The organism is Mucilaginibacter straminoryzae, from assembly GCF_022953055.1.
Lineage (GTDB): Bacteria > Bacteroidota > Bacteroidia > Sphingobacteriales > Sphingobacteriaceae > Mucilaginibacter > Mucilaginibacter straminoryzae.
Genome location: NZ_JALJEJ010000010.1, coordinates 57672 through 152610, shown reverse-complemented (window position 1 = coordinate 152610; position 94939 = coordinate 57672). Strand labels below are relative to the sequence as shown.

Annotated in this window: 85 protein-coding genes and 1 tRNA gene (1 of these 86 running past the window's edge); 53 read left to right on the top strand and 33 right to left on the bottom strand. The window is 44.2% G+C overall.

Features of this window, described 5'->3' with window-relative positions:
- Positions 1–423: 423 nt before the first annotated feature.
- A tRNA-Pro gene (locus tag MUY27_RS17845) sits at positions 424–497 on the top strand.
- 121 nt (positions 498–618) lie between these two features.
- On the opposite strand, the gene MUY27_RS17840 is transcribed toward MUY27_RS17845, so the two are convergent.
- Positions 619–942: a nuclear transport factor 2 family protein gene (locus MUY27_RS17840; RefSeq protein ID WP_245132327.1), complete on the bottom strand. Its 324-nt coding sequence runs from the start codon at positions 940–942 to the stop codon at positions 619–621.
- A gap of 32 nt (positions 943–974) precedes the next feature.
- Complete coding sequence (locus MUY27_RS17835; RefSeq protein WP_245132325.1) at positions 975–1757, bottom strand: SDR family oxidoreductase; 783 nt, start codon at positions 1755–1757, stop codon at positions 975–977.
- 134 nt (positions 1758–1891) lie between these two features.
- On the opposite strand from MUY27_RS17835, the gene MUY27_RS17830 reads away from it, so the two are divergent.
- From MUY27_RS17830 to MUY27_RS17820, 3 genes are all read left to right on the top strand, one after another.
- Positions 1892–2275: a winged helix-turn-helix transcriptional regulator gene (locus MUY27_RS17830; protein WP_245132324.1), complete on the top strand. Its 384-nt coding sequence runs from the start codon at positions 1892–1894 to the stop codon at positions 2273–2275.
- Positions 2276–2451: 176 nt separating this feature from the next.
- A complete protein-coding gene (locus MUY27_RS17825; protein ID WP_245132322.1) occupies positions 2452–2736 on the top strand; it encodes a hypothetical protein in 285 nt (94 codons plus the stop codon).
- A gap of 110 nt (positions 2737–2846) precedes the next feature.
- The gene (locus MUY27_RS17820; protein WP_245132319.1) at positions 2847–3071 is read left to right on the top strand and encodes a VF530 family protein; all 225 of its coding nucleotides are present in this window, start codon (positions 2847–2849) and stop codon (positions 3069–3071) included.
- A 46-nt stretch (positions 3072–3117) separates the two neighbouring features.
- Here the strand turns inward: MUY27_RS17820 and MUY27_RS17815 are convergent, their stop codons facing one another.
- From MUY27_RS17815 to MUY27_RS17800, 4 genes are all read right to left on the bottom strand, one after another.
- Complete coding sequence (locus MUY27_RS17815; protein WP_245132317.1) at positions 3118–4413, bottom strand: DEAD/DEAH box helicase; 1296 nt, start codon at positions 4411–4413, stop codon at positions 3118–3120.
- A 174-nt stretch (positions 4414–4587) separates the two neighbouring features.
- Positions 4588–6000 carry an SDR family oxidoreductase gene (locus tag MUY27_RS17810; protein WP_245132314.1) on the bottom strand — a complete coding sequence of 471 codons (1413 nt, stop codon included), beginning with the start codon at positions 5998–6000 and terminating at the stop codon, positions 4588–4590.
- Between the two features lie 64 nt (positions 6001–6064).
- A complete protein-coding gene (locus tag MUY27_RS17805) occupies positions 6065–6634 on the bottom strand; it encodes a DUF1543 domain-containing protein (protein WP_245132313.1) in 570 nt (189 codons plus the stop codon).
- Between the two features lie 6 nt (positions 6635–6640).
- Complete coding sequence (locus MUY27_RS17800; RefSeq protein ID WP_245132310.1) at positions 6641–8356, bottom strand: FAD/NAD(P)-binding protein; 1716 nt, start codon at positions 8354–8356, stop codon at positions 6641–6643.
- A 284-nt stretch (positions 8357–8640) separates the two neighbouring features.
- On the opposite strand from MUY27_RS17800, the gene MUY27_RS17795 reads away from it, so the two are divergent.
- From MUY27_RS17795 to MUY27_RS17785, 4 genes are all read left to right on the top strand, one after another.
- Complete coding sequence (locus tag MUY27_RS17795; RefSeq protein ID WP_245132307.1) at positions 8641–8835, top strand: cold-shock protein; 195 nt, start codon at positions 8641–8643, stop codon at positions 8833–8835.
- 358 nt (positions 8836–9193) lie between these two features.
- Positions 9194–9322, top strand: coding sequence for a hypothetical protein (locus MUY27_RS20595; protein WP_262918352.1), 129 nt, complete (start codon positions 9194–9196; stop codon positions 9320–9322).
- Between the two features lies 1 nt (position 9323).
- Positions 9324–9641: a hypothetical protein gene (locus MUY27_RS17790; RefSeq protein ID WP_245132305.1), complete on the top strand. Its 318-nt coding sequence runs from the start codon at positions 9324–9326 to the stop codon at positions 9639–9641.
- 36 nt (positions 9642–9677) lie between these two features.
- Entirely contained in the window at positions 9678–10694 is a 1017-nt protein-coding gene (locus MUY27_RS17785; protein ID WP_245132303.1) for a fatty acid desaturase, read from the top strand.
- An 8-nt stretch (positions 10695–10702) separates the two neighbouring features.
- Here MUY27_RS17785 and MUY27_RS17780 read toward each other — a convergent pair whose 3' ends face one another.
- From MUY27_RS17780 to MUY27_RS17770, 3 genes are all read right to left on the bottom strand, one after another.
- Entirely contained in the window at positions 10703–10930 is a 228-nt protein-coding gene (locus tag MUY27_RS17780) for a hypothetical protein (RefSeq protein ID WP_245132300.1), read from the bottom strand.
- A 72-nt stretch (positions 10931–11002) separates the two neighbouring features.
- A complete protein-coding gene (locus MUY27_RS17775; protein WP_245132298.1) occupies positions 11003–11380 on the bottom strand; it encodes a single-stranded DNA-binding protein in 378 nt (125 codons plus the stop codon).
- 10 nt (positions 11381–11390) lie between these two features.
- Positions 11391–11648, bottom strand: coding sequence for a hypothetical protein (locus MUY27_RS17770; protein ID WP_245132296.1), 258 nt, complete (start codon positions 11646–11648; stop codon positions 11391–11393).
- 518 nt (positions 11649–12166) lie between these two features.
- On the opposite strand from MUY27_RS17770, the gene MUY27_RS17765 reads away from it, so the two are divergent.
- The gene (locus MUY27_RS17765; protein ID WP_245132295.1) at positions 12167–12571 is read left to right on the top strand and encodes an SPW repeat domain-containing protein; all 405 of its coding nucleotides are present in this window, start codon (positions 12167–12169) and stop codon (positions 12569–12571) included.
- A gap of 128 nt (positions 12572–12699) precedes the next feature.
- On the opposite strand, the gene MUY27_RS17760 is transcribed toward MUY27_RS17765, so the two are convergent.
- Positions 12700–13542, bottom strand: a complete 843-nt coding sequence (locus tag MUY27_RS17760; protein WP_245132293.1) for an MBL fold metallo-hydrolase — start codon at positions 13540–13542, stop codon at positions 12700–12702.
- A 434-nt stretch (positions 13543–13976) separates the two neighbouring features.
- Here MUY27_RS17760 and MUY27_RS17755 point away from each other — a divergent pair, with 434 nt between their 5' ends.
- From MUY27_RS17755 to MUY27_RS17730, 6 genes are all read left to right on the top strand, one after another.
- Positions 13977–14651: a GNAT family N-acetyltransferase gene (locus tag MUY27_RS17755; protein ID WP_245132290.1), complete on the top strand. Its 675-nt coding sequence runs from the start codon at positions 13977–13979 to the stop codon at positions 14649–14651.
- A 19-nt stretch (positions 14652–14670) separates the two neighbouring features.
- A complete protein-coding gene (gene argG / locus MUY27_RS17750) occupies positions 14671–15885 on the top strand; it encodes an argininosuccinate synthase (RefSeq protein WP_245132289.1) in 1215 nt (404 codons plus the stop codon).
- Between the two features lie 86 nt (positions 15886–15971).
- Positions 15972–16994 (top strand): N-acetyl-gamma-glutamyl-phosphate reductase, encoded by a 1023-nt coding sequence (gene argC, locus MUY27_RS17745; RefSeq protein ID WP_245132332.1) that lies wholly within the window; start codon positions 15972–15974, stop codon positions 16992–16994.
- Positions 16995–17117: 123 nt separating this feature from the next.
- Positions 17118–18242, top strand: a complete 1125-nt coding sequence (locus MUY27_RS17740) for an aspartate aminotransferase family protein (RefSeq protein WP_245132288.1) — start codon at positions 17118–17120, stop codon at positions 18240–18242.
- Positions 18243–18295: 53 nt separating this feature from the next.
- Complete coding sequence (locus tag MUY27_RS17735) at positions 18296–19243, top strand: Rossmann-fold NAD(P)-binding domain-containing protein (protein WP_245132286.1); 948 nt, start codon at positions 18296–18298, stop codon at positions 19241–19243.
- Positions 19243–19851: an FMN-binding negative transcriptional regulator gene (locus tag MUY27_RS17730; protein WP_245132283.1), complete on the top strand. Its 609-nt coding sequence runs from the start codon at positions 19243–19245 to the stop codon at positions 19849–19851. Before MUY27_RS17735 ends, MUY27_RS17730 begins: the two co-directional genes overlap by 1 nt.
- Before the next feature lie 44 nt (positions 19852–19895).
- Here the strand turns inward: MUY27_RS17730 and MUY27_RS17725 are convergent, their stop codons facing one another.
- The 3 genes from MUY27_RS17725 to MUY27_RS17715 form a co-directional block, all read right to left on the bottom strand.
- Entirely contained in the window at positions 19896–20135 is a 240-nt protein-coding gene (locus MUY27_RS17725) for a hypothetical protein (protein WP_245132281.1), read from the bottom strand.
- Positions 20136–20234: 99 nt separating this feature from the next.
- On the bottom strand, positions 20235–21485 hold the full coding sequence (locus MUY27_RS17720; RefSeq protein WP_245132279.1) for a cation:proton antiporter: 1251 nt from the start codon (positions 21483–21485) through the stop codon (positions 20235–20237).
- Positions 21486–21571: 86 nt separating this feature from the next.
- Positions 21572–22876, bottom strand: coding sequence for an NAD(P)/FAD-dependent oxidoreductase (locus MUY27_RS17715; protein ID WP_245132278.1), 1305 nt, complete (start codon positions 22874–22876; stop codon positions 21572–21574).
- Positions 22877–23036: 160 nt separating this feature from the next.
- On the opposite strand from MUY27_RS17715, the gene MUY27_RS17710 reads away from it, so the two are divergent.
- From MUY27_RS17710 to MUY27_RS17690, 5 genes are all read left to right on the top strand, one after another.
- Entirely contained in the window at positions 23037–23969 is a 933-nt protein-coding gene (locus MUY27_RS17710; protein ID WP_245132276.1) for an alpha/beta fold hydrolase, read from the top strand.
- Positions 23970–23972: 3 nt separating this feature from the next.
- Positions 23973–24782, top strand: a complete 810-nt coding sequence (gene argB, locus MUY27_RS17705; protein WP_245132274.1) for an acetylglutamate kinase — start codon at positions 23973–23975, stop codon at positions 24780–24782.
- Between the two features lie 3 nt (positions 24783–24785).
- Positions 24786–25598, top strand: a complete 813-nt coding sequence (proC, locus tag MUY27_RS17700; protein WP_245132272.1) for a pyrroline-5-carboxylate reductase — start codon at positions 24786–24788, stop codon at positions 25596–25598.
- Positions 25599–25740: 142 nt separating this feature from the next.
- Positions 25741–27117, top strand: coding sequence for an aspartate kinase (locus MUY27_RS17695; RefSeq protein WP_245132271.1), 1377 nt, complete (start codon positions 25741–25743; stop codon positions 27115–27117).
- A gap of 184 nt (positions 27118–27301) precedes the next feature.
- Entirely contained in the window at positions 27302–30136 is a 2835-nt protein-coding gene (locus MUY27_RS17690) for a S9 family peptidase (RefSeq protein ID WP_245132268.1), read from the top strand.
- Positions 30137–30242: 106 nt separating this feature from the next.
- Here the strand turns inward: MUY27_RS17690 and gpmA are convergent, their stop codons facing one another.
- On the bottom strand, positions 30243–30932 hold the full coding sequence (gpmA, locus tag MUY27_RS17685; RefSeq protein WP_245132266.1) for a 2,3-diphosphoglycerate-dependent phosphoglycerate mutase: 690 nt from the start codon (positions 30930–30932) through the stop codon (positions 30243–30245).
- Between the two features lie 104 nt (positions 30933–31036).
- Between gpmA and MUY27_RS17680 the strand changes: the two genes are divergently transcribed.
- Entirely contained in the window at positions 31037–31630 is a 594-nt protein-coding gene (locus tag MUY27_RS17680) for an acetate uptake transporter (protein WP_245132264.1), read from the top strand.
- A gap of 24 nt (positions 31631–31654) precedes the next feature.
- A complete protein-coding gene (locus MUY27_RS17675) occupies positions 31655–32035 on the top strand; it encodes an SRPBCC domain-containing protein (protein WP_245132263.1) in 381 nt (126 codons plus the stop codon).
- A 59-nt stretch (positions 32036–32094) separates the two neighbouring features.
- Here MUY27_RS17675 and MUY27_RS17670 read toward each other — a convergent pair whose 3' ends face one another.
- From MUY27_RS17670 to MUY27_RS17655, 4 genes are all read right to left on the bottom strand, one after another.
- Entirely contained in the window at positions 32095–33459 is a 1365-nt protein-coding gene (locus MUY27_RS17670; protein ID WP_245132261.1) for an OmpA family protein, read from the bottom strand.
- A 274-nt stretch (positions 33460–33733) separates the two neighbouring features.
- Complete coding sequence (locus tag MUY27_RS17665) at positions 33734–34915, bottom strand: trans-sulfuration enzyme family protein (protein WP_245132259.1); 1182 nt, start codon at positions 34913–34915, stop codon at positions 33734–33736.
- An 18-nt stretch (positions 34916–34933) separates the two neighbouring features.
- Complete coding sequence (locus tag MUY27_RS17660) at positions 34934–35359, bottom strand: OsmC family protein (RefSeq protein WP_245132257.1); 426 nt, start codon at positions 35357–35359, stop codon at positions 34934–34936.
- A 169-nt stretch (positions 35360–35528) separates the two neighbouring features.
- The gene (locus MUY27_RS17655; RefSeq protein ID WP_245132255.1) at positions 35529–35960 is read right to left on the bottom strand and encodes a DUF3052 domain-containing protein; all 432 of its coding nucleotides are present in this window, start codon (positions 35958–35960) and stop codon (positions 35529–35531) included.
- An 84-nt stretch (positions 35961–36044) separates the two neighbouring features.
- Between MUY27_RS17655 and MUY27_RS17650 the strand changes: the two genes are divergently transcribed.
- The 7 genes from MUY27_RS17650 to MUY27_RS17620 all read left to right on the top strand — a co-directional run bounded on the left by MUY27_RS17650 (position 36045) and on the right by MUY27_RS17620 (position 47658).
- The gene (locus MUY27_RS17650; protein ID WP_245132254.1) at positions 36045–37283 is read left to right on the top strand and encodes a nucleoside recognition domain-containing protein; all 1239 of its coding nucleotides are present in this window, start codon (positions 36045–36047) and stop codon (positions 37281–37283) included.
- Positions 37284–37294: 11 nt separating this feature from the next.
- The gene (locus MUY27_RS17645) at positions 37295–39346 is read left to right on the top strand and encodes a S9 family peptidase (RefSeq protein WP_245132253.1); all 2052 of its coding nucleotides are present in this window, start codon (positions 37295–37297) and stop codon (positions 39344–39346) included.
- Between the two features lie 235 nt (positions 39347–39581).
- Entirely contained in the window at positions 39582–44288 is a 4707-nt protein-coding gene (locus MUY27_RS17640) for a PKD domain-containing protein (RefSeq protein ID WP_245132252.1), read from the top strand.
- 10 nt (positions 44289–44298) lie between these two features.
- Positions 44299–45321 (top strand): PorP/SprF family type IX secretion system membrane protein, encoded by a 1023-nt coding sequence (locus MUY27_RS17635; RefSeq protein ID WP_245132251.1) that lies wholly within the window; start codon positions 44299–44301, stop codon positions 45319–45321.
- A 52-nt stretch (positions 45322–45373) separates the two neighbouring features.
- The gene (locus MUY27_RS17630; RefSeq protein WP_245132250.1) at positions 45374–45784 is read left to right on the top strand and encodes a hypothetical protein; all 411 of its coding nucleotides are present in this window, start codon (positions 45374–45376) and stop codon (positions 45782–45784) included.
- A 10-nt stretch (positions 45785–45794) separates the two neighbouring features.
- Entirely contained in the window at positions 45795–46202 is a 408-nt protein-coding gene (locus MUY27_RS17625) for an OsmC family protein (RefSeq protein WP_245132248.1), read from the top strand.
- Positions 46203–46521: 319 nt separating this feature from the next.
- On the top strand, positions 46522–47658 hold the full coding sequence (locus MUY27_RS17620; protein WP_245132246.1) for a mechanosensitive ion channel family protein: 1137 nt from the start codon (positions 46522–46524) through the stop codon (positions 47656–47658).
- Here MUY27_RS17620 and MUY27_RS17615 read toward each other — a convergent pair.
- Positions 47648–48133, bottom strand: coding sequence for a DUF4126 family protein (locus MUY27_RS17615; RefSeq protein ID WP_245132245.1), 486 nt, complete (start codon positions 48131–48133; stop codon positions 47648–47650). The genes MUY27_RS17620 and MUY27_RS17615 overlap by 11 nt on opposite strands.
- 94 nt (positions 48134–48227) lie before the next feature.
- On the opposite strand from MUY27_RS17615, the gene MUY27_RS17610 reads away from it, so the two are divergent.
- Positions 48228–48791, top strand: a complete 564-nt coding sequence (locus tag MUY27_RS17610) for a DUF1440 domain-containing protein (protein ID WP_245132243.1) — start codon at positions 48228–48230, stop codon at positions 48789–48791.
- A gap of 33 nt (positions 48792–48824) precedes the next feature.
- Here MUY27_RS17610 and MUY27_RS17605 read toward each other — a convergent pair whose 3' ends face one another.
- Genes MUY27_RS17605 through MUY27_RS17590 form a run of 4 tightly spaced genes read right to left on the bottom strand, consistent with a single transcriptional unit; the run spans position 48825 to position 55374 of the window.
- Complete coding sequence (locus MUY27_RS17605; RefSeq protein ID WP_245132241.1) at positions 48825–52220, bottom strand: efflux RND transporter permease subunit; 3396 nt, start codon at positions 52218–52220, stop codon at positions 48825–48827.
- A gap of 25 nt (positions 52221–52245) precedes the next feature.
- On the bottom strand, positions 52246–53346 hold the full coding sequence (locus MUY27_RS17600) for an efflux RND transporter periplasmic adaptor subunit (protein ID WP_245132239.1): 1101 nt from the start codon (positions 53344–53346) through the stop codon (positions 52246–52248).
- A gap of 37 nt (positions 53347–53383) precedes the next feature.
- Positions 53384–54733 (bottom strand): TolC family protein, encoded by a 1350-nt coding sequence (locus MUY27_RS17595; protein ID WP_245132237.1) that lies wholly within the window; start codon positions 54731–54733, stop codon positions 53384–53386.
- A gap of 23 nt (positions 54734–54756) precedes the next feature.
- The gene (locus tag MUY27_RS17590; protein WP_245132235.1) at positions 54757–55374 is read right to left on the bottom strand and encodes a TetR/AcrR family transcriptional regulator; all 618 of its coding nucleotides are present in this window, start codon (positions 55372–55374) and stop codon (positions 54757–54759) included.
- A gap of 105 nt (positions 55375–55479) precedes the next feature.
- Between MUY27_RS17590 and purB the strand changes: the two genes are divergently transcribed.
- Positions 55480–56823 carry an adenylosuccinate lyase gene (purB, locus tag MUY27_RS17585; RefSeq protein WP_245132234.1) on the top strand — a complete coding sequence of 448 codons (1344 nt, stop codon included), beginning with the start codon at positions 55480–55482 and terminating at the stop codon, positions 56821–56823.
- A 119-nt stretch (positions 56824–56942) separates the two neighbouring features.
- Positions 56943–57491 carry a NifU family protein gene (locus tag MUY27_RS17580; protein WP_245132233.1) on the top strand — a complete coding sequence of 183 codons (549 nt, stop codon included), beginning with the start codon at positions 56943–56945 and terminating at the stop codon, positions 57489–57491.
- Between the two features lie 75 nt (positions 57492–57566).
- On the opposite strand, the gene MUY27_RS17575 is transcribed toward MUY27_RS17580, so the two are convergent.
- Positions 57567–58844 carry a M16 family metallopeptidase gene (locus MUY27_RS17575; RefSeq protein ID WP_245132232.1) on the bottom strand — a complete coding sequence of 426 codons (1278 nt, stop codon included), beginning with the start codon at positions 58842–58844 and terminating at the stop codon, positions 57567–57569.
- A complete protein-coding gene (locus MUY27_RS17570; RefSeq protein WP_245132231.1) occupies positions 58844–60112 on the bottom strand; it encodes a M16 family metallopeptidase in 1269 nt (422 codons plus the stop codon). The genes MUY27_RS17575 and MUY27_RS17570 overlap by 1 nt, the downstream gene beginning before the upstream one ends.
- A 155-nt stretch (positions 60113–60267) precedes the next feature.
- Here MUY27_RS17570 and MUY27_RS17565 point away from each other — a divergent pair, with 155 nt between their 5' ends.
- Positions 60268–60834: a hypothetical protein gene (locus tag MUY27_RS17565; protein WP_245132230.1), complete on the top strand. Its 567-nt coding sequence runs from the start codon at positions 60268–60270 to the stop codon at positions 60832–60834.
- Positions 60835–60845: 11 nt separating this feature from the next.
- Here the strand turns inward: MUY27_RS17565 and MUY27_RS17560 are convergent, their stop codons facing one another.
- The gene (locus tag MUY27_RS17560; RefSeq protein ID WP_245132229.1) at positions 60846–61196 is read right to left on the bottom strand and encodes a phosphoribosylpyrophosphate synthetase; all 351 of its coding nucleotides are present in this window, start codon (positions 61194–61196) and stop codon (positions 60846–60848) included.
- Positions 61197–61892: 696 nt separating this feature from the next.
- Here MUY27_RS17560 and mnmA point away from each other — a divergent pair.
- The 3 genes from mnmA to MUY27_RS17545 all read left to right on the top strand — a co-directional run bounded on the left by mnmA (position 61893) and on the right by MUY27_RS17545 (position 65865).
- On the top strand, positions 61893–62981 hold the full coding sequence (mnmA, locus tag MUY27_RS17555) for a tRNA 2-thiouridine(34) synthase MnmA (RefSeq protein ID WP_245132227.1): 1089 nt from the start codon (positions 61893–61895) through the stop codon (positions 62979–62981).
- A gap of 119 nt (positions 62982–63100) precedes the next feature.
- Positions 63101–65425 (top strand): type I DNA topoisomerase, encoded by a 2325-nt coding sequence (gene topA, locus MUY27_RS17550; protein WP_245132226.1) that lies wholly within the window; start codon positions 63101–63103, stop codon positions 65423–65425.
- A gap of 35 nt (positions 65426–65460) precedes the next feature.
- Complete coding sequence (locus MUY27_RS17545; protein WP_245132224.1) at positions 65461–65865, top strand: hypothetical protein; 405 nt, start codon at positions 65461–65463, stop codon at positions 65863–65865.
- Between the two features lie 273 nt (positions 65866–66138).
- Here the strand turns inward: MUY27_RS17545 and MUY27_RS17540 are convergent, their stop codons facing one another.
- Positions 66139–66864: a glycosyltransferase family 2 protein gene (locus tag MUY27_RS17540; RefSeq protein ID WP_245132221.1), complete on the bottom strand. Its 726-nt coding sequence runs from the start codon at positions 66862–66864 to the stop codon at positions 66139–66141.
- Positions 66865–67009: 145 nt separating this feature from the next.
- Between MUY27_RS17540 and MUY27_RS17535 the strand changes: the two genes are divergently transcribed.
- The 4 genes from MUY27_RS17535 to MUY27_RS17520 all read left to right on the top strand — a co-directional run bounded on the left by MUY27_RS17535 (position 67010) and on the right by MUY27_RS17520 (position 73806).
- Positions 67010–67714 carry a 3'-5' exonuclease gene (locus MUY27_RS17535; RefSeq protein WP_245132219.1) on the top strand — a complete coding sequence of 235 codons (705 nt, stop codon included), beginning with the start codon at positions 67010–67012 and terminating at the stop codon, positions 67712–67714.
- 120 nt (positions 67715–67834) lie between these two features.
- Positions 67835–69973, top strand: a complete 2139-nt coding sequence (gene rnr, locus MUY27_RS17530) for a ribonuclease R (protein WP_245132217.1) — start codon at positions 67835–67837, stop codon at positions 69971–69973.
- Positions 69974–69988: 15 nt separating this feature from the next.
- Entirely contained in the window at positions 69989–70963 is a 975-nt protein-coding gene (locus MUY27_RS17525) for a polyprenyl synthetase family protein (RefSeq protein ID WP_245132215.1), read from the top strand.
- A 137-nt stretch (positions 70964–71100) separates the two neighbouring features.
- On the top strand, positions 71101–73806 hold the full coding sequence (locus MUY27_RS17520) for a TonB-dependent receptor (RefSeq protein ID WP_245132213.1): 2706 nt from the start codon (positions 71101–71103) through the stop codon (positions 73804–73806).
- A gap of 89 nt (positions 73807–73895) precedes the next feature.
- On the opposite strand, the gene MUY27_RS17515 is transcribed toward MUY27_RS17520, so the two are convergent.
- From MUY27_RS17515 to MUY27_RS17500, 4 genes are all read right to left on the bottom strand, one after another.
- On the bottom strand, positions 73896–74444 hold the full coding sequence (locus tag MUY27_RS17515; RefSeq protein ID WP_245132211.1) for a hypothetical protein: 549 nt from the start codon (positions 74442–74444) through the stop codon (positions 73896–73898).
- Between the two features lie 313 nt (positions 74445–74757).
- The gene (locus MUY27_RS17510) at positions 74758–77979 is read right to left on the bottom strand and encodes an efflux RND transporter permease subunit (RefSeq protein WP_245132208.1); all 3222 of its coding nucleotides are present in this window, start codon (positions 77977–77979) and stop codon (positions 74758–74760) included.
- Between the two features lie 17 nt (positions 77980–77996).
- Complete coding sequence (locus MUY27_RS17505) at positions 77997–79160, bottom strand: efflux RND transporter periplasmic adaptor subunit (RefSeq protein WP_245132206.1); 1164 nt, start codon at positions 79158–79160, stop codon at positions 77997–77999.
- Between the two features lie 9 nt (positions 79161–79169).
- Positions 79170–80615: a TolC family protein gene (locus tag MUY27_RS17500; RefSeq protein WP_245132204.1), complete on the bottom strand. Its 1446-nt coding sequence runs from the start codon at positions 80613–80615 to the stop codon at positions 79170–79172.
- 306 nt (positions 80616–80921) lie between these two features.
- Between MUY27_RS17500 and spt the strand changes: the two genes are divergently transcribed.
- The 12 genes from spt to MUY27_RS17440 all read left to right on the top strand — a co-directional run bounded on the left by spt (position 80922) and on the right by MUY27_RS17440 (position 93338).
- Positions 80922–82127 carry a serine palmitoyltransferase gene (gene spt, locus MUY27_RS17495; RefSeq protein ID WP_245132203.1) on the top strand — a complete coding sequence of 402 codons (1206 nt, stop codon included), beginning with the start codon at positions 80922–80924 and terminating at the stop codon, positions 82125–82127.
- A 70-nt stretch (positions 82128–82197) separates the two neighbouring features.
- The gene (locus MUY27_RS17490) at positions 82198–83316 is read left to right on the top strand and encodes a hypothetical protein (RefSeq protein ID WP_245132201.1); all 1119 of its coding nucleotides are present in this window, start codon (positions 82198–82200) and stop codon (positions 83314–83316) included.
- Positions 83313–84290: an NAD-dependent epimerase/dehydratase family protein gene (locus MUY27_RS17485; RefSeq protein WP_245132199.1), complete on the top strand. Its 978-nt coding sequence runs from the start codon at positions 83313–83315 to the stop codon at positions 84288–84290. Before MUY27_RS17490 ends, MUY27_RS17485 begins: the two co-directional genes overlap by 4 nt.
- Before the next feature lie 32 nt (positions 84291–84322).
- Positions 84323–85645 carry an inositol-3-phosphate synthase gene (locus tag MUY27_RS17480; protein ID WP_245132197.1) on the top strand — a complete coding sequence of 441 codons (1323 nt, stop codon included), beginning with the start codon at positions 84323–84325 and terminating at the stop codon, positions 85643–85645.
- Positions 85645–86100, top strand: coding sequence for a phosphatidylglycerophosphatase A family protein (locus MUY27_RS17475; RefSeq protein WP_245132196.1), 456 nt, complete (start codon positions 85645–85647; stop codon positions 86098–86100). Before MUY27_RS17480 ends, MUY27_RS17475 begins: the two co-directional genes overlap by 1 nt.
- A gap of 215 nt (positions 86101–86315) precedes the next feature.
- Positions 86316–88868: a DUF5686 and carboxypeptidase-like regulatory domain-containing protein gene (locus MUY27_RS17470; RefSeq protein ID WP_245132194.1), complete on the top strand. Its 2553-nt coding sequence runs from the start codon at positions 86316–86318 to the stop codon at positions 88866–88868.
- 21 nt (positions 88869–88889) lie between these two features.
- Positions 88890–89612, top strand: coding sequence for a CDP-alcohol phosphatidyltransferase family protein (locus tag MUY27_RS17465; protein ID WP_245132192.1), 723 nt, complete (start codon positions 88890–88892; stop codon positions 89610–89612).
- Positions 89613–89614: 2 nt separating this feature from the next.
- The gene (locus MUY27_RS17460) at positions 89615–90208 is read left to right on the top strand and encodes a DUF4833 domain-containing protein (protein WP_245132190.1); all 594 of its coding nucleotides are present in this window, start codon (positions 89615–89617) and stop codon (positions 90206–90208) included.
- A gap of 5 nt (positions 90209–90213) precedes the next feature.
- On the top strand, positions 90214–90837 hold the full coding sequence (locus tag MUY27_RS17455; protein ID WP_245132187.1) for a sterol desaturase family protein: 624 nt from the start codon (positions 90214–90216) through the stop codon (positions 90835–90837).
- A gap of 7 nt (positions 90838–90844) precedes the next feature.
- Positions 90845–91792, top strand: coding sequence for a phosphatase PAP2 family protein (locus tag MUY27_RS17450; protein ID WP_245132186.1), 948 nt, complete (start codon positions 90845–90847; stop codon positions 91790–91792).
- 129 nt (positions 91793–91921) lie between these two features.
- Entirely contained in the window at positions 91922–92644 is a 723-nt protein-coding gene (locus MUY27_RS17445) for a hypothetical protein (RefSeq protein WP_245132184.1), read from the top strand.
- 115 nt (positions 92645–92759) lie between these two features.
- Positions 92760–93338: a CAP domain-containing protein gene (locus MUY27_RS17440; RefSeq protein ID WP_245132182.1), complete on the top strand. Its 579-nt coding sequence runs from the start codon at positions 92760–92762 to the stop codon at positions 93336–93338.
- On the opposite strand, the gene MUY27_RS17435 is transcribed toward MUY27_RS17440, so the two are convergent.
- Together MUY27_RS17435 and MUY27_RS17430 are read right to left on the bottom strand one after the other, a co-directional pair.
- Positions 93335–93796 (bottom strand): DinB family protein, encoded by a 462-nt coding sequence (locus tag MUY27_RS17435; protein WP_245132179.1) that lies wholly within the window; start codon positions 93794–93796, stop codon positions 93335–93337. The two genes, MUY27_RS17440 and MUY27_RS17435, sit on opposite strands and share 4 nt — an antisense overlap.
- 8 nt (positions 93797–93804) lie before the next feature.
- Positions 93805–94182: a DUF5655 domain-containing protein gene (locus tag MUY27_RS17430; protein ID WP_245132177.1), complete on the bottom strand. Its 378-nt coding sequence runs from the start codon at positions 94180–94182 to the stop codon at positions 93805–93807.
- A gap of 241 nt (positions 94183–94423) precedes the next feature.
- Between MUY27_RS17430 and MUY27_RS17425 the strand changes: the two genes are divergently transcribed.
- Positions 94424–94939 carry the 5' portion of a Crp/Fnr family transcriptional regulator gene (locus tag MUY27_RS17425; RefSeq protein ID WP_245132175.1) on the top strand. The gene runs 45 nt beyond the window's last position, so only the first 516 of its 561 coding nucleotides appear in the window; it begins with the start codon at positions 94424–94426; the stop codon falls past the right edge of the window.

Below are 94939 nucleotides of genomic sequence, written 5' to 3'. Positions count from 1 at the left end.
CCGCCTTTATACTTCCGGTTGATCGGCTTGACATCCACTTCATCAACCACCTGCTTCACGATACGTACCGGGTGACCTTCCGGTACCAACTCCTCCAGTTTATAAGGTAAAAACGTTAACTGGTCAGGGTCATATTCCTTAAAGACTACTTTGCCTCCCATGTCTTTAAGTTACTAAAAATATATCCCTTAAACAACAAGAGACTGCCCTTTTGAGACAGCCTCTTCGTTTAATGGCTACTGAACATGATTAGCCGTAGTCCTAGCCTATGCCTTTAACACAATCCATGTCGGCACAAAAAAAATTCTGGTAAATAAGAATTTGATTATGAATATGTTAAACCTAAATAAACTTTAACACTACATTTTTTTGAAAAAAAACTTTGCAGAAGCCATTTATAGATGTACTTTTGCACCACGCAAACGGGATGTAGCGTAGCCCGGTATCGCGCCACATTTGGGATGTGGAGGCCGCAGGTTCGAATCCTGCCATCCCGACAACAAGCGATACCAAACGTAAAAACCTCTGAACCGAAAGTTCAGAGGTTTTTTTATGAACAACCTGCTCAATTCCCGCCAAGTTATATCAGCTCAAGCAGAACTTTGTCTATACCCAGCATTATCCGGTTACTTTCAAAGAATCAATATAATTATCTTTGAATACTAAATGAAATTGCAGAACTACAGGGCTTCCTGTAAAGTTCCCGGATACTTCTGCTATCAATATTCCTTTCGATGCGGATTCTTCATATTTTAGTGGTTTCATCAAACTTTTGTACTTTTTGTTGGCATCTTCAATCCATTGGTAAATTTCTTCCTTTCCATTATGAGTCTTGCCTTCGTCGTGAACTATAGCCGTATCTGTGAAACACTCTGCATAGGTCTTGCTGTCGTAATTGTTTTGCGCGTTGACTAATTGGGTAACTACTGTTGGTAAATTCATGGTATTTGCTATTTAGATATAATTTTATGCTATTAAATTGTTGGTATGGTTCCTCCGTCTATGACGAAATTTGTTCCCGTTAAGTAATTGGCTCTTGGTGAAACCAGAAAGCCAACCAATTCGGCTACTTCTTCCGGTTCGGCAGGCCTACCGTAAGGTATACCACCCAATGCATCCATAACACCTTGCTGCGCTTCTTCTATCGTGCTATTTGCATTCCTTGCAATCTCACCCAACCACGATAGAGACGCTGTTGTATTTATCCACCCTGGCGAAACAGTTAATACCCGGACTCCTTTTGGTGTCACTTCATTTGACAAACTTTTGCTGTAATTGATTAATCCCGCTTTTGAAGCTGCATAAGGCAAGGTAGAATCGTATAGCGGCAATTTGCCCTGGATGGAAGCGATGTGAATGATAACTCCACTTTTTCGGTCAATCATTTGTGGTAAAAATCCCCGGTCAAGCCTGACAGGAGCAAGCAAATTAGCTTGAAGCGTTGATAACCAATCATCATCACTCAATGCTGAAAAACCACCGGCGGGTGTCGACGAAGCGCCAAGATTGTTAACCAGGATATCCAGCCTGCCATAGGTTGACAGCACTTCGCTGATTACCTTTTGCGCATCTTCTGCCTTGCTTAAATCGGAAGCGATAAAATGCAGGCTGCTATTTTCTTTTTCAGGAGTATTTCTTGCCGTTATAATTACAGTGGCACCAGCTTGCAACAGCCTTTCCGCAATAGCCTTACCGGCCCCTTTTGTACCTCCTGTTACCAGCGCAATTTTGCCTGATAGCTCATTTTGATAATCCATTCTAGCTTGTATTTAAAATTCTTTGTACAAATCTCTGAAGTACCTTAGCTCATCACAAGTACGGGGTTATGATTCAGATAGGGATAAATTTCTCCCCTATTGCATGGGTTGGGCTATAGGTTTAACTTTACGGTATGTACGAGAGGAAACTGATACCGAACCTTAAATGCGGCCTTGATCTGGTTGGTGAAGTACTATATGGCAAATGGAAGATACGTATGCTATGGTTCATTCACGAAGGCAACTTAAGGCCCAGTGAACTGCAACGTAAGATCCCGGACGCTACCAGACGAGTGCTGAATGTACAGTTGAAAGAGCTTGAAGATCATGAGTTAGTGACTAGAATAATCTACCCTGTAATGCCTCCAAAAGTAGAATATCGTCTTACTGACTTTGGCAAGACACTTATTCCGTTGATTTCTGCGATTGGCTTATGGGGTGACGAGCATCAGGAGCGACTGCGTAAGGTTATTATGAAACAATACGCACCATCACCAATTGATCCGGAAAACGTTTAGCTAATCAGACAGATTACCTTGCTATTATCCTGCTTAAGGTCTAACTATCTAATACAATTACCAGATCGCGCAATCTTTACAAAAAATCTCCGCTGCTTACAATACCTCACCGAGTCCAAGCGTTACAACTAAGAGAAGTAAATTTCAACAATAACTTTGTACGAGGAGAATTGCCAATGAACCCGCTACATTTTTCACAATTTGCAGAACTTAGCCAGACAGTTGGGCACCTGATCAAAAACCACTTAATTGTTGTCGGCACGGTAAGTACTGTAGCTAATCAAATTATTGTTTCTATTTCAAAATTCGATGTCGAGCACCGTTTGGGCTCATTACTTCAGCAGATTTACCTAACGGTTGATAAAGAGGTACCGGTACGCAAGCATGATCTATCGTTGATCATTCGTGATGAGGAAGGAGTGTATGAGAACACCTTTAAGATCTGGAAATCTGTTCCGTAGAACCATTTCTTAAACGCCTGGTTCTTTCTTTCCGAACCGCACGCGTTTTCTTAGTGGACCTTCGGCTAAAAGCATGAAAACGCCTGCGCAGAATTATATTACTTTTACGCATGACGCAACAGCAAGCCAATAACCCGCTTCATGGTAAAACTTTAGAAGCCATACTAAATGAACTGGTGGCTTATTATGGCTGGCCGGAACTGGGGACTCGCATTCGAATCAACTGTTTTAATGATAACCCGAGCATTAAATCCAGCCTGAAGTTTCTTCGTAAAACAGAATGGGCAAGAAAAAAGGTGGAAGACCTTTATATCTCTACCTCTTTTGTCAAATAAAATAAGAGGCTCCGCGTAGGCATATATCCCTAACCAACCATTGGTCTTAGTGCTTTTTCTTATTATTCATCTTGGCTTTTACACCGGCCCTGTAATTATAGGTTTTGGCATTGCTGGCTTTCTTTTCATGGAATGCTGCTCCGGGAGCATCAGCGTTAGTTTTCGCAGGCTTCTTAGGAGCAACGTCAGCAGAAGTGCGCTCTTTTTCAATGATCAAATCTTCAGGCAACTCTCCAGGTGGAATTTTCCTTCCTGTAGCCTGTTCAATTTTTTTAACTGCGGTTAATTCCAGATCTGTTGCGAAGGTAATCGCCATGGTTTCATTTTCAACACCTTCAGCATTAGTAATCATCCGATTGATGTAGGTTTCTTTCTCCACCGGTAATTCGAAATGGATCAGGAATGGGATGTCATCCAGATCTAATTGCTGTTGCCCCTCGTTAACAACAATCAGTACCCGGGTAGCTGAACTTTTAAATTCACCCATCGACGTAAACCCGTCCATATCAAAAAACCACGGATTTAGTATGGCCACGGTACTTTTACGGTCATGCAAGCTTTTGTAAAGTTTCTCGGCAGTCGGGCGGGTATTCACAAATAGCACTACCCTGGTAAACATTTCATCATCCTGCATAAACAAGTTCAGGAGGTTTACCTTAGTACCAAAGTTGGGCAGCAGATATAAGATCTGCGAATGCATTTCAAACTGGGGCTCCCCTATTTCTTCAACCTCGATGATAGCAGGCTGTTTCATAAAAGGAGCTATCATCTTGTTCAATCGCTCGTGCATAACTTCGGTAAAGACCAGGTGTTGGCACCGTGGGATGCTGTCCGCCAGTTCGGCAACGGGCAGTTGCAAACCTTGCTTAACAATCAGTTCGGCATCATCAATCACCAGCAACTCTATTTTATTTACATCCAGGCCAAGTTTCAGGTAAATGGCACGCGCCCGGTCTGGTGTGGCAACCACAATATCGGCGCCATCGGCCATGGCATCCATCTGGGCCTCTATACCCGGCGTAGCAAATAACGGGACAATCGATAGCGTTTTATTCTTATTCAGCTCGCCAATTTTAGCAATTACCTCTTCTACCCTTTCTTTATCAGGCATCAGTATTAAAACTTTGGGCACACCATCTGGCGTATAATTAAACTTATTGAGCGCGGCTAATATATAGGTAGTGGTTTTACCGCAGCCCTCGGGGCCAATGGCTATTACATCCTGACCGCCGTTAATGCGCGCTAACGTTTTTTGCTGAATTTCTTTAGGAGCAACGAAACCTGCTTCATTTAAAGATTGAATTAAGCCTTTTTTCAGCTTTAATTTTTCTAACCACGCCATATCTGATATTTAAAATCCCCGGAGGGCAACAAAGTTATTCTTTTTAAGGCGTATTACGGATGGGGATCTGAATGAAAAACAAGTGCTTCACTTAAAATATAATACAGAAACGTAACCGACGGATGTGCAGTTATCATATAAACGCTGGAAGATTAATCCATCCGTCGCCCGGGCTTACTTCACAATCTCGCTTAACATACCTCTGAAGATAAAATGGTGAAAAGGCAGCATGGCATACCAGTATAACCTGCCCGCTAACCCGTGCGGCCTGAAGGTAGCAGTTTGATGTACCTTATTCTCCTCGTCGATGCAAAACTCCAGCCACGCTTCTCCCGGCAATTTCATTTCTGCATAAAGCAATAATCTTTTTGTTTCCTTGTCGGCCAAAATCACCCGCCAAAAATCCAAGGCATCACCCGGACTTACCTCACTCGCATTTTTACGGCCGCGACGCAAGCCAACGCCGCCAAACAAACGATCGAGCCATCCCCTGAATGCCCAAAGCCAGTTTGCGTAATACCAACCCGAGCGGCCGCCGATGGCAAATATCTTTTCTTCGGAACGGGCAGCATCCTTCGCCTCCTCCACTTTTTTGTCCTGGAAAACGCCAAACTCTGGCACCTCAATATGGGCCGCTAAGCCCTGTTCAAAGACAGCGCTTCCCGCATCGTTCCATGACGACAAAACCATATTTTGCTCTATTTTATCGAAGGCCATCCTGATGGATTCCTTATACGGGATCAACTCGATATTTAAATGTTCTGCCAGATGATTAGGCGTCCCGATCACATCAATTTTCATACTATCCACCAGGTTTACTGCCAGGCGATAAGATGTCGACGTCATGAAGTACAGCCAATAGGAAGAAATCCGCGGTGTCATGACCGGTACCACAAAAATTTTTCGCTTTAACTGACGAACCTCTGCAAATTGCAACAACATCTGCTTATAGGTTAGGGTATCCGGACCGCAAATATCATAGTGTTGCCCATGGGTTGAATCATCGTTCAATACCCCAGAAAGGAACTGGATTACATTCCTGATCGCTATCGGCTGGCAACGGGTGTTCAGCCATTTAGGCGTAATCATCACAGGCAACTTCTCTACCAGATCCCTGATAATTTCGAAAGATGCACTGCCCGAGCCAACAATAATACCGGCCCTTAATGCAGTTACCGGAACGCTACCCTGCCTTAGCGCGTCTTCTACAGCTTTTCTGGATGATAAATGGGGCGACAATACTTTGCTGTTTACAATGCCGCCCAGATAGATCAGTTGACAGGCTTCGGTCTGGTCTAAATAGCGGGTAAAGTTTTCTGCTGATGCTTTTTCGCGGCTCTCGAAATCTTCGCCGTTCATGGAATGCACCAGGTAATAAGCGGCATCCACATTTTTCGGAAGCCTTTCGAGTGTTTCCCTGTTCAGCAAATCGCATTCGATCAGTTCTACCTGATGCGATTGATATTTTTTCAGGTCTACCCTGCCCTTGTCCCTCACCACACAAATCACCTGATGCCCGGCTTCTAAAAGTACAGGGAGCAGTCTTTTGCCGATATAGCCGGTAACGCCCGTTAAAAGAATTCTCATTACTACAGGTTCTGAAACATTAAATATCCGTTATGCAATATGCTTTTGCAAGCGCTTATACTGTTTATAATTTATCAAGTTTGTAATAACCCAGGTTGATCTGGTCTTCAACGCCATCGGCCTGCGGCACGAGCGCTATGCGGTAGCGTGCTTTATCTTCCGCAGATAACACATCTTCAATGCGGTAAACTTCGTCTACATCAATGCCGTATTTTTCGTCGATATGCGCACTCGCACCCTTCACTTTTGCGATACTATGTTGTTTAAAAAACTGGGTAGTGGTAGAAAACTTCACTGCCCCTTTACGGTCATCCTGCACCATTAGCAAAGTATAATGTTGCTCTTCCAGTTTACCGGTAAGATAACCGCCAAGATTCACAAAAAATAAACGTTTTGTATTCCCGGTGTTCGGCTGATCTGCAGGTATTACGCTTACCGCATAGCCATCCACATGCGTTATTTCGCGCCAGCCGTCTATATGCAGTGTATCACCAGCCTCGGGCCAGAATTGGTGCATTTGTGGTACCAGCTCTTTCAGGGTGTGACCAATACCGAAAAAGAAATCGTGCTGTTCTACCGTTCGTCCTGGGCCTTTTGACCCCAACAATACCATAAATAATTTCACTGTCTCCATCGTTGATTACGCAACCAATGCTTTAATAATTGTTGCTGAAGCGGCTTCACCAAAATCGAGGCCCGAGTAATCCGGGTTGAAACCACCGATGAACGGCACCGCCATAACATAGATCCGCTCGTTCAGCGCATTGTATTCGTCTACCGCCTGGAAGCTATCATTAATGGTAATACCGGGAACCAACAAGTAGTAGCGCCCCTCACGATCTTCTTTTACCTTATCATTGCCCTTATTCTTTTCCTCCATGGCCAGCTGCCGATCGCGGAAGTAAAGCCGTGCCGGACTGACCGTTTTATTATTGAACAAACCAGGATAAGGCAACTCTTCGTAAGAAAGATGGGGTTGCCCTATGCAGTCTACAAAAACACGGTAAGTATTGCTATGTTGAACGTTATCCTCATCGGTATAATGAAATATAATTCCCCCTTCTCCTACAGGTTCAACCTTGCTATCTGTACCAACTGCTACAATATCCAGGCAGCCGGCCTGGTGCATCGCCAGCATTTCTGCGGCAGAACTTTGGGGTACATACGCAATAACCACCGCAATCAGCGGCATCAATACCCGTTGCATACGCAGCATATCTTCGGCAGAAAAATACTTCGCGGGGTAGTTCATTGCAAAACTTAGTACACCCAGCATTTCTTTCCAGTAAATAGATTCGCGCCTTTTGATCGATTTCTCGGCTTCTGAAAACTCGGCAGCAAGCAACTTAAAGGCGTCGAGCCTTTCGCGCAACTCCATCACCATATTGACAAACTGCTCCATCGACAAGTCCCGGATACGTTCATAAAATTCTGGGTCGTTCTTTCGCACGCCTTCTTTAAAGTTCTTTTCGAAAACATAATCCAGCGGCAAAAATCCATCATTCGCTTGTCTTATCGAAGCAACTTCTTCCGCAGACAAGACTGTATTTTTTCCAAGGTGGGAATCGTCCAGATGAAAGCGAAGGGCCGGCAATAGCCCGTTTCGCGAATGCATCACGATACGGAATCCGTTACTTTCCGACTTCAGCTTATATTTTAATATCCCGTTCCTGCCCTTTTTAAAACTGCCGTTCTGACGGGCCAGGGTGCGGATAGCATCGATAGCCGTTAATGAGGAACCACGTATGGCAATGGCATAATCAGCGCTGAATTTTAATTTTGCAGGCGGGTAAGGCGAATCAAAATAACCAGAAATTTTATCTTCGTAGGTTTTAGGCCAGTAATGACCGGTACACACAATTACACGGTCATAACTTTTCTGCGTGTGCTCATCGCCAACCGTAACGATTACTTGCTGAAGGTCAGGATCATCCATTATATCGGAAACGGCACTGTTATAAAACACCTGCGTTTCTATCCCGTTTTTCTTGGCCTGTTGCTGCAAAAGCTTAAACTGGTCTGCCAGGTATTGCCCAAATAGTAAGCGTGGCAGTGTTTTATAGGCGTTAAACGTATTGGCGTCGATGCGATATTTGCGAAGTGTATCTTTAGGAACTGTATTAATCCATTCCGCTACCGGCGTAACCAGGTCCGGAATCTCATTTCCTGAAACATTGGTAATATGCTCGTCGTTAGCGCCGAGGTGGCTGTAAGGCATACCGGGGCCCAGCCTATCACCTTTTTCATAGATGTGAATTTCCAGTCCGGAATGGCCGCATTCGACCAGTCGTTTATACATAAAAAGCGCACTTGGCCCACCGCCAAGTATCGCGATAGTGAGTTGATCGGCTTTCAATTGATAAATTACTGAAAAAAAATCAGCAGTTCCTTATCAACGTATTATCAGGGATTTCTGTTTGATTGCAGAACACTATCCGTGCGGATACCGAATTGTATTTCGTTAAAAGAGAAATAACCTATAAAGATACTTATAGACTTAAAGCAATAGTCAACCAAATAACTACTGCCCCAAATTCTCTTAAGTATAGCTAATCCCGAATCGAACCAAAATTTATTTTAAATAACAATACAAAAACCAAAAAATATTTTTATATTTACAACTTATTAAAAAATAAAATAATGCAAAAAGAAGGAACAGTGAAATTTTTCAACAATCAAAAAGGTTTTGGATTTATTTCACAGAATGACAACAGGAACGAAATTTTCGTTCACGCTACAGGGCTTATCGGTGAGATCCGCGATAACGATCGGGTAAGCTACGATGTAGAAGAAGGCCGTAAAGGCCCGAGCGCGATTAATGTAAAAGTAATCTAAGACATCACAATACAACCTTTATAAAGCACCTGCGTTTACCGGCAGGTGCTTTTTTATGACATTACAGGGTAATTTGTGCTAACGCACAATAACCAAACTCATTTCGCGTTATAAATAAAATTAGCCATGGTTTACCGGCTTAACATTTGTAACATTTACTGATTATACAGCGCTTCAACCATTACGCGTTCAGCCCCAGTAAGTGCATCGGACAGTGAAAACACATTTTCTCTGTCTTCATACAGACTCTCCATACTATCAGCTTAGAAAATTAATTATATCCAGCTTTTCGGTATCTATTAGCTATTAACCGGAAGCAGTATTACATCACTATTAAATTTACCATAAAAACAAAAAAATGAGCAAAGACAAAGGCGGAAAAAACATCAAAAAAGCACCTTCTGCAAACGGAAAAAAAAATGAATCTGACTATCAGATAGGAAAAAAATCTGCAGGCAGTAACGACATTATTAATAAAAAGAAATAACATGACCAAACAAAGCATTATTCAAACCGCCAGGGAATATGTATATGATCTGGGGAACACGGCCAAAGAATTTGGATTTAAGAATACCGAAAGCTGGCAGCTTTCTTTGGTAACATCATCCGAAAGACGAACATTGGAACGCAGTCATCATCCAACCATTACTATTGCCCTGTTACCGGAATCTATTACAGAATTTGTAGCTGAAGTAAAAGCATCCATGATTCGCGCAAATACCATGTTTACGCGCGTTGGAAATATTGATTTACAAACAATGGAAAAACAGTTCCTTGTTGCTTACAATACCAACCGTCCGCGTTAATCTGCACAATCACTCCCCTATTTAAAAAAACTATCAATGCCTTTTTTAGAGCATGTATTACAACAACCCGCTTATGGATGGGCGGATGCCAACGGAAAACTGATAAAGCCTTCAACAAAACAGCTTCTTAAAGAATTTTGCAATAGAACTAATGTCTTTACGACCAAAAAGAATTGGCTGCCTTTTTTTAGCTGGTTAAAAGTACTTTTCCTTGTTCCGTTTTTTCTCGGATTTTTTATTTTTTTTCTACACTGGTGGACGATAGTTGCTGCCTTTGTTTATGGAATGATTATTATGGGAACGCACGGCACAATCTGGCATCACCGTTATTGTACACACGGCGCTTACAAATTCAGGAACAAATTCTGGCGGTTCGTTACTCAAAATCTGACTATTAATATTATCCCCGAAGAAATATATGTGATCTCCCACCATGTCCATCATACCAAATCTGACCAACCGGGAGACCCATATAATGCCCAGGCTGGTTTTCTTTATTGTTTTCTAGCAGATGTAAATCATCAGCCAATATCTAAAGACTTGAGTGAGGCCGATTATGCCCGCGTAAAGCGACTCATGGCGCATACTGGAGTAAAAGCTAACACTTATAGCCAATATCAATACTGGGGCTCTTACGCGCACCCCGCACGCGCCTTGCTTTCATGGATAGTTAATTGGTCTTTCTGGTATTTAACCTTCTATTTTATCGGCGGCCCTGCGCTGGCATGTTCATTGTTTGCAGCGGCGGGGATATGGGCGGTAGGTGTCCGTACATTTAACTACGATGGACATGGGCAAGGTAAGGATAAACAACGTGACGGTATAGACTATAACCGAAACGATAAATCTATCAACCAGTTATGGCCGGGATTGGTGGCCGGCGAATGGCACAACAACCATCATCTTTATCCCAAAAGCGCCCGGAGCGGCTTTAAAGCTCACCAGCTTGACCTTGCCTGGCAATACATTCGTTTTTTAAACAGGCTTGGCGCAATCAGTACTTATAAAGATTCAAAGCAAGCCTTCCTGGCGAAGTACGTCAGTGCTTCCTAAAGGCGATATTAAATTAAAATAACTATCGAGAAGGCAATTAAAATTATTCCTTCTATTTTAAAAACAGGCATATTAAGCCCAAAAGAAGAGATTAGGCTAACTTTCTTTGCCCGCTCATTCGTTTCCCCAGCCACCCGGACGATGAAAAGCAGAATGGTGTAAATTAAAAAGTCCGGACTAACACTTCCAGCAAAAATGATGCGGTGCCTGTCCGAACAGTATCCGGTTGCTATCATTTAAATTAATTGCCCACTTTTCCATACCCATGTTGTTAGCTCAACAACCTGCAGAAATAAGGGTTTTGATTATTAATTAATATCCAAAGACGCGGAAAGCTCTACAGTGTCGTCAAAGTCACTTTTCCTCCCCAACAGGGTAAAGTTTTCTGCAACGATCTCCGTAGTGGTTTTCAAAACCCCTTCCTTATCTTCGAAGTCCCTGGTACGAAGCTTTCCTTCCAGGTAAATTAGTTTGCCCTTTTTCAGGAATTTTGCGGCAACATCTGCCAGGCCACGCCACATCACAATGTTATGCCAGTCGGTTTGTTCAACTTTTTGCCCGTTCTGCATATTGGTCTGGCTGGTCGCCAGCGGAAAGCTGGTTACCGAAACGTCGCCCTGCAGTTTTCTTAATTCGGGATCCTTCCCCAAATGCCCAACTAAAATCACCTTGTTAATTCCCGTCATATTACAATTTTTAACTTGCTTTGCTTAAAGACATTGCAGTGTTCTGATGACCTACCTGAAGATTCTCAATCGCACAACCAATCGCATAAACCTGCGCCGGTGTCAAATCGTCTTCGTTACGCTGCATCCACTCATCATACAGATAGCATAGCATGTGTTGCCTGCCGTCTAAATTCACTAACCATACATGCTTGTCCTGATAGGTACCCGGGGTCACCTGAACTACGGTTGGTACACCATCTAATTCAACTATTACTTGATATCTCATAATGAATAAATTCCAATAATGCGTCTGTTTAAAATACTATGTCAATAACGCGCAAACTGATTAATGCTTTATTAAATAATTGTTATGGTTTATAGCTGGTCAGTTAATATTAATACAGACACCTGCGCTTATTTTAACTAAATATCAAAAACCTTACCATAATAGCTCATTCATATCAGGTCGCCTTCCCCTTATGATCCCAGTGATCTTTAATCAACTCACCATCAGCGCCTTCTTTTAATCGCCTAGCAAATCTTTCTCCTTTAATATTTCCATTTTCATCTTTTTGCCCGATAAATAAAAGGACAGGCCGCCCCCGTTCGTCTGTTTTAAAGGCCACGCAGGGCACTTAAACAAATTATGAAGGAACAGCAAATAACCGGTACGCCGGGCAAAGGCATTCTTGAAAATATCAAGGACACAATAATGCCGTAATTATTTTTACATAACTTTAAACAGGGTAAACAAATCCCTGTTTAAAGTTCATTATTGTATAACCTTAAAAAACATTTAAAATCATGAACAAAGGCTTCATTTCACCAGGCTTTCACAGCGTATTAGATTACATCGGCGGTCTTTTAATTGCATCATCTCCATGGTTGTTCGGTTTTGTACATCTGGGAGGGGCAGCACTATTTATTCCGCTTTTTTTGGGCTGTATGCAATTGGTGATGACCATTTTTACCGATCACCCGGGCGGGCTGATTAAAGTATTACCTTTTCAACTGCATTTAGTGCTGGATATGTTTTCCGGGTTTATCATCCTGGTATCGCCGTTCTTGTGGGGCTTTTGCAGTCATGTTTATTTGCCGCATCTTTTGCTTGGTTTACTCTCATTCTGTGCAGGCTTATTCACGCAGCCATCACCGTTTCTCGGCGATAAATTCCAACTGCTTGATTCCCGCGGGATGCAGCGAATTTAATAAACACCTACCTATGAAAACATTAATCAAATTTATAACATCTGTTCTTTCACCCTAAATTACACAGTGTAGCCAACTAAATAATACCTGAAGAAAGATCAGCAGAAGGATAAACAGACGCTAAGAAATCAGAATAAAGAAAACTGAACTGGTGCCTGTCGCTGCATAATCTCGCGACGTTGCGACACCGTGTTAGCGGGCTGCTCACCGCAAACGTAGTAAACGGGTGTTTCGTTATATCTTGAAGCAACGATAATTTCCGTTTGCCCGGCATGTTCGTCGAACAGGTTCTTCACCAGTTCGGGGTTATTATTATCTTTCGACAAGTGCGCTAAAAGCAAATGGCTCATGTAATCGGGCCGGTGCTGTTTAAAAAGCTCCAAAGCCTGCCTGTTAGAAAGGTGTCCGTTGCCGCCGCTGATCCGGCGTTTCAAATGCCATGGATAGCGGCCATTCATCAGCATGTCTTCGTCGTAGTTAGCTTCAAGAAATGCCGCATGGCAGGTGCTAAAACACTTTACCACATGTTCGCACGCCGAACCAATATCGGTGATAACGCCTACCCTTGTATTGTTAAAGCTTACAGTAAAGCTATGCGGTTCAGAAGCGTCATGAAATTTTGGGAAAGCCGTAATATTTAGGCCACCAATCATTACCGGTTCGTAAGCGGCAAACCGTCTGATAATCAGGGTATCATGGGTCAATCGCCCGTGGTATTGCGTACCGGGCGTAACATAAACCGGTAACTGATATTTTTTGGCTAAAACGGGTATCCCGCTGATGTGGTCGCTGTGTTCATGCGATACAAAAATGGCCTTTACGTTATCCATGCTCAGGCCAATGCGGGCCATTCTTTTTTCCGTCTCGCGGCAAGATATACCCGCATCAACCAGGATGGCTTCCTGCTCATTTCCCACATAGTAACAATTACCGTTACTGCCCGAATTTAAAGATGCAATGTATAAGCCCATTTCTAACCGCAAAGTAAACTATTCTTGCTAATATTTATAGCTAAGCACGCGAATTATTTAACACGGATTTTAAACCTGTTAAACGCTAACAAGTCTGTAAATTATAATATTGCAAGCATGTGATTTTTTTACTTGCATAAGTAAAAATTAATGCAATAATTTGCACAAAAAAACAAAACAGTAATAAACACATAAAAATGAACGTTCAGGGCATAAATAAACCGGTTTACAGAGCAAACTTTGCTCCTGTTGCCGCTGCTTTGAGTTTCACTTGTTTTGTTATCTCTCCGTCACGACGACGAATCTTCATTCCCCGGGTTTGATTAAGGTTAGCAAATTAACCATCTGCCACCCATAAAAGTGTCGAAACACTTTGTCCCTAAATTACATTATTTGATTACGGCGCAAGCCATGTTTTTAAAGGGTTTATTTAAATGACCATCAAAGATTTTAATATTATAGTTGCCTCAGACCAGCATGTTGATTACGCAGAGCAGATCACTACTGAAATGGCTGAATCTGCCAAAGCACGGGGCACCGGCATTGCACAACGTTCTCCGGAGTATGTAGCCAACAAAATGCTGGAAGGCAAAGCAGTAATTGCTTTTCATAAAGACGGTACCTGGGCAGGCTTCTGTTATATCGAAACCTGGAGCCACGGCGATTTCGTAGCCAACTCTGGCCTGATCGTTAATCCGCTTTACAGAAAAGCCGGATTGGCCAAAGCCATCAAGCAGGCGGTTTTCAAACTGTCCAGAACAAAATATCCCAACGCAAAAATATTCGGCTTAACTACGGGCCTGGCCGTCATGAAGATCAACTCCGAATTAGGTTACGAACCGGTTACGTATTCAGAACTAACCCAGGACGAACAATTTTGGCAGGGCTGCAGGAGCTGCATCAACTATGATATCCTGACAGCTAAAGGCCGCAAGAATTGCTTATGCACCGCTATGCTTTGGGACCCGGTTGAAAAGCAGAAGGAGTTTGAAGAAAAAATGAAAAAGCTTTCGAAAAAAGCTACCCTGCTCGAAAGAATTGAAAATGCGCTAAAATCGCGCACGGCAAAAGTGTTAACCCTGATAGGCCTTTCGGCCCTGATCAAATAATTTGACGGATACCCAAATCATGAAGAAAAAAGTAGTACTTGCTTACAGCGGCGGCCTTGACACCTCATTCTGCTGTATTTATCTCACTCAGGACCTGGGCCTTGAAGTGCATTCAGTTATTGTAAACACCGGTGGCTTCAGCGAAGAAGAGCTGAAAGGCGTTGAAGAGCGCGCTTACAAAATGGGCGTTACCTCGCACCATGTGGTGGACGAAACTGAAAACTTCTATAACACTTGTATCCGTTTTCTTACTTACGGCAACGTATTAAAGAATAACACCTACCCACTTTCTGTAAGTGCAGAACGTGTAAGCCAGGCAACTGCCATCGCTAACTACGCTAAAGAGATTGGTGCAGAATATGTAGCGCACGGTAGTACAGGTGCAGGTAATGATCAGGTTCGTTTCGACATGATCTTTAATATCCTGGTACCCAATGTTCAGATCCTGACCCCTATCCGCGACCTGAAACTGAGCCGCGAAGAAGAGATCGAGTACCTGAAGAAGCACGGTGTAGAAATGAACTTCGAAAAAGCGAAGTACTCTATCAACAAAGGAATTTGGGGAACATCTGTAGGCGGCAAAGAAACGCTTACTTCAAACCTTGGCTTACCAGAAGAAGCATGGCCTACGCAAGTTACTGCTACAGAGCCACGCAATATCGAATTAGAATTTAAACAAGGCGAACTGGTTGCTATTGACGGTGAAACTTATAGCCATACAACCAAAGCCATCCAGGCATTACAGGCAATCGCCCAGCCTTACGGCATTGGTCGCGATATCCACGTTGGCGATACCATCATCGGTATTAAAGGCCGTGTAGGTTTTGAGGCTGCTGCGCCGATGGTGATCATCAAAGCGCACCACACTTTAGAAAAACACGTATTGACCAAGTGGCAGCTTTCATGGAAAGATCAGTTAGCTTCTTTCTATGGTAACTGGTTGCACGAAGGGCAGTTCCACGACCCTATTATGCGTGATATTGAAGCGTTCCTTACCAGCACTCAGAAAAACGTGACCGGTAAGGTATTTGTTCAGCTGTACCCATACCGCTTCCAGGTAACCGGCATCGAGTCTGCTCACGACCTGATGTCAAACAAGTTTGGCAGCTACGGTGAGATGAACAACGCCTGGAGTGGTGAAGATGTAAAAGGCTTCTCAAAAATATTCGGTAACCAGGTGATGATCTATCACAAGGTGAATGCAACCCCTCAGTCCCCTGAAGGGGAAGCATAAAGCTTATAAAGTAAATGGAAGGAATATCTGATCAAAACTTTTCAAATGTACCCCCTTCAGGGGGCAAGGCGGGGATGCCAACGGTAATGGTTCCACTATCCGGAGGAAAAAAAGTTAAAGCCGGTATCATCGGCGGTGCTGGTTATACAGGCGGCGAATTGCTTCGTATCCTGATTAATCACCCCGACGTTGAAATCGTTTTTATCCACAGCAACAGCAACGCCGGAAATTATATTCACCAGGTACACACAGATCTGTTTGGCGAAACGGAACTAAAATTCACCGACGAAATGGTGTTCAACATTGATGTGCTTTTCCTTTGTGTTGGTCATGGTGATGCCCGCAAGTTTTTAGCGGCAAACCCTTTTCCGGCTAACGTTAAGGTGATTGACCTGAGTACAGATTTTCGCCATACGGAAAACGCTGTTATTGACTATGAAGGCACAGAACATACTTCGCGCACTTTCGTGTACGGATTACCTGAGTTAAACCGTGAGCAGATTAAGGAAGCCGAAAACATTGCCAATCCAGGCTGCTTCGCAACTTGTATTCAACTGGGCCTGTTGCCATTGGCAGCAAAAGGCAAACTAAATGCGGAAGTGCATATCACTGCTACAACCGGTTCTACCGGCGCAGGCCAAAGCCTGGCGCAAACTTCGCACTTCACCTGGCGTAACGATAACCTGTCTGTTTACAAAGCGTTCGATCATCAGCATCTGAAAGAGATCGGCCAGTCCCTAACGCAACTGCAATCCGGGTTCGATCAGGACATAAACTTTATTCCCTATCGGGGCGACTTTACCCGAGGCATCATTGCCTCGATATATTTAGATAGCGACCTTACTGCCGAGGAAGCAGTAAGCCTGTATACCGATTATTACGCTGCTCATCCTTTTACCCACGTTACCACGCGTAACATAGATCTGAAACAGATTGTAAACACCAATAAGTGTTTCATTCAGGTTCAGAAAAAGGGCGAAAAGTTATTCATCATTAGCATTATGGATAACCTGCTGAAAGGAGCATCGGGCCAGGCGGTACAAAACATGAACTTATTATTCGGCTTAGAAGAAACTGCCGGTTTAAAACTGAAAGCAGTGGCATTTTAGGCCCCACTTCAGAATATATATAGTCTCGTCATTACGAGGCACGAAGCAATCTCATCACATTGATATTGGGGATTGCTTCTTCGCCTAACGGCGAATCGCAATGACGACTTAAACAATATTACAATGAAACTTTTTGATGTATACCCAATAAATCCAATTAATATAGTTAAAGGCCATGGAAGCCTTGTGTTCGACGAGAACGGTCAGGAATACCTGGATCTTTACGGCGGTCATGCTGTTATATCTATCGGTCATACCAATCCGCACTATGTAAAACGCATAGAAGATCAGTTACACCAAATTGGTTTCTATTCAAATTCTATAGAAATTCCTTTGCAAAAGCAACTGGCAGAAAAGCTGGGTAAAGTTTCCGGCAAGGAAGATTATCAACTATTCCTGATCAACTCTGGCGCAGAAGCCAATGAGAATGCGCTTAAACTGGCATCATTCTACAACGGTAAAAAGAAGATTATTGCTTTCAAAAAGTCATTCCACGGGCGTACCTCTTTGGCAGTGGCCGCTACAGACAATCCTAAGATTGTAGCACCGGTAAATGAAACGGATAACGTTATCTTTCTACCGTGGTGCGACGAGCAGGCTTTAGAGCTGGCCTTTCATCAGCATGAAGTATCTTCTGTCATCATAGAAGGTATTCAAGGTGTTGGGGGTATCCAGGTAGCAAGCGAAAGCTTCCTGCAAAAGATCAGAACATTGTGCGACGAGCATAACGCTGTTTTTATTGCCGATTCTGTACAATGCGGTTATGGCCGTACCGGCAAGTTCTTTTCACACGATTTTGCGGGTGTTGATGCCGACATCTACACCATGGCTAAAGGTATGGGTAATGGCTTCCCGATCGGTGGTATCATTATTTCGCCAAAGATCCAACCTGCTTACGGCATGCTGGGCACTACCTTCGGCGGTAACCACCTGGCCTGCGCTGCGGCATTAGCCGTATTGGAAGTAATTGAGCAGGAAAACCTGATGCAAAACGCTGCTGAAGTTGGCGGATACCTGATCGGCGAGCTGAAGAAGTTCGACAAGGTGAAGGAAGTAAGAGGACGCGGATTGATGATCGGCATAGATCTTCCTGAAGAGCTGGCGAACGCTAAAAAAGATCTGTTGTTCAAGCATCACATCTTTACCGGAGAAGCAAAACCGAACGTTATCAGGTTGTTGCCTGCCTTGAACTTAACAAAAGCACATGCCGACAGATTCCTGGAAGCTTTTAAAACTGTAATACAATAAACTAAAACCTTGAACTGCCTCTCTGATTGAGAGGCAGTTAGGGAGAGGCCAACATGAAAAATTTTACTTCTGTTCACGACGTTAGTAACCTGCAGCAACTGGTGCAGGAAGGTTTGCACCTGAAGCAAAACCCGTATGCTTACAAGCAACTGGGCGAAAACAAAACCATTGCACTGGTATTCCTGAACCCCAGTCTTCGTACCCGCATGAGCACGCAAAAAGCAGCGCTTAATTTGGGCATGAATGTAATGGTGCTGAACATGGATAAAGAAGGCTGGGCTTTAGAACTGCAAGACGGCGCCATAATGAACCATACTTCTGTGGAACACGTGAAAGAAGCCGCCGCTGTATTAGGGCAGTACGCAGATATCATCGGCATTCGCTCATTCCCTGGCTTGAAAAACCGTGACGAGGACTATTCGGAAGCGGTTTTTAACAAATTTGTAAAGTATTGCGGCGTACCGGTGGTAAGCCTGGAATCTGCCACACGCCACCCTCTACAAAGTTTGGCTGATCTGATCACGATTGAAGAATTAAAAACCCGTCCCCGGCCAAAAGTGGTACTAACGTGGGCGCCTCATGTGAAGGCCTTGCCGCAGGCGGTGCCAAACTCTTTTGCCGAATGGATGTGCCAGGCAGATGTAGATTTTGTGATTACCCATCCAAAAGGATACGAGCTGGCAGAAGAGTTTACCAAAGGCACTACGATAACTTATAACCAGGATGAAGCTTTAGCAGATGCGGATTTTGTGTATGTAAAAAACTGGTCGGCATATGAGCCTTATGGCAAAGTATTACCGGGCAACGAAGAATGGATGCTGACCTTAGAGAAACTGAAAGCAGGAAACCAAACCAAGGTGATGCACTGCCTGCCGGTAAGAAGAAACGTAGAACTAAGCGACGAGATCTTAGATAGCGATAGCAGTGTGGTAATCCACGAAGCTGGCAACCGCGTTTGGGCGGCGCAGGCCGTACTTAAACAAATGTTAGAAAGCTTGTAATGTACGTTACCAAACCTTTCCATTTCAGCAGCGACCTGGAAGCGGTTGAGTTTATCAAACGCTACAGTTTTGGCGCGCTGGTAACGGTGGAAGCTGGTTTGCCGGTAGCTACACACATCCCCTTTTCTATTCATACCGAAGGCGAGAAGCTTGTATTAAGCTCGCACATTGCCTTAGCGAACAACCAGAGCGCGACACTAACAACAGGTAAAGCTTTGGTGATCTTTACCGAGCCGCACGCTTATATTTCGCCTGCCCATTACGAGAAAGAGTTAAGCGTCCCTACTTGGAACTACATTGCCGTACACGCTTACGGCGAGGTAACATTAATTACTGATGACGAGGGTAAACTGAAATCATTGGAAGAAATGATCCTTACCTACGATACTAACTATTTCAAACAGTGGAAAAACCTGCCCCAGGACTGGAAACTGAAGATGATTAAGGGCATTACCGCATTTGAAGTTACAGTAACGGATTTACAGGGTAAGAAAAAACTTAGCCAGAACCGTACCGATGTAGAAAGGGCCAACATCATCAATTCGTTCGCTAAAAGTACAGATCAGAACGAGCGGGACATTGCAGAATACATGCGCACAACGCACTAAGATGTACGTTGGTACATAACTACCAACGTACATCATTTTCTTCTTTAGTCGTGACCTTCCAGCTTTACAAGCTTATTGTAAGTACCCAGCAATAAGAATGGAGCTGCCCACTGCCCTACAAACAAGGCCGTTTTTTCTTTACCTAATATCTTTAACGTGGCCGATGCGCCCATTGAAGCCAAGGCTGCCCACAAGAAAATGTCAGAAGGTAGCTTTGCAGTTTGTTCTTCGATAGCTTTCGCTACTGTTCCCTCGCTGTGTTCCGGATTGAAATTCGTTGCCATAGATAACTGTTAATTTTTTTAGTTCCAAATGACAACATCTATATTTATTAATTGTTAGTTAAATAATGAAATTAATATTTAACTAAGGAACGATTCAGTTCACGAAGTACTTTCATCGTTATAGCGGCTGTTGATCAACCTGTTCAACGTAAGGCCCTGCACAATCACAGAGAATATGACGATGAAGTAACAACTCGAAAGGATGATATACCGGTATTTGTTATGCGGCAGTGACAGCGCCAGTGCGATAGAAATCCCTCCCCTGATGCCGGCCCAGGTAAGCACATTAATGTTATGGTAGTTTACTTTAAGCGATCTTCTAAGAAAAGTCAGCGGGAAGGCGATACTCAACCAGCGCGCTACCAACACCAGTACAATGGCAATACTGCCCGTTAGCCAGAAATTAGTGATAAAAGGTAAAGTAACCATTTGCAGGCCAATCAGTACGAACAGGATGGTATTCAGCATTTCGTCAATCAATTTCCAGAACCTTTCTAACGACTGGTGCGAAGTTTCATCGCGGGAAGCATTGATACTTTTGGTACCAATAAACAAACCTGCTGAAACAACAGCCAGCGGAATAGAGAGCTTCCAATAAATACAGGCGACTGAAATACCCATTACCGTACCGATAGATAGCAACACAATGGTTTGGAAATCGGTGATGGAACGCATCAGCTTATTTACAGCAAAACCAACCATCAAACCAAAACCTACCCCTCCGAACACCTCCCTTAAAAACAACAATGCAGTTTTACCTAAATTAAAAGCATCTTCATTACGGTAGGCAATCTCAAGAATCGTGGTAAAAAGCACTAAGCCTACGCCATCGTTAAACAGCGACTCCCCGGCAATTAATACCTCGAGGTGTGAAGAAAGCTTAGATCCCTTTACAATTCCGGCTACAGCAACTGCATCCGTAGGTGAAACCAGCGAACCGAACAATAGGCAGTAGATCAAGGGAATTTTTATACCCAGTAAACCGGTGATCAGGAAGAATAAGCCACCGAAGATAAATGTAGAGATGATAACACTCAGCGTACTTAGTACCATCACCGAACGCATTTCGCGCTTCAGCTTGTTGGTATCAAAATTAAAGGAGCCGGCAAAAAGCAGGAAGCCGAGCATTATGTTTAATACCGCTTCAGAAAAATCAATGCTCTTGGCAAGCCTCGTCAGGAAATCGGCTACGGAAGGATGAACCTTGTCAACAACGATAATGAGTACCGATACCGCGGTAGCGATAAACATGATACCGATAGTTGCCGGTAGCTTTACAAACCGCGCATTGATATAGGAATAAAACGCGCTGATAATTACCAGCAGCGTGATGATAATAAAAAGGTTCATGCCCGCTTACTAACAGCAGATAGCCGATTGCTGTTTTAAGATAATGATTATCAGAAGCATTATCAACAATCGGCAATGTCTGAAAACTACTTAGATATCGGGTCTGCCATCATTGTTTTGGTATCAAAATACCGTACAATCATCCTGTTATCGCTGTTTTTGGTGAAATAATTCACTGCCCAGCTTAAAAACACGATCAATTTATTGGTGAATCCTGCCAGCGACATAATGTGTACAAACAACCACAACACCCAGGCAAAAAATCCCTGGAACTTCAGTTTTCGGATGTCTGCCACGGCCTGGTTACGGCCAACAGTTGCCATGGTGCCTTTGTCAAGATATTTAAATGGCTGTGTGGGTTTGTTATTAATGATGTTGATGATATTCTTTGCCAGGTGTTTACCTTGTTGCATCGCCGCGGGTGCAACGCCTGGATGCCCATTTGGCGTATCCGGTGTAATCATCGCGGCTACATCACCTATGGCAAAAATATTCTGGAAACCTTTAATCCGGTTAATTTCATCAACCACAATACGCGCCCCTTTGCCCACCACTTCCTTTGGTAAACCATCGGGCACCTCGCCCCTAACACCGGCAGCCCAGAAAACATTACGGGTCCGGATGTTCACGCCGTTATCAATTTTCACCAGGTTACCGTCATAGCTGGTCACATGCACATCGTTATAGATGATCACCCCCTTATCTTCCAGGTATTGTTTAGCTTTTTTAGAAGCCCCTTCAGACATGGCCGCTAACAGTTCCGGCTTCCCTTCAGCGATGTATACTTTCATATCCTCTGGTTTTAAACCGGGGTAATCCAGACTAAGGGCGTGTAAACGCATCTCTGCCAGCGCACCGGATAGCTCTACACCGGTTGGTCCGCCGCCTACAATAACAAATGTCAGTAAGGCGTTGCGCTCTTCCTTATCAGCGGTGACCAGCGCTTTTTCAATATTCTGCAGTACCAGGCTCCGGATGTTCAGCGCTTCGGGAATGTTTTTCATCGGCATGGTAAAATGCTCAATCTCGTTATTCCCGAAAAAATTGGTATTTGCACCTGTTGCAATTACCAGGTAGTCGTATTTAATATCGCCGATATTCGTCGTCACCGTATTCGTTTCAGGATTGATCCGCTGCACATCGGCCAGGTGGAAGGTGAAATTTTTCTGGTGATTGAATATCCGCCGGATTGGGAAACCTATCGCATCCGCTTCTATAGCTCCCATGGCTACCTGGTATAAAAGCGGTTGAAAGGTGTGGTAATTGTGTCTGTCGAGCATGAGTACCTCTACGGGTTGCCCTTTCAGTTTTTTTGCGAGTTGAGTACCGCCAAACCCGCCACCGATTATTAAAACCCTCGGCGTACCGGGCGTGGTTTGTTGTAGATCCATATAAATGTTAAAAGCTATCTTTCAAAAATTTGTTTGTTAGCTGCACCCCACTTGGTAAAGTTATATTTTCTATCTCACCATTTTATGTCACGATTTGGACATATTATACTATTTTAGTCAGCTAATTATGGCAGGAAAAAAGCTTGTTTTATTGGGCTGTATGCTCTGGTTTTTTACGGCTGCTTTAGGGCAGATAAAACCGGTTGACAGCCGCACAGACGGAAAATATGTTAAGGTAAATGGCGCTAATTTATGGGTAGTAACCGTAGGTGAAGGCGACCCGGTTATATTTATTGCCGGCGGGCCAGGTGGTGCTCACCCCGGTCTGCGGAGCTTTGATAAACTGGCCGAAAACCATCACCAGCTAATCTACTTCGATGCTTTCGGTCGGGGGAAATCTGACACCGCAAAGAACGTTACCGAATACACCCTTCAGCGCGATATTGATGATATTGAAGGATTACGCAAAGCACTGCACCTGGATAAAATCACTGTTCTGGGGCACTCGTATGGCGGTGTGGTTGCGCAAGGCTATGCGCTGCAATACTCCCGGCATTTGAGCCACCTGATACTGGCGAATACCTTCCACAGCTTTGTGATGTGGCAGGAAAACGACGACAATTCTAATCACGAGATTAAAGAAAACTACCCCGAAGTTTGGCAGGAACTGATGGCCTACCGCGAAAAAGGCGGCATTTCCAGCGATGCCAAACACCAGGATATTTATGGCCGGGTACCCTACGGCTTTTTGTATGCCTACAATCCTGCCCGTTTTGAAGGCCGTGGCAGCAAGCCCTACCCTAACCCCATGAATACGAAATTGTACTACCAGATGGTGGGCAAAGACGGTGATTTTATCGTGGGAAGCGATATCGGCACTTTTGATTACCGCAAGGAATTGAAAAACCTAAAAATGCCGGTATTGATCATCGGCGGCCGTTACGACCGCGTTGCCGTGCCATCCATGATGGTAAAGTTTAAAGAATACTGCCCGCAGGCAACCTTCGTGATGTTTGAAAAATCTGGACACAACCCGCAGGTAGAAGAACCCGAAAAGGAATTTCCGGTGATCAATTCGTTTTTAGCTAAGTAATTAATGGACACTGTCAGCAATAAAAAGAAACTTCACGTTATTAAGATTGGTGGTAACGTGATCGATAACTCCGAAAATCTTTACCATTTCCTGAAAGACTTTACGGCGTTACAAGGATATAAGGTACTGGTACATGGTGGTGGTAAAGTAGCCACGCAAATGGCCGAACAACTGGGTATCGAATCTAAAATGATAGATGGCCGCCGCATTACCGATATTGAAACGCTGCGGGTAGTTACCATGGTTTATGGCGGCCTGATCAATAAAAATATCGTAGCCCAATTACAGCGTTTTGGTACTAATGCCATTGGCCTTACCGGCGCCGATGGCAATTTCATCAAAGCGGTAAAACGCCCGGTTAAAACCATTGACTATGGGTTTGTTGGCGATCTGAATGACGATTCTGTTGATGCAAGTGCGATCAGTCGTTTATTAGCAGCAGGCTTCACCCCTGTTTTCTCTGCGCTTACCCACGATGGCGACGGGCAATTACTTAATACGAACGCAGATACCATCGCCTCTGCCCTGGCCGTTGCATTGGCAGATATTTACGAAACCACGCTGATCTATTGTTTTGAGAAAAAAGGCGTGCTGCAGGATATTAACGACGATGAATCACTCATCCGCGATATTAACCCTAAAAGATACGAGGAACTGAAAAAGCAGCAGATCATACACAGCGGTATGCTGCCCAAACTGGATAATGCCTTTAAAGCCATTTCATGCGGCGTGAAGGCGGTAGTGATCGGAAAATCTGACGAACTGGGCAGCCTGCAACAGGGCCAGCCATTCGGTACAACTTTAAGCAATTAAAAAATGGACACTAAACATATCAGTATCTTAGGAAGCGGTAACATTGGTTTGTCTTTAGCCAAAGGCTTGGTTAAAGCCGCCATCCTTCCCGAAAAGAATATCACGCTCACCCGCCGCAATGTGGCAGCGTTAAGCAATTATGCCGAGCTGGGTTTTAATACTACCGCGAACAATCCGCAGGCCGTTGCGCAGGCAGATATCGTCGTGTTAGCCGTTCTGCCGCAACAGTTGAATAAACTGCTGGACGAGATCAAGCCGCAATTAAATCCTGAAAGACATCTGCTGATCTCCGTTATCTCTGGCGTAAGCTGCCAGGATATCTGCGATTACCTTCAGATGAACATCCAGGTAGTGCGCGTAATGCCTAACACCGCCATCGCTATCGCCCAATCCATGACCTGTATTGCCACCAGTAACGCTTCTGAAGAGAACATGAAACTGGTGAAGGATATGTTTGATACCGTAGGCGTAAGTATTTACATTAATGAAGAACTGATGACCTCCGCCACTGCGCTTTGCGCCTGCGGTGTGGCCTTCTTCCTTCGTTCTATCCGTGCGGCATCGCAGGGTGGTACCGAAATTGGCTTTCATGCGCACGATGCCCTAAAAATGGCAGCACAAACTGCAAAGGGCGCAGCCGATTTACTGCTTCAGCTGGCTTCTCACCCGGAACAGGAGATTGATAAAGTGACTTCGCCAAAAGGCTGTACCATTGCCGGCTTGAACGAGATGGAACACAACGGCTTCAGCTCTGCTATGATCAAAGGCATTAAAATGTCTGCGGAGAAAGCAGGTGTATTGTATAAAGAAGATTAGTTTTATTGAGTTGCGAGTGATCAGTACCTGAGTTTCCAGGAAACTGAAAGCTGACTCTTTTATATTTTAATTTTAAAGGTTCCTTCGACTGACTTAAATCATCCGGTCACTCGTAACCCGAACCTGACAACTGAATACTCAAATGTTAACTGTAGAGAAAATCGGCGGCACGTCTATGTCTGCCCTTAAAGATGTTATCGATAACATCATTACTTACAATCGCCGGGGCGATGAATTATACAACCGTATTTTTGTAGTGTCTGCATTTTCGGGCGTTACTAACTTATTACTGGAAGATAAAAAGACCGGAAAACCCGGGGTGTATCACCGTTTAGCCAACTTTCAAAACTTCCACCAGCCCCTGCAAAAGCTGACCATCCGCTTAAAAGAGATTAACAAAAGCTATGCAAACCTTGGTTTGAATGTAGCCGTGGCCGATCAGTTTATCGACGAACACATCCAAAAGGCAGAAGGCTACCTCGAAAATCTTTCGGCTATCCTGGCATCCGGCTATGTGAACCGCGAAGGGATTCTGTTAGCTGCGCGGGAAATTCTGGCTTCCATCGGCGAAACACATTCTGCATTCAACTTCACCAACATTTTGCAGAATATGGGCATCAATGCCACTTTGGTAGATCTGAGCGGTTTTGACGATCACCATGCCTACACCATCGACCAGCGGATACACAAAGCCCTGCGCGATATTGATTTTTCTAAGACCATCTGCATTGTAACCGGCTATACCAAAGGAACAGAAGGTATTATGCGCGAATTTGACCGCGGTTATTCTGAAGTTACCTTTAGCAAGATAGCAGTAGAAGTAGAACCGAAGGAAGCCATCATTCACAAGGAATACCACCTGTGTAATGCCGACCCGATGCTGGTGGGCGTAAATAATTGTGCGCCGGTAGGCTTTACCAATTACGACGTGGCCGATCAATTGGCCGACGTTGGCATGGAAGCCATTCACCCGAAAGCATCTAAACCGTTGGAAATACACGGCATCAACCTGCGTATAAAAAACACCTTCGAACCGGAACACCCAGGAACGTTAATCACCAAGGATTATGTTTCGCCACATAAAAAAGTGGATGTCATCACCGGAACCAAAAAGGTAACACTGATAGACATTTACGATCCGCTGATGGTAGGTAACGTAGGTACCGACTTGCAGATTATGCAGGTGTTTGCCAAATACAACGTTAGCTATAGCTTTAAAGCTACCAGTGCGAACAGCATCTCTGTGGTGATCTGGGAGAAAGACATGAACAAAAAACTGATCCAGGATCTGGCGGCGAATTTCGAGAAAGTAACCGTGGAAGATGTGGCTATGGTGTGCCTGATCGGTTCCAATATGGACCAGCCGGGATTGCTGGCCCGTGCGGCATCTGCACTGGCTAATGATAACGTGAATATCATAAGCTGCGGATTTGCACTGCGTAAAGTAAACATCCAGTTCATTATTGCCCGTGATGATTTCGACAGAGCAATTATCACGCTGAATAAAGCAATGGAATAAGTTCCTTTAGACAAAGGATGATGGACGGAAAGACTAAGGATATTTTTGTCCTTTGCCTTTATCTTTCGTCCTTTATCTTTTGTCTATTGTCCTTTGTAATCCGCCATTGTAACTTTTCTATCACCCGCTAACGCTATTTTTCTATTTTTTGCATATTTAAAGTTTAAACTCAGTTCACTTTAATATGCGTAAATTTTTACTGCTTGGTTTATTATTAGCGGGTGCTGCGTCGGCAGAGGCACAACAGGCTAAAAAACCTATCGACCATTCTGTATACGATGGCTGGCAAAGTGTCGCCAATGAGCGTATCAGCAATGATGGCAAATGGATCACTTATGTGATTAAACCGCAACAGGGCGATGCTACCCTTGTGCTTACAGACGTTAAAAACAACAGTCCTTTTAAAGTTGAACGCGCGGACACCGTTCGTTTTACCGGCGATTCCAAATATGCTGTTTTCCTGATCCGTCCGTTTTATGCTGCTGTTCGCCAGGCACGGATCAAGAAAAAGAAACCGGATGAAATGCCGAAAGACACATTGGGTTATCTTACTCTTGGTGCCAAAGCGGTAAATAAAGTACCGGGTGTACGCTCCTTCAAAATTGCAGAAAACGCACCGGTTATCGCTTACCTTGCCCCTTCTGACACAGTTAAGAAACCTGCCGCAGGCGATACTTCTAAACGTGCAGTTGCGACAACAGTTGCCGCCCCAACCCGTGAAGGTGCAGACCTTACCGTTCTTCAGTTAAGCAATGGTAAAAGCCGCATGTTTAAATACGTGACGGACTATCAATTGAGCAAAAATGGCAATATGCTGGCTTTTGCTGTAACCGCTCCGCGGAGATCTAAAGACGTTAAATCTGGTTTGTATATCTACGATATCGCCAAAGACGAGCTAAAAGCAGTAAGCAACGGTCGCGGAACTTATAAAGCATTAGCTTTCGACGAGGCGGGCAAACAACTGGCTTTCGCGGCGGAGAAAAATCCGGAGAAAGCACCGGTAAAGCCGTACAAACTATATTATTACACTACCGGTAAAGATAGTGCACAAGTTTTAGCCTCTCCAGGCAGCGAAGGTATGCCCGCTAAATGGGCTGTAAGCGGCGACGGCCGGGTGTATTTCAGCAAAAATGGCAGTAAGCTTTTCTTCGGGACGGCACCTATTCCAAAAGTCGCAGATACTACCCTGGTTGACTTTGAAACCGCGAAACTGGATATTTGGAATTATAAAGACGATTACCTGCAGCCTTACCAGTTAAAGAATTTACAGCGTGAACTGCGCCGGAACTATTTAGCGGTAATTTACCCTGTCGAAGCAAGCAAAATGATCCAATTAGCAGATCGGGGAATTTCGGATGTGATCGTTCCAACAAATAATAATTCAAGATATGTTTTGGGTGTTACCGATACTGGTGCCCGCGTACAATCCCAATGGGAAGGTGGTTCACGTTCTATCGCGTTTTTAATAGATACTAAAACCGGCGAACGCAAGCAGATCACCCAGCGTTCAAAGTCCAGGTTTAGTTTATCGCCTCAAGGAAACTATGTGGTTTGGTTTGATCCTACCGAACAGCAATGGTTCAGCTATGCTATCGCTACCGGTAAGAAGGTAAATCTTACTGCTGCCACAGGTACTAAGTTAGGTGACGAGGAGAACGATGTACCGGACGATCCGCAAGCATACGGCATAGCGGGCTGGACAACGGAAGATAAAAACATCATGATCTACGACCGTTACGACATCTGGAGCATTAACCCGGAAACAGGAGCGGCAACCAACTTCACCAACGGCTTGGGCAGAAAAAATAAGTTGATCTTCCGTTATGGCATCTTTACCGAAAGAGGCTTTAATACCAGCAGCGACGATGAACGTGCGATTGCCTTAAACAAACCGATGTGGTTACAGGTGCAGAATGAAGTTACCAAACAATGGGGTTTCTATAAGAAGACTGTCGGAACAACAAAAGACCCTGAATTTGTGACCATGGCTCCTTTTGCTTACAGCACCCTGCAAAAAGCAAAAAATGCGGATGTATATATCTACACCAAGCAAAGCTATGTGCAGTCGCCGGATCTGTATGTATCTTCAAACCTGAAGAAAGAAACACGCCTGAGCGCTATCAATCCGCAGCAATCGCAATACAATTGGGGAACAGCCGAATTAGTAAGCTGGACTACCCCGCTCGGCCATCAGTCTAAAGGCATTCTTTATAAACCAGAAAACTTCGACCCGACAAAGAAATACCCGATGCTGGTGTATTTCTACGAAACCTTAACAGAAGGTTTATACGGATACATCCCACCGGCGCCTACACCATCGCGCTTGCCTATTTCTTACTTCGTAAGCAATGGTTACCTGGTTTTTGCACCGGATATCCATTATACTACTGGTCATCCGGGTGCTTCAGCGGTTGAGTATATCAACTCCGGCGTAGAAGCATTGAAGAAAAACAGTTGGGTGGATGATGCACGCATTGGTATACAAGGGCAAAGTTGGGGCGGTTACCAGGTAGCTTATCTGATCACCCAGACCAATATGTACGCCGCGGCCTGGGCCGGTGCACCTGTTGCCAACATGACTTCTGCCTACGGCGGTATCCGTTGGGAGAGTGGTGTAAACCGCCAGTTCCAGTACGAGAAGACGCAAAGCCGTATCGGTACCGATCTTTGGAGCAACCCGCAATTATATATCGAAAATTCGCCGCTGTTCCAGCTACCTAAAGTGCAAACCCCGGTGGTGATTATGAGTAATGATGCCGACGGCGCCGTGCCATGGTACCAGGGTATCGAGATGTTTACTGCGCTGCGCCGTTTAGGTAAACCGGTTTGGCTGCTGCAATATAATGATGAAGCGCATAACTTGGTTCAACGCCGTAACCGTAAGGATATTTCTATCCGCGAAGCACAGTTCTTTGACCACTTCCTGAAAGGTGCACCAATGCCGGTATGGCTGGATAAAGGCGTCCCTGCGGTTGATAAAGGTAAAGACTGGGGCTTGGCTATCAGCGACCAGAAGTAGTCTTTGTTAGAATCAAGAAACAAGAGCCAAAAATCAAGAGGAAATATTATCTATTCAACTGTAACTACCAAACAACAATGGCCTTGCATGTGCAAGGCCATTGTTGTTATTCCAGATAATAATGCCTGATGCTGTTCAGACGGTCGTCCAGCTCGTAGACCCAGGGCACGGCAGTCGGGATGTCCAGCTTGGTCACTTCCTCGTCGCTCAGGTTTTCGATGTATTGGATCAGCGCACGCAAGCTATTACCATGCGCGCTAATGATTACTTTCTGATTCTGCCGCAAAGCCGGGATGATGCTTTCGTGCCAAAAGGGCAAGGCGCGATCCATCGTTTCGCTCAGGTTTTCAGTTAAGGGCAGTTCGCGATACGTCAGGTCGTTATAGCGCAAGTAATGACCAGGAAAACGTTCATCATCTTCAGTAATTGCGGGCGGATGCTCGTGCGGGTCACGGCGCCACTTGTGTACCTGTTCCTCACCATATTTTTCTACTGTTTCTGCTTTATTCAATCCTTGCAGCGCACCATAGAAGCGCTCATTCAAACGCCACGATTTTTCTACCGGGATCCATAAATGGTCAAGCTCATCCAACACCACATGTAAAGTTTTTATAGCACGCTTCAGTACAGAGGTAAAGCCGGCATCAAACGTAAAGCCGTGTTTCTTCAACAATTGCCCGGCTTTTACAGCCTGCTGCATGCCTTCTTCTGAAAGGTCAACATCCGTCCACCCGGTAAATCGGTTCTCTTTATTCCAGACACTTTCGCCATGGCGAAGTAAAACAAGTTTCTGCATATATAGATTGTATACCGCCAAAAGTAAGTATCAGTTTTTAGTATTGGTATTTTACTGCAAATCAATTAGATTGCAATGACCAAATTATACCTAAAACAATCTTTATGACCTTAATTCCTACTACGCCTGCCCCACCGCAGGATACCACGGCCAACCCGGCTCCCCTGGGTTTGTGCGCTTTTGGTTTAACTACCGTATTACTTAACATCCATAACGCGGGTTTTTACGAAATGAACAGCATGATCCTGGCGATGGGCATTTTTTACGGTGGCCTGGCGCAAGTAATTGCAGGTATTATCGAGGCAAAAAAGAATAATACATTTGGCCTTACAGCTTTTACCTCTTACGGATTTTTCTGGCTTTCACTTGTTGGCCTTTTGGTAATGCCGAAGTTGGGTTGGGCAGCACCAGCTTCAAAAGAAGCGATGGCTGCTTATCTGGGCATCTGGGGTGTATTTACTTTCTGCCTTTTCTTCGGCACGTTACGTTTAAACCGCGCCCTTCAGTTTGTATTTGCTTCGCTAACGGTACTATTCTTTTTACTGGTAGCGGCACGCGTAACCGGTAATGAGAGCCTGGAACATTTTGCCGGATACGAGGGGATTGTATGCGGCGCCTCGGCTATTTATACCGGTATTGCCAATGTGCTGAACGAAGTTTACAAGAAAACGGTGCTGCCGATAGGGCCGGTTAACTAAAAGCTTTTTGCTAACTTGGCGGCGATGAAAGATTTCAAAAAATACTACCTTATTCCGGCTGAACCGGCAGACATCTATAACGCACTGACTAACCCGGTTACCATTGAACTATGGACGGGCGATCCGGCTGAAATGTCTACCGAACCAGGGTCTGAGTTTTCGATGTGGGAAGGAAGTATTGTTGGGAAAAACCTGGAATTTGAGCAGGATAAAAAAATTGTTCAGCAATGGTATTTTGACGGTCAGGAAGAAGCTTCCATCGTTACTATCAAACTTCACCCAGATAAAAACGGCACATCTGTAGAGATTCGCCATACCAATATCCCAGACGAAGCTTACCAAGATATTACTGAAGGTTGGGTAGATTCTTACCTAAGTGCGCTTGAAGATTTCTTCACTTTCTAATAAACAGTAAAGCCACCCGATATAGGTGGCTTTACTTATTTCATTTACCTTTTATCTCCTTAGAATAAAGTAAACTCTACGCGGCGGTTTTTCTGACGACCAGCCTCGGTTTTGTTAGTAGCAATTGGTTGTGTTTTACCATAACCTGTTGCTTCGATACGTGAAGGGTTAGCGCCTTTACCTACCAAATATTCTTTCACTGCTTCTGCACGGTCTTTAGACAGCTTCATGTTAGCAGCATCAGAACCTATGTTATCGGTGTGTCCGGCAAGTTTCAAGCTGAAGTTTTTGTTGATCAGGATATCAGCTACACGATCAAGACTTGGGTATGATTTCTCACGGATAACCGCTTTACCAAATTCAAACTCCAAGTTTTTGATCGCTTCGCGAACCACGCGGCGGTCTTCTTCAGTGATAATTACTTTAGTTGGCGCTAACGGACAACCAGAACCATCTACTTTAGTACCGGCAGGTGTGTTCGGACATTTATCGTTGATGTCTAGTACACCGTCGCCATCGCTGTCAGCAGTTAAGCGAGAAATGCTTGCAGATAATGAACTTAGGTTGTTTTTGGTCGCATCCAAGTCAGAACGCAATTGTTGGTTAGCAGCACGCTCAGCATCTAACTGAGATTGTAACGCAGCATCTTTCATCATGTACTCGGTACGCATAGAATTCACCGGGTTATGGGATACCAGCTGTGGTTTTGAACGTTTGCCTAAAGCAAATTCTAAACCGATACTTGCGTAAGAGAACTTATCGTTATTGCTGCCATAGTTATAACCATCAAAGTTATCGCCATCAACAAAGTTTACCTGGTAAGCCATATTTAAATTTACACCAGGTGAAAGGTTGAATTTCAGACCTAAGCCTACAGGAATGTACGCTTGTTTAATGTTGCCGTTTGGCTTGTAATAAGTTTCGGGACCGCCGTTAGCTGCACGTAAACGTGGTGAAAACTGCATTAAACCGAAACCCGCCATAAAGAACGGCTGGATACCATTCTTTTGGTTACGCCAGCTAATGTTAGCCAGGGTAAACTGACCGGTCAAGTCTACTGCATAGTCGATATTTGTTTTATAGCTCTCACGGATAGATGATGTCGCGCTCGGCATTGCACCGCTACCCTCAACATTACCACGGAAGAAACTTAATTGACCGGCAAATGAATGCGAAAATTGGTCGCGTATGAAGCCACCGTAACCGATGTTACTGTTTGGCGTAGCATAATCATCATGACCTCTGAAAATAGTGTAAGGAGTAAGTAAACCTCCGTTTACACCAATAGACCAGGTACGGAAAGCACCCTTTGTAAAAGGTTGAACGTAGTCGGCACGGCTAGTAGAGTCTGTTTGCGCCATCAGTTGATTACCGGTCAGTAATGCTGTGGCCAACAGCAGGGTTTTGTTAAAAATGTTTTTCATAAAAATTAAACTGGTTAAGTGACCATAGCCTTGCGGCTATTTGTGCCCTAAATAGCAAGAGATGTGCCATACGGCTTATAATTGGCACATACCATTGTTTTAAATGTAACAGACCCGATACATATTTAAAAATTGTATATTATTATGTACACCGAGTTTAATTTTTGTGATTTTAATAATAGGCAGTGGCATTTTACCTATTAATTATAAAGAAAAAAAGGGGATTGAATAATAACTATTCAATCCCCCCTCTGGTTAAATATCTGATTTACTATTAAACTGCCGCAGCAGCTAAAGCCTGTTCTATATCCGCAATAATATCGGTTACTTTTTCCAAACCTGTAGAGATACGGATAAGCCCCGGTGTAATGCCTACGGCCAAACGTTCCTTTTCAGTAAGTTTAGAATGCGTTGTACTTGCCGGGTGCGAAGCAATGCTACGGCTATCGCCTAAGTTGGCGGTAACAGAAAGCATGTTCAGGGCATTAAGGAATTTGCGGCCTGCTTCTACCCCACCTTTCACTTCAAAACACAGTACGCCCCCACCTGCTTTCATTTGCTTCAAGGCGATATCATACTGCGGGTGCCCTTCCAGGAACGGATATTTCACCCAGCTTACGCTTTCATTCTGCTGAAGCGCTTTAGCAACCTGCAAAGCGTTTTCGCAGTGGCGCTGCATCCGCACATCAAGTGTTTCCAAACTTTTGCTTAACACCCAGGCATTGAACGGCGACATTGCCGGGCCTGTGTTACGGCAGAAAAGATAGATTTCTTTAATCAGATCGGCGCGCCCTACGATAACACCACCGAGTACCCGGCCTTGCCCGTCTATCCATTTGGTTGCGGAATGGATCACCAGATCGGCTCCAAAATCAACCGGACGTTGCAATAACGGCGTTGCAAAACAATTATCTACGTTCAGGATCAGTTTATGCTTTTTGGTAAACTGTCCGGCCCATTCCAGATCAATGATCTCTAATTGCGGATTGGTTGGCGTTTCCAGGTATACCATTTTCGTGTTAGGCTGTACCGCGGCTTCCCAGGCTTCCTTATCGTTAGCGGCAACTAAAGTACAAGTGATGCCGTAACGCGGCAAAAATTTGGTCACTGTAGTAAACGTACTGCCGAAAACAGAGCTGCAGCAGATCATATGGTCGCCCTGTTTTAGTAACGCCATAAACGATCCGAACACGGCAGCCATTCCTGTAGAAGTTGCGAAACCATCCTCAGCACCTTCCAGCATACACATCTTCGCAATAAACTCATCTACATTCGGATTACTGAAACGGCTATAGATATTCTCGTCGTTTTCATCAGCAAATGCCGCACGCATCATCTCGGCATCATCAAAAGTAAAACTACTGGTAAGATAGAGCGGTGTAGAGTGCTCTTTCTGTAATGTTTGAGGAGCCCTTAACCTGATCGCCAGGCTAAGCGGATCTAATTCGTTAGACATATGATAAGAAGAATATGTTTATACTTTGTGAATGAATACCTTAGTCTGAATTTCGCTGCCCGATTTTTGAAGGGTCGCAGCTACAGAACAATATTTATTAATAGACAGATCTACCGCACGTTTGGCTTTATCTTCATCTATATCGCCGTAAAGGTGAAATTCAACCGTAATATTTTTCCATAAAGACGGTTCAACATTTGGTTCGCGATCGCCGCTGATTACCATTTTATAATCCTTTACATCCTGACGCTGCTTCTTCAGAATGCTGATCACATCGATACCCGAACAACCTCCAAGTCCCATCAACAACATCTGCATCGGGCGAACGCCAAAATCCCAGCCGCCACTTTCAGGGCTGGTATCCATTCGTACTGTGTGACCGTTTGAATCCGTTGCTTCAAAGCCAAAGTCACCTTTTACTCTTTTTAGTTCTATTAAAGGCATAACTTTAGTAACAATTATTGAAGGCTAAGTTAGGATTTTATCGCTATTCATTTGTTTCAAAAGCGTAAATCGGGCCAATTCGGCCCAATAAATAACACTGCCGTGAATAAACTTTCTCGGCCCCTTCTTTCTATCCGGATAAACGATTACCGTGACCTGTGAAATGCGGTTAGCCGTTGTTTCGGTCTTTAACCGGGATCACCAGCTTCAAGCCCGACCATACTTCGTCAACGGCACATACTTTTACATCTATCAAGCCCTGTTCAATCGCGTAATTTCTGATCAAATCTTCTGTAATATCAGTAGGCACTTTTGATGCCTTTTTTGGCCATGATACCCAGATAGCGCCGGCCGGCGTAATAGCTGTTCTTAATAACGGAAGAAGATCGAACAGCTCTTTTTTATCCTTAGTAAAAAAATGAACCATATCGTGAGCTGAAACGCCGTCGAAATACAAGTCGGCAGGCAGATCATTCTGAAAAAGATCCATGTAATACTCAGGCGGGTTAATCAATTTCAACCTGAAGCCAGGTTTAATCCCTAATTTTTTTGCGAGAGGTGTTCCGGAGTAACCTGTGGTTTTTAATTTAACAGTATCCATAATCAGTCTACATCAAGCAATTTAACAACTGTCAATAAAAATACAGCTAAAACCCCTAACTTGTTGGCCTGTATTTTAATTCGAATGGCTTTAAATTATATCTGGATAGCTTTTTTTGTGATCGCCTTTGCCGTCGGTTTGGTTAAACTGATATTTTTTGGCGATACAGAGTTGTTTAAGCAGATGGTGGAAGGTTTGTTTGATACCACCAAAGCTTCGGTAATGGATTTCGCCCTGCCGCTTGCGGGTACCATGGCTTTCTGGCTGGGCATTATGAACATTGGGGAGAAAGCCGGAGCGATCAATTTCCTTTCGCGCATTGTTGGCCCGTTCTTTAGCCGTCTGTTTCCTGAAGTTCCTAAGAACCACCCCGCAAACGGCGCCATGCTGATGAACTATTCGGCTAACCTGCTCGGCCTGGACAGTGCCGCTACCCCCCTGGGCATAAAAGCCATGGAAAGCCTGCAGCAGTTGAACCCGGATAAAGAAAAGGCTTCGAACGCGCAGGTAATGTTTATGGTGCTGCACGCTTCGGGCTTAACGTTGTTACCTGTAGGCGTTATTGCGCAACGTTTCATTCTCGGCTCTAAAGACCCCAGTGATATTTTTATTCCTATAATCATCGTCACCTACGTATCTACCTTAACCGGCCTGATACTGGTATCTATCAAACAACGGATCAACCTGTTCGATAAAGTGATCCTGGCTTGGCTTGGCGGTCTGACGCTTTTTATCGGTGGTATCGTTTTTTACTTCGCAGAATACCTGTCGAAACAACAGATCAGCGAGGTATCCAAGGTGTTCAGTAACGTAATGCTACTCACTATCCCGGTGGTTTTTATTGTAGGTGGTTTTTATAAAAAGGTAAATGTTTTCGAGGCATTTATAGAAGGTGCCAAGGGCGGCTTTGAAACTTCGGTTAGAATTATCCCTTATTTGGTCGGCTTACTGGCAGCGATCAGCCTGGTGCGTACCTGCGGTGTGCTGGATGCTATTGCGGCGGGTTTCCGTTACTTTTTCGGCCTGTTTCATATTGATACCTCATTTGTTGATGTGATTCCAATCGTACTGGTACGCCCTATGAGCGGGCAGGCGGCCAGGGCCATGATGATCTCGCTGATTAAACCGAACCCGGATAATTTTATCGGTCACCTGGCCAGTGTGCTGTACGGCTCTTCGGATACCATCTTCTACATCGTTGCGCTTTATTTTGGCGCGATAGGTATCAAGAAAACAAGGTATGTGATCCCGATCAGTTTGATGGGCGACCTTGTGGGCGTTATCGTGGGTATTTTTGTGTGTTACCTGTTCTTCGGCAGATAGTTTTTAATCCAATGAAAAATCTTTTTTACGCATTATTATTAGGTATGGCAGTTAGTGAAAGTTCGGCGCAAAGCAAACAGCAGATGACGCCCGAACTGTTATGGAAACTCGGTCGCTTAGGAAGTGAAAATATTACGGCAGACGGTAAAAGCTTTATTTATAGCGTTACGCATTATAACATGGCCGAAGCAAAAGGCGAAAACATGTTATACCGGATACCGGCTGCGGGCGGGCAGGCCGTTGCCATTACTAAAGAACCCGGCAGCAGGCAGATCATCAAAGTTGAACCTGATGGAAACGTGATTTATTTTTTTGAGGATCACCTTTGGCGGATGGATCAGAATGGCGAGCACGTGACCAAACTGACTACCCAACCTTTGGCAGATGCCGATAACGTACAGCTTTCGCCGGATGGGAAAAAGATTATGTTTACCCGCGAAGTACTGGTGGTAAAAGTTCAGGGTAAAGACCGCTACCCAGATCTGCCTAAGTCTAACGCCTACGTATTTACCGATCTGAATTATCGCCATTGGGATACCTGGGAAGATGGTAAATTTTCGCATGTGTTTGTAGCCGATTATGATAATGGTAAGATCACGAATGAGCAGGATATTATGGCGAATGAGCCGTATGATACGCCGCAAAAACCTTCAGGCGGTGCCGAAGACCTGATCTTCAGTCCGGATGGGAAAAGTGTAATTTACGTTTGCAAGAAGAAGTTTGGCAAAGCCTACGCCCAGAGCACCAATACCAACTTGTATCAATACGATCTGACTTCCGGCGTTACCCGTAACCTTACCGATGGAATGAACGGCTATGATAACAACCCGGCTTTCAACAAGACCGGAGAAAAGTTAGCCTGGCTCAGCATGAAAGAGGATGGTTACGAAGCGGACAAGAACGACATCGTTCTGATGGATGTGAAGAGCGGCAACAAAGTAAACGTGACCGCCCAATGGGATGAAACGGTGAGTTCGTTCAAATTTAGTGAAGACGGCAACCGCATCTTTTTTGTTGCGGTGAAAGACGGGACTGAGCAGTTGTTCCAGATCGACCTTCGTTTACGGGTAGCACCCGGCTCGCCGCAGGCTATCCGGCAGATCACGCACGGGCAGTGGGACGTCAACAGCATCGCGGCACAAAAAGGAAATACCGTTTACGTCCACCGGACAGACATGAACCATGCTGCAGAACTTTATGCCGTAAATACTGCGAACGGCGCAATGACCCAGGTAACACGTATCAATAACGATATTTATGACGGCCTGGCGATGAGCCGCGTTGACGCACGACACATTAAAACAACGGATAATAAAGATATGCTGGCCTGGGTAATTTACCCGCCGGATTTCGATCCCGCTAAAAAATATCCAACTTTACTTTATTGCCAGGGTGGCCCGCAATCCGCCTTATCGCAGTTCTACTCTTTCCGTTGGAACTTCCAGCTTATTGCTGCACAAGGCTATATCGTAATTGCACCTAACCGCCGGGGAATGCCGGGCCATGGTGTGGAATGGAACAGGGCGATCAGCGGTGATTGGGGCGGCCAACCGATGAAAGATTACCTGTCTGCCATCGACGACATCAGCAAAGAGCCATTTGTGAATAAGAACCGTTTAGGCTGCGTAGGTGCAAGTTATGGTGGTTACTCTGTTTACATGCTAGCGGGCATCCACAATAAAAGATTCAAAACCTTTATTGCCCACGATGGCCTCTTCGATTTAAAAAGCTGGTACGGAACTACCGAAGAACTATGGTTCGCCAATAAAGACATTGGCGGTAACTACTGGGATAAGGACAACAAAACAGCCCAACGTTCTTACGATAAATTTAACCCGAGCAATTACATTGATAAATGGGATACGCCAATCATGATTGTTCAGGGAGGCAAGGATTACCGTGTGGCGATTGAACAAGGTTTAGAGGCCTTCCAGGCGGCACAGTTAAAAGGCATTAAATCTAAGCTGCTTTACCTGCCAGATGAAAACCATTGGGTAACCAAACCGCAAAATGCCCTGGTATGGCAACGAGAATTTTTCAACTGGCTAAAAGAGACCTTATAAGCTGACACAAATAAATTTACTGGCGATAAACAACATTTATCGCCAGTAATAACTTTCTAACTATTCGTTTAAAAATAATTTTTTAAACATAACGACAACTTTTCTAAATCATCCCCGTATACGTCCTCATAAATTGCTGTTACGGCAATGTACAAGCTAATCCAACGCCCTAATTCTGTTGACTATTGGTTTGTTATTGCCCCAGCTTTTGTTTAAGAGGGTGATATAAATGAGGATGACGATTAAAAGGCCACAAGGGCTGAAATTTTTCTTTGCTTTTTCGATTTGCTTGCTTTTTTCGCTGGTTTCCTTTGCGCAAACGGTAAGCATCTCGGCCATTGATCTTGGCCCCTACACAGCGGGATCAACCATAGCCGTAAGATTAAACCTCGACTATACCTCCAGCAGTTTTCCTAAAGACAACGTTTTTGAACTTTGGCTATCAGATGCCAACGGGAGTTTTGGGGCTGAAAAAAAGATCGGCACTTACAATGGTTTCGGTATCAACGGTTCTTACGCCACCTTTATTAACGGTATCATACCAACCGATGCCACACCGGGAACGTACGCTGTCCGGGTAAAAAGTACTAAACCCGCTACTGTAAGCGCGGCTTCTGCCACATTCAATATTACCTCTGGCGATGCTGTTAAAGCAGGCGTAAACTCTACCCCGCTCAACCCTTCCTATCCCGAAGTTTATGGCAACTGTAACAGTGACGATAATATTAACTATACTTTTACCAACGCTTCTGCCAATGCTTCGCAGGTAAGCCTGACATTTTTCAACGATCTTTCTGGCGGAACAAACGAAAACAGCGGCACCTTTAGCTCTAATTTTTACAACTTCAAAGCACGTGCGGCTAATTATACCGTTTTCGTAAAAGCCGTTGGCCCAACCGGTACCGTAGCAACCAAAGCATACCTGCTACTAAACAACATACAAAGGGCCACATTCGGTACCATTTCAGACGGCCCTGTCTGTCTGGTTAATGGCGTGGCGGTTTCCTCTTGTATTACGGATATTGCTTCTTCTACAGGTATCCAGTATAATTTCCCGGGTACGCTTTACACCATTAAATGGGGCGACGGCACCAATAACGTTTATACCTTCGCTGAAATTAAAGCTAAAAACGGGATATTCACCCATACCTACAGTTCTTCCTCTTGTGGTTTAAAGGATGGGCAAACCGTTACCAACTCGTTCAAAGTAACACTAACCGCAAGTAATACCTTCTGCCCGTCAAGTGCAGAAATCGGCACCTATCAGGCTATTCTTCAACCACCGACCAACAGTATAACCGGCCCGGCTACTACGTGTACCAATACCGCCACAATTTTCACCAACTCTTCTTTTCCGGGGCAATCTGCAAGTAGTAAAACTTCCAACTGTTCAGATCCTAACGTCTTGTACAGCTGGTTTGTGGATGGTGTTCAACAAGCGGCAAATCTGAAAGTAACAGATAAATTCAGCTACACGTTTACCACCAATGGCAGCCATACTGTTGCCGTAAGATTACAAAATAGCGCTAGCGGTTGCTACCCGCAGGATTTTGTTCATACTATCTGCGTGCAGGATCCGCCAACGGTGAAATTCACCTTAGATAAAAATACTATTTGCGCACCAGACCAGGTTGCTGCTACAGACAATACCGTTCTCGATAACACCTGTACTAACAATTACGTTTACAATTGGACAGTTACCCCTGCAACAGGCGTTAGTTTTGTTAATGGCACTAATAAAAACAGTAAAGCACCTGTCTTCAAATTTACTACAGAGGGTGCCTATACCATTCAATTACAGATCATTTCGCCTACCAATACTTGTATCACAAAAACCTACAGCGATATTGTATATGTGAACGCGGCACCAAAGGCAGCGCTTTCGCCAGACTTTGCTTCCTGCGGCAAAGGGCAAACCCTGACCTTTGATAATACGGCTAACTCTAAAACCAAGGTTACCTTCTCGGGGACCAGCCAGGTTCAGGCAGACACCTACACCTGGACGGTTACTGCACCGGCTGGAGCAGGTGCAGCCCAGTTTGTCAATAACACGAATGCCAACAGCCAGTATCCGGCTATCCTATTCCCTGATTTTGGTAAGTACACCATTACCGTTGCACAGAAGAATGCCTGCGGTATCACGTCAGTAGCTACGCAGAATATTAACTTCCAGGATGCACCTACGGTTAATGCAGGGCCTGATGTATTGATTTGTCCGGGAAATACTGTTAATCTGAACGCTACCGTCTCTGACATGACCAACATCAGCGGCGCGCCTACCTGGAGTGGAGGAACAGCCGCCGGTTTTTCAGACATCCATGCCTATAACCCGGTTTATACACCAACCGCAGCCGAAATACAGGCGGGTTCAGTTACGCTAACAATCAGCGTACCGACAAAATTAGCAGGCAACTGCAACATCATTACATCGAGTATAAAAATTAGTATCCGCCCTGTAAACAATATTACAAGTGCTGCAACCAAATCGATATGCTCGGGTACCCCATTGGCTTATCAAATTACCTCGAGTGTGCCTAACAGCACATTTACCTGGACGGCGACGGGATCTAACAACGCATCGGGCTTCGCCACCTCTGGCAGTGGAAACATTACAGAACCTAACGTGGCCAACAGCAGTGCTGTTAACCCGGCAACAATCACGTATACCATTGTTCCGCATGCAGATGGGTGTGATGGAAATCCGTTTACACTAACGGTGAACATTGTGCCTAAACCGGTAATTAAAGCAACTGCCCCGGCACAGATTTGTAGCGGGCAACCTGCAAATATTGCTTTAAGCTCTAACGTTACCGACACAAAATACACCTGGACAGCAACATCCACTTTCACCCAATTAACGGGCTTTAATAGTTCGGCTACGCCTACCACTTCAAGTACTATAGCAGATGTGCTGGTGAATAATGGCACCGTACCTGCAACCGTTACTTACGTTATTTCTTCAAACGGTGGCGCTGATGATTGCGCGGGTAATACAGAAACGGTTACCATCACCGTTCAGCCTAAAACGCCGGTTGCCAATGCCGGTGCAGATAAAAAGCTATGCGGAGCCGCTAATGTTCAGTTAGAAGGCAATGACCTAGGCGCGGGTGGGCAGGGCTTGTGGACTTTGCAATCCGGGCAAACAGGCATCACTTTCGACGATGCCACCAAATTCAACACAAACGTTAATGGACTGAAAGAAGGACAGATCTACACCTTCCGGTGGTCTTCAAAAGGGATTGCACCTTGCGGCGACAATTATGATGAAGTTATTATCCGCAACGAAATAGCCGTTGTGAAAGCTGACTTCAAGGTCGATAAGGCCTCTGGCTGCGACCCGTTGACGGTTCAGTTCAGCAATAATTCGTCAGACGGAGACGGCATCAGTTACATGTGGGATTTTGGTAATGGCGTTACCTCTACCTTGCGTAATCCTGCAGCTCAGGTATTCAGCGCGCAAAGTAACGGCAAGGATTCTATATATGTGGTAAAATTAACCGTAACTAATGGCTGTAGTTTTGCAACAACCACCGGTACAATCAGGGTTCAATCCAAAACCCCGGTAGCCCGTATCGCTCCGGATAAAACTACCGGCTGTATCCCGTTTGTGGTTAATATAGAAAATATATCTCCGGGTACGAACGACCAGTACACTTATTACTTGTTAAACTCAGCCGGTACCGTGATTGCGCAAAAAATCAGGACAGATAAAGAAGCGCAACCATTTACCATTAATACACCGGGGACTTACCAGGTATATATGACGGCGCAAACACAATGTGGCGCTGCATCGACGTTAAAATATCAATTAGTGGTTGCTCCCGGAAATATTGTAACCCGTTTAACTGTAGATGGCACACAAACCCGCGGTTGTTCGCCCCTAACGGTTACTTTCCACAACGGTACTACAGGCGCATCTCTTTTCAGATACGAATGGAACGACGGTACACCTCCGTTGACGACCACCAGCACGGACGATGTAACCCACACCTTTGCTAAAGGCGGCGATTATAATGTGGTGATGCATGCCGCTAATAGTTGTGTTACAGATGCACCTTCTGCACCTATCGCCATCCATGTGAATTATGCCCCTGTCGTTGCCTTTAAAGCAGATGTAACTACCGGCTGCAAAAGGCTAACCGTCCATTTCACGAACAACACAACAGATCAAAGCGTTAGTCAGCAGAGCGACTTGCGGTTCGACTGGGACTTCGGCGATGGATCAGAACATTCTGGTGAGATCAACCCGGTGCATCATTATACCACTTTTCAGGGTTCACCTTTCACCGTCACCCTAACTGTTACTAACGGTACCGGCTGTACAACGCAGCTCGTGATGCCTGGTCTGATTACTATCAATAGTTCTTCCTTGACAGACTTTACCGTTCGCCCGGATTCGGTTATTGAAATACCTAATTACAAGTTCTCATTTATCGACCGGACGACAAATAACCCCATTTCATGGCGTTGGGACTTTGGCGACCATAGCGCGGTTTCATCAGAAAGAAACCCAGACCATACCTATGCCGATACCGGATTGTACAAGGTGACATTGACCACCACCAACCAATTCTGCGATAGCACCAAAGTGCATTACGTTAGGGTAAAAGGTGTACCCGGCCAATTATTCATGCCGAATGCTATGATGCCTAACAGCCTCACGCCGACGGTAAGAACATTTACCATAAAGGGTTCCGGGTTGAAGGATTACCACCTGCAAATATTCGACAATTATGGCAGGGTAATTTTTGAAACCAGCAAACTAAGCGAAAAAGGAGAACCGCTTGAAGCCTGGGACGGTACCTTTAAAGGATCGCCGGTACCGCAGGGCGTATACATATGGCAGGCAACGGCCACCTTTATTAACGGTAACGAGTGGCGCGGCATGTCTTACAACGGTGGAGCACCAAAAAGAACAGGAGTAATACATTTATTAAGATAACGTGAGCAAGATGAAAAAACTTTTATTAATCCTACTGACAATACTTGGTTTTAGCAGCGCACATGCGCAGGACCATATGTATTCGCAGTTCTTTAATTCCCCCCTATACCTTAACCCAGCCCTTACCGGCCAGTTTGCGGGTGATCTGCGAATGAACATGATCTATCGTAACCAATGGAGCGGCATCAGCAGCGGGACACTCTCCTACTTCACCGGATCTATCGATTATAATGTGCCGCAATTTGGGGGTGGCCTCGGGTTGATGTTTAACAGAAGCAGCGAAGGAACGGCCTTCTTGAATAAAAACAGCCTCGCCGGTACTTATGCTTACAGCGTCGGGTCTGATGATTTCATTCTATCCTTTGGCTTGCAGGCGGGCATCACTAACAGAACGATAGATTTCAGCAAGCTTGTTTTCAGCGATCAGATTGACTCGAGAACTGGCATTATCAATGGTTCGGTTAGCGGTGCCGAGAAGCCTGCCTTTGATAACCGCTTCTACTTTGACGCCGGTGCAGGCATTAACCTGGTGGTAGGCAGCTTTATGGTTGGCGGGGCCATGCAGCACTTAAACCGCCCCGATGAATCTTTCACCGGTGTAAAAGCACGTCTGCCTATCCGCACCACGGCACACGTCAGCTATATGCTTGATTTGAATAAGGATGAAAATATCGATGAAACCGAAAAATCATATGTCATCCCGTCCGTGATTATGTATAAACAAGCGCAATCACAAAATATCAACGTTGGCTTTCAGTACAAACGTAAAAGCATTAATGCAGGCCTTTGGTATCGTAATTCTGGCAGTGGTACGCCAAGCGCATTCGTAGTATCGCTGATATTCGACATTTTTGTTAACAAGGATTCTGGCGAAAAATTCCGCTTAGGCATCAGCCATGATGCCAGTACCAGCAGGCTTAATTACACCAATACATCCGGCACTACAGAAGGCAGCTTAAGTTACGAAACCCCTTTACGTTCTGATGGTTATTCGCGGTTCAATACTGGTAAGCATTGTTATGATTTTTATTAGCCTTTATTGATTGTTTGCTTTCCATATCAGATATTTACCTGTTATTTATAATATGGAGAAAAATAGGTACCTGAAGAGTAAGGCTAAGAATAAAAAAACGGCGATGACAGGGGTATGGCTAATTATCCTTGCCATTGCCCTTTTTGCTTTTATCGTTGTTAAATATGCGCGCAATACGGCAGAACATATCGGCGAAAGCAGAATGCCGGAAAAAGAAGATGCCTACGAAGTGGCTAAAGAATTTGTAAAAGAAGATTCGCGCAGTAAAAATTTAGATTTTGGCGACGATGGCTTTTCTTACGCAAAAACAGGTGATTCGGTATTCGTGGTCAGATCTGCTTATACCGAAAATATCGGCAACGGAGAATCAAAGAAAACTAACTTTTCTGTAACGATACGTTATCACGGCGGCAGTGCGGACAGCCGTTCCAGCTGGGACTTACTAAACATCAACCTCGAGTAATATAAACCGCATGGAACCGCAGGGAGATTCTTTAGGCACGGCTAATGCCGTAACCGCCCGTACAAAATATCAAACCATTATTACAAGCGACGGTCACGCGATTATTGTAGATGAGCCAGCCGATGTTAACGGAACAGATACAGCAATAAGTCCGTACGGCTTATTAATGGCGAGCCTGGCGAGCTGTACTTCCATCACATTAAGAATGTACATCGACCGCAAGATGTGGGTGGCCGATAAAATAACGGTTGAGGTAGAAATGATTAAAATGCCTGCCGGGACTCTCTTTAAAAGAAAGATCAGTTTTGAAGGCGAATTGGCTGACGAACAAAAGCAACGTCTTGAACAAATTGCAGACGCCTGCCCGGTTCATAAAATTCTGGTAGGCGGTATTATGGTAGAAACCGAACTGGTATAAAAAAAAGCAAGCCGTAAATAAATTACGGCCTGCTTCAATCACTCTAAAACAATCACCTCTAACTTTAGAAGTTTCTTTATATCAACAGCGTTGTCGCTGCAATAGTCTATTTTCGATCTACAAATATATCAAACATTCGGCTTAAGAAATTGGCGCAATGGGCTTTTTACCATTGGATGACAGTCAGTTATCTGTTTGAAATGGCACCTAAATTTATAACGGGTTAATTGTAGATTAATTGTTGCAACAATGCTAAAAGCCCTGTTTTAAAACATTTTGTTGCTCCCAGACTTTTAATGGGTATTTGCATTTGCCCCCAATGAGAACAATTACCGAAATACCACCCGAATTGTTAACACTGTCGCGACAAGTTTCCTCAAACGTATGGAATACCGGTGTAGCCATTACTGCCATTGTTGCCGGTTTACTGATCAAATGGATCATCACCAAGTTTCTGAAGTATTACGAGAAACGAAAAGTAACAGAATATTCAATCTTTCGCTCCATCATCACCCATCTGGGAATGCCGGTTGCTTATTTCATCCCTCTTTTTTTGCTTGGCCTGGCCACGCCTTTGATGCGGATGGAAAAAGAATATTATCAACCCCTCACCCATTTGATCAACATCTTACTGACAGTAGCATTTGCTAATCTAGTGATCAGCGGAATACGTATTGCCGAAGATTACGTTTATCATCGGTACGATCTGAATAAAACGGATAACCTGAAGGAAAGAAAGATCAGGACACAGATTGTATTTATCCGGAAGCTGATTGTGGCCATCATTGTGTTTTTAACCGTAGCCGTCATATTGCTTAGCTTCCAAAGCATGCGCAAAATCGGCACGGGTCTACTTACCGGTGTGGGTATTGGTGGTATTATCGTCGGCCTGGCAGCGCAGACTTCATTAGGAAACCTATTAGCGGGCTTTCAAATTGCTTTTACGCAGCCATTACGTATAGACGATGTGTTGGTGGTGGAAGGCGAATGGGGCCGTGTAGAAGATATCACCTTAACTTATGTGGTAATGCGGTTGTGGGATCAGCGGAGGCTGATCCTGCCGATCAATTACTTCATTCAAAAGCCCTTTCAAAACTGGACGCGCGTCTCTGCCGATATTCTCGGCTATGTATTTCTCTACCTGGACTACACCGTTCCGGTAGACGAACTGAGGAAAGAATTTGAAAGGCTTTTAGAAGGGAATAACCTTTGGGACGGGCGTGTTAAAGTAATGCAAGTGACAGATGCACGTGAACATACTATACAAGTTCGTATGCTCATAAGCGCGGCAAATTCATCCAACAGCGTCGACCTTCAATATTATCTCAGAGAAAACATGATCTCGTTTATTCAAAAGAATTTTCCGGGCAGCTTGCCAAAGGTACGGGCAGAATTTACCATGCCCCCTCCATTTATTTCAGCAATTCCTAATGCGCCTGATATGCCTAAGCTGTAGTAGCCAAAACAGTGCTACCACCTAATACCAATGCATCTTCAATCGCTCCGGCAATCGGGTCGATCAGTTTAGTATGATGAACCGTTGTTTTACGTAAATAGAAGAACGCAAAGGTGGATGCAACAGCCGCCGCCCCTCCTATTACAGCACCGGCTACCGCATTGCTGCCAGCTGCCTTATAAATACTAGCCCCTGCTAAAGCGCCCGATAATATTCTTGCTCCTAACGCGATTGGCTGTATACGGTCTGGTGCTTTTGGCATTTTGTCGCCTACTAATTCACCCATGGCCAATACTTTTAGCGCTGTAGCTACTTTATCAGACTGGATGAAATTAAGCGGTGTACCCTCCAGTTTGTTAGCATGATGGTGACTAAGGATATGGCTGGTAACCGCCGGGGCTGACATAGAACGCATACCGGCCAAAGCGCCTAACCCTAAAGTTTGCCAGAAATGTTTGCCTGTTTCGAGTGCCATAAGATGCTGTTTATCCTCAATAACCTTTCTGAGGTCGGTCTTGTTTTTAAATCAATTTGTGTTTTAGCTTGTTAGGCTATAAAACCAAATAGCTATGAAGATACGTGAAGAACATGCATTAGGGCACTTAGGTAGCGCCATAGGAAAAGGATTACTGGCAGGTTTGGCTGGAACCGCGGCCATTACGCTGTCGCAAATGATAGAAATGAAGATCACCAAACGCGAGCCAAGTGACGCCCCGGTAAAAGTAATAGGCCAGGTGGCCAACGTGCAACCTACCAGCGAAGAAAGCAAAGCAAAAGTAAACCAGGAAGTACATTGGGCTTACGGCACTGCATGGGGAGTAACACGTGGCCTAATTGCGCTTACCGGCTTGAAGGGATGGAAAGCAGGTTTAGTGCATTTTGCAGCCATCTGGACTACCGAAATAGTCATGCTGCCCGCCTTAAATGCTGCACCTTCACCGAAAGAAGAAGATCCAAAAACAATCGCAATAGACGCGTTTCATCATGCCGTTTATGCTACGGCCGCGGGTTTAGCTTATGATGCGCTGGACATGGGTAGCCGCCGCCAAAGGAAATTTGACGCCTTGGTTGATGCCCTTAAACACAGCAGCCTGCTGAAGAAAATTAAATATTACAAAAAAGCAGCCCTTTAAAGGGGCTGCTTCCAGGAATCAATCATATAGAATTTAGTGGGCTTGCTCTGGTAACAGATGTTGCTCGTCCACGTTTTTCTTTTTAAAGCGGTTCTTGATACGAATGCGGATCAGGTACATACACGGTACCAGAATCAGGGTGATCAAGGTGGCAAAGGCCAGACCGAAAATCATCGTCCACGCTAATGGGCCCCAGAAGGCTACGTTATCACCACCGAAGTAAATGTGCGGATTGAATTCAGTAAACAGGGTCACGAAATCGATATTCAGACCAACCGCCAGCGGAATTAAGCCTAAAATAGCCGCAGTAGCTGTCAGTAATACCGGCGTCATCCGGGTGCGACCTGCTTCAATAATTGCCTCGAAATAATTTTCGTTCTGTTCGGTCAGCAAATCCGAAAACTCTACCAGCAAGATACCATTACGCACCACCACACCTGCCAGTGCGATAATACCGATCATTGTCATAACGATAGAGAACTTCATTCCGAAGATTGCGATACCCAACAGTACACCAATGATACTGAAGAAGATCTCGCTTAAGATGATCAGCGTTTTACCGATAGAGTTAAACTGCAGCATCAGGATAATCAGGATCAAACCAAATGATACGGCCAATGCCCCTAACAGGAAGTTCATTGCTTCTGCCTGGTCTTCCTGCTCGCCACCCATTTTAACGGTTACCCCTTGCGGTAATTTATAGTTATCTATCGCACGTTTGATAGCGGCATTTACCTCATTGGTATTATAACCTTGTATTACGTTAGAAGTAAGGTTAATTACGCGTTTCTGCGACTTGTGCTTAATGTTACCATACGAGTTTACATAGTCTACGGTGCTGAAAGCAGAGATAGGTACCTGACGGATAGCACCGCCAGAAGCGATATCCCGATAGGTAATTTTAAGGTTGCGCACCTGGTCGATGTTATAGCGCTGATCTTCACGCCCCCTTACTACGATCTTATAATCATCCTCGGTGGTCTCTCTGAAGTCTGTCACCGGCACGCCAAAAATAGTGGCAGCTAAGGCATCACTTATTTGTTTGGTGCTGATACCTTCGCGGTTGGCCCGCTCACGGTCGATATCAAAAACAATCTCGGGCTTATTGTTCTGCAAATCCGAACGCAAGTCTTCAATACCGCCTATGTTCTGTTTATTGATGTAAGCGCGGAGACGATCAGTTGCGTGAACCAGGGTATCCAGGTTATCAGCAGAAAGTTCTATACTGATCGGCTTTTGAGTAGGCGGACCGCCTTGCTCTTTATTTACTGAAATACGAACACCGGGCAAACCTATAACCGAGTTTCTGATCTTATCCAGGTACTTCTTGGTATCCTCACCATTACGTTTACCAAATTCAACAAAGGCGACCGTAACCTTACCCCTGTTAGGGTATTGTCCCTGATCTTCATCCTGCGGATCGGTAACGCCAACGGTTACGTTAGAGATAATAGAAGACACGATAGGATTGTTACGCCCTACGGCTTTAGTTACCCGGTCTTCTACCTGTTTAGTTACCTCGTTAGTTTTGGCCTGATCGGTTCCTACCGGAAGCTCCAGGTAAACATAAACAAAGTTGGGGTCGCCGTTAGGGAAGAACTCTACCTGCGGTGCGCGCGCTGCAAGGAATACGAATGATAATACGAACAGCACCATTGTACCACCTAAAATCCACCATGGGCTTTTTAACGCGCCACGAAGCACACGTGCGTAAGCATCCTGAATTTTTGGCCAGGTTTTATGCTGAAAGTTTCTGATCAGATGTTCCAGCACAAAGCGGTCGAGCAGGTACAGGAACGCTATAAAAACCACGAAGTTACCAACGCCAAAGTTAATCAGGTAGCCCAGCACGGCTGCAATAGCAAAGCCAATCAGCACCCGTTTCATCTTGCGATCAAACTTCGGCTTTTCTTCTTCAGCGCTTTCCACGTGCCCCATAAAGTCAACCGCAAACACCGGGTTGAAGATATAAGCCACTAAAAGCGACGCCAACAGCGTAATAATCAGCGTAATTGGCAGGAAGAACATAAACTTACCAATGATGCTATTCCAGAACGCCAGCGGAATGAATGGTGCCAAGGTAGTCATGGTACCCGAAAATACCGGTAAGAACACCTCACCCGCAGCCATTTTAGCCGCCTTTTTGATCGGCACTGCCCCATTGTTAAATATCCGGTGTGTGTTTTCAATCACCACAATGGCATCATCCACCACAATACCCAGAGCCAGCAGGAATGCAAAAAGTACGATCATGTTCAGCGTAAAGCCGATGGCCGGCATCACCAGGAAGGCTACAAAACATGATAGCGGTACTGACAGCGCCACGAAAATCGCATTGGTAGTTCCCATAAAAAACATCAGGATCACGGTAACCAGGATGAAACCAATAATGATGGTATTGATCAGGTCATGCAAGGTAGTTCTGGTCTTCTCAGACTGGTCTCCGGTAACGGTGATGTTCAGCCCTTTAGGGAAAGATGTTTTTTCTTTCTGGGCAATCAATGCCTGTATCTTATCAGATGCTTCGATCAGGTTTTCACCGCTCCTCTTAGTAATATTCAGGGTGATTACATTCTTCCCATACAAACGGGCGTAACTCTCTTGTTCTTTAAAAGCATCTTTAACTTCTGCAATATCTCTCAAATAAATGCCTTGACCGCGTGGATTACGAATCAATAAATTATTTACCTGCCCTGCATTCTTAAAATCTGCTTTAATGTTAATCGCGCGCCGGACACCATCCATTTTTACGGTACCAGCGGAAGCAATAATATTTTCGCTTCCCACGGCCTGGATGATATCGTTGTAGCTTAACTGGGCAGCAGTCATTTTGTTAATGTCTACATTGATCTGAATTTCTGGAGTTAACGCACCAACTTCATCTACTTTAGAAATTTCGCGCATACCCTCAATCTCGTCCTTCAGATCATCTGCATACTGCTTCAACTTCTTCAGATCGTAATCACCAGAGATATTCACGTAAAGAATAGGAAGATCAGAAAAGTTAATATCGATGATCTGCGGGTCCTTAAAGTTCTGCGGATCCTGAGGCAGGTCTGGCTTAGCTTTATCCACCGCATCTTTTACGCGTTGACGAGCATCATCGATGTTAACGTTCGCATTAAATTCTGCCGTGATAAAAGAGAAATCCTGGTACGAGTTGGATGTTACCTTCTTTAACCCTTTTAATGATTTCAATTGCTTTTCAATCTGGCGTGTTACCAGCGTTTCCATATTAGCCGGCGACGTACCTCTGTAAACAGATTGTACATAAATCTTCGGCTGGGTAATATCCGGGAAGTTCTCTTTCGGCAGATTATTATAGCTGATGATCCCCAATAGCGAAATGAGGAAGATGAGCGCATAAATAGCCGTTTTATTGTCTATCGCCCAACTTGAGGGCTTAAATTCTTTATCCAGATCTTTCATTATGAGATCGTTTTAGTGGTGATTGTTATTGTGCTACCTTCACTTTATCGCCGTCTTCTAATTCAGAAGCACCTGCTGTAATCAGTTTATCGCCGGCTGCAAGTCCGGATTTAATTTCTGTACGTCCACCATAAGTAGCACCAAGCGTTACCGTTTTACGTTTTGCAGTGCCGTTATCAGCAACGAACACATAGCTGCCCTGCTCTGATTTTTGGATAGCATTTACAGGAACAGCAATTGCATTGCTCTTACTATAATCTGCAATTTTGATAACTGCAGTCATGTTGGGGCGAAGTGTTTTACCACCTGGCAATCTTATTTCGATACCAAAGCTTCTTGACCCTGGGTCAATCACTTTAGCTACGAAACTTAGTTTGGCGGTTAATGAGTCGCTCGCATCCGGAACAACTACCTTCACATTATCGCCCTGATTTACCCTGCCTGCATATGATTCGGGCACATCTGCTTTAACCTTCAGATTATCTGCATTTACAATGCGGATACCGGTTTGTCCCGGTTGAGCAACCTGACCTAGTTTTAAATCCATTTGATCCACAGAACCACTGATCGGCGCTTTGATGGTATACATAGCAGCTTGTTCGCGCAAAGCGGCAACCTGTTTCTGTCCTGCTTCGTAATTTGTTTTAGCTTGCAGGAACTGAACCTCGCTGCCAATCTTTTGATCCCACAAATTCTTTTGCCGCTGATAAACCGTCTGCGCAAGGCTTAACTGCGCTTCTGCTTGGGCTATCTGCTGGCGCAAAGTGCTATTATCTAACTGAACCAATATCTGGCCCCGGCTTACATGCTGCCCGGCTTTTACATAAATTGCAGTAATGGTACCAGGTGCTTGCGGATATGCAGTAACGTTATCCTGTGCGTCGATATGACCTTGCAGCTCGATGTAGTTTGTAAAGTTTGTTGGCGCAACCTCTACCACGCTTACATCTGTAATTCTTGATGAATCCTGGCCAACGCCTGTTTTTTGTTCAAGTGCTGCAATCTTGGCATTAATTTCTGCCTGTTGCTTTTTCAGGTCTGCCAGCTGCGCTTTAGGGTCTTTCGGCTTGTTGTTGCAAGCTGCAAGTACAATTAAAGCCGCTGTAGTGTATAATAGTCTTTTCATGCTTTTAATATCTATTGTTGATTCGAGTGATTTAAAATTATTGAATACGTCCGTATACCCGGTCAAGATCTACCTTACTTGTCAACGCTTCTAATAAGCCTTGCACGTACTTATCGTCGGCTTGGGTAAGTGATTGCTGCGCCTGGATCACTTCCACGCTGGAGCCTACACCTTGCTGATATTTGATACGCGCAACACGTAATACTTCGGCCGCTACCTCGCGGATGCGTTTCTGGCTGTTTAATGATTGCAAGCCATTGATATAAGTTATTTTAGCCGAACTGCCCTGCAGGTTAAGTGCATTTCTTACCTGGAACATATCATTCTGAGTCTTCTGAACTGTTACCTGCGCCTGTTTTACCTGGTAATAACGTTGGAAGCCGCTAAAAATCGGAATGTTCAACTGTAAGCCAATGTACGCTGCCGGGAAAGAGGTTTTGTATAGATTGCTGAAGCTATTGTTCTGGTACGAGTACGTGTAATTGCCCACTGCTGTTAATGACGGTAGGTAATTAGATTTATATCGCTGTAGATCCAGCTGATTAAGCTTCAATTGGGTTTCCATCAGGTTATACTCGATACGGTTGCGGTATAGCGTGCTATCCGTTTCCGGCGCTACTACGTTTTCCTGGAAGTTGATATCCGTCAGCTTGTCTTTCAGTATCAGGTTAGCTTCTATAGGCATACCCATTTGAAATTTCAGCATCTGGTAACCCAGGGCTAAAAGCCTTACCGTATTTTCGCGGGTAGTTACCAGGTCTTCATACTGCACCTGTAAACGGTCCACGTCAATTTTTTCTACAAAGCCTTGTTTGTTCTGCGCAGCTGTTTGATCCAAAGTTTGCTTTAACTGCACAATATTAGAGTCGAGCAGCCTGATACGCTCAGCCCCCGATAGTACCTGATAATAGGCTTTGGTCACCTGTACGTTAGCTTCTATCCTGCTCCGGGTATAATTACGCTGAGACAGCTCTTTATAAGTGCGCGAAGCTTTCAACCCTACCAGGTAGCTTCCGCTGAAAACGATCTGGCTCAGGCTTGCACCCAGGTTAGATTGATACTTTACACCAAACTGTACCGGAACAAACGTACCAGGCGCGCCGAAGAATTCACCGGGTAGTAAGGTGGTCGGAATTTTAAGGTAATCTGTAAACGCTGCCGAAGAATTGATTTGCGGCAAGCCGATACCGGTAGTCTCCTTTACCTTATATTCCGCACTTCTGATGTCGAGGGCTGCGTTCACCACGGTATCCTGATGCTCGTAGGCATACTTAATACAGTCGGCAACTGTGAAGCTAAACGTCTGCCCGGCAGGCTGCGTTGGTTGCGCAAACCCTTTCAATGCAGCTAAGCATAACAGTACCCCTATTCTAATTGTATGTTTCATTTGTTTATATGTGGTTGCAATTTTTATGATTTTACTTTATTGGCGCTTTGGTATTGGTGAAGCAGCTTGTATCCCGCCAGTGTACATATCCCGTAATTAAAATGCTCCAGAAACTGTTGCTGCACCACCCAGGCATTAAATTCGTGGTGAGGGAAAATATTCTGGTTAAAACCTGCGTCTACCTGGGCCATGCGCATACGAGAGATGATCTTCGCATCTATTTCCGGCCTGATATATCCTTGTTCTATACCTTCTTTTAAAATTTGTTCCAGCGTATCTACGAAAACCGCACTTTTAAAGTTCTGGATCTGTTTCCAGCCCTCGGGGTGATACTTCTGCAGATCATGGATCAGCATAGGGTTCATGCGCCCAACCACTTCTTCCTGGCACCGCATCATTTTCACCAGCTGTTCGATCACATTTTCAGAATTCTTAAGCAAATCCTGCATCATATCTTCATCCTCGCGCATGCGCAGTTTCACCAGTTCAATCACTAACTCATTCTTATCTGCAAAAAACTGGTAGATCGTCTTTTTTGACATCCCTAAGTGCCTGGCAATATCATCCATGGTGACGCCCTTTATGCCAGCTTGCATAAAAAGCTCCAGGCTACCAGACAGTATTCTTTCCCTATGATCCATATTTCTCAACAAAACTATGGAAACATTTTTTGATTTCAAAGTTTCCATTCGATTTTACCTCCCTTCACTTGCGCTTATTTTTTAACTTTGTATCAAACTTTTAAAATGGATCTTACTGCTCTCTCCGCCATCTCGCCTGTTGATGGCCGTTACAGAAATACGACAAAAGACTTAGCCGCTTACTTCTCTGAATTTGCCTTGATTAAGTACAGGGTGCTGGTTGAAATAGAATACTTTATAGCCTTATCTGAACTTAATCTGCCGCAGCTACCTTCATTAGACCAGCAAGTAAAGGAACTGTTACAAAGCATCTATACAAATTTTAGTGAGGCAGATGCACTTGCGATTAAGGAGATTGAGAAGACAACTAATCATGACGTTAAAGCGGTAGAGTACTTTATCAAAAACAAGTTTGATGAATTAAAGCTGGAGCTAAACAAAGAGTTTATCCATTTTGGTTTAACCTCGCAGGATGTAAACAATACCGCTATACCTTACAGCTTTAAGCAAGCGCTCAATGAGGTATACCATCCGGCACTTAGCGAGTTATTAGATTTACTAAAGCGCTTTTCTGCAGAATGGGAACATATTCCTATGTTGGCGCATACCCATGGGCAGCCGGCTTCGCCAACACGTTTGGGCAAAGAGATAGCCGTTTTTGTAGAACGTATTGAAAAGCAACTGGAACTGATTCAACCAATTCCATTCTCTGCAAAATTTGGCGGTGCTACAGGTAATTTTAACGCCCACCATATTGCTTACCCTGCGCAGGAATGGAAAGCTTTCGGTAATTATTTTGTCAACGAAGTTCTGGGCTTAAGCCGTTCGCAATTCACCACCCAGATTGAACACTATGATAATTTTGCTGCCCACTGCGATGCGCTGAAACGTATCAACAATATCATCCTGGATCTGGACCGCGATATGTGGACCTACATCTCTATGAACTACTTTAAGCAAAAGATCAAGGCCGGTGAAATAGGTTCCTCTGCAATGCCACATAAAGTAAACCCTATCGATTTCGAAAATTCGGAAGGTAACATCGGCATCGCCAATGCTTTATTCGAGCACCTGGCGGCTAAGCTACCTGTATCACGCCTCCAACGCGACTTAACCGACTCAACTGTATTAAGAAATATCGGTGTTCCGGTTGCGCATACGCTTATCGCTATTAAATCAACCATCAGAGGTCTGAACAAACTACTCCTGAACGAGGCGAAATTAAACGCCGATCTGGAAGCAAACTGGCCGGTAGTAGCAGAAGCCATCCAGACCATTTTACGCCGTGAGGGTTACCCTAACCCCTACGAGGCTTTGAAAGACCTAACCCGTACAAACCAGGAAGTAAATGCAGTTACAATAGCAGCCTTTGTGGATAGATTGAACGTGAGCGATGCAATTAAACAGGAATTAAAAGCTATTACGCCGCAAAACTATACGGGTATGTAAGTCATGTACAGGTCAAAACTAACTGGCAAATAACCTTTAATAAAAATTGTATCTAAATTTGTTTCTGTTAAAGCAAGCAATGATCTTGAAAGGCGCTTTAACCTATAACTGATAAAAAAATGAATATCAACGTATATACCGAAACTACACCGAACCCAGCAACAATGAAGTTTATTGTGAACAAGTTGCTAATTAATGGTAGTGTTGATTATCCGACTAAAGAGAGTGCAGAACACGCTCCTTTCGCAAAAGAGCTATACAAATTTTCTTTTGTAAACGGTGTTTTCTTCGCCAGCAACTTTGTTACCGTTACCAAGACTGAAGGTACTGAATGGAATGACATTGAAGCCATCCTGAAGGAATTTGTTAAAGGTGCGGTAGAATCTGAGTTGAAGATCAAAGAAGATGTTGAAGAAGAGGTTAACTTTGAAGGAACAGATTCTGAAGTTAAAATTCAGCAGATCCTGCATGACTATGTTCGCCCTGCGGTTGAGCAAGACGGCGGCGCCATCAGCTATAAATCTTTTCAGGATGGTATTGTTACCGTAGAACTTCGCGGTTCATGCAGTGGTTGCCCTTCTTCTACCATCACCTTAAAGGCCGGTATAGAAAACCTTTTGAAACGCATGGTTCCTGAAGTACAGGAAGTGGTTTCAGAAGCGATGTGAGATTTTAATTCTGGGATTTAAATAAAAGATAAAGGCGCTGAAAAATTTCAGCGCCTTTCTTTATGGAATGTGTCGTTAGTACTTGCCAACAATTACTTTATACATCTTACTGTAGTCGAGGTATTCATTAGCCAAGCGCTTTAACTCTTCGGCAGTTACTGTTTTTACAATCTCTACATAACGTTCGTAATACTCGAACCCAAGACCCGAGTAATAGATGTTCTTGAACTTGTCTGCATGCGAGAAAATATTCTCCAGGCTTCCTAACAGCGAGCCCAACATATAATTACGCACTAACTCCAGTTCTTCTTCCGGGATAAGTTCTTCCCTAAGTGTGTTGATCTCTTTCTCAACCTCTGCCAGTGCAGCTTTGCAAACGTCAGCGCCCACTTCAGAAGCGATAAAGATTGAGCCGCAATGTTTCAGCGAGGTAATGCCCGAGCCAATACCATAAGTATAGCCTTTGTCTTCACGAATGTTGGCCATCAACCTCGAACCAAAGTATCCACCCAATACCGTATTTAACACCTGCAAGGCAGGGAAATCCGGATGAGGGCGATTAATTGTGCGCAACCCCACACGGATAGCTGATTGAAGCGCATCGGGCTTTTCAACATAGTAGAAATGCTCATCAAATGGGTGCAAGGTTGGCTGAGTCGTATCGGCGGTATAGGCGCTGTCAGTCCAGTCGTTGCCGAATGTCGCTTCGAGCAATTTTATTGTTTCCTCATCTACTTTACCGGCGGCAATGATGGTACAATTGGCTGGCTGGAACATTAGTTTAAAATGCGCCAGTAAATCCGCTTGTTTTAACTGCTGATAGTTCTCTGCTTTGGCGGCAAAGCCGTAAAGCGTACTACCGTGCATCGCCCGGTTAAATACCCGGCGGGCCACAACATCATTCTTTTTCAGGCTCACCTGTAGCTTCTGCTGCTGGTTGCGGATATAGGTTTCCAGTTCCTTTTCAGGAAAAACTGAATCAGTAACGATGTCCTTAACTACTGGCAGTACTTTTGGCAAATGGCGGTTAAGACTGTAAACGGTTAATTGCGATTGATCAAAACCAAAATCAGCTTGCAAAAAGGCACCATAGAAATCAATCTGATCAGCAATTTCCGCTGCGGTTAATTTACCGGTACCCTCCGTCAGCATGGCCATTACCGCCTGGTTAAGCAATGGCTTCTCCTGGTCGAATTTAAGGTTACCGAAAACCAGTTCTATCCTTATTAGCTCCTGTTCAGGCGAGTCGAAATAAAAGAGATTTACGCCGTTACTGAATTTGATATTTCTTGGCTGGATCAGGTCGATATGTCCAACCGTTTTAAAATCTGGTGCTGAAGTTCTGTCTAACATTATACTACCTCCCCTGCTGGTTCCTGTTCAGTTTGTTCTGCCAGGTAAATTAGAGTAGAAGAATTGTCTCTGCGGAAAATCTTCCGGGCTTGCTCATGTACTTCAGCCGCTGTTACCGCTAAATATTTCTCCACCTCGTGGTTTAACATATCTGCATCGCCCAGCAGTTCATAATAAGCCAGGTTCATGGCCTTATCCAGTAAGGACATTTCCGAAAACATCAAAGTTGATTCAGTTTTGTTCTTTACCTTGGTTAATTCATCAACTGCTATTTCGGCTGTTTTCACACGCTCTAATTGCTCCCAGAGGGCCGCTTCCGCTTCTTCAAGGCTAATACCTTCTAAAGGCTTACCTTCTACCACAAACATCCCTGTATCAAAGCTACCCGTCATGTAAGCATGAATCTCGCTGAACAGCGGATTTTCTTTTACCAGGCTCCGGTACAAACGCGAAGAGTTTCCGCGGGCAAGAATATCAGACAACAGATCAATGGCATAATATCCCTTATATTGCCGGCCTGGTGTCTGAAATGCAACGTAAATATCGTTCAGCGGTACTTTTGCCGTAACCGTATCCCGGCGTTCTTCATGCTGCTCTGGTTCCTGGGGTAAGTTGCGCACGTACTTTTCCCCCGCAGGAATAGGTTCGAACCACTTTTCAGCCAGCTCTTTAACCCGTTCGGTAGTCACGTTTCCACCTACCACCATAATGGCATTCTGCGGATTATAATGCTTTTTGAAGAATGCTTTTACATCATCAATGTGCGCATTTTCTATATGCGATAGCTCTTTACCAATGGTTGCCCAACGATAAGGATGTTGTTTATAAACCATGGGGCGCAACTTTAGCCAGACGTCTCCGTAAGGTTGGTTCAGGTAACGCTGTTTAAACTCTTCCATCACTACGTTTCGCTGCACTTCCAGGCTTTTTTCGCTGAAAGCCAGGCTTAGCATACGGTCGCTTTCCAGCCAGAAAGCAGTTTCCAAGTTAACTGCCGGCAGTGTGATATAATAGTTGGTAATATCATTGCTGGTAAAAGCATTGTTCTCGCCGCCTACCCGCTGCAAAGGCTCGTCATAAACCGGGATGTTTACAGAGCCGCCGAACATCAGGTGTTCAAATAAATGTGCGAAACCTGTTTGTTCGGGATTTTCGTCGCGGGCGCCTACATCATATAATATATTTACCACTGCCATAGGGGTGGTGTTATCTTCGTGTACCAATACACGAAGGCCGTTTTTCAAAGTAAATCGGTTAAATTTAACCATGGATATATAATAGTAAAGTATATAAAAAGCAACAAAGGTATAACTTTTCAGTTATTGAATAGATTACCTGCTGATATGGTTGCTACTGAAGATGGCGTTGTAACTAAAAGCTGTGCGTAACGTAAAAGCTCTTCCAACCTATTATATCCGTCGCTATGCTAACAAAAGATCAATTGCTGAAGCAACTAAGTGCTACCATGGGTAAAACTAAAGTTGTAGAGCTGTCTAATATCCTTTTCCATAAAAATTTTAAGCTGACGGACCTTATTGATCTGACCTTTCACCCCGATAAAAAAATAGCATTCAGGGCCGCCTGGCTTTTAGAAAACCTTTTCCTGCACCGGCCGGATTGCTATCTCCATGATGTCAATTATCTGATATCGCGTTTTGATGAAGTAACTTACCCCAGTTGCCAGCGGCACTATGCAAAAATTGCAATGCATATCACCAGCCCAAAAGCAATCCCGGATATCCGGCATATTCTGGCTACCACCGATCTGGATGCAATGGTGAATAAATGTTTTGAATGGCTGATTGCCCCCGAGGTATTGGTGGCAGTTAAAGCATTCGCCTGCGAGGCTTTGTTTAACCTGCGCCACCGGTACCCGTGGATAGCGGAAGAATTACCCGCACAATTAGAATTTCTGATGCGAAACGGAACTGCAGCTATACAAAGTAAAGGTAAAAAGCTACTCTCTTACCTGCAACCGCTGGAATATTAACCGTTGATAGTTTACGCTTGCGGACGGTCTTCTCCGTGTAGCTTATCGCTCACCTGGTGGTGATGTAATTTAGCTTCAATAGCAGAAGAACTGTTATTGGCATAAGTGCCGTAGGCATCAACCAACACCCCCTTCAGATTGTATTTCATTGATGATATGGCATATACGATAGACATATCTGAAGGATTGCTTGCGCCTTCAAAACGATAAAACTCGTCTACCTCGAAGTCATCTGCCGTCAGTTTAATATTTTGTGATTTATCTTCAATGTTATCCGCGTTATCTTCAAAACTCAAATTGGCGGTATAACCTCTTTTCAACAGGTCATTAGTAGCATCTACTAAGGTTTCGTAATTTCTCATGGTGATGTTTGTTTTACAGTAGGGCCCGTATTTGAAGGCCTTCTATCCATAAAACTCCAAAATCGTGCCGTTGTTTTTCCTGCTTATTCAACATTATTGAAGAACTCGCAACTATGTAGGATTGAAACAGCCTTGCCACGAATCATTTAGCGATGTTCTACTTTCCAAACTTGTTATTGTTCAGAGCTATTGCAATAAAAAAGGCGTCTGTTAGTTACAAACGCCTTGGTTTTAATTGGTTAGTTAAGTTAGTTAAATATACCTTATATCAGGTAATTCACGATGGCAACACAAACAATAGTTGCAAGTATGCCGTACTGTAATTTTTGTTCGATTGTTAATGTAATATCACGTTTCATTTGCTTAGGGGCTTGATTTCAAAGTTATATACCTGAACTTTTTTTGCAATAGGCAATGTTATTTTTATAAAAATTTAAAGATTTTTTAAAGTGCATTAATAAGATTTTATCAGTTGTTCAGCTTTTAATATAATTTTCTAAACAAATCAGCAGATTATAACTGCTTTAAGGTATTTTATAATTAATTGTCTGAACATCTTTTTTGCCTTTAATCCGCCCTATTCTTCCCAAATCGTGCATTTGATTAAAAAAGTGCTTGAAGGGAACATCTATTTTACCTGTTACTGACGGGCAGCCATATTTAGTATTTGTTAAATGATTTACCTTTGTATCCTTTATGAGTAAGCACGGTAGAATATTGGTAGCCATGAGTGGCGGTGTAGACAGTTCGGTAGCGGCAGTAATGCTGCACGAACAAGGCTATGAGGTGATTGGCCTTACCATGAAGACCTGGGATTACGCTTCATCCGGCGGTAGCAGCAAAGAAACCGGCTGCTGCAGCCTCGATAGCATCAACGATGCGCGCGCTTTAGCGGTGGGTTATGGCTTTCCTCATTATATATTAGATATCCGTAATGAGTTTGGCGATTTTGTGATCGATAACTTTGTGGATGAATACCTGGCCGGCCGCACCCCTAACCCATGTGTGTTATGTAATACACACATTAAGTGGGAAGCTTTATTAAAGCGTGCAGACAAACTGGATTGTGAGTTTATTGCTACCGGCCATTACGCAAACATCCGTTTACAGGATAACGGACGCTATGTGATTTCAAAAGGTCGCGACGAAAACAAAGATCAGTCATACGTACTCTGGGGTGTATCACAGCAAAATCTAGCTCGTACCAAGTTCCCGCTGGGAAGCTTCACCAAAGCGGAAATCAGGCAGATGGCTTTAGATATGGGGCAGGTAGAACTGGCACATAAAAGCGAAAGCTATGAAATTTGCTTTGTGCCTGATAATGATTACCGTGCTTTCCTGCGTCATAAGGTGGAAGACCTGGATGAACGTGTTGGACCCGGAAATTTCGTCCTGGCAGATGGAACCATAGTTGGCAAACACCAGGGATATCCATTTTATACGATAGGTCAGCGTAAAGGACTGGGCATTGCTTTGGGCCAGCCGATGTTTGTTACACGTATAGATCCGCATACAAATACTGTTGTATTAGGCACACAGCAAGAGCTGGAGCAAAAAGAAGCCTGGGTACGCAACGTCAACCTGGTGAAATACGAATCGATTACCGAACCGCTTGAAGCTATAACAAAGATCCGCTATAAAGATGCAGGTACCAACAGCACCATCCAGCAAATGGGCGAACACCTGAAAGTAGATTTTACGCATCAGGTTAGTGGTATAGCACCCGGCCAGTCTGCGGTATTTTACGAAGGCAGCGACCTTTTAGGGGGCGGTTTTCTGATGTAATTTTACTGCACTTATACGTTCAACTTCACTTTCGCTAAAAAAATTATTGCCATAAATAATTGTTGGCAAAATTTGTGTTTCACTTTCTTTGTGTTTATTTGCAGAAAATTGAAGGGTTAATGGCTAAAAATTTACTCATTGTTGAATCTCCGGCGAAGGCCAAAACGATAGAGGGTTACCTCGGGAAAGACTTTACCGTAAAGTCGAGTTATGGTCATATCCGTGATCTGGTTAAATCTGAAGATGCGATAGATATCGAACACGGCTTTAAACAGAAATACGAAGTACCTGCCGATAAAAAACAGGTCGTAAGTGAGTTAAAGAAGTTAGCCAAGGAAGCCGAAACGGTTTGGCTGGCATCGGACGAGGACCGCGAAGGGGAAGCCATATCCTGGCACTTATTCGAGACATTGGATTTGAAAGAAGACAAAACCAAGCGTATTGTTTTCCATGAGATTACCAAACCTGCAATCCTTCGCGCTATAGAATCACCCAGAAAGATCGACTATAATCTTGTAAATGCACAGCAGGCACGACGCGTGTTAGATCGTTTGGTGGGTTTTGAACTATCACCTGTACTCTGGAAAAAAGTAAAACCTTCGCTTTCTGCCGGCCGTGTGCAATCTGTAGCGGTTAGATTAATTGTAGAACGCGAACGCGAAATCAATAAATTTAACGCAGAGGCCGCCTTCAGGATTGTTGCCATATTCGGCAAAGGAAAAGAAGCTTTTAAGGCAGAGCTGCCCGAACGTTTCAACAAACAAGAGGATGCCGAGAAATTCCTGAACGATTGTATTGCAGCAGAGTTTAATGTAAACTCACTGGAAACACGCCCGGCCAAACGTTCACCGGCAGCGCCGTTTACTACGTCAACCCTGCAACAGGAAGCCAGCCGTAAATTAGGCTTTTCGGTTTCGCGCACCATGTCTGTCGCGCAGAAGCTTTACGAATCTGGTAAGATCACCTATATGCGTACAGATTCGGTTAATCTGTCAGATCTGGCATTGCAATCAGCGGCGCAGCAGATCGTGTCTGCCTACGGCGAACAATATCATCAGCAGAGAAAATACAAAACGAAGTCGGCCAGCGCGCAAGAAGCGCACGAAGCCATCCGCCCAACCTATTTCAATGAACATACAGTGGATGGCGACCCGGCTGAAAGACGTTTGTATGAACTGATCTGGAAACGCGCTATCGCATCGCAAATGAGCGAAGCCCAATTTGAACGCACGGTTGCAAAAATCGGCGTATCAACACGAAAAGAAGAACTGGTAGCCAATGGCGAAGTAATGAAGTTCGACGGCTTTCTGAAGGTATACCTGGAATCTTCTGACGATGAGGACGATAATCAACAAGACGGCGACAACGCCATTCTGCCGCCTTTAACCAAAGGTCAGCGCCTGGATTTGCAGGAAATGACGGCGACAGAACGTTTTTCGCGCCCACCGGCACGTTACACGGAAGCCAGTCTGGTAAAAAAACTGGAGGAATTAGGCATTGGCCGTCCTTCTACCTACGCCCCTACTATTTCTACTATACAGAACCGTGGTTATGTGGTTAAAGAGGAACGCGAGGGTAAGCAACGTAATTTCCGCGTGTTAACTTTAAAAGGCGGGAACATTAAGAAAGAAGAGAAAACAGAAAATACCGGCGCAGAGAAAGGAAAGTTATTCCCTACTGATATCGGCGCAGTGGTGAATGATTTCCTGGTACAATATTTTAAAGGTATTGTAGACTTCCATTTCACGGCCAGTGTAGAAAAGCAATTCGACGAGATTGCCCGCGGCTTAAAGGAATGGACAGATATGATCGAAACGTTCTACAAACCATTCCACCAGGAAGTTCAAACCACTATTGAAACAGCAGACAGGGCTAGCGGCGAACGTGAATTAGGCGTACATCCTGAAAGCGGTAAAAAGGTATCGGTACGCATTGGGCGTTATGGACCGTTTGTTCAGATCGGTGAGAATGACGACGAGCAAAAGCAATATGCAAGCCTGCGTGCAGGGCAAATGATCGAAACCATTACCCTTGAAGATGCCATGGAACTGTTCAAACTGCCGAAGAAAGTCGGCGTGTTTGAAGACAAGGATATGACGGTAGCCATTGGTAAATTCGGTCCTTACATCCGTCATAACAGCGCGTTCTATTCCCTGCCTAAAGGCATAGACCCATTAGATGTCAGCGAAGCGCAAGCGGTGGAAATTATACAGGAAAAACGTAAAAAGGATGCCGAAAAGCTGATTAAGACGTTTGAAGAGAACGCTGAAGTAAAAATATTGAATGGACGTTGGGGACCGTATATCGAATTCGGCAAACAAAACGTTAAGATACCCAAGGGCAAAGATCCGCAATCGCTTACGTACCAGGAGTGCAAGGAACTGGCCGAGGCTGCCGAAAAGGAGCCCAAAAAAGCGGGTAAAAAATTTGTAAAGAAAAAATAAATTGCGACGCCTGGAGACAGGCGTTTTTTTGTATCATGAAAAAAGACCTTCCGGAAAATATTGTTGAAGATATCGCCATCGCCGTGGCCCTTGAAAAGGAAAGCGTGGAAAGCAAGCTTTGGTATGTATACGTAATTAACCTGAAGAACGAGCCGATAGAAAACGTGCTGATCACTTCAAAAGGTTATGGTGAAAAGAATGGCGAACAAGTTAAAACTTCTATCCTTCGCCACATGATCCCACGTATTGAACCAGGTGGCTTTGCCTTGATAGAACCGATTGACGAGCAAACTTTTGGCCTGGCAAATGAATACTGGCTAAGCTATTATATCGGCAAAGATATTTTCGACAAGAAATTCATATTCCTGCCAGAAAGTATTGTGGAATCAAACTTCATCCGCCTGCCGCAATTAAATAAGCCGGGCGTAATGATACGTTAGGTTAATTCGAATTTCGGATTTCTCATCAGTGTGACTGGTGATTGCGTCACGGTATTTGCAAGGCAAAATTTAGTAATAACAACCCAGAAGAAACTTATTCTATATCGTCATTGCGAACACCGCAGGCGTGTGGCAATCACAGAAACGCAATATTTAGATCACTTGCTCACACCATGTTGATGTTATCATAACCATCATATTGAGATTGCCGCGCTCCGCTCGCAATGACATAAACTTAACGCAGATTGAAAATCGTAACTGAAAACTAGCTCCTTACTTCGCCTTAAACATTCCGTATTTCAGTATGCACCAAATGGCGCGGAAACCATCCTTCCACCCTATCTTTTTACCTTCTTCATAAGTACGGCCGTAATAAGATATCCCCACCTCATAAAGGCGTAGGTTAGGGATGCGCGAAAGCTTAATGGTTACTTCGGGTTCAAAACCGAAACGTTTTTCGGATAATGAGATAGATTGTATCAGTTTCCTGTCGAACAGTTTATAGCAGGTCTCCATATCCGTCAGGTTCATGTTAGAAAACATGTTCGAGAAAAACGTAAGCCAGCGGTTACCGATGGTATGCCAGAAGAACAGGATCCGGTGCGGATTAGCCCCCATAAATCGCGAACCATAAACCACGTCGGCAAAACCCTTACAGATCGGTTTCAGCAGGTCGTTATATTCTTCAGGGTCGTATTCCAAATCCGCATCCTGGATAATCAGGTAATCGCCCGTTGCTTTACTGATCCCGGTATGAAGCGCTGCGCCTTTACCGGCGTTCTTTTCATGTTTAAAGTACTGGATATTCAGATCGCTGTTTTCCTGCTGGTATCTTAAGATGGCTTCTTCAGTATCGTCTTTAGAACAGTCGTTTATGATAATAACCTCTTTTTGAATATCATCTATCAGCTCAACGGCTTTTATCTTGTTCAGTATCAAATGTATGGTTCTGCCTTCGTTATAGGCAGGTATAATAATAGAAAGCTTGTTAATCTTCATCTGCAAGTGAATCAGTGAAACGATTTCTGCCGTGCCAAATTACTAAAATTATACCACAAGCTGCAAAACAGGGAAGTTTACAGGCGTTCTGCGCCTGTCTGCCGGTACTTTTTAGTAATTTGCCCACTTAATTTTCAAACTAAAAATGCTCGAGAATTACGACTTGCATAACATCATGGTGATTGATATCGAAACTGTTCCGCAATACAGCAGTTTCGACCAGGTATCGCCGGTACTGCAAAAACTTTGGGCAGCAAAAACCCAATACCAACGTAAAGAACTTACCCCGGAAGAATTTTACAGTAACGCCGGTATCTGGGCCGAATTTGGTAAAATCATCTGCATTTCTGTAGGGATGTACACCACCAACGGCGGCTTCAGGGTAAAATCTTTTGCCGGGCACGATGAGAAGGAACTGTTGGAAAAGTTTGCCCGCATGCTGAACACGACCAACCCGAACCTGATCCTTTGCGGGCATAATGCAAAAGAGTTCGATTTCCCGTACATCTGCCGCCGAATGCTGATCCATGGCATCAGGCTACCTATACAATTAAATTTGAACGGTAAGAAACCCTGGGAGATCAACCACCTGGATACCATGGAACTATGGAAGTGCGGCGATTACAAAAACTACACATCTTTGGCGCTGCTGGCAGCCATATTTGATATCCCTACCCCTAAAGATGATATCGACGGTAGCATGGTAGGTTATGTATATTGGGTTGAACAAGGCCTTGACCGCATTTGCACCTATTGCCAGAAAGATGTAGTCGCCACGGCGCAATTATTGCTGCGTTTTCGTGGTGAAGAGCTGATACCCGAAGAGATGATTACGGTAGTAGAATCTTAATTTTGACTCAAGAATCAAGAGTCAGGAATCAAGAGCTTTAGTTTTCATAATCTATAGCAGTCTTGAATCTTGATTCATGTTTCTTGGCTCTGATTCTTATCTTAGCACACAAACAAACCTATGTCGAAAAAGAAAAACAGCAATAATTCTGTTAAACAAGTACTCACACAGTTGGTACTTGATGTTTTTGAACAAAACGGCAACCAGCCGCTCAACTATAAGCAGGTATCTGCTAAGCTAAACGTGCGCGATCCGGATTCGCGCGAGATTATTTTTGAAATTCTAAAAGAAGAAACCAAAAATAGCACACTTAAAGAGTTATCGCCCGGTAAGTTCCAACTGCTTGAACTGAAAACATTTGTTGAAGGCCGTGTAGATATGACCAATGATGGTTCTGCCTTTATAGTAACTGACGACCCGGATGAAAGTGACATTTACGTTGCACCGCGTAAGGTAAGGACGGCGCTCAACGGCGACCGTGTCAAGATCTATGTCTACGCCAAAAGCAAGGGCAAACGCAAAGAGGGCGAGGTGATCGAAATACTGAAGCGTAACAAAATGGAGTTTACTGGTATTGTAAAACTCTCTGAACGTTTTGCCTTCTTTATCCCGGACGACCGGAAAATGCTGCACGATATTTTCATTCCCCTGCCAGATCTCAACGGCGCTAAAAATGGCGAGAAAGCCGTAGCGGAAATTACGGACTGGCCGCCGGAAGCCAAGAACCCCATCGGCCGCATTAAACAGGTGCTGGGCGAGCAGGGCGAGAATGATACCGAAATGAACGCCATCCTTGCAGAATACGGTTTCCCGCTTTCTTTCCCTAAAGAAGTAGAAGAAGAGGCAGAAGCGATCTCTGATGAAATTTCGGCAAGTGAAATTGCGAGTCGTCGCGATTTCAGAGAAGTACTTACCTTTACCATAGACCCTATTGATGCGAAAGATTTCGACGATGCTATATCTTTCCGGGTTTTAGAAAATGGCAATTATGAAGTAGGTGTACACATCGCAGATGTTTCGCACTACATCATCCCGGATTCAGCCTTAGACCGCGAAGCTTTTGACCGCGGCACTTCTGTTTACCTGGTAGACCGCGTGATCCCTATGCTGCCAGAAAGGCTCTCAAATGGCCTATGCTCGCTTCGGCCAAAAGAAGATAAATTGTGCTTCGCTGCTGTTTTTGAGTTGGATGAAAAAGCACATGTGGTGAGCGAATGGTTCGGCAAGACCATCATCCATTCGGACAGAAGATTTGCTTACGAAGAGGTACAGGAGATTATTGAAAACCAGTCAGGCGAATACGTTGAAGAAATATTAAAGCTCAATGATCTGGCTTATGCACTGCGCGAACGCAAATTTAAAAACGGCGCCATCAGCTTTGAAACAAAAGAGGTAAAATTCAAGCTGGATGACAGCGGCAAACCAATTGGTGTTTACGTAAAAGAGCGTAAAGATGCCCATAAGCTAATTGAAGACTTTATGCTACTGGCTAACCGTAAGGTGGCCGAATTTGTAAGCCGTAAAGGTAAGGGTAAAAAGAAGTTCACGTTTGTTTACCGTGCGCATGATGCACCTAATCCCGAAACTTTAGCCTCTTTCGCTCAATTCGCGGCCAGGTTTGGCTATCGCATCAATACCCGTACGGATAAAGAAATTGCCCGCTCCCTAAACCATTTGATGGAAGATGTGGAAGGCAAAAAAGAACAGAACGTGTTAACACACCTGGCTATCCGTTCTATGGCTAAGGCGATTTATACCACAAAAAGCTCGAGCCATTACGGTCTCGCATTCGATCACTATACGCACTTCACTTCGCCTATCCGCCGGTACCCGGATGTAATGGCGCACCGCTTATTGTTCCATTACCTAAACGGTGGCGAATCTGCCAATGCAGAGCATTATGAAAAGCTTTGCCAGCACAGCTCAGAGATGGAGAAAAAAGCGGCTGATGCAGAACGTTCTTCCGTGAAATATAAACAGGCCGAGTATCTGAAAGACCAGATCGGCACTATTTATAACGGGGTGATCTCAGGTGTAACAGAATGGGGTATGTATGTAGAGATTATCGAAAATAAATGCGAAGGCATGATCCGCCTGCGGGACATTACCGACGATTTTTATACGCTTGACGAAAAGAATTATGCGATCATCGGCCAGCGTAAAAAGAAGGTTTACCAGCTGGGCGACGAGGTGAAAATTAGGGTGAAGAACGTTGACCTGACTAAAAAACAAATAGATTTTTCTCTGGTGCAGGAATAACTGCCAATATTTTTTATGACTGATTTAAAAGAACTGCAACTTTTAATTGAAGAAGCAGTTAACAAGCTATCTTTTCCAAATCATCCGGCAGAACTGTACGAGCCGATCAGCTATATCCTATCCATCGGTGGCAAGCGATTAAGGCCCGCATTGTTGTTAATGGCCTGCGACCTGTTTGGTGGCGATGTAAAAGCAGCTGTTCCCCCCGCCCTGGCTATCGAAGTGTTTCATAACTTTACATTGATGCACGACGATATTATGGACAACGCCCCCCTTCGTCGTGGTAAAACTACTGTTCACGAGCGTTGGAACCCTAATGTAGCGATACTTTCAGGGGATGCGATGCTGGTAGAAGCTTATAAATTGTTGATGCAGATAGATAACAGCATTTTGCGGCCTGCATTAATCCTGTTTAACCAGATGGGATCGGCGGTGTGTGAAGGGCAGCAGATAGATATGCAGTTCGAGCAGCGCGACAATGTATCTCTCGAGGAATACCTGGACATGATCCGCCTGAAGACAGCCGTGTTATTAGGCTGCGCGTTAGAAATCGGCGCGTTGGCCGGTGGTGCGAATAAAGCCAACGCAGAGCTGCTGTATACTTTTGGCGAACGCTTAGGTATTGCGTTCCAGCTACAGGACGACATCCTGGACGTGTATGGCGACCCGGAAAAATTCGGCAAACAGGTAGGCGGCGATATTATCGCGAATAAAAAGACCTGGTTGCTGATCAAAGCTTTAGAGCTTGCAGGCGAACGCGAACGTGCTGAACTGGATAAATGGCTGCTAGCTAAAACATTTGATGTAGCTGAGAAGGTAAAAGCTGTAACAGCAATTTATGACGGGTTAGGAATCCGGCAGTTGGCTGCAGAAGCAATGCAGGCATTTGCTACCGAAGCCTACCAGGCATTGGAACAGATTAAGGTAGAAACGGAAAGAAAACAGCAACTAAGGTATTTTGCCGATAACCTGTTGAATCGGGAAAAATAAAGATTGCGCGTTCATTGCAACAAATGCATGACATTAGGCGGTGGCTTTAAACTACCTGTTATCTTTATCGTCTGTAGACGAAACCCATTACAATGCCTACAAGCTTACGCTTTTGCCTTTTTCTTTCGATCTTATTTTTGACATTCATCCTCAAAGCTTCAGCACAACAAGTACGTGAAGTAAACGGAACTGTTACAGATTCTATTGGCCCCGCACCGGGCGTCAACGTTAAATTGATCTCTGACCGGGATAGCCTGAATACCACCACTTCTACCACCGGTGCGTTCGTATTCAAGGCCGTTAAAGGGAAGAATTTCAAAATCACCGTTAGCGGTATCGGTTATCAAACTTTTGTGCGCCGTTATGTAATGGATAATGATACCAAACCTATCCGCCTCGAGCCAATCAAGCTAAGTAACGATAGCAAATTACTGAATACTGTAAATATAACGGCAGTAAACCCTATTACCGTAAAGGAGGATACCGTTGAATACAAAGCCAGTGCTTATAAAGTACGGGAAGGTTCGCCGGTAGAAGAGCTTCTGAAAAAGCTGCCCGGCGTCACGGTAGATAAAAACGGTGTCGTAACAGCGCACGGGAAACAGGTAACCAAAGTAAGGGTAAACGGCAAAGATTACTTTACCGGCGACGTGCAAACCGCTACGCAAAACCTCCCTGCGGATATTATAGAGGCCATCCAGGTAATAGATGATTACGGCGACCAGGCTAACCTAACGGGTATTAAGACCGGCGATCCCGACAAGATCCTGAACCTGACCATCCAGAAAGGAAAACGAGTAGGAAAATTCGGTCAGGCGGCAGTTGGAGTAGGTAATGATGAGCGATATCTGACACGGGTGAGTGCCAATACTTTTAAAGATGATCGCCAGATTTCTTTTGTAGGAACAGTCAATAATAACAACACTAACGCCTTCAATTTTGGTGGCGGCGGCGGTCGTGGTGGTGGCGGTGGGGGTGCCAACGGCATTACTACCAACCGTTCCGGGGGATTTAACTACCGCGATTCCTGGGGGAAAAAAATGACCGTCTACAGTAGCTATAGCTTTGCAGACCAGGACCGCAGAACGGAGTCGACTTCACTGCAACAAAGTCTTTTCCAATCGGGGACCATCATCAATAGCAATAATACAACAGACAAGAACAATAACATCAATCACCGTTTCGATTTCAATTTAGAGTATAAAATAGATACCTTAAACTACCTGAAGGTTAACCCGAATTTCAGCTACGGATCATCAAAGGATGAAAATGTGAACATCTTTACCAATACAAGGATTAATGATGTGACCACCGGCGATGAAAACAGCTTAACCAAGGGCAACTCCCCTTCCTACGGAGGCAATCTGCTGTATAATCACCGTTTCAAGAAAAAGGGGCGCAACTTCAGCATCAACTCTAATTTCAATTTTTCTGATAACACCTCTAACCTGGATGATAAATACACTACAAGGAACAACAACAGTGTTTTTCCACTTTACCAACAGATCAACACCGATAACTCTACTACACGATTAAGCCTGCGTGCTTCTTACATGGAGCCTTTAAGCAAAACTAATTTCCTGGAGGCCAGTTACGCTTATAACTTCAATAACAATGATAACAACCGCCGTAATTACAGGGTTGATCCCACTACCAACATTGCCACATTTGTAGATTCCCTTAGTACTGTTTATAACTACCGCTTCATCACCAATACCTTCGGGTTAAACCTGCGCGGTATCAAGCCAAAATACAACTACACCATCGGTTTAAGTGCACGGCCCGTAACACTCGAAGGCGAAACGCATAACATCACCACAAAAAACAATACGTTTAATTGGGTGCCTACAGCACACTTTGTTTACAATTTCGCTAAAAACCACACCCTTAATTTTAACTACAGCGGCACAAATAATCAGCCCAGTTTTACACAACTACAGGTTAACCCGGATTATTCTAACCCGCAAAACGTAGTTTACGGAAACCCTGATCTTAAACCTGAGTTCAACAACAACCTGACACTTAATTATAACCAGTTCGATATCGGCAGCGGAAATTCATTATTCACCAATCTCAATTTTACAGAAACGCAAAACAAGATTGTGACCAGTACCCGGCCGGTGTCAAATAAGGTTTTAAACCCCAGCAACAGTAAAGATAGTACTGCGCAAGAGACGCGTTACATTAATACCAATGGGTTTTATTCTTACGGTGGCAACTACGCCTTTTCAAAGCCTTTTTCTAACAGAAGATACACCGTTACTTTCAATGGCGGGCTCAGTTATAATAATAACATCAACTTTATAGAAGAAAAGCGTAACGAGGGTAAAAACTTTGTGTGGAACCAGGGCATTAAATTCAGGCTGGACCTGGATAGTATTATGGATAGCGAGGTCAGCGCTAATTACAGCGCCAATAAAACCCGTTACAGTCTACCCTCATCCATTAATACAGACGCCAATACCATAACGCTCGGCTTAGATGGCCGCAATTACTTTTTCTATGATTTCATCCTCGGCTATAACCTTACTCAAACCATCAATCACGGTTTTAGCAGCACGGTAAAGAGTAACCCAACCCTGTTAAGTAGCTATCTGGAGTACCAGTTTCTGAATAAACACGCTGCATCCCTGCGTTTCCAGGCGTTCGACTTGTTTAACCAAAATACAGGCATTAGCCGTTCTGTGTCGGGAAACCGCATTGTCGATACGCGCTCGAACAGACTTGGCAGATATTTCCTTTTAAGCTTTACCATCCGGCTTCAGAAGTTCAACGGCGCCGGGAAGCCGCCTGCTGGTTTCAGGAACCGTAACGGGGGTTTTGGTGGAAGACGGCGTGGTTAATAAAAGAGAAAGCCTTCCATCGACTGATAGAAGGCTTTCGTAGGGACATATCCAATGCCCTGATGATAAGTTTAGCTTAATTTAAGAAATTACAGGCGGAAACCGTATGCAATACGCAAGGCTACCTGGCCATAATTGATGCTGTTGCCACCAGAGAAGTTATCGTAACGTAAACCTACGTCAAGGCCAGAACCAGACATAGAATAACCAATACCAGGTGACAGGATCAGTTTAGTGCTTTTGTCTGAACCTGAAGTCTCGAAACCGGCACCGGCTTCACCGCTAAAGTAAAGGTGAGGCGCTACGTAAGCTTTTACACCTGCTTTTAAAGGTACGATACCATAATCTTTTGGATCATAATTAGCGATTCCGTAATCACGAGCAAAGAAGTTGGTGTAACCTACTGTACCCATTAGCGATACACTTCCACTTAGGTCTTTTTGCAGGCGAACGTTACCGCCTAAAGCAAAGTGAGAGAAATTACGCATATCTCCGGTTGGGATGCCTGGCTCAACGCCTACACCAAAGCGCCATGCTTGTGAATCGTGACCGGTAGTTTGAGCTTTAGTAACATTGCTTGTGAATAGTAAACCAGCGAAAGCGAATGCCGCTGCTGCCAGTTTGGTTGCTTTTTTCATAATCATGTTTTTCAATTTTAGTAAACAATTTTTAGGTTGTTATCAGCACCTCATTTACAAAAACTTTGCCATTTGGGTTATCAACCGCTTTTTTTAACATTTCTTGATAACTGCGGGCAAGCAGCAAAACCGTTTACTAACTGATCTACAAGAATTTAGACTAAGTGTATTTTCCCATTCTCGCAAACCCATAAAAAGTTCATTTTTTATAGCGCCAATAGGTTTTTTGGCACAACAAAGTGTCAGAATAAGTATACAAACAGTGGCAAGAGCAAAAGAAAAGCCCTTTCTTTCGAAAGGGCTTAAGTATGAGTTAGGCCTCGCCGGGTAGGATTATGTGTGGCGGCGGCGGGTTATTATTATCGTGGTTATTGCCTTCGTCTTTATGCTGTTCCTGCAATTGCTTCAGCTTCTTTTCGCCATAAGCAAACCGGGTGATCACATAGAATAGTACAGGCACAATAAAGATAGCCATAGACGTAGCTGCAAGCATCCCTCCTAACACCGTAAAGCCGATGGTCTTCCGTGCTTCGGCACCCGCGCCTGAAGAGAATACCAATGGCAGTACCCCTAAAATAAAGGCAAGCGATGTCATGATGATCGGGCGAAGACGCAGACGAACCGCTTCGAGTGTGGCATGTTCAAGCTCGACACCCCTATCTACCCGTTCCTTGGCAAACTCCACAATCAGGATGGCGTTCTTAGCCGATAAACCGATCAGCGTGATCAGACCGATTTGGGCATAAACGTTATTGGTCAGGCTTGGCACTAATACCAAAGCTAATATCGCCCCAAATGCACCTAATGGCACCGCAAGCAATACCGAGAACGGCACAGACCAGCTTTCGTACAGCGCCGCCAGGAACAGGAATACGAAACCGATAGAAAGCGCGAAGATGTAAACTGTCTTTCCTCCGGATAACAATTCTTCGCGGCTTAGGCCAGAGAATTCGTATCCATAACCTTCCGGTAAAGTTTGTGCGGCAACTTCCTGTAAGGCTTTAATTGCGTCGCCGCTACTGTAACCTGGTTTGGTGTTACCATCAACCTCCGCAGAACGGAATAAGTTGTAGTGCGAAATCAGCGGCGCATTTTCAATCACTTTATAGGATGTAACAGTACTCAACGGCACCATGGTCCCCGCAGAATTACGTACGAAGTACTGACCGATATTGGCAATGTTCGTTCGATAGTTTGTATCTGCCTGAGCAACCACCCGGAAGTTACGCCCATATATCGTAAAGTCGTTGATATAGGCACTACCCATATACGTTTGTAGGGCGTTATTAATATCTGATATCTGAACGCCTAAACGTTTGGCTTTCTCCCGATCTACTACCAATTGATAAGCGGGTGTGCGCGCCGTGAAGAACGAGAAGGCTTTGGCAATCTCTGGCCGTTGATTTACCGCAGCAACAAAGTTCTGCAGTACTTTTTCGAAATTCTTGATGTCACCACCTGCTTGTTTTTCTTCCAGGATGAAGGCGAAACCAGCAGTACTACCTAAACCGGGGATCGCCGGTGGCGGAATTACTACCACGTTGGCTTCTTTAAAGCGCGCAAGTTTTTGTTGCAGGGTACCAACCAATGCAAACAATTGGTCTTTTTTATCCTTACGTTCGTCCCATGGTTTTAACTGTACGAAGATGGTAGCACTGTTAGACTTACTGGCAAAGTTAACCGCGTTCAGACCACCCAAAGCCGCATAGTGGCCAACGGCAGGAATACTGTCCAGCGTCTTCATCATGCTGTTCAGCACGGCTACTGTACGTCCGGTTGATGAAGCCTCAGGTAAATCGTAAGTAATATAGATACGGCCTTCATCTTCAGTTGGGATAAATCCGCTCGGTTTGCTCTTGAACAAGAATACCGTGCCGACAATCAAACAGATCAGGATGATGATCACCAACCGTGAATGTTTGATACTCTTATCTACCCCGTTACGGTACTTACCTGTCACCCGGCCAAACCAGTCGTTGAACTTATCAAAGAAACGGTCGAGCAGGTTTTTCTTTTTCTCGCCACCTTCATGCGGTTTCAACAACAGCATACAAAGCGCAGGTGTTAAAGAAAGGGCCACAAACGCCGAGATCAATACTGAAATAGCAATCGTAATCGCAAACTGTTGGTACAACCGGCCTACGATGCCCGGCACAAAGCCCACCGGCACGAATACAGCCGCCAGGATTAATGCAATGGCGATAACCGGCGCAGAAATATCTTTCATGGCGTGCTCGGTTGCATCATGCGGCGACATTTTTTCTTCGTCGATATAATGCTGTACCGCCTCGACGACCACAATCGCGTCATCCACCACAATACCGATCGCCAGCACGAAACCGAATAACGTAAGCGTATTAATGGTAAACCCTAACGGGATAAAGAAGATAAATGTACCGATGATAGATACCGGGATAGCCAATACAGGAATCAGTGTGGCACGCCAGCTTTGCAGGAACAAGAACACCACGACGATCACCAGCGCCAGGGCGATGATCAGGGTTTCTTCCACTTCGCTTACAGATACCTTTACCACAGTAACTGATTCGAACGGTACCACATAGTCAATATCTTTCGGGAACGATTTTTTCAATTGCTCCATGGTGGCGTAAACGCCGTTCGCTGTTTCAATCGCGTTGCTATTCGGTGCCTGGTAGATCAGCAAATAAGAAGCACGTTTACCGTCAACAAACGAGTTACCCGAGTAGTTGAATTTACCCAGTTCCACGCGGGCTACATCTCTAAGATGCACTATTGCGCCGGTAGCTGGTTGCGTACGTACGATTACGTTTTCAAACTCTTCGGCCTTAACCAAACGGCCTTTAGTTAACACTGTGTATTCAAAGGTCTGCCCGTGCTCTTGCGGAGGTGCGCCTACGGTACCTGCAGCAACCTGTACGTTCTGCTCCTGCAGCGCACTTGTTACGTCGGCGGCGGTCATGCCTAAAGCAGCAAGTTTATCAGGCTTCAGCCAGATCCGCATACTAAAGTCGTCCGCACGGGTAAATACGTCGCCCACACCTTTGGTACGCAAAAGCGCATCGCGCACCATCACGTTCGTATAGTTATCTAAGAAGGTAACGTTGTGGCTTCCTTTGGGCGAGTAGATCGCTACCAGCATCAGGATGCTTGGGTTACGCTTTCTAACCGTTAAACCTAAACGTTGCACCTCCTGCGGCAAAGTTGGCTGCGCGATACCTACACGGTTCTGCACGTCAAGCGCCGCGATATTAATGTCTGTACCCACCTCAAAGTTTACGGTCATGCTCATCTGGCCGTTGCTGGTACTGTTACTTTGCAGGTAGGTCATGCCCGGTGTACCGTTCACCTGTACCTCTACAGGCGTGGCAACCGTTTGCTCTACCGTAAGTGCATCTGCACCGGTATAGTTACCGGTAACCTGCACGGTTGGCGGTGTAATATCCGGATACTGGCCAATAGGCAAATTGCTCATGGCCAATAAACCTACTACTACTATCACAATAGAAATAACAATAGCGGTAACCGGTCGTCGTATAAAGGTATCTGCGATCATAAATTTTCTAACCCCTGTTACTTTTGTTGCCCCTGTTGTTTACCTTGTCCCTGCGCGCCTGGTGCACTACCCGGGCCTGCCTGTTGCTGAGGCGAGCCTAAAGTAATCTTTCCGCCATCCCTCAACCGCTGAAAGCCATCAGTAATTACTTTATCACCGGCATTAACGCCGTTCATGATCACCACGTTATCACCCAGACGAGGCCCGAGCGTCACCTTTTGCTGATGAGCAACAGAATCCTGCGCGGTAAACACAAAGTATTCGCCCATCTGCTCCGTAACGGATTTGAAAGGTATTTGTACCCTGTTTCCGGATTCATCATTTAATACATTCAGCACACCGCTCATGCCATCGCGAAGTTTACCGTTAACATTAGGGAAGCTTACCCTTACGCGGATACTCCCGGTCTGATTATTCACGCCGCGGTCTATCGCATAGATTTTTCCAGGCATTTTATACATCGTACCGTCAGACAGTTGCAAGCGGAAGGTGCTATCTGTACTATGTTTTTGCAGACGGTAGAAACGGTCTATATCCTGTTCGTTTATCACCACGTCAACACCCATATTTCCTTCTGAAGAAATGGTGTTTAATAAGGTAGTACCCGGGGTAACTTGTGCGCCAAGCTTTACTTGCGAGATACCGATACGGCCGGTAAAAGGCGCTTTAATTAAAGAGTAAGAAAGGTCTGTCTGCGCAGATAATATCCCTGCTTTCGCTACGGCTACCTGGCTACGGTTAGTTTCTAACGTAGCGACAGCCTGATCGTAAGTTTGCCTTGCAACGGCATCATTCTTTAATAAAAAAGAATAACGGTCCGCATCTTTTTGTGCTTTAACCAAATTAGCATTAGCACTTGCCAGATTTGCACGTGCCTGCTCATAAGAGGCAAGGTATTTACGGCGGTCAATCTCATATAAAACTTTCCCCTTCGGCACTATTTCGCCTTCTTTAAAAAATATCCCAGTTACAAAGCCTGCTACCTGGCTGCGCAGCTCTACCGTATTTATAGATACTACGGTTCCCTGGTAGTTATCGTAATAAACGGCTTCGGCTTTTTTAGCTTCGGCAACGGCAACGGGTGTAGCTGGAGGGGCTGTGTTCTGAGGGGCATTCTGTTTACATGAAGCAACGGCCAGCATGCCGATCACCGAGGTAAAGCAGAGGGTTTTTATTTTCATGGCTGATATCTATCTTACGGTTAAAGTTCCTAAAGCTTTTTCCAGTTGTATCTTGCTGGAAAGTAATTGAAAGAGTGCGTTATAGTAATTAAGTTCGGCAGTACGAAGGTCTGATTGCGCGACAATCACATCCAGGTAAGTTTTAATGCCCTCGCGATATTGCAGGCTTACCACGCCATAAACATCTTTGGCAAGATCAACGTTCTGCTTCAGCAAACTCCAGTTGGTGTAATTGCTTTTATACCCGGCCAATGCCTGCACGTACTCGGTGTTGATCACATTGCGCTGGTTGATAATATCAAGGTCTACCCTTTCTACCTGTAACCTTGCTTTACTTAAGTTCTGCAAACGCCGTGTACCGGTGAAAATGGGCAGATTTAAGCTCAGGCCCACTAATGAAGTTGGATAAGGCGTATTATATAAGCCCATGATATTTTCATTAAAATAAGAGACACTGTAAGAACCGATGGCGCTTAAAGACGGCAGAAAACCGTACTTATAATAGTCTACATTTAAACTTTGCAAAGTACGCTGCGTTACCAGTTGCTGATACTCTATGCGGTTATTCACGTTCACTACCTGGTTGGTATCAATAGTAGCTTCCTGAACAAAACGTGTAGAATCATATTGCAAACCCAGATTTTTCTGAGGGGTATAGCCCATTAATTGCTTCAGATAGGCCAGCTTGCTATTTACAGCTTCCTGCGTTTGCTTACGGGTTGCTATTGTATTATTAAGGGCAATGGTAGCTTGCTTATAATCTGTTTTATCTGCAACACCGGCCTGGTAGCGGGTATAAGCATCTTTCAGGCTGCGTTGCAGTCGCGAGATGTCCTGGTTTAAAATATCCAGCTGTTTTTGCGAAAGCAGTACATCGAAGAAAGCCTGGCTCACGTCGGCAACCACATCGATTTGCCGGGTGAGTGTATTCTGGCTATAATATTGTCGTGAATAGCGTTTGGCGCGCGAAGCCAGCCACACGTCGTTGTTATAGATCACCTGGCTTGCCTGGAAGGTAACGCTCGAAACGTTCTTTGCAACCGCCAGTGCAGATTGGTTGGTAGTAGTGCTACCTGTGGTCGTGCCACCGGTCGTATTTCCGGTTCCGCCGGTGGTCCCCCCGGTAGTGCCGCCGGGCGTTCCGGTACCGTTGTTGGTCCCCGTCCCCGTGGTAGTGGTTCCCGTACCGGCGCCAAATAAGTTGGCCCTCTGGAAATAACGGTTGTAGCTTCCTGCTGAAGTTACCTGGGGCAGCCAGCCGGCCAATGATATCCGGATATCCCTTTCATTAATTTGCTCATCTATTGCGGCTTGCTTTACGGCCGGTTGGTTCTGAAGGGCAAAATCTATACATTGTCTTAACGTTAATGTGCGGGAAGTACTGTCTGTCAACTGCGCTTCTGCGTAGTTAAATAACAGCAACATGGTCAAAGCAAAAAGGAAAGTTCTTTTCATTCGGGTAGCGTCGAATTTCAAAACGCATAGTTACAATATTGGTTTAAATTTATTCTGACCGCTATTTAAAAGTTACAAAAAACATACACTTTCGTCATAATTATATCTAATTTTAAAGTAAACACCGCCAGATTAAATCTGAGAATTATTTTTGCGCTACATTAGAGGATAAAAATTTTTTTTAATTAATTTGCCGAATGCTTTTGTTGGGCTATTTGGGGCCCGATCAAAAAAAAATTACAAGCCACGTATAAGTTAATCGCTTTTTCATGGTATTTTTACAGAAAATTTAAGTATTGTTAATACATGGGTAAAAAACTACATGATAAGATTGCTCAGTTCAAACAGGCAGCAATATTCCGTGAAAAGGGAGTTTATCCCTATTTCCGGCCTATTGAATCAGGACAGGATACTGAGGTCTTTATCAACGGACAGCGCGTGCTGATGTTTGGATCGAATTCTTATTTAGGACTAACTAATCACCCCAAAATTAAGGAAGCTTCGAAAAAAGCTATTGATAAATACGGTACAGGATGCGCAGGTTCTCGTTTTTTAAACGGAACATTAGACATTCACATCCAACTGGAAGAGCAACTGGCGGATTATGTGGGTAAGGAAGCGGCGGTGTTATTCAGCACCGGTTTTCAGGTTAACTTAGGTGTACTGTCATCTATTACTGGCCGTAATGACTATCTGATCTTAGATGAGTATGACCACGCATCTATTATTGATGGTAGCCGTTTATCTTTTTCCCGTGTAATTAAGTATGCCCACAACGATATGCAGGATCTGCAGCGTAAACTGAGCATATTACCAGAAGAATCTACCAAACTGATTGTTGTTGACGGTATATTCAGCATGGAAGGCGATATCGTAAAACTGCCTGAAGTAGTCGCTTTGGCAGATCAATACGGTGCTAACGTGATGGTGGATGATGCGCACAGCTTGGGCGTCATCGGCGACCGTGGTGCGGGTACAGCTTCGCACTTTGGCTTAACTGATGATGTAGACCTGATTATGGGTACCTTCAGTAAATCACTTGCCTCACTGGGCGGTTTTATCGCTGCAGACCACGAGATTATTGATTACCTGAAACACCACGCACGTTCATTAATCTTCAGCGCGAGTATGCCTCCGGCTACTGTTGCCAGTGTAATCGCTGCCTTAGATATTATTAAAAGCGAGCCGGAACGCATTCAGAAACTTTGGGATAATACCCATTATGCAACTAAACTGATGCTGGAAGAAGGCTTTGATCTTGGCGTATCAGAAAGCCCTATCCTGCCGGTATACGTAAGAGACAACGAAACCACCTTTATGGTTACCAAGTATCTGCAAAATGCAGGGGTATTTGTTAACCCGGTTATCTCTCCTGCTGTACCTTCAGACGCATCGCTTATTCGTTTCTCATTAATGGCCACACATACTTTCGATCAGATCGAAGAAGCTGTTGAAAAGATAGCTAAGGCCTTTAAGGAGTGCGGAGTGAATACCATAAAAGAAAGAATATAAACCAAATAATAAAATGAGCTATAGATAATATAGCTCATTTTGCTTTAATACCCCAAACGCTACGGCCATAATGAAAAAAATAGTCCCCGTTAGTTCAAAAAAAGAACTGGGAGCTTTCGTTGATTTTCCACACGAACTGTTTAAGAACGATCCATATTACGTTCCCGAATTATTCATAGCACAGCGTGATATTCTAACCACACACCCATTTCACCTGCATTCTTCACTGCAGTGCTTCCTGGCGTATGACGGTGATCAAATAGTTGGGCGTATTTGCGCTATCCTGAATAATAATCATAACAAATTCAATCACGCCAAAGATGGCTTTTTTGGTTTTTTTGATTGTATCAATGACCAGGAAACTGCAAACCTGTTGTTTGATGCCGCTACCCATTGGGTAAAAGAAAAAGGCGCTAACAAACTGGTAGGCCCTGCAAACCCATCAACCAATGAAACCTGCGGGCTTTTGGTGAAGGGTTTTGACAGTTCGCCGCTGATTATGATGCCATATAACCCGCCGTACTATGCAACGCTGCTAGAAAACTATGGCTTAAAGAAACAAGTGGATTTATTTGCCTGGGGTTGGAAAGGTCAGAACTATAACGATAAATCACTGCAGATGCTGGATCGTTTGCAGGAACGTTTGAAGAAGAACAGTGGTATAGTGATCAGGAAGATCAATATGAAAAATTTCAAACAGGAAGCCGCCGCACTGAAAGAGGTATACAACAGCGCATGGGACAAAAATATGGGCTTCTTCCCGATGACCGATGCTGAATTTGATTATACAGCGAAGGATATGAAAATGATCCTCGACCAGGATTTTGCCTATCTTGCAGAACAGGACGGTAAAATTGTGGGGTTCGGTGTAGCATTGCCAGACATCAATCAAATTCTGAAGACCATTAAGAAAGGTCGTTTATTACCTACCGGCATATTTAAACTGTTGCTGAATAAAAAGAAAATCAGGGGCATACGTATCTTACTTTTGGGGGTAATAGAAGGTTATCGTAAAATGGGCATCGAAGCCTGTCTTTATGGTTCTATTATTAAAGAATACCGTCGCAAAGGGCTGGATTATGCAGAAGCATCATGGACGCTGGAAAACAATGACATGGTGAACCGTGCGATTGAGGCCATTGGCGGCGAACAATACAAAACTTACAGAATTTACGAAAAGAATATATGAGGGAGCGGGTTTTAATAACCGGCGCGAGCGGATTTGTTGGGAACCATCTAATTGAAGAAGCTTTAAAAAATGATCTGGATGTTTACATAGCTGTCAGAAAAAGCAGTAAGGTAGACCATTTAAAGCACTTCGACATACAATTAACCTATCCTAAATTTAACAATACCGAAGCATTAGCCGAGGAAATAGAGGCTAACAAGTATCAGTATATCATACATGCTGCAGGGCTTACAAAAGCAAAAACACAGGCAGAATATAACCAGGTAAACGCTGGCTATACGCTAAACCTGGCAAAAGCTGCTGCCTTACGGGTTAAAAAGTTTGTGTTGGTAAGCAGTTTGGCCGCTGCGGGGCCGCTTAAAACCACAAACGGGCTGATCACCGAGAGTATGGAGCCTAAGCCCGTTACAGCTTATGGCAGAAGCAAATTGCTGGCCGAGCAAAAACTGGCGCAGGTACCTAATTTAAACTATACTATATTAAGACCAACGGCGGTATATGGCCCGAGGGAGAAAGATATTTTTATTGTGATAAAGCAGATAGCTAAAGGTCTGGAGCCTTACATTGGTCAACAACCTCAAAAGCTGAGCTTTATCTATGTGAAAGACTTGGCTACGGCAACCATCAAGGCCTTGTATGGCGGTGATTATCACACCTATCACTTGTCTGATGGTAATTTTTACGACCGTTACGAACTAGGTACGCTGGTAAAAGATATTTTGGGTATAAAGGCCAAGAAAATTCATTTGCCTGTAAGCTTTGTAAAAATTTTAGCAGTGTTGAATGAAAAAATTGCTTCTTTGAGTAATAAAGCACCTGCCTTGAACCTTGAAAAGCTAAATGAGCTTACCGCTCCTAATTGGGCTTGCAGTATCGAGGCTGCTGAACAGGAATTGGGCTTCTATCCGCAGTACAATCTGGAACGCGGACTGGAAGAAACCCTGAAATGGTATAAAGACCATAACTGGCTGTAAAACTATAACTCGAAATATTTTTAATTAACCGTATGAAAACTTCAATTCAACCTGCTGAGGGTAAACTGGGCATTCTTATTCCCGGCCTTGGCGCTGTTGCTACCACCCTTATTGCAGGTGTGGCAGCTGTAAATAAAGGTTTATCCCAACCCATTGGTGCACTTACCCAAATGGGCAATATACGTCTGGGAAAAAGAACGGAAAACCGTTACCCTAAAATTAAAGACTTTGTTCCACTGACAGATCTGAAAGATATTGTATTTGGCGGATGGGACGTTTATGCAGATAACGTATTTGAAGCTTCTTTAAAAGCCCAGGTTTTAGAAAAAGACCTGCTGAATTCTGTTAAAGAAGAGCTGGAAGCTATTGTTCCGATGACTGCAGCCTTCGACAAAAGCTACGCTAAAAACCTTGATGGTACTAATGTAAAACAAGGTACCCGCGCAGAACTGGCCCAGCAACTGATGGACGATATCACCAACTTCAAAGAACAACATGGTTTAGACCGCGTAGTGGTACTTTGGTGTGGTTCAACAGAAGTTTACTTCGAGGAATCAGAAATTCACCAAAGCCTCGATGCATTTGAGCAAGCATTAGAAGCTGACGACAAACGCATTGCGCCAAGTATGCTATATGCTTATGCCGCACTTAAATTAGGTTATCCGTTTGTAAACGGTGCCCCTAACTTAACCGTAGATATCCCTGCAATCGTTGAGCTTTCTAAGTTAAACGATGCCCCTATCGCCGGTAAAGACTTTAAAACCGGGCAGACTTTAATGAAAACCATCCTTGCTCCTGGTTTAGCAGCGCGTGCACTGGGTGTTAAGGGCTGGTTCTCTACCAACATCCTGGGTAACCGCGATGGTTATGTATTAGACGATCCGGATAACTTTAAAACCAAAGAGGTTTCTAAGCTTAGCGTATTAGAGGACATTCTTCAGCCGGAAATCAACCCGGAGCTTTATGGCGAACTATACCATAAAGTACGTATCAACTACTACCCTCCTCACGGCGATAACAAAGAGAGCTGGGATAACATCGATATTTTTGGTTGGTTAGGTTACCAGATGCAGATCAAGATCAACTTCCTTTGCCGCGACTCTATCCTCGCAGCGCCGGTTGCGCTTGACCTTGCCCTGTTCATTGACCTGGCTAAACGTGCAGGCATGAGCGGTATCCAGGAATGGTTATCATTCTACCTGAAATCGCCTCAGACAGCAGAAGGCTTACGTCCGGAGCATGATATCTTCAAACAATTAATGAAGTTACAGAACACACTTCGTCATATGATGGGCGAAGACTTAATTACGCACTTAGGTCTGGATTATTACCAGGACTTGGTTGAAGCACTATAATGTTATTTCATAAGCTGATAGCCACCAGTTTAGGCATTGGATATATCGGCAAGGGCGCCGGAACAGTAGCTGCTGTTTTTTGTGCCCTTTGCTGGTACCTGGCCTGGGCGGGTGGCTATCCTGCTTTAATACCTTCAGTAGCAATAACACTGGTTATCACCGCTATTGGGGTATGGTCATCAAAAATGGTTATTCCGCTTTGGGGTAAAGATCCTTCGCGAGTGGTGGTAGATGAAGTAGCCGGAATGGCCATCAGCCTGCTTTTTGCCCCTGTTAAACTACCTTATGTATTAATTGCCCTGGTGCTATTCCGATTTTTCGATATCGCAAAACCGCTTTTCATCAGAAAGATGGAAAGTTTAGAAGGTGGCTGGGGCATTATGGCAGATGATATTTTGGCCGGCATCTACGCCAACATTTGCCTGCAAATTATCCTGCTATTTAAGTTTTTCTGAATGTTGAAAAAAATTAATCAATTGATTGATTAATTTGACTTTCTTCCAACAATTATATCCATCAAAATTTCCACTTTTGCCGGGTACTTTACAAAACCCGTAAAAATAGGGCTGTTACGTTAAAAAATTCATTTACTGATGTAACGATTTTATGAGTTTTATATCTAACGCGGATATAACTCGCTTTTCGGGTAAATTTATAGTGGAATACTTACATGAACTCTGATATCACATATAAACGCCTCTTACTTTTTATCGCGTTTGTTTTTTCTTCAATCACGCTGTTTGCGCAGGCCACTGTTGTTACCGGTACGGTAACCGACGCCAATACACGCAAGCCCCTCTCATTTGTTACCGTAGCCTTTACCGGCAGTAGCATTGGTGCCAACACCGATGATAATGGTAAATATACCTTACGTACTACTAAACCGCTTACCCAGCTATCCATATCTTTTGTGGGTTATAAAACAGCAACGCTTAGTGTTGTTCCCGGAAAAGAGCAGGTAATTAATGTAAAGCTATTCCCTGAAGCTAAACAGCTGACAGAGGTAGTAGTAAAAAGCGGCAAGAAACCAAAATATCGCAACAGGGATAATCCTGCTGTAGAACTGATCCGCCAGGTTATTGCCCATAAAGAACAGAACAGGCCGGAAGCCTATAACTTTGTAGAATATAAAGAATACGACAAGACACAAATGTCTTTCATTAATGTTTCTGAACAGCTTTCAGAACGAAAATTCTTTAAGAAATACAAGTTCTTCCTGGATAACAAAGACAGCACCATCCTACCCGGAAAAACCCTTTTACCGGTTTACCTGGACGAAAAGTTGTCGCAGACCTATTACCGCAAACATCCGGAGAAAACCAAAACGCTGATCCTGGGTCAAAAAAGCGTGAACTTCGGTAGCTTTATGGATAGCGAAGGTTTTGGCACTTACCTGAAACGGATGTACAATCCGATAGATATTTATCAAAACAATATCTTTCTGATGACCAACAACTTCCTCAGCCCTATTGCTGATGGCGGCCCTACATTCTACAAATACTTTATTACAGATACCCTGCAGGTGGGTAACAGCAAACTGATCCAGTTGAGTTTTACGCCGCGTAACACCACAGACATGCTTTTCGAGGGTGATATTTATATCACGCTGGATGGTAACTACGCAGTGCAGCAGGTAAGGATGACCATCAACAAAAACATCAACCTGAACTGGGTACGCACCATGGCTATCGCGCTGGACTTTGAACAAAACCCGGATAACAGGTGGCATTTGAGCAGAAGCGACGTACGCGCAGACTTTGGTACCAGTAAGAAAGGAAATCACGGTATTTTTGCTGAACGTACGATTACGTTTAAGAACTACCTGGTTAATAATTCACGCCCCGACACCACATATGATGGCGAGGCCACCGAAACCGTACCGGATGCGAAAAGCCGCCCGGCAACTTATTGGGCAGAAAATCGGTTGGATACACTTAGCAAAGCAGAATCACGGGTATATAAAAATATCGACAGCCTTCAGTCCATGCCTTCTTTCCGCAGAACGGCCGATATCGTTACCCTGTTATTAGCCGGTTATAAGTCTTTCGGAAAGTTCGAGGTGGGCCCGGCAAACACGTTTTATAGCTTTAACCCGGTAGAAGGATTCAGGTTGCGCTTAGGTGGCCGTACCACCCCGGAACTCAGCAAACGGTATTATTTCGAAACCTATGCGGCTTATGGCTTTAAAGACGAACGTTGGAAGTACTTCCTGAGTGCCACGTATTCGTTGAACAACAAATCGATCTATAAATTCCCGCAAAATTATATCCGCGCAAGTTTCCAGCGCGATACTAAAATTCCGGGTGCAGATTTGCAATTCGTTCAGGAAGATAACTTCCTGCTGTCTTTCAAACGCGGTAACAACGATAAATATCTTTATAACGATTTTTACCGCCTGGATTACGTGCATGAATTTGAGAACCACTTTTCTTATACCCTGGGTTTAAAGAAATGGACGCAATCTCCAGCTGGGTCGCTTTACTTCAATAATTTCGAAAACGGCCGGTTAAACAGCATCCACGACCTGACAACGACCGAGGCGACCCTGTCTTTACGTTATGCACCGCATGAACAGTTCTATCAGGGTAAAATCTACCGTATTCCTATCCCAAGCAAATACCCGGTTATCAGCCTTGATTACACCGCGGGCTTAAAGAACGTGCTGGGTGGCGAGTACAACTATCAAAAACTGCACGCAAGCATTGGCAGACGTACCTACCTTTCGCAATTGGGTTATGCCGACATAACAGTAGAAGGTGCAAATATTTTTGGCCAGGCTCCTTTCCCGTTATTGGAAATACACCGCGCAAACCAGACCTATGCTTACGACCTGGATTCGTATAACCTGATGAACTTTATGGAGTTTGTGAGCGACCATTACGCCGCCCTGAATATCGATCAGCACTTTATGGGATTCTTCTTTAACAAGATCCCGTTGTTCAAACGTTTGAAATGGCGTGAGACAGCTTCATTGAAAGTATTGTACGGTGGTATCAGAGACGAAAATAACCCATCTATCCATCCTGATCTTTATCAATTCCCGATTTCTGAAGGGGCTCCGATTACTTATTCGCTGGGAAGCAAACCTTATGTAGAAGGTAGTGTTGGTGTTGAAAATATATTTAAATTTATAAGAGTAGACTTTGTTAAAAGATTTAACTATCTGGATCATCCCGACGTACCTTCGTGGGGAATAAGAACAAGAGTTAAATTTGATTTTTAACTTTGTACTGTTTTTTTCAATATGACACAAGATACATCCCTGCGAACAACATTACAACTGAGTATTTACAAGGTTATTGATCCGTTTGTAAAGCTGCTGATCCGTATTGGCCTTACGCCTAACGCGGTAACCACTATTGGTTTCATTCTTAATATCGGCGTTGCGGTAATATTTGTCGTAGGTGCAGAAGAAGGTAACCGCGGCGACTTTACCTACGTGGGCTGGGCCGGCGGCTTAATTTTATTTGCAGGCCTGTTTGATATGCTTGACGGGCAGGTGGCCAGACTGGGTAACATGAAATCGACCTTCGGGGCACTTTATGATTCTGTTTTAGACCGCTATAGTGAATTAATTATGTTCTTAGGGATCTGCTGGTACCTGGTGGCCCATCATTATTTCCTAAGCTCTTTATTTGCCTTTATTGCACTGATTGGTTCCATGATGGTGAGCTACGTTCGTGCCCGGGCTGAAGGTTTAGGGATAGAATGTAAAGGCGGCCTGATGCAGCGCCCGGAACGTGTGATTACTATCGGGTTGTTTGCTATCATTTGCGGCGTTTTCTCGCAATATGCCGGTGGCGATTACAAATTGTATATCCCCGGTGTTAAATATCACGTTTTCGAAACCATGTCTATCTTCACCATCCCGATTACGATACTTGCCGTGCTTACCAATTTAACCGCTTTTCGCCGGTTAATGGATTCTAAAAAAGCACTGATGGAAAAGGAAAAAAACTTACGTTAAAATTGAAACGATTTTTATTACTTACAACACTTGCGGGTTGCTTTTTCTTATTAAGCAGCTTTAATCTGAAACCAGCTTCGGGAAATCATTCGCTTGCTAAAGACACTGCGAAGGCAAAGATTCGTACAGAGCTAAAGTTCCCCGCACTTCCTACTAGTTTACCACGCTTGTTTTACATCCAGCGCGATCCCAACACCAATACCATTGTCTATGAATTGAACGTGGGCAGTGATGGCCAGTTGGATAATGAAACCCCGGTACACCCCTATTGGATAAAGTATAACGAAAAGGGGCAGAAAGAAGAGCTGAACTTCATCCAACGGAAATTTGCTTATGGCCTGGTACAAAAAGAACTTGGCAACGGTAAATACGATATCAGACTGGTGAGCTACAAAAAGTACCCCATGACCCTGATGAAAGCCAATGACGGCAAGTATCACATTTTTGCGACAATAGCACAGAAACAGGTGATATTACATCGTATCTTTGTGCGCATAGAGGGCGGCAGCTTTTGGGTGCCCAATGTATTATACGTAGAAATTAAAGGATCTGACCCGGTAACCGGTCAGGAAGTAACCGATAGATTTAAACCCTGATTAGTATGAAACGGAATTATGTGTCGAACTCGGAAGAGTCAGTCCGGATGTTTAAAAGTGATTTTTTAGAAAGCCTTTCTAAAGTTCATTTCTTCGTTCCGGTTATTATTTATCTTCCGGTTATTTTATACTGCGCTTACCATTCTATTTTTGATGTACAGACGTCCGCCTTACGCTTTTTAGCATTATTTGTCGGCGGTTTGTTCATCTGGACTTTTGTTGAATATACCTTACACCGTTTTGTATTCCATTTTGTACCAAAAGCACCATGGGCTTTAAGGTTGCATTTCATTTTCCACGGAGTACACCACGATTACCCGAGCGATAAAATGCGTTTAGTAATGCCGCCGTCTGCAAGTATTCCGCTGGCCGCATTATTCTTCTTTTTATTCAGGGCGATATTGCCATTGAATACCGACGTATTTGCATTCTTCCCGGGCTTCATTCTTGGTTATTTGTTTTATGATATCGGGCACTACGCCATCCATCACTTTAATTTTAAAGGCGGTATCTGGAAACAAATTAAAAAGCATCACATGCTGCACCATTATCAGGACCCTGAAAAAGGCTATGGCGTAAGTTCAAAAATTTGGGACAAAGTATTCCGTACCGATTTTGAGAAGCGTTAATTTAAAAATGGGGATTGCTTCTTCTGCCGAACTTTTTCCGCCGGTTAATACCAAAACGGTTTTCTCGCTTATTCTGGCATCCGTACTTTACCTGGCGCTTTCTTATTTTTTAGTCGGCTTTAAGTCGGATCAGGTGGTGCTTATCTGTCTGGTAAATGGACTATACTACCTATCGGGCTATAGCAGGAGATTTGTTACCGGATTCGCGATTTTCATCGTGTACTGGATCATCTTCGATTATATGAAGGCGTTCCCTAATTATCACTTCCACCCAGTTCATATTGGCGACCTTTATCAAACCGAAAAAAAACTATTCGGCATTCATACAGGTGGAGATGTTTTAACCCCTAACGAATACCTTAAAGAAATCAGTAAACCCTGGGCAGACGTGATCACCGGTTTTTTTTACCTGTGCTGGATTCCGGTGCCGCTTGGCTTTGCTGCATACTTATTGTTCACGCGTCCGCGCCAGTTCCTGGGCTTTGCGCTCACGTTTTTCCTGGTGAATTTTTTAGGCTTTATTATTTACTACACGTATCCTGCTGCACCACCGTGGTTTATACAGGAACATGGCTTTAACTTTATCCCGCTTACAAAAGGCAGTACGGCTGGCTTAGACCGCTTTGACCAATATTTCCATGCCGGTATTTTTAAAGGCATTTACGAAAAAGGCTCGAATGTTTTTGCGGCTATGCCTTCCCTGCATTCGTCCTACCCGGTGATTGTGCTCTACTACGGATTGAAAAATAAGTTGGGTTGGATTAACCTAGTTTTTGCCACGGTGATGATTGGTATTTGGTTCACTGCTGTTTACGCTAGCCACCATTATGTAATGGATGTAATGGCGGGCATAACCTGCGCTATTATTGGTATTTCCCTTTTTAACTGGTGCGCAAACCATATTGGTTCTATTCGCCGTTTCCTTGATAGTTACGAAAAGCTTATAACAAGTTAATTCTAATTAACGATATTCTCAAAAGCAATAAACCTTATTTTACTGTTTTACAGTAAGTTATCAACTGTTCTAAATTTTCGGCACAAGATTTGTTTTATGGAGTATGTAAGTGATATTATCTCATACTCCATGAAAAAGTTCATTCTCCTCACCATATTCACGCTTGGCGTTACACTTTCTTTTGCATCTACGAATCCTGTAGACAGCCTGCAGAAAATCATTAACGACAGCGCTTCGGATAGTTTAAAAGCCGACCTGTATAACCAGATGGCAAACCGCTATATGAATTACGGGGCCTTGCAAGACCGCTCGCTGAAAAACATGTACCAGGAAAATGCCCTGCATTACACCCTTTCGGCATTGCATCATTATTATAAGGTGGATGATACGGTAGGCATGCGCCGTTCGTATGAACGTTTGGCCGTTGTTTATCACGATCAGAAAAAATATACGCAGGCGAAATGGTTTATCTTACAAGCCAACACCCTGGCCCGCGAAAAAGCAGATGCAACCAATATTATCAACACGTTGGTAAAGCTTGCCCAGATAAAAATGGACATCAAGGATTACAACCTGGCTAAAGGCGACCTAAGAGAGGCGCTTACTTTAGCTTCGGCTAATTGTTTCGGGAAAGAGCAGGCGGATGTAATGCAGGCTTATGTTCAATATTACACCCTAACAGGGCAACCTTTGCTAAAGAAGACGGCTGCAAAAAGATATGCAGGTTTAAAGGATAGCATGAAACGGGATTCGGCAGTTAAGCAAATGGCCAAACTGCAAACCGGAAAAAAGTTTTATACCGTCAGCAACCGCCGCGACCAAAACACACGGCAGACAAGCGTGTCACTTTAATCATCGCTTTGGCTGGCATCGCTCTGGTGATCGGGATAACCATCATCATATTTCTGACAAGAAAACGTTATTAAGCAGTTAAACTTCTAACTGCTTTTTTTGTCGGTAATAATAGATGATGAAGAGATGGATTAGTGCCGGGATAGCTGTTCTGGCGATGCTTTTTGTAACGGTATTAGTAAAATCGCAAAACCTTTCTGATTATAGTTTCGGGAATGAGTTTCTTTCAAGAATAAATCGAGTTAGAGCGGTAGGCTGTAGTTGCGGTAAGAAGTTCTACCCACCGGCGCCGCCCCTGGTGTGGAACAGCGATCTGGAAAAAGCTGCTGCGGGTCACGCTAAGGACATGAATCGACGTGACTATTTTAGCCATACCAGTAAGGATGGGCGCACGATAGAAAACAGGATCATTAATGCCGGGTACAATTATGATGGTTTTAAAAGCTTTGCCATAGGCGAGAATATTGCCTATGGGCAAACAAGTATTGCAGAAGTGCAGGACGGCTGGTTTGAAAGTGAAGGGCACTGCAAAAACCTGATGAACCCGGACTTCAGGGAGATCGGCGTAGCCCGTAACGGTCTTTATTGGGTACAAGATTTCGGCGGCCGCGAATCTTTCTCGGCTAAAGAGTTAGAGCTGATCAAAAAAGGCCGGCTGATCTACAAAAAGACCATTTCCGGCCGAGCTGATTAACTTTTTATGGCGCGTTTCAGGGCCATGATGTAGCCTGTATGCATGCCTTCGTGGAACGGCAGAAAAGTAATGGCATCATCTATGCCGTCGATTGCCACACCATATCTGGTTGTCCAGGCCACGTAGCTATCAAAACACCCGTTTTGATAATCCTGCTCTAAAAAATCTATAGTAGAAAAGAACAGCGTTTTAATTTCTTCCAGTTCCTGCACTGTTATAAAGCGTTCGGGCTTAGATTCGGGCTTGTATAATTCAAAAAACTCAGGCGTGATATGCAGCTCTAAACCTGCACGGCGGTAGCATACCCCCTGTTGCGCTGCTACCATATGGCCCATATTCCAGATGATGTTATTGTTGAAGTTTGCAGGCACTTTATTCAACTCTTCAATACTAAGTCCCTCAATCAGCTTCAATACGTGTTCACGTGTTTTCCGGATAATCTCGATAGGTTTGTTCATGCACAAATTTATAAACCTTCTTCATATGCCAGCTTCATAAAGTGCAGCACCTCTTCATTGATGTCCTCCGGATGATAAATCCGCAAGTGGTGATTAAACTGATGCTGACCAGTAACCTCAGCTATCTTAACGAAACACAAATTATCATGATAAGGCTGCTTGAACATAAATACGACATTTAAAAAGTTCTTCCCGAATTGATTAACATATGCTATCCGCCTACGCGGCGTTGCAACCCCGATCATCGTCTTCGCGGGATGCAACGTAACCGGATATAAATCCAGGTAGCTGCCTATAAAATGATCAAACAACTGAACGGAGGCAGACGACTGTTCTGAAAGAAAAGCTTTTAAAGCCTCTGGATCGGTGGTAGGGTATACGGACATGTTAACAATGGATTTTAGTTAAATAAATATTATTTTTTACATAATTGCGAAACTTATTTATTTATTTATCAAAAGAAAAAATAGTGCTGTTATGTACTAACAGCACGCACGACGTTTTTTGTTGTTACACAATCCAGACGGAAAGGTTATATAGATATTTTAACGCCAGGAAAAAGATTTTCCTTGCAGAGAATAGTTAACTTTAACAGCAATCTTCCTATCAAGAAATTGAAATAACGATATGTTTTCAAACGCGTTAACGACAACAGGAACTTACAGCGCGCGTGAAATCCAACTGTTTGAAAAAGAAGTTACGCACCGGCAAGTTCAAAAAGGAACCGTATTGTTATCCAAGGGCGAGATATGTAAATCTCTTTTCTTCCTTTTACAAGGCGCAGTACACCAGTATGAGTTTAACTCGGCGTCGGATTTGCGCGTAGTCGACTTACATACGGCAAATGAATGGTTTTTAAATCACCAAAGCTTTGTTTCCCAAACACCTTCGGAACATGCAATAGCGGCATTTACAGATATTGAAATTTTTGAAATCAGTATCGAATCCATACATTATTTAATCGCCCAGTCTTCTGCCTTTCTACAACTAAACAAGATATTGGCATTCCCGGCTTCAAGACTTCATCTTTTCGATAATGCGCTAACACCGCTACAGAAATATCAGTTTATATTTGAACACAGGCCTCAACTATTACAGGCATTTCCGTTAAAAATGATTGCTTCATTTTTAAAGATTACACCA

What these genes read in the sequence shown, in the direction of transcription:
- MUY27_RS17840 (WP_245132327.1), bottom strand. Translation starts at nt 942, where the DNA reads ATGAATTTACCAACAGTAGTTACCCAATTAGTCAACGCGCAAAACAAT.
- MUY27_RS17835 (WP_245132325.1), bottom strand. Translation starts at nt 1,757, where the DNA reads ATGGATTATCAAAATGAGCTATCAGGCAAAATTGCGCTGGTAACAGGA.
- MUY27_RS17830 (WP_245132324.1), top strand. Translation starts at nt 1,892, where the DNA reads ATGTACGAGAGGAAACTGATACCGAACCTTAAATGCGGCCTTGATCTG.
- MUY27_RS17825 (WP_245132322.1), top strand. Translation starts at nt 2,452, where the DNA reads ATGAACCCGCTACATTTTTCACAATTTGCAGAACTTAGCCAGACAGTT.
- MUY27_RS17820 (WP_245132319.1), top strand. Translation starts at nt 2,847, where the DNA reads ATGACGCAACAGCAAGCCAATAACCCGCTTCATGGTAAAACTTTAGAA.
- MUY27_RS17815 (WP_245132317.1), bottom strand. Translation starts at nt 4,413, where the DNA reads ATGGCGTGGTTAGAAAAATTAAAGCTGAAAAAAGGCTTAATTCAATCT.
- MUY27_RS17810 (WP_245132314.1), bottom strand. Translation starts at nt 6,000, where the DNA reads ATGAGAATTCTTTTAACGGGCGTTACCGGCTATATCGGCAAAAGACTG.
- MUY27_RS17805 (WP_245132313.1), bottom strand. Translation starts at nt 6,634, where the DNA reads ATGGAGACAGTGAAATTATTTATGGTATTGTTGGGGTCAAAAGGCCCA.
- MUY27_RS17795 (WP_245132307.1), top strand. Translation starts at nt 8,641, where the DNA reads ATGCAAAAAGAAGGAACAGTGAAATTTTTCAACAATCAAAAAGGTTTT.
- MUY27_RS20595 (WP_262918352.1), top strand. Translation starts at nt 9,194, where the DNA reads ATGAGCAAAGACAAAGGCGGAAAAAACATCAAAAAAGCACCTTCTGCA.
- MUY27_RS17790 (WP_245132305.1), top strand. Translation starts at nt 9,324, where the DNA reads ATGACCAAACAAAGCATTATTCAAACCGCCAGGGAATATGTATATGAT.
- MUY27_RS17785 (WP_245132303.1), top strand. Translation starts at nt 9,678, where the DNA reads ATGCCTTTTTTAGAGCATGTATTACAACAACCCGCTTATGGATGGGCG.
- MUY27_RS17780 (WP_245132300.1), bottom strand. Translation starts at nt 10,930, where the DNA reads ATGATAGCAACCGGATACTGTTCGGACAGGCACCGCATCATTTTTGCT.
- MUY27_RS17775 (WP_245132298.1), bottom strand. Translation starts at nt 11,380, where the DNA reads ATGACGGGAATTAACAAGGTGATTTTAGTTGGGCATTTGGGGAAGGAT.
- MUY27_RS17770 (WP_245132296.1), bottom strand. Translation starts at nt 11,648, where the DNA reads ATGAGATATCAAGTAATAGTTGAATTAGATGGTGTACCAACCGTAGTT.
- MUY27_RS17765 (WP_245132295.1), top strand. Translation starts at nt 12,167, where the DNA reads ATGAACAAAGGCTTCATTTCACCAGGCTTTCACAGCGTATTAGATTAC.
- MUY27_RS17760 (WP_245132293.1), bottom strand. Translation starts at nt 13,542, where the DNA reads ATGGGCTTATACATTGCATCTTTAAATTCGGGCAGTAACGGTAATTGT.
- MUY27_RS17755 (WP_245132290.1), top strand. Translation starts at nt 13,977, where the DNA reads ATGACCATCAAAGATTTTAATATTATAGTTGCCTCAGACCAGCATGTT.
- argG (WP_245132289.1), top strand. Translation starts at nt 14,671, where the DNA reads ATGAAGAAAAAAGTAGTACTTGCTTACAGCGGCGGCCTTGACACCTCA.
- argC (WP_245132332.1), top strand. Translation starts at nt 15,972, where the DNA reads ATGGTTCCACTATCCGGAGGAAAAAAAGTTAAAGCCGGTATCATCGGC.
- MUY27_RS17740 (WP_245132288.1), top strand. Translation starts at nt 17,118, where the DNA reads ATGAAACTTTTTGATGTATACCCAATAAATCCAATTAATATAGTTAAA.
- MUY27_RS17735 (WP_245132286.1), top strand. Translation starts at nt 18,296, where the DNA reads ATGAAAAATTTTACTTCTGTTCACGACGTTAGTAACCTGCAGCAACTG.
- MUY27_RS17730 (WP_245132283.1), top strand. Translation starts at nt 19,243, where the DNA reads ATGTACGTTACCAAACCTTTCCATTTCAGCAGCGACCTGGAAGCGGTT.
- MUY27_RS17725 (WP_245132281.1), bottom strand. Translation starts at nt 20,135, where the DNA reads ATGGCAACGAATTTCAATCCGGAACACAGCGAGGGAACAGTAGCGAAA.
- MUY27_RS17720 (WP_245132279.1), bottom strand. Translation starts at nt 21,485, where the DNA reads ATGAACCTTTTTATTATCATCACGCTGCTGGTAATTATCAGCGCGTTT.
- MUY27_RS17715 (WP_245132278.1), bottom strand. Translation starts at nt 22,876, where the DNA reads ATGGATCTACAACAAACCACGCCCGGTACGCCGAGGGTTTTAATAATC.
- MUY27_RS17710 (WP_245132276.1), top strand. Translation starts at nt 23,037, where the DNA reads ATGCTCTGGTTTTTTACGGCTGCTTTAGGGCAGATAAAACCGGTTGAC.
- argB (WP_245132274.1), top strand. Translation starts at nt 23,973, where the DNA reads ATGGACACTGTCAGCAATAAAAAGAAACTTCACGTTATTAAGATTGGT.
- proC (WP_245132272.1), top strand. Translation starts at nt 24,786, where the DNA reads ATGGACACTAAACATATCAGTATCTTAGGAAGCGGTAACATTGGTTTG.
- MUY27_RS17695 (WP_245132271.1), top strand. Translation starts at nt 25,741, where the DNA reads ATGTTAACTGTAGAGAAAATCGGCGGCACGTCTATGTCTGCCCTTAAA.
- MUY27_RS17690 (WP_245132268.1), top strand. Translation starts at nt 27,302, where the DNA reads ATGCGTAAATTTTTACTGCTTGGTTTATTATTAGCGGGTGCTGCGTCG.
- gpmA (WP_245132266.1), bottom strand. Translation starts at nt 30,932, where the DNA reads ATGCAGAAACTTGTTTTACTTCGCCATGGCGAAAGTGTCTGGAATAAA.
- MUY27_RS17680 (WP_245132264.1), top strand. Translation starts at nt 31,037, where the DNA reads ATGACCTTAATTCCTACTACGCCTGCCCCACCGCAGGATACCACGGCC.
- MUY27_RS17675 (WP_245132263.1), top strand. Translation starts at nt 31,655, where the DNA reads ATGAAAGATTTCAAAAAATACTACCTTATTCCGGCTGAACCGGCAGAC.
- MUY27_RS17670 (WP_245132261.1), bottom strand. Translation starts at nt 33,459, where the DNA reads ATGAAAAACATTTTTAACAAAACCCTGCTGTTGGCCACAGCATTACTG.
- MUY27_RS17665 (WP_245132259.1), bottom strand. Translation starts at nt 34,915, where the DNA reads ATGTCTAACGAATTAGATCCGCTTAGCCTGGCGATCAGGTTAAGGGCT.
- MUY27_RS17660 (WP_245132257.1), bottom strand. Translation starts at nt 35,359, where the DNA reads ATGCCTTTAATAGAACTAAAAAGAGTAAAAGGTGACTTTGGCTTTGAA.
- MUY27_RS17655 (WP_245132255.1), bottom strand. Translation starts at nt 35,960, where the DNA reads ATGGATACTGTTAAATTAAAAACCACAGGTTACTCCGGAACACCTCTC.
- MUY27_RS17650 (WP_245132254.1), top strand. Translation starts at nt 36,045, where the DNA reads ATGGCTTTAAATTATATCTGGATAGCTTTTTTTGTGATCGCCTTTGCC.
- MUY27_RS17645 (WP_245132253.1), top strand. Translation starts at nt 37,295, where the DNA reads ATGAAAAATCTTTTTTACGCATTATTATTAGGTATGGCAGTTAGTGAA.
- MUY27_RS17640 (WP_245132252.1), top strand. Translation starts at nt 39,582, where the DNA reads ATGACGATTAAAAGGCCACAAGGGCTGAAATTTTTCTTTGCTTTTTCG.
- MUY27_RS17635 (WP_245132251.1), top strand. Translation starts at nt 44,299, where the DNA reads ATGAAAAAACTTTTATTAATCCTACTGACAATACTTGGTTTTAGCAGC.
- MUY27_RS17630 (WP_245132250.1), top strand. Translation starts at nt 45,374, where the DNA reads ATGGAGAAAAATAGGTACCTGAAGAGTAAGGCTAAGAATAAAAAAACG.
- MUY27_RS17625 (WP_245132248.1), top strand. Translation starts at nt 45,795, where the DNA reads ATGGAACCGCAGGGAGATTCTTTAGGCACGGCTAATGCCGTAACCGCC.
- MUY27_RS17620 (WP_245132246.1), top strand. Translation starts at nt 46,522, where the DNA reads ATGAGAACAATTACCGAAATACCACCCGAATTGTTAACACTGTCGCGA.
- MUY27_RS17615 (WP_245132245.1), bottom strand. Translation starts at nt 48,133, where the DNA reads ATGGCACTCGAAACAGGCAAACATTTCTGGCAAACTTTAGGGTTAGGC.
- MUY27_RS17610 (WP_245132243.1), top strand. Translation starts at nt 48,228, where the DNA reads ATGAAGATACGTGAAGAACATGCATTAGGGCACTTAGGTAGCGCCATA.
- MUY27_RS17605 (WP_245132241.1), bottom strand. Translation starts at nt 52,220, where the DNA reads ATGAAAGATCTGGATAAAGAATTTAAGCCCTCAAGTTGGGCGATAGAC.
- MUY27_RS17600 (WP_245132239.1), bottom strand. Translation starts at nt 53,346, where the DNA reads ATGAAAAGACTATTATACACTACAGCGGCTTTAATTGTACTTGCAGCT.
- MUY27_RS17595 (WP_245132237.1), bottom strand. Translation starts at nt 54,733, where the DNA reads ATGAAACATACAATTAGAATAGGGGTACTGTTATGCTTAGCTGCATTG.
- MUY27_RS17590 (WP_245132235.1), bottom strand. Translation starts at nt 55,374, where the DNA reads ATGGATCATAGGGAAAGAATACTGTCTGGTAGCCTGGAGCTTTTTATG.
- purB (WP_245132234.1), top strand. Translation starts at nt 55,480, where the DNA reads ATGGATCTTACTGCTCTCTCCGCCATCTCGCCTGTTGATGGCCGTTAC.
- MUY27_RS17580 (WP_245132233.1), top strand. Translation starts at nt 56,943, where the DNA reads ATGAATATCAACGTATATACCGAAACTACACCGAACCCAGCAACAATG.
- MUY27_RS17575 (WP_245132232.1), bottom strand. Translation starts at nt 58,844, where the DNA reads ATGTTAGACAGAACTTCAGCACCAGATTTTAAAACGGTTGGACATATC.
- MUY27_RS17570 (WP_245132231.1), bottom strand. Translation starts at nt 60,112, where the DNA reads ATGGTTAAATTTAACCGATTTACTTTGAAAAACGGCCTTCGTGTATTG.
- MUY27_RS17565 (WP_245132230.1), top strand. Translation starts at nt 60,268, where the DNA reads ATGCTAACAAAAGATCAATTGCTGAAGCAACTAAGTGCTACCATGGGT.
- MUY27_RS17560 (WP_245132229.1), bottom strand. Translation starts at nt 61,196, where the DNA reads ATGAGAAATTACGAAACCTTAGTAGATGCTACTAATGACCTGTTGAAA.
- mnmA (WP_245132227.1), top strand. Translation starts at nt 61,893, where the DNA reads ATGAGTAAGCACGGTAGAATATTGGTAGCCATGAGTGGCGGTGTAGAC.
- topA (WP_245132226.1), top strand. Translation starts at nt 63,101, where the DNA reads ATGGCTAAAAATTTACTCATTGTTGAATCTCCGGCGAAGGCCAAAACG.
- MUY27_RS17545 (WP_245132224.1), top strand. Translation starts at nt 65,461, where the DNA reads ATGAAAAAAGACCTTCCGGAAAATATTGTTGAAGATATCGCCATCGCC.
- MUY27_RS17540 (WP_245132221.1), bottom strand. Translation starts at nt 66,864, where the DNA reads ATGAAGATTAACAAGCTTTCTATTATTATACCTGCCTATAACGAAGGC.
- MUY27_RS17535 (WP_245132219.1), top strand. Translation starts at nt 67,010, where the DNA reads ATGCTCGAGAATTACGACTTGCATAACATCATGGTGATTGATATCGAA.
- rnr (WP_245132217.1), top strand. Translation starts at nt 67,835, where the DNA reads ATGTCGAAAAAGAAAAACAGCAATAATTCTGTTAAACAAGTACTCACA.
- MUY27_RS17525 (WP_245132215.1), top strand. Translation starts at nt 69,989, where the DNA reads ATGACTGATTTAAAAGAACTGCAACTTTTAATTGAAGAAGCAGTTAAC.
- MUY27_RS17515 (WP_245132211.1), bottom strand. Translation starts at nt 74,444, where the DNA reads ATGAAAAAAGCAACCAAACTGGCAGCAGCGGCATTCGCTTTCGCTGGT.
- MUY27_RS17510 (WP_245132208.1), bottom strand. Translation starts at nt 77,979, where the DNA reads ATGATCGCAGATACCTTTATACGACGACCGGTTACCGCTATTGTTATT.
- MUY27_RS17505 (WP_245132206.1), bottom strand. Translation starts at nt 79,160, where the DNA reads ATGAAAATAAAAACCCTCTGCTTTACCTCGGTGATCGGCATGCTGGCC.
- MUY27_RS17500 (WP_245132204.1), bottom strand. Translation starts at nt 80,615, where the DNA reads ATGAAAAGAACTTTCCTTTTTGCTTTGACCATGTTGCTGTTATTTAAC.
- spt (WP_245132203.1), top strand. Translation starts at nt 80,922, where the DNA reads ATGGGTAAAAAACTACATGATAAGATTGCTCAGTTCAAACAGGCAGCA.
- MUY27_RS17490 (WP_245132201.1), top strand. Translation starts at nt 82,198, where the DNA reads ATGAAAAAAATAGTCCCCGTTAGTTCAAAAAAAGAACTGGGAGCTTTC.
- MUY27_RS17485 (WP_245132199.1), top strand. Translation starts at nt 83,313, where the DNA reads ATGAGGGAGCGGGTTTTAATAACCGGCGCGAGCGGATTTGTTGGGAAC.
- MUY27_RS17480 (WP_245132197.1), top strand. Translation starts at nt 84,323, where the DNA reads ATGAAAACTTCAATTCAACCTGCTGAGGGTAAACTGGGCATTCTTATT.
- MUY27_RS17475 (WP_245132196.1), top strand. Translation starts at nt 85,645, where the DNA reads ATGTTATTTCATAAGCTGATAGCCACCAGTTTAGGCATTGGATATATC.
- MUY27_RS17470 (WP_245132194.1), top strand. Translation starts at nt 86,316, where the DNA reads ATGAACTCTGATATCACATATAAACGCCTCTTACTTTTTATCGCGTTT.
- MUY27_RS17465 (WP_245132192.1), top strand. Translation starts at nt 88,890, where the DNA reads ATGACACAAGATACATCCCTGCGAACAACATTACAACTGAGTATTTAC.
- MUY27_RS17455 (WP_245132187.1), top strand. Translation starts at nt 90,214, where the DNA reads ATGAAACGGAATTATGTGTCGAACTCGGAAGAGTCAGTCCGGATGTTT.
- MUY27_RS17450 (WP_245132186.1), top strand. Translation starts at nt 90,845, where the DNA reads ATGGGGATTGCTTCTTCTGCCGAACTTTTTCCGCCGGTTAATACCAAA.
- MUY27_RS17445 (WP_245132184.1), top strand. Translation starts at nt 91,922, where the DNA reads ATGAAAAAGTTCATTCTCCTCACCATATTCACGCTTGGCGTTACACTT.
- MUY27_RS17440 (WP_245132182.1), top strand. Translation starts at nt 92,760, where the DNA reads ATGATGAAGAGATGGATTAGTGCCGGGATAGCTGTTCTGGCGATGCTT.
- MUY27_RS17435 (WP_245132179.1), bottom strand. Translation starts at nt 93,796, where the DNA reads ATGAACAAACCTATCGAGATTATCCGGAAAACACGTGAACACGTATTG.
- MUY27_RS17430 (WP_245132177.1), bottom strand. Translation starts at nt 94,182, where the DNA reads ATGTCCGTATACCCTACCACCGATCCAGAGGCTTTAAAAGCTTTTCTT.